Here is a 113,327-nt window from a genome sequence, read left to right as displayed (position 1 = left end):
ACCTCAGGCCAGGCCATCGGCGGTTCGTTATATTTCACTACCCGACTGAGATTGGGGATATTCAGGGCGCCACGGCCCAGCATCACCGCATCACAACCGGTAATACGCAGACAGTCCTGCGCGCTTTGCCAGTCAAAAATCTCGCCGTTGGCGATCACCGGAATCCGCAGCCGCTGGCGAATATCACCAATCGCCTGCCAGTTGATGGCGTCCGCACGGTAGCCGTCTTCCTTGGTCCGGCCGTGGACCACCAGTTCGCTGGCACCCGCCTGCTGAACCGCGTCGGCAATCTCCAGGCTGCGGGCGCTGGAATCCCAGCCAAGCCGCACTTTCACCGTCACCGGTAACGCTGCCGGAACCGCTGCACGCATTGCTTTAGCACCGCGATAAATCAGATCGGGATCTTTGAGCAGGGTCGCCCCGCCGCCGCTGCCGTTGACCAGCTTTGAGGGACAGCCGCAGTTGAGGTCGACACCCCACGAGCCGAGCTCCACCGCACGAGCGGCGTTCTCTGCTAACCATTCGGGATGCTGCCCCAGCAGCTGCAGACGCACCCGCGTGCCGGAAGGCGTGCGGCTGCCATGATGCAGCTCGGGGCAGAGACGGTAGAAGGATTTCACCGGCAGCAGTTGATCGACCACGCGCAAAAACTCGGTAATGCAGAGATCGTAGTCGTTCACTTCCGATAACAGCTGGCGCACCAGCGAATCAAGCACGCCCTCCATCGGCGCCAGTAAAACCCTCATACTCAGACGTTTCCGGTGCGCTTCGCTGCCGGACGACGCGGACGGGCAGCCGGCCGGTCACCCTGTGGAGCAGGCTGGCTCTGACGACGCGCCTGAGGACGCTTTTCGCCGGATGAACGCGGCGCACCGGCACCTTGTCCACCCTGACCACGACCCCGACCGCCGCCACCCGCACCGCCACGCGACTGCTGCTGACGACCGTTGATGATCGGCTCAGCTTTAATGCTGGGATCGGGCTCGTAACCGGCAATCGCCAGGCGTGGGATCTCACGCTTCAGCAGACGCTCGATGTCACGCAGCAGTTTATGCTCGTCAACGCAGACCAGCGATAACGCCACACCGGTAGCCGCGGCCCGACCGGTACGACCGATACGGTGGACGTAATCTTCGGCAACGTTAGGCAGCTCGTAGTTCACCACGTGCGGCAGCTCTTCAATATCCAGGCCACGTGCTGCGATGTCGGTGGCAACCAGCACGCGAATGCCGCCGGACTTAAAGTCGGCCAGCGCACGGGTTCGGGCACCCTGACTTTTATTGCCGTGGATAGCGGCGGCGGTGATGCCGTCTTTACCCAGCTGCTCAGCAAGGTGGTTTGCGCCGTGCTTGGTTCGGGTAAAGACCAGCACCTGCTGCCAGTTACCTTCGCCGATCAGCTGCGACAGCAGTTCCCGCTTACGCTTCTTATCCACGAAGTGAACCTGTTGCGCCACCTGCTCTGAGGCGGTGTTGCGACGTGCCACTTCCACCAGCTCCGGATTGGTCAGCAGTTTCTCGGCCAGCCCTTTGATCTCGTCAGAGAAGGTGGCGGAGAACAGCAGGTTCTGACGTTTAGCCGGCAGACGCGCCAGCACGCGACGGATATCGTGGATGAAGCCCATATCAAGCATGCGATCCGCTTCATCCAGCACCAGCACTTCGACCTGAGACAGGTCAACCGCGTTCTGTTGCGCCAGATCCAGCAGACGACCCGGGGTCGCAACCAGAATATCAACGCCGCCGCGCAGTTTAAGCATCTGCGGATTGATGCTGACGCCGCCGAACACCACCAGCGAACGCAGCGGCAGATATTTGCTGTATTCACTGACGTTTTCGCCCACCTGCGCCGCCAGTTCACGGGTCGGGGTGAGGATCAACGCCCGAACCGGACGACGACCGCGCACCGCGCCCGCGTTGGCAGAAAGTTTTTGTAGTAACGGTAAGGTAAAGCCGGCCGTTTTGCCGGTGCCGGTCTGGGCACTCGCCAGCAGATCGCGGCCTGCCAGCACCACAGGAATTGCCTGGCGCTGGATAGGTGTAGGTTCGCTGTAGCCTTGTTCGGCAACAGCGCGCAAAATATCGGCACTCAGGCCGAGAGAGTCAAAAGACATTAAGTGTTTTACTCCGGTCCGCTCTGGCCGTGATTCACGGTGTAGTTTTCAGAGGGATAGTGACGCCAGCTGGGGCTAACGCGTGAAAAGGGCACAAACTACGATGCGTAAGCGGGCGAGTGTAACAGCTTTAACCGCACTGTGCGAGATGGCTCACATTTCCTGACATAACTTATCGCGATGAGAAACAGCAGGACCGGCCTGAAAACAGAGCCATAAACAGGAAGGCCACCTTGCGGTGGCCTTCAACTTAGCTACGTTTTTTCTCGATGCGCCGCGGTGGCTCTTTCGCCAGCAGCGACACCAGCGCCGGACCCAGCAACATCACTACGCCAAGCGAGGCCAGCAGCAGGTTGTTGTGGTATATCCGCGACACCAGGAACAGTGTCATCATGGCTGCGCCAAAGTAGTAAGTGGTGGTCGCTTCTTCAAGATAATCACCGAGAGTCCGTAAACGGGCAATGCGCTGTGTCACCAGCATGGCGATAAACACCAGCGTATAGGTGGCCACCAGCGTGCTGCAGACATCGACCAGTGCTTTATGTTTCCAGCCCCAGATCAGCGCAGCAATCACCAGTAAATGCATCGCAATGTGCATATACGTCTGACCCGTGATGATTTGAATACGATTAGACCATTTCATTCAATTCTCCTGGCAGACCCAACAGGTCGCCCAAGTGCTACCGGCACAAGCCGGAAACGGTTTCCTCAATGTAAAACAATTTTCGGATAACGCCTTAATTATCGCCCTTCCTCACCACCCATTTGTGACAAAGACTACACTTTGATTCTATTGATGATGAAAAGGAGTGCGTCGCGAGTATGCCACAAAACCAGCAAGGATTTTCAATTAAAGTCCTGACGATCAACACACACAAGGGTTTCGCCCCTTTCAATCGCCGCTTCATCCTGCCGGAATTGCGTGACGCAGTACGCGCCACGTCGGCGGATGTGGTATTTCTGCAGGAGGTGATGGGCACCCACGCCATCCATCCCCTGCACCATGAAAACTGGCCTGACTCGCCACACTATGAGTTTCTCGCCGACACCATGTGGAACGATTACGCCTACGGACGCAACGCGGTCTATCCGGAGGGCCACCACGGCAATGCCGTGCTGTCGCGCTTTCCAATCAGCGAATATGAAAACCGGGATATTTCGGTCGCGGGCAGTGAAAACCGCGGCATGCTGCACTGTCAGATCGCCCTGCCCGAGCCCCATGGCACCCTGCATGTGATCTGCGTGCATCTGGGGCTGAAGGAGTCGCATCGCCATGCACAGATGAAAATGCTGTGCGATATGGTCTCTTCGCTGCCGGCCGATGCGCCGGTGGTGGTAGCTGGCGATTTCAACGACTGGCAGCGACGCGCCAACCAGATTTTAAAGCAGGGTGCAGGTTTGAAAGAGGTATTTAGTATGAAAACCGGACGCCCGGCGCGCACTTTCCCGGCGCGCTTTCCGATTCTGCGGCTCGACCGCATCTATGTCCGCAACGCCACGGTCAGTCATCCGTGGACGCTGCCGCGTAAACCCTGGTCGCATCTCTCCGATCATGCGCCGCTGGCGGTGGAGATTCACCTATGAATTTTCACTGGCAAGAAGGTAACAAGCTACGCCTGCTGGAAAATGGCGAAGAGTTTTTCCCGCGGGTCTTCGGGGCGATTCAGCGCGCTGAACGCACCGTGCTGCTGGAAACGTTCATTCTGTTTGAAGATGAGGTCGGTAACGCCCTGCATCGCGAACTGCTGGCTGCGGCGCAGCGCGGCGTGCGGGTAGAGGTGATGGTCGACGGCTACGGCTCGCCCGATCTCTCCGATAAGTTCGTCAACAGCCTGACCGGCGCCGGGGTGCGCTTCATCTATTACGATCCGCGCCCGCTGGTGATGGGAATGCGCACCAACGTGTTCCGCCGCCTGCATCGTAAAACCGTGGTGGTAGATGATGTGGTCGCCTTCGTTGGTGGGATCAACTTCTCGGCTGAACACAACAGTGACTATGGCCCGGAAGCCAAGCAGGATTATGCGGTGCAGGTTAAAGGCCCGGTGGTCGGTGATATTGCCCGCTATCTGCAACAGGCGATCGGCAGCGAACAGGCTACCCGCCGCTGGTGGGGATCGCGCTCTCATCGCCCGGCGGTTAACGCCACGCCGGGCGACGCTCAGGTGCTGTATGTCTATCGCGATAACGACGACCACCGTGACGACATCGAAATGCACTATCTGGAGATGCTGCGCGAGGCCAAACGGGATGTGATTATCGCCAACGCCTACTTCTTCCCCGGCTACCGGCTGCTGCGTGAAATGCGCAATGCGGCCCAGCGCGGGGTGCGCGTCCGGCTGATTGTGCAGGGCGAACCCGATATGCCGATTGTTAAAGTCGGGGCCGAACTGCTTTACAACTATCTGGTCGATGCCGGGGTGGAGGTCTACGAATATTGCCGTCGTCCGCTGCACGGCAAGGTGGCGGTGAAGGACGATCACTGGGCGACCGTCGGCTCCAGTAATCTCGATCCGCTTAGCCTGTCGCTTAACCTCGAAGCCAACCTGATTATTCATGATCGCCAGTTTAACCAGACCCTGCGCGACAACCTGGAAGCGTTGCTGGCCAAGGATTGCCAGCGGGTGCAGGACGACCGCCTGCCGCCGCGTAACTGGTGGCAACTGAGTAAGAGTGTGGTGGTGTTCCACTTCCTGCGCCACTTTCCGGCCATCGCGGGCTGGTTACCTGCCCACACGCCGCTGCTGGCGCAGGTCGATCCGCCGGTTCAGCCGGAAATGGAGACGCAAGATCGCGTTGAAGCCGATAACGAAGGAGCGAAACCCTGATGGCGAAAAAGCATCCACGCTGGCAACTGGCGAAAAAAATCCTCACCGTGCTGTTCTTCATTGCGGTCATTGTGCTACTGGTGGTCTATGCGCGTAAGGTGAACTGGGAAGATGTCTATGAGGTGATCGTCAACTACAACCGGTTTGTGGTGCTGACCGCCGCCGCTCTGGTGGTGATCAGTTATCTGGTGTATGGCTGTTACGATTTGATTGGCCGGGCCTACTGCGGCCACAAGCTGGCGAAACGTCAGGTGATGCTGGTGTCATTTATCTGTTACGCCTTCAACCTGACGCTGAGTACCTGGGTCGGCGGCGTGGCGATGCGTTACCGGCTCTATTCACGCTTAGGGCTCGACAGCGGCACCATCACCCGCATCTTTTCGCTGAGTATTGCCACCAACTGGCTGGGTTACATCCTGCTGGCTGGCGTGGTATTCAGCGCGGGCATGGTGTCGATCCCCAGCGGCTGGTTTATTGGTGAAACCACCCTGCGGCTGATTGGCGTGCTGTTGCTGGTGCTGGTGGCGGTCTACCTGTGGTCATGCGCCTTCTCAAAACGTCGCCGCTGGACGGTGAAAGGTCAGACGCTACAGCTGCCTTCGCTGCGCATGGCGCTGTTTCAGTTTGCCGTTTCCTGCGCCAACTGGATGGTAATGGGCGCGATTATCTGGCTGTTGCTGGGGCGCGACGTCGGCTATCCGATGGTGCTGGGGGTATTGCTGATCAGCAGTATCGCCGGGGTGATTATTCATATTCCGGCCGGGATTGGGGTGCTGGAAGCGGTGTTCCTCGCGTTGCTCAGCGGTCAGCATACGTCACATGGTGCCATTATTGCCGCCCTGCTGGCCTATCGCGTGCTCTACTTTATTTTACCGTTGCTGCTGGCGCTGGTGCTCTATCTGGTACTGGAGAGTCGGGCTAAACATCTGCGGCATAAAAACGAGCAGAAGCTTCAGAAGTCCCAGTGAAATGAAACAGGGAGAGGCGCAACCTGAGCGCCTTTCCCTGCTTTCAGAGATAATCTTAACGACGGTTGCCGAAAATCCGCAGCAGCATCAGGAACAGGTTAATGAAGTCCAGATAGAGGGTTAATGCCCCCATAATCGAATAACGACGCAGGTTCTCTGTGTCGCGCGCATCAATCTGCTCACCAATATTCTTCAGCTTCTGGGTGTCATACGCGGTTAAGCCGACAAATACCACTACACCGATATAGGTAATTGCCCACATCAGCGCCGGGCTTTTCAGCCAGAAATTGACCAGCGACGCCAGCACGATGCCGATCAGTGCCATAAACAGCAGGCTGCCAAAGCGGCTCAGGTCACGTTTGGTGGTGTAGCCATAAAAGCTCATCGCCCCAAACATACCGGCGGTGACGAAGAAGGTGCTGGCGATCGACGAATAGGTGTAGACCAGAAAAATACTCGCCATGGTGACGCCGGTCAGCGCCGAATAGAGCATAAACAACCCGGTGGCAACCGCGCCGCTCAGGCGATGTACCATGCCGGAGAGGAAGAAAACCAGCGCCAGCTGCGCGATAATCAGCCCGAAGAAGGTGATACGGTTAGCAAACACCAGCTCCATTACCGCCGGGGTCCGCGCGGCAAACCAGGAGACAAACGCTGTCAGTAACAGACCGCAGGTCATCCAGCCATACACCTGGGACATATAGGCTTGCAGCCCACGTGACGCAGGTTGAACAATTGAGTCATTTTGTGGATATCGGTCCATGATGCACCTCTTGTTGAACGGATTAGGACGCGCTCCGCGTACGGAGCCTGACTAAGTGTGGCACAGCTCGACTCAACTGCGCCACAACATCACCGCTAACGACGCGACAGACACTGCTGATAGCGGCTATCGACCCGCTGAGCGAACCAGGCGGTGGTCAGATTGCGGGTAATTTTCGGGCTTTCCAGCTTGATGCCCGGCAGCATTTCACGCGGCAGTCGGCGACCGGCCATTTTATCGGCCAGGGTAAACACCTGCCGCCACAGCGTGCTGTCGCTGAACTCCGCCTTCTCCCCTTTCTCAAGGTCGCGGCGGATCTCGCTGTCACTCATATCAATCTGCTTCGCCAGGGTGCGTACCGCCAGCTCGGTGCTGCCCGCCTTCTCGCTGCCGTACAGGATCAGATCGCCATCCAGCGTCAGCTTCATGCCGGTCGCCCGCGCCACTGCCGCCTGGAATGCGGCATTACGACTGGCATACCAGCCGGCGTTGAAGTCGGCAAAACGGTAAAGCGGCTGGCTGTAATCGGCCGGATAGCCCAGCAGATGCAGGGTACCGAAGTAGATCCCGCCGTGGCGGGTAAAGACCTCGCGACGGATCGAGCCATCAATCGGCCACGGATAGCCTTTGGCATGCGCTTCCGCAAAAGCGATGCTGACCTGCATCGGCCCGCCGGTATGGACCGGATTAAGATTGCCAAACAGCGTCTGTCCCATCGGCACCATATTGATGAAATCATCAAAAATGTCGCTCAGATCCTTCTCGCTGCGCACCTTATCCAGACGGGCGGCGTAGCTCTCGCCGTTCGATGATTTAATCAGCAGCGCGGTTCGTACCAAAAACGCCGGCACGTGAACCTTCGCTGCCCGGCGGTCGATCTCGGCCCAGGCAATTTTAGGCAGGCCCGGCACGCTGGCTTCGGCGCTAAAATTGGTCTCCTGATCCGCCACCGCAATCACCGCACACAGGTTGCTGGTGCTGGGGTCAAGCTGCTGAGTGCGAAAAGAGGTATAGATGTCGTCAGCCCAGTCGGCTTTATTGCTGACGTGGGCCGGCAACAGCCGCTGGATTTGCGCTTTAACATCGGCGGGCTGCCGGACCGGTGCCTCGGGGGTTTTCTTGCTGCTACAACCTGCCAGCACCAGCGCGGCGACCAGCGTCAGACGTTGCAGACTTGGGGTAAATGACATACCTGTCCTCGAAATCAATCAAAGCTCTACTCTACCATTGCCACCCTTTTACCGGCAGGTCTGATTTTCTGAACTAAGGTTACCTTTTTTACCGTTAAAGGAATTTACGATGTTAAAGCTCTGGCCAGTCGCGGCGCTCAGCCTGCTGTTAGCGGGATGCGGTGCCAATAACTCCCCTGCAAAAGTACAGTCGCCGGGTGCCCCTGCCTCTTCGTCACTCAAACTGCTGGAAACCGGCGCTGAGGTGATGCAGTCCCGCCCTCCGATTGACGCCATCAATACCTATCTCGATGGGTTCCATTTTTATAACGGCGATCAGAACGGTCAGATGGAGGCGCACCACTATGTGACGGTGCTGAATGAGGATGTGATGCAGGCGGTGATTTATGACGGCAATACCCGCGACGCGCGCCTGATGGGCGTGGAGTACATTATCAGCGAGCGGCTGTATAAAACCCTGCCGCCGGAAGAGAAGAAGCTGTGGCACAGCCATCAGTATGAAGTGAAATCAGGCACGCTGATCGCGCCCGGCTTACCGGAGGCCGCCGATCACGCGCTGATGAAGCGCATCGTCAATACTTACGGCAAGACCTGGCACACCTGGCATACCGATCGCGACAAGACCCTGCCAATCGGCATTCCGGCGCTGATGATGGGCTTTACCGCTGACGGGCAGATGGATTCGCGCCTGCTGGCCGATCGCGACCGGCGTTTTGATGTCGACAGCAAAAAAATTCGCGCCCAGCGGGCAGATATCGTGGCGCATCCGGCCGAACCGGGGGCCAATGCCTGGCAACAGGGCGAGGTGATTCAGCTGCAGCGCACCCACGGCGGCGGTGAACACAGCCACGGCCAGACCCATTTCGGCCCGGCCGAGCAGTTAAAACAGCCTTAATCCCAGCGTTGCGCCGCCTGGCGATCGCTGTCGCGGGCATCGACCCAGCGATCGCCGTCGGCGGTCGCTTCGCGCTTCCAGAACGGCGCGCGGGTTTTCAGGTAATCCATAATGAACTCCGCGGCAGAGAACGCGCTGCCGCGGTGTGCGCTGGTGACGCCCACCAGCACAATTTCATCACCGGGAAACAGTTCGCCGGTGCGGTGGATCACCGTGACGCGCTGCAGCGGCCAGCGCTGGCGGGCGGCATCAACAATCTCCTGCAACGCTTTTTCGGTCATGCCGGGATAGTGTTCCAGCGTCAGTGCCGCGACGTGCGCGCCGAGGTTGTGGTTGCGGACTTTGCCGGTAAAGGTGACCACCGCGCCATCTTCGTCACAGGCGGCCAGCCAGCGATACGCTTCGGCCATATCAAACGGCGCCGGACCAACACGAATCTGCGTCTCCATTTTAGCCTCCGGTCACTGGCGGGAAAAACGCCACTTCATCGCCGTCGCGCAGCGGATGACTCATCGGCACCAGCGTCTGATTGACCGCCGCCAGCAGCTTGCCGGACTCAAGCGCTAACGCCCAGCGATCGCCCTGCGCGGCCAGCGCAGCACGCAGCGCGGCCACATCCGGATAGGCGGTAGCGATCTCCAGCGAGGCGCTGCCGACCAGTTCACGCACCTGGGCAAAAAACAGCACCTTAATCATCGGACACCGCCTGGAAATCACCGCTTTTGCCACCGCTTTTGCTGATTAAGCGCAACTGGTCAATGACGATATCTTTCTGTACCGCTTTGCACATGTCGTAGATGGTCAGGGCCGCCATCGAGGCCGCCGTCAGCGCTTCCATCTCAACGCCGGTTTTGCCGGTCAGACGGCACAGCGAGGTGATGCGTACCCGATTGTGTTCCGGCTCGGCCAGCAGATTCACTTCCACTTTGCTCAGCATCAGCGGATGGCAGAGTGGGATCAGTTCCCAGGTCCGTTTGGCGGCCTGGATACCGGCGATGCGCGCCGTGGCGAACACATCGCCTTTGTGGTGACTGCCGTCGATGATCATCTGCAGCGTGTCAGGCTGCATCAGCACCAGCACTTCCGCCCGCGCTTCGCGTACGGTGTCTGCTTTGGCGGAGACATCCACCATGTGCGCTTCGCCGGCCGCATTAATGTGTGTGAGTTGCGACATACTTACCGTTTCTTCAGATGTGAGACAAAGTTGCAGGGACGGGTACGCGCATCCAGCTGATCGGCAATAATCCGCTCCCAGGCACTGCGGCAGGCATTGGTGGAGCCCGGTACCGCAAAAATTAAGGTCTGGTTCGCCATTCCGGCGATGGCGCGCGACTGCAAGGTCGAGCCGCCAATCTCCTCATAGGAGATCATCCGGAACAGTTCGCCAAAGCCGGCGATTTCACGATCAAACAGCGGCAGCAGGGCTTCCGGCGTGCTGTTTTTCAGGTTAAATCCGGTGCCGCCGTTAATGATCACCACCTGCACGTCCTCGCTGGCGATCCAGCGCGATACGGTGGCGCGAATGCGGTAGAGATTATCCGGCACGATGGCGTGATCGACCACCTCATGACCCGCCTCAAGGGCGGCACCGCGCAGATAGTCGCCGGAGCTATCCTCGCTGGCATCGCGGCGATCTGACACGGTCATTACCGCAATCTGTAACGCCTGAAATTCGCTGACTGGTTTGCCCATAACGCCTCCTGAAATTAACCGCCAATGTAAGAAAGATTTTGCGTGATACCGGTGTTGCCCTGATGCAGAAAATGGGTCTGCTTTTTCTGCCCGAGGCTACTGGCAATGCGCGCCTGCAGTTCCGCTTGCTGATCATCAGAGGCCAGCAGATCCCGCAGCGGTACGCCACCGTCGCCAAACAGGCAGAGATGCAGATTGCCCTGCGCCGAGACGCGCAGACGGTTGCAGCTGGCACAAAAATCTTTGGCATAGGGCATTATCAGGCCGATCTCACCGACATAATCGGGATGGTAAAACACCTGGGCCGGGCCGTCGCTGCGGCCGCTCTCCCGCCGCTGCCAGCCCTGCGCAATCAGCTGGTCACGGATCACCGTGCCGGAGACGTGCTGCTGGCGAAACAGCGTTCCGCCGTCACCGGTTTCCATCAGTTCGATGAAGCGCAGCTGAATCGGACGGGTACGGATCCAGTCGAGGAAGGTGGCCAGATTACGGCTATTGAGATCGCGCATCAGCACGCTATTGACTTTCACCTGCTGAAAACCGGCGTCAAAGGCGGCGTCGATGCCCGCCATCACCTGATGGAATTTATCCTGACCGGTAATGGCGTGGAACTGACGGGCATCAAGGCTGTCGACGCTGACGTTCAGTGCGGTTAATCCCGCCTCACGCCACTGCTTCACGTCGCGCGCCAGCCGGTAACCGTTGGTGGTGACGGCGATATGACGCACCGAGCGGTTCTCACGCACCGCCGCGATAATGTCGGTAAAATCGCGGCGCAGCGACGGCTCGCCGCCGGTCAGCCGCACTTTTTCCGTGCCGGCCGCGGCGAAAGCCCGCGTCACGCGGCGGATTTCATCCAGAGAGAGAAAGCTTTTGTTGCGAATGCCGTGCGGCTTGTAGCCATCGGGCAGACAGTAGGTACAGCGGAAGTTACACACATCCGTGACCGACAGGCGCAGGTAATAGAACTTACGCGCGTATGCATCAGTAAATTGTGACACCAGAACACCTTTCCAGATTGGGAGATGCAGTCATTTCTTCCTGCACCCTGGTAGCTCAATGGCTACGGCCTGACTCCCCTATCCGCAGACGTAGGCAATCAGGCTAGAGTGTACGCTGACCCGTTGATCAGCGCGGTTAATCAAGATGGTAGCGCGATTTACGCGACTCTTCCATTCGCCGTTTTCGTTATATATTCTGATACATATCGAATTTTCACCGCATTTTCGCTACAGGATACGGTAAAATGCGTTTCAGATTTTGACGCAAGTCATCCGCGCGGGTTTAGCGTTTAGAGCGACGTCACGCGAGACGATGTTAAGGAGAAGTATGAATCGCACACTGGCCGACCTCGATCGCGTGGTGGCACTGGGTGGCGGACATGGCTTAGGCCGCGTGATGTCTGCCCTGTCGCCGCTCGGCTCACGCCTCACCGGCATTGTAACCACCACCGATAATGGCGGATCAACCGGCCGTATTCGCCGCTCAGAAGGCGGCATCGCCTGGGGCGATATGCGTAACTGCCTTAACCAGCTGATCGCCGAACCGAGCGTGGCTTCAGCGATGTTTGAGTATCGCTTTGCCGGGAACGGCGAACTGGCCGGACACAACCTTGGCAACCTGATGCTGAAAGCGCTCGATCACCTGAGCGTGCGTCCACTGGAAGCGATCAATATCATTCGTAACCTGCTGAAGGTCGATGCCTTTTTGATTCCGATGTCGGAGCAACCGGTGGATCTGGTGGCGCTCGATGTGGAAGGCAACATGGTTTACGGCGAAACCGCGATTGATGAGATGAAACAGCCGCCGCAGGAGATGATGTTGCATCCCAACGTCCAGCCGACGCGGGAAGCGCTGGATGCGATTGGCGAAGCGGATTTAATCCTGATCGGGCCAGGCAGCTTTTACACCAGCCTGATGCCGATTCTGCTGATGGAAGAGATGGCGCAGGCTCTGCGCCGGACGCCCGCCACCATGGTCTTTATCGGCAATCTGGGACGCGAACTCAGCCCGGCGGCAGCCAGCCTGACGGTCGCCGACAAACTGGCGATGATGGAGCGCTACATTGGCAAACGGGTAATTGACGCGATTGTGGTCAGTCCCTCCGCCGACATCAGTCAGGTGGATAACCGGCTGATCGTCCGCGAGCCGCTGGAGGCCGCCGATATCAAATATCGTCACGACCGCCAGCTGCTGCGGGTGGCGCTGGAACACGCCATTCAGGGCTTTAGCTGAGTTATGAGGTGGCAATAAACAGCGTGCGCAGCTCATGCAGCTGATCGCGCACGCTGGCCGCCTGTTCGAACTCCAGGTTCTGCGCATGTTGCTGCATCTGCCCTTCCAGCTCGTGGATCTTTTTCTGCAGGGCCTGCGGCGACAGCGCCAGGTAATCCGCTTCGGCCTCGGCCGCACCGCGACGGGCGGGTTTGGCTTTGCCCCGGGTTTTCACCACGTTGTTGCCCAGTTCCAGAATATCGGTAATTTTCTTATTCAGGCCCTGCGGCACAATGCCGTTCTCTTCATTGTACTGCTGCTGCTTCTCGCGGCGGCGTTCGGTCTCTTCAATCGCCCGCGCCATTGACGGGGTAATTTTATCGCCGTAGAGAATCGCCTTGCCGTTGATATTACGCGCCGCACGACCGATGGTCTGAATCAGTGAGCGTTCGGAGCGCAGGAAGCCCTCTTTATCCGCGTCCAGAATCGCCACCAGCGACACTTCCGGCATATCCAGCCCCTCACGCAGTAAGTTAATGCCCACCAGCACATCAAACTCACCCAGACGTAAATCGCGGATAATTTCCATGCGTTCAACGGTATCAATATCGGAGTGCAGGTAACGCACTTTCTCACCGTGCTCTTCCAGATATTCGGTCAGATCTTCCGCCATACGCTTGGTCAGCACCGTCACCAGCACACGTTCGTTGATCGCCACCCGCTGACGGATCTCCGACAGCAGATCGTCCACCTGGGTCGCCACCGGACGCACTTCGAGAATCGGGTCGAGCAGCCCGGTAGGACGCACCACCTGGTCGATCACTTCGCTGCCCGATTTTTCCAGCTCATATTTACCCGGCGTGGCCGACACGTAGATAGTCTGGGGTGCCAGTGCTTCAAACTCTTCAAACTTCATCGGACGGTTATCCAGCGCCGACGGCAAACGGAAACCGTACTCCACCAGCGTCTCTTTACGCGCCCGGTCGCCTTTATACATGCCGCCAATCTGCGGGATGGTGACGTGCGATTCGTCGACCACCAGCAGGCCATCGGCTGGCAGATAGTCAAACAGCGTTGGTGGCGCTTCGCCTGGTCCGCGCCCGGAAAGATAGCGCGAATAGTTTTCGATGCCGGAGCAGTAGCCCAGCTCGCCCATCATCTCCAGGTCAAACTGGGTACGCTGGGTAATACGCTGCTCTTCCAGCAGTTTATTGTTCTCCAGCAGCACCCGACGGCGATCCGCCAGTTCCAGTTTGATATCTTCCATCGCCTGCAGAATGCGCTCACGCGGCGTCACGTAGTGCGTTTTCGGGTAGATGGTAAAGCGCGGCACCACCGAGTCAATCTGGCCGGTGAGTGGGTCAAACAGCGACAGGCGCTCTACTTCTTCGTCGAACAGTTCAACGCGCAGGGCGATATCGTCCGATTCGGCCGGGAAGATGTCGATCACTTCGCCGCGCACCCGGAACGTACCGCGCTGGAACGCCTGATCGTTGCGGGTGTACTGCAGCTCCGACAGTCGGCGCAGAATGCTGCGCTGGTCGATAATCATGCCGCGGGTCAGGTGCAGCATCATTTTCAGGTAGAGATCGGGATCGCCCAGACCGTAGATCGCCGAAACCGAGGCGACCACAATCACATCGCGCCGCTCCAGCAGCGCTTTGGTCGCCGACAGACGCATCTGCTCAATGTGTTCGTTAACCGAGGCATCCTTTTCGATAAAGGTGTCGGAACTCGGCACATAGGCTTCCGGCTGGTAGTAGTCGTAGTAAGAGACGAAAAATTCGACTGCGTTATCCGGGAAAAACTCCTTCATTTCACCGTACAACTGCGCCGCCAGCGTTTTGTTGGGCGCTAAAACCATGGTTGGACGGTTGAGATCGGCAATCACGTTGGCGACGGTGAAGGTTTTCCCCGAGCCGGTTACGCCTAATAAGGTCTGGTGGGCCAGTCCATCTTCCAGCCCCTCTTTCAGACGACGAATCGCCTCTGGCTGATCGCCAGAAGGTTTGAAAGCGGAATTCAATTTAAAGGCTTTACTCATGAATGCAGTTCCTGCTGAAGAAGTCGGCGGGCAGCCCACTATTTTACTCTGCTATGGTGATTTTGCCAGAAAATAATACTGGATATAAAAACAGTATTAAGGCAGAGTGATCGTCACTGTCGGGATACTTTTTCACCGTCGATTGCCGCTTGCTTCATCGCACAGGCCGTTGCGCAAGGTTATCCCCAGGCGGGGATCGGATTTAACATTTGTCAATAGACCGTCACAAAATTACAGTTCGATGAACTGACAGATAATTCGCAGGCTTGTTTTTTAATAAGCAGTTGAATTTACTGACTTATGTCTAAAAGCCCAGAATCTCGACATTATGTAACCAGGCCGCGTATTTCCTCGCTTCCAACCTGTTTTCATTACCTAATGCACAAGGTTATCCACAGGAATGGTGGATAAGTGATGGCAGCCCCGCCGCCATCGGCTGTGTATAATTTTTCCCTGCCGCTCGGGTTCGCTAAAAATAATTTTTTTTCCGCTAAATTTAGCCGCTGTCGCTGCACTATTGTTCTGCTTTTTTTACCAGTTTCTTTACTCCGCCCGCTAATCCGCTGCATTAGCTGCCCATTCTTAATCAGAATCGCTGCCTCGTCATCGTCCCTCTGCACCAGAAACACCGCCCGCTGGCACTACAAAAGTGCAGCAATGTTATCACCGGTTGAAATTGATAAGCACTGCTCATCTTTTAGCGCCGCCGCACCGCGCTACTGGCTGAAAAAAGTCTGCGGTGGGATCTGGCCTGGGAATTGCAAGAATGGGTGGCGTCATCGCGCCACAAGCGCACTGTACTGCAAGGGGAGCATGCCCTTGCTGATAACTTGTTTGCCAGACGACACAGAGCGGAAGCATTCAGGCTAATGATCGGGAAGGAGAGTGTCAGATGCTGAGTTTACGTTCGGTAAATCAATTTTACGGTCAAAATCATATTCTGTGGGATGTCGATCTCGATCTGTCGCCTGGCACCTGCACCGGCGTTCTCGGCCGGCCCGGGATGGGGAAAACCACCCTGGTGAACTGCATCATGGGCAGGCTGCCGATCAACAGTGGATCGATCTCCTGGAAAGAGGATGGCTCACCGCCCGCCGACCTGCTGCTGCAACCGGCGGAGCAGCGGGCGCAGATGGGGATTGGCTATGTGCCGCAGGGTCGCCATATTTTTACCCAGATGAGCGTGGAAGATAATTTGCTGATCGCCCTGCTGGCCGGGGCAAATCAGGCTGACCGCCATCGCGCCATCCCCGAAATGGTGTTTGACCTGTTTCCGGCGCTCTATTCGCTGCGGCAGCAGCGCAGCGGCGATCTGCCGATCGATCAACAGCAGCAGCTGGCCCTGGCGCGGGCGCTGGTGTTGCAGCCTAAGCTGCTGATTCTGGATGAGCCGACCGACGGGATGTCACCGTGGCTGGAGGAGGAGATGGGGAATCTGATTCGCCGCCTGAATCTCGACTACGGCCTGACCATCCTGCTGCTGGAGCAGCGACTGTCGCTGATACGCCGCGTGGCGGACTATTTTCTGCTGTTGCATCGCGGGCGTAACGTGGCGCAGGGCAAAATGGCGCAGCTGGATGATCACACCGTCAACAAATGGCTGACGGTGGCCTGAGACTTTAGTCAGGTAAGGTCAGATACTGGCCACAGCGGTCCAGTTGCGCTGCCCCGGTCAGATACGGAATGGTGCCGAGACAGGGCGCGGGCAGTCGCTGCTGCAGGCTGGTGAGATATTCCTGATAACGGTGACCGGGCGGCACCACGGTGTTGGCGATCCAGCCAGCCAGCCGCAACCCCCGCGCCCGCACCGCATCTGCGGTCAGCATGGCGTGATTGATGCAGCCCAGTTTAACGCCAACCACCAAAATAATCGGCAGCTGTTCAGTGCTGACCCAGTCGGCATAAGTGTGCGTGGCGGATAACGGGGTGTACCAGCCGCCCGCCCCTTCGATCAGAATCCAGTCAGCCAGCGGTTCCAGCGCCGCCAGTCCGGCCGACAGCGCCTGATGGGTGATCGGCCGGCCCTCTTCGGCACTGACGATGTGCGGTGACGTGGGTTCAAGGAACGCCAGCGGATTAACCTGCTGATAGTCTAACGGCACGCTGCTGTAACGCTGCAGCGCCAGCGCGTCACTGTTGCGCAGCCCCTGCGGCGTCATTTCACAGCCGGAGGCGACAGGCTTGTAGCCGGCGCAGCGATAACCTGCGGCCCGGGCCGCCTGTAACAGTGCGCCACTGGCGACCGTTTTACCGACTTCGGTGTCGGTGCCGGTGATAAACCAGCGCTTCATGATGAACTTACTCCATAGATTAAATGATAACTGAGGCGGAAACCGTGCCGATCGCGCGGCCAGTGCGCCTCCAGCTGTGCCAGCCGTTGTCGGGTCAGCAGCGGACCGTCACGTCCCTGATGCAGATGGGTGGCACCAATCCCCTTCAGCGAACGCATAGCGCTGAGCGCATCGGGAAAATGCAGGGTGATCAGCGCTGACTCACAGCTCAGCCGGTGGGCCGCACAGGCTGCCGCGATCTGCTGCTCGCTGAGAAACCGGTTGGCGTGAAGATGTTCATCAAGATGCGACCAGGCCTGATGCACCTCCTGCAACGATCCGGCGCTCAGGGTCGAGAACAGCAGCGCGCCGTCGGGCCGCAGCACCCGCCGGAACTGGCTCAGCGCCTGTGACAGATCGTCACTCCACTGCACCGCCAGGTTGCTCCATACCAGATCAAAACCGGCATCCGTCAGTGGCAGAGCATCGATATCCCCGGCGAGGTAGTGCTGCGCCGCATCATTGGCGCGCGCCTGTTGCAGCATCTGCGGTGAAAGATCCAGTGCCGTCACCTGCTTACCACGCGCCCGCCATTGCTTGCTGTACCAGCCGGTGCCGCAACCGGCATCGAGCAGCTGCGGACCACTGCGCGCGGGGGCGCGGGCCAGCAGCGCGTCACCGCTCAGCCGCTGCAGGGCAGCATGCGCATCGTAGTGCCCGGCCGCCCGGCCAAAGGCCCGCGCCACGGCGCGTTTATCAACCTGCAGCGTCATGCAGCGCCTCCAGCAGAATGTCGATGTCATCCGGCTGATGCGCCGCCGTCAGGGTAATACGCAGCCGGGCGGTGCCGGGCGGGACGGTTGGCGGCCGGATCGCGCTGACCCAGCAGCCCGCGTCCGCCAGCCGGGCGGAGAGCGCCATCGCTTCCGCATTGCCGCCGACGATTAATGGCTGAATCGCGCTGGCGGAATCCATCAGTTGCCACGGCAGCGAGGCCGCGCCGCGCCGGAAGCGCTGAATATTCTGCTGCAACCGCTGACGCAGCGCATCGCCCTGCTGCACCTGGCCGAGGGACGCCTGCAGCGCCGACGCCTGGGCGGCGGGCATGGCAGTTGAGTAAATCAGATGGCGACTGAACTGCAGGAAATAGTCAGCGGTTTGTGCGTCGCACAGCAGTGCGGCTCCGCTGACGCCAAAGGCTTTGCCAAAGGTGACCACCAGCAACTCAGGCCTGACTCCCTGCTGCCAGCAACTGCCGCGCCCCTGCTCGCCTACCACGCCGATACCGTGCGCATCGTCTACCAGCAGCCAGCCCCCGGCCTGCCGGGTCTGGGTCGCTATCGCCGCCAGCGGCGCACTGTCGCCATCCATGCTGAAAATGCCCTCGGTTACCACCAGCGTTTCACCGCTGCAGGGCGAGGACAGCCGCGCCGCCAGACTCGCCGGGCTGTTGTGTGTAAAACGGCGCAGCTGCGCAGGGCTGTGGCTGGCGGCATCCAGCAGCGAAGCGTGGGTTAACTTATCCGCCAGGATGCGATCGTCAGCCTCTGCCAGCAGATGGATCACTGCCTGATTGGCGGCAAAACCAGAGATAAATAGCAGCGCCCGGTCATAACCGAGCCAGTCCGCCAGCTGCGCTTCCAGCTCCGCATGCTGCCGGTGATAACCGGTGACGTGACCAGATGCACCGGCCCCGGCTCCCGCCTGCTCTGCGCCGCGCTGCCAGCCGGCAATCACCGCCGGATGCTGCGTTAAACCGAGGTAGTCGTTGCTGGAAAAGTGGCGATAAGTCCGTCCGCCACTCTGCAACGTGCGGGTGGTCTGGTGATCGATCACCGGTCGCTGCCGCCAGCCATCGGCCGCCCGCCGCTGCGCGAGCGCCTGCTGCAGTCGTTGCTGCCAGCTCATTACAGCGCCGCGTTGTAGAACTGTTCAGTGTCGGCGTGCAGCAGTTGTTCACTAAGCTGCTGCTGTTGCTGATGATCGCCGTGGTCGGTATGGCTGTGCTGCGGATTCAGGCCCAGCTTACGGAACAGCACCCGATCTTTATCCTCTTCCGGGTTTGGCGTAGTCAGCAATTTGCAACCGTAGAAAATCGAGTTAGCACCGGCCATAAAGCACATCGCCTGGGTCTGCTCGCTCATCTGCTCACGGCCCGCCGACAGCCGGACGTGCGAGGTCGGCATCATGATGCGCGCCACCGCGATGGTGCGGATAAAATCGAACGGCTCCACGTCATCGTTATCCGCCAGCGGCGTCCCTTTGACCTTTACCAGCATGTTGATCGGCACGCTTTCCGGCGGCGTCGGCAGATTGGCTAACTGCACCAGCAGTCCAGCGCGATCGTTGACCGTTTCCCCCAGCCCGACGATGCCGCCAGAGCAGACTTTAATGCCGGCATCACGCACTTTGCCGAGCGTATCAAGCCGTTCCTGATAGCTACGGGTGGTGATGATGCTGCCGTAAAATTCCGGCGAGGTATCGAGGTTATGGTTATAAAAATCGAGGCCGGCACCGGCCAGTTGCTGTGCCTGCCGATCGCTGAGCGTACCCAGCGTCATACAGGTTTCCATCCCCATCGCCTTGACCCCTTCAACCATTTTTTCCAGGTAAGGCATGTCGCGATCATGGGGGTTTTTCCAGGCGGCACCCATGCAGAAACGGGTGGAGCCTGCCGCTTTGGCCTGCCGGGCCGAGGCCAGCACCTCTTCGACCTCCATCAGACGTTCCGACTCCAGACCGGTTTTGTAGCGCGCGCTCTGCGGGCAGTATTTGCAGTCTTCCGGGCAGGCACCGGTTTTGATCGACAACAGAGTGCTGACCTGCACCTGGCGCGGATCGAAGTGCTGACGGTGCACCCGCTGCGCTTCAAACATCAGTTCAAGAAAAGGTTGATCAAACAGGGCCTGAGCCTGTGCGACTGTCCAGCGTTGTGCCATTACGTGCTCCAAAAAAAGGGTGTCATCCCGACGATTAACGTGGTTATACTTGTAAACTATATTTTTTTATTTTGGTTTACAACTCCAGTTTACGACGCTCATGTTCACTTCTGAAGACGCCCGCTTTGATCGCCAGCACCTGTGGCATCCCTACACTTCGATGCAAAATCCTCTGCCCTGTTATCCGGTGGTTGCTGCACACGGTTTCCAGCTGCAACTGGCCGATGGTCGTGAGCTGGTCGACGGCATGTCCTCGTGGTGGGCGGCGATCCACGGCTACAACCATCCGCGACTGAACCGGGCGCTGACCCGGCAGATGACGCAGATGTCGCACGTGATGTTTGGCGGCATAACCCATCCCGCTGCCGTGGCGCTCTGTCGTCAGCTACTGACCATGACGCCCACGGCGCTGGAGTGCGTCTTCCTCGCCGATTCCGGCTCGGTCGCAGTGGAAGTGTCGATGAAGATGGCGCTGCAATACTGGCTGGGACGCGGAGAAGTCCGTCAGCAGTTCCTGACGCTGAAGCGCGGCTATCACGGCGATACGTTTGCGGCGATGTCGGTGTGCGATCCGGATAATTCGATGCACAGCCTGTGGCGCGGTTACCTGCCTGAACATCACTTTGCCGAGGCGCCGGCCTGTGGTTTTGACGACCGGTGGGATGAGCGCGACTTCGACGATTTTGCCCGCCTGCTGGAGCAGCATCATCAGCAGCTGGCCGCGGTAATTCTTGAGCCGATTGTGCAGGGCGCAGGCGGGATGCGTTTCTACCATCCGCGCTATCTGCAGCGGGTGCGAGAAGCGTGCGATCGCTACGGGCTGTTGCTGATTGCCGATGAGATCGCCAGCGGCTTTGGCCGCACCGGCAAACTGTTTGCCTGTGAACATGCCGGTATTACGCCCGATATTATGTGTGTTGGCAAAGCACTGACTGGCGGGACCCTGACGCTGGCGGCCACCCTGACCACCCGTGAGGTGGCGGACACCATCAGCCGCAGTCCGGCCGGCTGTTTTATGCACGGCCCGACCTTTATGGGCAATCCGCTGGCCTGCGCGGTGGCGGTCGAAAGCCTGACGATGCTGGCCGAAGGCGAGTGGCAAAGCCAGGTGGCCGCTATCGAACAGCAGTTGCGGGCGGAACTGTTGCCGCTGCGCAGCGCGCCGCAGGTGGCGGATGTGCGGGTGCTGGGGGCGATTGGCGTGGTCGAAACCCATCGGGCGGTCAACATGGCGGCGCTGCAGCAGTTCTTCGTTGAGCAGGGCGTATGGATAAGACCGTTTGGCCGGCTGATCTATCTGATGCCGCCGTACATCATCACGCCGCAGGCGCTGAGCAAACTGGTGCAGGCGATTGCGGCAGCGCTTGAGCATTCTTCACATTTTGCCAACTGAAGCGGGCTAAGCGCTGGAACTGGCTGCGCGTTTAGTTATGATGACAGGCTATTCATCGACACGTGAGGAGAGGCAATGCGCGTTTATAGTCAGGATTTTAACGACGGCGATAAGATGCCTGAGAAGCATGTTTTCAACGGCATGGGCTATCAGGGCGAGAATATCTCTCCCCATCTGGCCTGGGAAGCGGCCCCGGAAGGCACCAAAAGTTTTGTGGTGACCTGCTACGATCCCGACGCGCCAACCGGCTCCGGCTGGTGGCACTGGCTGGTTGCCAATATTCCGGCCACCACCACCTCTCTGCCGCAGGGCGCGGGTTCCGGCAAAGCCGAACTGCCTTCAGGAGCGCTACAGACCCGCACTGATTTTGGTCAGGCTGGCTACGGTGGCGCGGCACCGCCGCAGGGGGAAACCCATCGCTACATTTTCACCGTGCATGCGCTGGATGTGGACAAGATTGAGGTGGATGAAGGCGCGAGTGGCGCAATGGTCGGCTTTAACGTCCATTTTCACGCGCTGGCGAGCGCGTCACTGACCGTGAACTATCAATAATCCCGCCACGCCTCCCCGTCCGGGGAGGCGTGCGAAGCTGCGTTATGCCTGCAGCTGATGCACTACTACCCACATTGGTCCCTGTCCGACCGCATAACGTCCCAGCGGTTGTAACAGCCCTTGCGGTTTGGTAATGCGATAGACTTCGATGTGATGAGACTTCTGCCCCGCCGCCACCAGATACTGTCCGCTGTGATCGATATTAAAGCCGCGCGGCTGAGTTTCGGTCGGCTGGAAACCTTGCAGCGTCAGCTGATCACCCTGTTCGCTGACGCTGAACACCGCCAGCGTGCTGCTGGTGCGGTCGCAGGCGTAGAGGAAGCGGCCATCGGGCGTCAGATGAATATCCGCGGCCCAGCGGGTGCCGCTGAAGTCAGGCGGCATCATATCCAGCGTCTGCACGCTTGCCACGTTGCCTTCATTTAACGCCCAGACGTCGACCGTGCTGTCGAGTTCATTCACACAGTAGGCGTAACGACCGTTCGGATGGAACTGCATGTGGCGCGGACCGGCGCCTTCGACGGTGGTGACCTGCGCCTGCGGACGCGGCGTCAGCTGGCCGTCATCACCCAATGCGAACAGGCAGATGCGATCCTGCTTCAGGGCCGGCACGTAGAGCGTCTGGTTAGCATTATCAATATTGGCTGAGTGGCACCCTTCCAGTCCGTGGATCACCTGCAGCGGTGCCTGTGGCACGCCATCTTCGCCAATCGGGCTGACGCTGACGCAGGCGTCATTGTAGGAGCCACAGAACAGGAATTTACCGCTGCGATCGGTGGAAATATGGGTCGGGCTGCCCGGCAGCGGTGCCTGGCCAGCTTCGGTCAGGGTGCCATCAGCCGCGATGCGAAACGCCAGCACGCGAAAATTGGGGCGCACGCCGACATAGAGAAAATCGCGGTTCGGACTCACCACCATTGGCTGAACCTGGCCGGCGACATCGGTCACCTGAAGCAACGTCAGCGCCCCCTCTTCATTCATTTGCCAGACGTGAATCTGCTGGCTCTCGGGACTGGCGGTGTAGACAACTTGTTTCATGCATTCTCCTTTTTGGCTGCCTGATGATGATCTGTGAGTCACTGTAGCGCGTTTTAGCCATGCTGGAATCATTTGTGCCCGGTTTTTTGTCTCACAAGGGCAGTCAGGTGTAGACTTGGGGCTTCGCTAACCTACCCCAACGGAAGGATTAATGAGCTACCGTGTCATTGCCCTCGATCTCGACGGCACGCTGTTAACACCCGCAAAAACCATTCTGCCGCAGTCAGTCGAGGCGCTAAAGAAGGCGCGTCAGGCGGGCATTCACGTCGCTATCGTGACCGGACGCCATCACTGCGCCATCCATCCTTTTTATCAGGCATTAGAACTCAATACGCCAGCCATCTGCTGTAACGGCACTTATTTGTATGATTACCAAAACAAAAAGGTGCTGGCGGCCGATCCGCTTGATACTCAGCTGGCGCTGCAGGTGATTGAGATGCTGGATCAGCAGCGGATTCATGGGTTGCTGTATGTCGATGATGCCATGCTGTATCAGACCCCGACCGGCCATGTTACCCGCACCCTCAACTGGGCCGAATCTCTGCCGCCGCACCAGCGTCCGCTGTTCAGGCAGGTGCCCGATTTAGCCGAGGCCGCACGCGAGGCGGGTGCCATCTGGAAATTCGCCCTGTCGCATCCCAACATTCCTGAGTTGCAGCAGTTTGCCAGCCGGGTCGAGGCGAAACTGGGCCTGGCCTGCGAATGGTCGTGGCACGATCAGGTCGATATCGCCAAAGGCGGCAACAGCAAAGGCAAGCGTCTGGCGCAGTGGGTCGACTCGCTGGGACTGAGCATGTCAGATGTGATCGCGTTCGGGGATAACTACAACGATCTCAGCATGCTGGAAACCGCCGGTCTGGGCGTGGCGATGGGCAATGCCGATGAGGCGATCAAAGCGCGCGCCAAAAAAGTGATCGGCACCAACCTCGAAACCGGCATTGCCGAGACGCTCTATCAGTACGTGCTGTAATCAGGGCGTGACCGAGACGCTTTTAATCTGGGCATAGAGCCACTGATCCGGCCGAATGCCCAGCTCATCACGCGCCCACGGCGTAATGCGCGCCCGGCATTGACCCAATGAAGAGGGTCTGTTTCATTTAATGCGTTGAGAAGCAAAAAGCAAATTTTAACGCAGGGATAAAACAATAGATAACGCAACATGACTCTGAGGAGGGTCTGTATACATTAAAGCCTTTTTTAATCTTTTATAAAATGAGCGCTGCACTTTATTATTCATTCTTAACTTTTCAAAACCTGGCATTGATATAAACCAATATGACATAAACAATCATTAAAGCTGACTCCAGCATTGATGACGGAAAAGATATCAAAAAAACAGTGATGCCATAAGAGTGATATAAAGCTATTTGATATCAGGCCGCCCACCATTTTCAATCAAACAACGCTAAAGCTTATCTTTCACCTGCCGATAACCCTTATTTATCTGTAGGTATGAGATATGTTTAGAAAAATATTCAACAAGGCTCTGCTTTTATTATCATTGATGCTCACGGGTTGTACATCGTTACAGGTTGGTCATTTAACCCGCTATGCCAGTGATGTGCATTATTATTCTTTCCTGGATGGCTCAATCGTTGCTCCCTACGCACCTAAAGTTTACCCCATGAAAGTTCCGGACGACCTCTCCTTTGTACAATTTGTCGTTGACCTGGGCTACGACTATGTTGCGCTTCCCTTTATCTATACAGATAGTCGAATCACGGAAAACACCGCCCCCTTTTATGAATTTCTGGAGTGGTCTAAACAACCCTTTATTCAGCGTCAGGAAACAAAGCAAAAGGTCATTGGTGGACGTTACAATGATATTCTGGAATACGGTGAAGAGAATGATCTGAAAACACAAGAGCCAGTATTTTTAGTCGTGCGTCATTTTGGATATTTCTTCCGTGATGCCGTATTTGCACTGACCGTACCTGAAGTCGAAAATCTTTTATCAGAAGTATATAGTGTTAAATACTGCAAAGAACATGGATTGAAGTTATAGCCGATTCTGGAACATATAGCGCTATTGACCACGCTGCTCTGCCACCCGAATCAAACGCTTCTTTGATTGATGCATAGTGATGTCATCCAGGCCAGCCAAACAGAAGCACGGTGAAAGCCATTTTATAGGGCGTTGCCCTGAACCACAGAAAGTGTTGCAGAATCCCTCTGGTAACGGTTCAGGGCTACCAACAGGCTTCACATTTTAATTTTGCTTAAACTTCTGGGAGATATCACCCTTCCTGACAGGGAATTGAATATCAATACTCATCAGATTATTGATGTCGGCTTTCCACTTCTTCTCTTCACGACAACCAGAGACGAAAGCAAGAACCCACGCTCTCTGTTCAGAGGTGTCAGAAGCCTACTCAATAAAACATTCGAAACAAGGCAGAAAAAAAGAGACCCATTAAATAATTTCATTAAAAAATAACGCATTATCAGGACCTTTAGTCATCAGGGCGTGACTGAGACGCTTTTAATCTGGGCATAGAGCCACTGATCCGGCCGAATGCCCAGTTCATCACGCGCCCACGGCGTAATGCGCGCCCAGAGTTCACTGATGCCGATGCGCAACTTTACTTCCACCTGCTCCCCGACCTCAACCAGCTCCACCACCTGCGCAGGCAGGATATTGCGGATAGATGTGTTGTGCGGCGGTTGCAGCGCCAGTGAGACATCGGCAGAAGCAATACGGATCCGCAGTGGTGTTTTAAGCGGCAGGTTTACCCGACTGACCCAGATGTGCTGGTCACCCAGCGACAGCGCGGTCATCGGATAGTCGGGATGCTGCTCCAGCACCTGAACCCGCAGCACGCTGCTCAGCTCACTGACCGGCAGCCATGGCCGCATTGCGCTGCTGCTCCAGACCCGCTCCAGCGGACCGAACGCTTTAACTTTGCCACCATCCAGCACCAGCACGTTATCCGCCAGATGCAGGATCTCCTCGAGGCTGTGCGAAACATAGAGCATCGGGATATCCACCTGCTTCGCCAGCTTTTGCAGATACGGCATCAGCTCGCGTTTGCGCGGTAAATCCAGCGAGGCCAGCGGCTCATCCAGTAACAGCATATCCGGCGCGGTCAGTAATGCCCGGCCAATCGCCACCCGCTGCTTTTCCCCGCCCGACAGCGACAGCGGAAAGCGCGACAACAGCGCCTCAAGGCCCAGCAGGGAGACCAGGCTATCAAACTGAGATTTCATCTCAGGTGCCATGCCATATTGCAGGTTGCCGCGCACCCGATAGTGCGGGAACAGCCGGGCATCCTGAAAGACATAGCCAATCCGGCGCTTTTCCGGTGGCAGGGAAATCTGCTGTTCCGCATCAAACAGCAGACGATCGTGCAACTGAATCCGGCCGCGCTGCGGCTGCGTCAGTCCGCTGATGGCGTTAATTAGCGAGGTTTTTCCGGCACCGGAGACGCCGAAAATAGCGGTGATCCCTTTGGCCGGTATCTGCAGGTCGATCTCCAGCTGATGATCGCCCTGCTGCTGGGCAAAATTGAGTGACAGCATCAGGCCCCCATTCGCTGACGGCCCAGACGGGCCAGCCATTCTGACGCCAGCAGCGACGCCAGCGCCAGCACAATGGCAATCACACACAGCCGGGCGGCCGCGCCTTCCGCACCGGGCGTTTCAATCAGGCTGTACATCGCCAGCGGGATGGTGCGCGTCTCGCCGGGAATATTTGAAACAAAGGTAATGGTGGCACCAAACTCCCCCAGCGAGCGGGCGAAGGCCAGCACGGTGCCGACGATCACGCCCGGCAGAGTCAGCGGCAGGGTAATGGTGAAGAACACCCGCCAGCGACCGGCCCCCAGAGTGCGGGCGGCCTGCTCCAGCCGGATATCTACCGCCTCCAGCGCCAGCCGGATGGCGCGCACCATCAGCGGAAACGCGATCACCGCCGACGCCAGCGCCGCCCCGCGCCAGCTAAAAGCGAAGCTGAAGCCGAACCAGTCGTAGAGCTTTTCACCGATGATGCCGCGTCGTCCCAGGCCGATCAGCAGCAGATAGCCCACCACCACCGGCGGCAGCACCAGCGGCAGATGAATCAGGCTGTCGAGCAGCGCTTTGCCAGGAAAGCGGCAGCGCACCAGAATCCAGGCCATCAGGATGCCGAAAGGCAGACTGCCAGCGACGGCAATGCCAGAGACTTTCAGGCTGAGCAGAACCGCCTGCCATTCGGGATCGCTGAGTATCATTTGGTTGGTGTGAATCCGTAATGTTTAAACACGACCGCTGCTTGCGGCCCTTTCAGGTAGTCATAAAAAGCGTTAACGGCGGCATTATCGCGATCTTTAACGATCGCCATCGGATATTCCACCGGTTTGTGGCTGGAGGCCGGGAACCGCCCCACCACCTGCACCCGCTCACTGGCGACCGCATCTGAACCGTAAACAATGCCATACGGCGTTTCGTTGCGCTCCACCAGCGCCAGCGCGGCCCGCACATTATTTGCCGGAGCCAGCGACGGTTCAACCGTCTGCCAGGCGCCCAGCTTCTGTAGCGCCTCTTTGGCGTAAATGCCGGCCGGGACATGATCCGGATCGCCAACCGCCAGACGTTCACCGTGCAGCAGCGTTTTCCAGTCAGTCTGCGGGTTCAGTTCGACCGGCTTTGCCGATGCGCTGCGCGGTGCAACCAGCACCAGATCGTTACCCAGCAGGGTGTAACGGCTGCGGTCGATGACGCTTTTTTTCGCCACCGCCTCATCCATCCACTGCTGATCGGCGGAGATAAACAGGTCGGCCGGTGCACCCTGCTCAATCTGCCGTGCCAGCGTCGAGGAAGACGCGAACGAAGCGACCACCGTCACCCCCTTTTCCTGCTGATAACGGTTGCCGATCTCCTGCAGGGCATTGGTCAGTGACGCCGCCGCAAAGACCGTAATTTTATCTGCGGCCACCGCCTGGCCAGCCAGTGAAACACTGACCAGCGCAGCCACTCCCCAGCGATAGTGTGTTAAAGACATAATTTGCTCCGGTTATTCGTTGTGTAGCGAATGATACAACGCTCTTTCCGGCAGTGTCAGAAAATTATCGGCAGTTTTAGCAGAAGGATGAGCGGAAGTTTGCGCAGCGGCAACAAGCACCCCGCCCGCCTGAACAGCGGACGGGGTTGGGGATTAGTTGTGCGAACGGGCTGACGATTTTTCGCGATGGCCAAATTTTGAGATGACGTTAAAGACTTCACCCAGGCCATAGATCAGACCCAGCATGATCGCCATCACGATAGGGACCATAATGATAGCCACGGCGAGGCTTTTAAGTAATTCCAGCATGGAGCGTCTCACTCTGCGAACAAAAAAGTGATTGTAACGGGTCAGCAAAAAATTGCGCAGCCCTTTTCGTGCTTTTACTTTGGCCCCGAAACGCCGCTATCATCGCGCAGAACTGCCTTAACCCTTTGCCGGAGTCGCTATGCAAGCCGAACTTTCCCTTCATATTCGTTTACAGCAAAAGCTGTTTGCCGATCCGCGTCGCATCGAGCTGCTGAAACGGGTACAGCAAACCGGCTCGATCAGTCAGGGCGCAAAGCTGGCGGGCATCAGTTATAAAAGCGCCTGGGATGCGATCAATGAGATGAACCAGCTGGCGGATGAGACGCTGGTGGCGCGCGCGACCGGCGGCAAAGGCGGCGGCGGTGCCACCCTGACGCGCTACGGCGAGCGGCTGATTCAGCTGTTTCACCTGATGGAGCAGATCCAGCAAAAAGCATTTGATGCGCTGCAGCAGGACGCTCTGCCGCTCGACAGCCTGCTGGCCGCCATTGCCCGCTTTTCCTTACAGACCAGCGCCCGCAACCAGCTGTTTGGTACGGTGATCAGCAACGATGCGCAGCCGGTGCTGCAACATCTGCAGGTGCTACTGGCTGACGGGGTGACCCGGCTTAAGGTCGCGCTGACACAGCGCAGCGCCGATCGGCTGCAGCTGGCCGCCGGTAAAGAGGTGCTGGTGTTAATCAAAGCGCCATGGATTCAGGTGCGCCGTGACGCCGCAGACCACGATAATCAGCTGGCCGCCACCGTCAGCGCGATTGAACCCGGCGAAACGTTCAGCGAACTGTTGATGCAGTTGCCCAGCGGTGAAATCCTGTGCGCCACCCTGAGCAATGACGATTTACAGCAGCAGGCGCTGCAGCCGGGTGACGCGGTGATCGCCAGTTTTAATGCTGACCAGGCGATCGTCGCGACCTTGTTGTGATTTACCCCGCCTGATTTGACTTCATCGCGTCCAGTGGTTACAACTCAGTAACACGATGCAGAAAATGGAACAGATCATGGCTTCATTGCAGATTTCGCAAGGCACGTTTCGTCTTAGCGATACCCGGGTCCTGACCCTGAATCAGGTTGAGCTTCAGCGTGGCGAGAGCTGGGCCTTTGTCGGTGCCAACGGCAGCGGCAAGTCGTCGCTGGCCCGCGCCCTCTCCGGCGAACTTGCGCCGCTTGCCGGCTCGGTCAGCAGTGATTTTCAGCGTCCGACGCGGCTGTCGCTTGAACAGTTGCAAAAGCTGGTCGCCGATGAGTGGCAGCGTAACAACACTGACCTGCTGAGCGAAGGTGAAGAGGATACCGGCCTGACCGTGGCAGAGGTGATTCAGGCGGAGGTGCAGCAGCCCGCACGCTGTGAGCAACTGGCCAGCCAGTTCGGCATCGATCACCTGCTGTCGCGCCGCTTTAAATACCTTTCTACCGGCGAAAGCCGCAAGACACTGCTCTGTCAGGCGCTGATGCAGCAGCCGGATCTGTTAATTCTGGATGAGCCGTTTGACGGGCTGGATGTGGCGTCACGCGCCAGCCTGACCGAAACCTTACGCAGCCTGCAGCAGCCCGAATTTACCCTGGTGCTGGTGCTCAACCGGTTTGATGATATCCCTGACTTTATTCAGCAGATCGGGGTGCTGGCAGAGTGTACCCTGACCCATATTGGCCCGCGCCAGACGATTTTAGCCGAAGCGCTGGTGGCGCAGCTGGCGCACAGTGAACAGCTGTTGGGCATGGCGCTGCCGGAAGCCGATGCGCCGGACCAGCTGCCGTCGCTGGCCGATGATGCACCGCGGGTGATACTGCGCAACGGCGTGGTTTCTTATCACGATCGGCCGGTGATCGACGGTCTTAGCTGGCAGGTGAATGCCGGCGAGCACTGGCAGATTATCGGTCCGAACGGGGCGGGCAAATCAACTCTGCTCAGCCTGGTTACCGGTGACCATCCGCAAGGCTACAGCAACGATCTGACGCTGTTTGGCCGCCGACGCGGCAGCGGTGAAACCATCTGGGAGATTAAGCAGCATATCGGCTATGTCAGCAGCAGCCTGCATCTCGACTATCGCGTTAGCGTCAATGTGCTCACGGTGATCCTGTCAGGCTTCTTCGATTCGATTGGTCTCTACCAGGCGGCGTCTGACCGCCAGAAGGCGCTGGCCCGGCAGTGGCTGGCGCTGCTTGGCATGACCCCTGCGCAGGCCGATGCCCCCTTCCACAGCCTTTCGTGGGGACAGCAGCGGCTGGTGTTAATTGCCCGCGCGCTGGTGAAACATCCGACGCTGCTGATCCTCGATGAGCCGCTGCAGGGACTTGATCCGATCAACCGCCAGCTGGTGCGGCGCTTTGTCGATGTGCTGATCGGCGAAGGCCGTACTCAGCTGCTGTTTGTTTCGCACCACGCCGAGGATGCACCGCAGTGCATCACGCACCGTCTGAGCTTTGTTGCCAGCGACGGAGGTTACCACTACCAGCAGCAACAGCTCGGATAATCCCGCCAGACGCCGCCCGGTCGGCGTCTGCTTTACACCCAGATGTAAGCGCTACCATTACCTTCGCCCTTTTCTGCCAGCGATGTCGACACAATGCCACTAAATGAGAATATTCAGCTTGTGTAAACGATACCATTTATCCAGACTTGATCACGCTTTCGGGCGCGCTGATGTGCTACTTTTTACCGATGCCTTTCTGGCTTTTGACGCTTACCAGGATTCCACATGGAAAAATTTAACCCGGTCGATCACCCGCATCGCCGTTACAATCCACTGATTGATCAATGGATTTTAGTTTCACCTCATCGTGCCAAACGCCCATGGCAAGGCGCGCAGGAGACGCCGGCGGTTAATACCTTGCCGGCGCACGATCCTGACTGCTTCCTGTGCGCCGGCAACACCCGCATTACCGGCGACAAAAACCCTGATTACACCGGCACCTATGTCTTTACCAATGACTTTGCTGCGCTGATGACCGACACGCCAGACGCGCCCGAGAGCGACGATCTGCTGATGCGCTGCGAAAGCGCACGCGGCACCAGCCGGGTGATCTGCTTTTCACCGGATCACAGCAAAACCCTGCCGGAGATGTCGCTCAGCGCGCTGGAAGAGGTGGTTCGCACCTGGCAGCAGCAGACCGCCGATCTCGGTCAGCACTATCCGTGGGTGCAGGTGTTTGAAAACAAAGGCGCGGCGATGGGCTGTTCTAACCCGCATCCGCACGGCCAGATTTGGGCCAACAGCTTCCTGCCCAATGAAGCACAGCGCGAAGAGGACCATCAGCGTGCTTACTTTGACCAACACGGTTCGCCGATGCTGGTCGATTATCTCGCGCGTGAGCAGCAGGATGGCAGCCGCACCGTGGTCGAAACCGATCACTGGCTGGCCGTGGTGCCGTGGTGGGCGGCGTGGCCGTTCGAAACCCTGCTGCTGCCCAAAGCGCATATTAAACGCCTGACCGATCTTAATCAGGCGCAGCGCAGCGATCTGGCCAAAGCGATCAAGCTGCTGACCAGTCGCTACGACAATCTGTTCCAGTGCTCTTTCCCCTACTCGATGGGCTGGCACGGCGCGCCGTTCAACGGCGAAGCCAACGATCACTGGCAGTTGCATGCACACTTCTATCCGCCGCTGCTGCGTTCGGCAACGGTGCGTAAATTCATGGTTGGCTATGAAATGCTGGCCGAAACCCAACGCGATTTAACGGCGGAACAGGCGGCGGAACGTCTGCGTTCTGTCAGCGACGTTCACTTCCGTGAGGCACAATAATGAGCTTAAAAACCATCACGCAGCAGGTTTTCTCTGACACCTTCGGCTATGCGCCGACCCACACCATTCAGGCACCGGGTCGCGTTAATCTGATTGGCGAACATACCGACTACAACGATGGCTTTGTGCTGCCGTGCGCCATCGACTATCAGACCGTGATCGCCTGCGCCCGTCGTGACGATCGTCAGGTTCGGGTGGTGGCGGTCGATTATGACAACGCCGAAGACAGCTTCTCGCTGGATGAAGAGATCGTCAGCCTTGAGCAGCCGATGTGGGCCAACTATGTGCGCGGCGTGGTGAAACATCTGCAACAGCGCCACGCCGATTTCGGCGGCATCGATATGGTGATCAGCGGCAATGTGCCACAGGGCGCAGGCCTGAGTTCATCTGCCTCGCTGGAAGTGGCGGTCGGCACCGTGGTGCAGCAGCTCTATCATCTGCCGCTGGACGGCGCGGCAATTGCGGTCAACGGTCAGGAAGCTGAGAACCAGTTTGTGGGCTGTAACTGCGGCATCATGGACCAGCTGATCTCGGCGCTCGGTCAGAAAGATCACGCCATGCTGCTCGATTGCCGCACGCTAAGCACCCGCCCGGTCTCGATGCCGGAAGATATCGCGGTGGTGATCATCAACTCTAACTTCCGCCGTAGCCTGGTCGGCAGCGAGTACAACACCCGCCGCCAGCAGTGTGAAACCGGCGCGCGCTTCTTCAACAAGCCGGCGCTGCGTGACGTCGAGCTGGCTGAATTTGAGGCGGCGCAGTCGCAGCTTGATCCGCAGGTGGCGAAGCGCGTTCGTCACGTGCTGACGGAAAATGCCCGCACCCTGGAAGCAGCAGATGCGCTGACCCGCGGTGACCTGACGCGGATGGGCCAGCTGATGGCGGAATCTCACGCCTCAATGCGTGATGATTTCGAGATCACCGTGCCGCCGATCGATACGCTGGTGGAGATTGTTAAAGCCCAAATCGGCGAGCGCGGCGGTGTGCGCATGACCGGCGGCGGCTTTGGCGGCTGTATCGTGGCGCTGATGCCGCTCGATCTGGTCGATCAGGTGAAAGCCGCAGTGGCGGAGCAATATGAAGCGCAGACCGGCATCAAAGAGACCTTCTACGTCTGTAAAGCCTCTGCGGGAGCCGGCCCATGCTAAGTGACGTCAATTCTCACGCGCCGGACGGCCAGCCGTGGCGCATCACCGTGTTGCGTAATGCGAACGGCATGCTGGTGACCTTTATGGACTGGGGCGCAACCTGGCTGTCGGCCCGTGTTCCGATGCAGGATGGCACGGTGCGTGAGGCGCTGCTCGGCTGCGCTACACCGTCAGATTACCTGCATCAGGATGCCTACCTGGGTGCCACGGTCGGACGCTACGCCAACCGTATCGCCGGGGCGAAGCTGAATAAAATCAACCGGCAGCTGGCGGCCAATCAGGGTCCGCATCAGCTGCACGGCGGCCCGCAAGGTTTTGATAAGCGCCGCTGGCAGATCGTCAGCCAGTCGGAAACTGAGGTGCACTATCGGCTGGATTCACCCGATGGTGATCAGGGTTATCCGGGCAATCTGATCGCCGATCTGCGCTATCAGCTGGATGACGATAACTGCCTGAGCATTCAGTATGAGGCGCGCTGCGATCGGGCCTGTCCGGTTAACCTGACCAACCATGCTTACTTTAACCTTGATGCGCATCATGGCGACGCGCGTCAGCATCGCTTACAACTGCACGCCGACAGTTATCTGCCGGTCGACAGCGAAGGTATTCCGAACGCGCCGCTGAAAGCGGTGGCGGGCACCAGTTTCGATTTTCGTCAGGCCAAACCGGTGGCGCAGGATTTCCTCGCCGACGACGATCAGCGTGCGGTGAAAGGCTATGACCACGCGTTTCTGCTGAACAGCGCCGGCGACGCCAGTCAGCCCGCGGCGGAACTCTGGTCAGAAGATGGCAAACTGCAGCTCAGTGTCACCACCTCGGCACCGGCGCTGCAGTTCTATTCGGCTAACTATCTGGCAGGGACCCGTGCTCGTGAGCAGGAGAGCTATACTGCTTTTCAGGGCATTGCGCTGGAGAGTGAGTTTTTGCCGGACTCGCCTAATCATGCGGAATGGCCGCAGGCCGATTGCTGGCTGCAGCCGGGAGATCGCTGGGAATCGGTGACGCGTTATCGCTTCACGCCGCGCTGAGTCACCGGCTGAAAAACGCGCAGTGCGTTACCGACAGGCTTACGCGCTGCCCGCTTTTCCGTTATGGTATGGCGCAATTGGCTCGTTGAACGGGCTGGCAGCAGCAGGTTTCCATTCTCACAGAAACATCACAGTATTAAGGAGTTAAGCTATGGCTGTAACTAAGCTGGTTCTGGTGCGACACGGCGAAAGCCAGTGGAACAACGAAAACCGCTTTACCGGTTGGTATGATGTTGACCTTTCTGAAAAAGGTCGTGGCGAAGCCAAATCAGCGGGTCAACTGCTGAAGAAAGAAGGCTTTGTTTTTGATTTTGCTTACACCTCAGTACTGAAGCGCGCTATCCACACCCTGTGGAACGTGCTGGATGAGCTGGATCAGGCCTGGCTGCCGGTCGAAAAAACCTGGCGTCTGAACGAGCGTCACTACGGTGCGCTGCAGGGCCTGGATAAAGCAGAAACCGCCGCTAAGTATGGTGATGAGCAGGTTAAGCAATGGCGTCGCGGCTTTGCCGTTACTCCACCAGAACTGGACCGCTCTGATGAGCGTTTCCCTGGCCACGATCCTCGCTATGCGTCACTGACGCCTGAGCAGCTGCCGACCACTGAGAGCCTGGCACTGACCATCGATCGTGTGATCCCTTACTGGAATGACACCATTCTGCCGCGCATCAAAAGCGGTGAGAAAGTGATTATCGCCGCCCACGGCAACTCACTGCGTGCGCTGGTGAAATACCTGGATAACCTGAGCGAAGATGAGATCCTCGAACTGAACATCCCAACCGGCGTGCCGCTGGTGTATGAGTTCGATGAAAACTTCAAACCGCTGAAGCGTTACTACCTGGGTGATGCCGACGAGATCGCAGCGAAAGCCGCGGCCGTCGCTAACCAGGGTAAAGCCAAATAATTTTGTGCTAAAACGCAAAAAGGCCAGACGCGAGTCTGGCCTTTTTTATGCGCGCTGCCTTCAGCCGCGACGCTGTTTTACCGCTGCCGCTAACTGGCGTAACACTTTATCGGTGTCATCCCAGCCGATGCAGGCATCAGTGATGCTCTGGCCGTAGACCAGTGGCTCACCGCTCTCCAGGCTCTGGTTGCCTTCCACCAGATGGCTTTCAATCATCACGCCGATAATCGCCCGCTCACCGTTGATCATCTGCTGCGCCACATCGTCCGCTACCTGCATCTGCTTCTGGAACTGCTTGCTGCTGTTAGCGTGGCTGAAGTCGATCATCACCTGCTGCGGCAGACCGGCTTTCGCCAAACCGGCTTTGACCTCGCTGACGTGCTGCGCACTGTAGTTTGGCTCTTTGCCACCGCGCAGAATGATGTGGCAATCGGCGTTACCGCTGGTTTCGACAATCGCCGAATGGCCATATTTGGTGACCGACAGGAAGCAGTGCGGTGAACCGGCGGCGTTGATGGCGTCGATAGCCACTTTGATGGTGCCGTCGGTGCCATTTTTGAAGCCCACCGGACAGGAGAGTCCCGACGCCAGCTCACGGTGAACCTGTGACTCGGTGGTGCGGGCACCAATCGCCCCCCAGCTCATCAGATCGGCCACGTATTGCGGAGTGATCATATCCAGAAACTCGCCCGCCGCCGGTAAGCCGCTGTCGTTGATGTCCAGCAGCAGTTTACGCGCCAGACGCAGGCCGTCGTTCAGCTGGAAGCTGCCGTCCATGTAGGGATCGTTGATCAGCCCTTTCCAGCCCACCGTGGTGCGGGGCTTTTCAAAATAGACCCGCATCACGATTTCCAGCTCGCCTTTTAGCTCATTGCGCAGCGTCAGCAGGCGGGCGGCGTACTCTTTTGCCGCTTCGGTGTCATGAATCGAGCACGGACCGATCACCACCAGCAGGCGATCGTCCTGCCCCTGCAAAATCTGGTGAATCGCCTGACGGGCCTGCGAAACGGTTTCTGCCGCCCGATCGGTTGCCGGAAATTTCTCGAATAGCGCTACCGGCGGTAACAGTTCTTTAATCTCTTTGATGCGTAAATCATCGTTCTGGTAATTCATACTGATTCCATATTATTTCTGGCCCAGCGCGCGCCGGGCACAACCCGTCCAATGTAGCCCGAAGCGCCAGGGGTGTAAATTCCCGCTGCGGGTTAAATGTGGCGGTTTAATGTGCGGGTGATATTTGCATTAATCGGGTAAGCGTCTAGACTTTTTAATGGTAAGCACTGAGGAATGGACTGCTTACATGATTAAATCACCCTGTTTAAGCCAACCGGCGAATTTTATTTCGTCAGGGACCCTTTTATCCAAAAACTGCACCTCTGGGCTTGAAGCAGCAACTTGATTAATTAACGGGAGCATAATGATGAAAAAGTTTGCCTTACTCTTTTTAACAGCAGCGATGACTCTGAGCAGCGGCGCGGCCATGGCGGCGAGCAACAACAATGGTACGGCTAACCAGGCTGCCGATGCGGGCGCAGCGGCGGGCGGTGCAAAAGAAAATCTGCCACCGAATAACGTTGATAACAGTAATATTAATAATACCGGCACCAACACCAATCCGGCGACTTCTGGCAGCAACACCAGCAGCGGCAATATGTCTGCGAATGAAATTGACCAGAATAGTCAGTGTAAAGACGGCAAATGCCCGAACATTAATAAGAAAGTACAGACTAAAGAAGGTGGCGGTGAGGTTAATACCAAGACCGACGGCACTTCGCAGTAATTCTGTTCGATCAGGAGAGCCTCTGCTCTCCTGTGTTTTTCTCCCCTCCTCTCTTCTCTTCCGCTATGCTGAGCCGGTGAAATTAACAGGGAAACGTTCATGGCCGCATTGCTTCTGATTGATGATCATCCACTGGTCGAGGTTGCCCTTGAGGCTGCACTGACCCGATCGCCGATTCCGGTTACGCTCTACTCCGCCAGCAGCGAACAGGCGGCGCGCGCCTTTCTGTCATTACCGCTGGATATTATCGTGCTGGATATTGGCCTGCCGGATGGTGACGGGCTGGAAATTCTGCGTCGCCTGAAAATTCATCTGCCGGATTGCCCGGTGCTGATCTACTCGGCCCAGCAAACCCATCACACTATGCGACGCGCGCAGGCGCTGGGTGCGGCAGGCTATGTAGTGAAAAGTCAGCGGATGGAGCAGTTACTCAGCGCCATTCTGGCGGTACTGGGTGGCCACACCGCCTTTCCCGCCATTGAAGATCGCCCTGAGCTGCCACTGACTCAGAAAGAGCGTCAGGTGCTGGCGTTACTGGCCAGCGGTTTATCCAACCTGCAAATCGCCGAGCAGCTGCACATCAGCAACAAAACCGTCAGCACCCATAAAAAGAATATTCTGGAAAAAACCGGCGCCCGTTCGGTGGTGGAACTGGCCGACCTGTGGAAGGCGCAGCAGTGAGATACTGGCTGCTGATTTTGCTGTTGTTGTGGGGCGGAGCCGGGGCGGAAGTCCGTCCGGTCAGCAGCGTTAACCTGCCGATGATGCTGCCGGTGAATCGCGCTGAAACCATGCAGGGTCGGATGCTGCGCGTCGGCCTGCTGGAAGAGAATAACGCGCCGTGGGCGATGCGCATCGGCAACGACCTCTACGGCATCAATGCCGATTATCTCTCGGCGCTGCGCCAGCTGACCGGCGCCCAGTTCAGCCTGACGCTGTATGCCGACCAGGCACACCTGCTGCAGGCGCTGAACGATGGCCAGATCGACTTCGCCCTCGGCATGCTGGCCGCACCGTTACCGGACGGCATCCTCAGCAGTGATAACTGGTTCAGCAGCCCGCTGCGCATCTACCGTAATCAGCAGAATCAGCGCGCGGTGATGTTTAACAGCCAGAATGCCCAGCTGGCGATCGGTGACACAACGCTGGCACAGCTGCCGCCGGCGCTGGCGGCGCGTCATCACTGGCGGCGATACAGCAGCGACCTGCAGGCCCTTTACACCCTGCTCAATCAGCAGAACGATTACGTGGTGGCGGATGAAACCAGCGCCGGCTTTCTGTTGAGCCAGCTGCAACAGGGTCAGATTTATCAGATCGCCTCGCGGATAGAGGCTGGACAGGTCAACCTGCGTGCGGTCAGCCGCGATCCGCAGCTGATTGGCTGGATTAATCAGAGTCTGCGCCAGCTGCCCGCCGAACTGATGAGTACCCTTCAGGCGCGCTGGAGCAGCACTCTGCCGCGCTATCAGGATACCCAGACGCTGATGCTCAGCCCGGATGAGCGGGCGTGGATTGCCGCCCATCCGCGCGTGCTCTATACCGCCGAGCCGGATAACTATCCGTGGAGCTATCGTGACAGCACCGGCACGGCGCGCGGCTATGGCGTAGAACTGCTGAAAGTGATTGCCCAGAGTACCGGGCTGCAATTTGAGCCGGTGTGGGTCAGTAATCCCCGCCAGGCCGCCACGCTGCTCGGTCAGCAACAGGCGATGCTGCAGCTGATGCAACCGCTTAACGGCGATGCCATGCAGAGCACCTCACTGCCGGTATGGCGCGCGCTATGGGGGATCTACAGCATCCAGCCTGATACCCTGACCCAGTGGCGCGACCTGCGCGGTAAACGGGTCGGGGTGCTGCAGGACGATCTGGCGCAGCGCCTGCTGCCTGACGATTTGCAGCCGCAGCGCTTTGCCGACCGCAGCAGTTTGTATGATGCGCTGGCTAAAGGACAAATCGATGCGCTGGTCGATAATGTGCTGTCGGCCCGCTGGCGCATCGCCAGCCGCAACGACGTACGTATCCATCTTGCCTTTGCCGCCAGCGATATTGCCTGGCCGATCGCGCTGGGGGTTACGCCAGACCAGCCGGTGCTGCGTGCGCTACTGGATCGGGCGCTGCAGCAGATCCCGGCAGAAACCCAGAGTCAGATGCGCGACAGCTGGTCGACGCCACCGCAGCCGGGCAGCGTGATGGTGATGCGCTCTTTACCGATGATGGTGTTGGGCGTTGCCGGAGCGGCGATCGCCTTGCTGCTGCTGTTACTGGCCCGCCGTTACTGGCAGCAGCGCCGTGAACGTCAGCGGCGCGAGCAGGCTGAGCGCGCCAATGCGATGAAAAGTCAGTTTCTGGCGACCGTCAGCCACGAGCTGCGCACCCCGATGCAGGCGATCCTCGGACTGCTGGAGCTGGAAAAACAGCAGCACAGCAGCCAGAATCTGACGCTGCTGCACAGCAGCGCGCAGTCATTGCTGACCCTGCTTAATGACCTGCAGGATCACGCGCGGATTGAGAGCAACAGTTTCACCCTGTCGCCGCGTCCGCTGGCGCTGCCGCAGTGGCTCGATCAGCAGCAGCATTTTTACCATCCGTTAATGCGCGCTGACGGACCGCGGCTGGTGGTTGACGCGCTGACGCCATTGCCTGAGGCGATCCTGATCGATGCCGATCGCCTGCAGCAGGTGGTGAATAATCTGATGACCAATGCGCTGAAGTTTACCCGCCACGGTGAGATTCGCCTGACTCTGGCAGCCCGGCAGCAGCTGGAGCTGACGGTCAGCGACAGCGGCAGCGGTATTCCAGCTGATGAGCAGCAGAAACTGTTCGATCCGTGGTACCAGGCGCCGTCCGGCCGATCGGTTTCGGTGCAGGGCAGCGGTCTTGGACTGTTTATCTGCCGTGAGATGGTGCTGCGCATGGGAGGCGATATCCGGCTCCGCTCTCAGCCCGGCCACGGCACTCAGGTGACCGTCACACTGCCGCTGCACCCCTGCGAATCGGTCAGCCACAGCAGTGAGGCCCCCCTGCCCGGTTATCCCCAGCTGCGCGTGGCGATTGTGGATGATCATCCCACCAATCTGCTGGTGATGCAGCAGCAGCTGGCGCGCTTTGCTATCCAGGCCGACATCTTCGAACAGGGACGCGATCTGTTGCGGGCCGATGCGCATCAGCCCTATGACCTGCTGTTTATCGACCAGATGATGCCGCGCCCTGACGGTACGCTGCTGCTGCGGCTGCTGCGCCGTCGTGACCGCCAGCGTGGCCGCCAGGCGATGCGGGTGCTCTGTTCAGCCGACGCCCAGCTGCTGACACAACCGCTGGCGGCGGGCGAACGGGTGCTGATCAAACCGGTGCAGTTATCCGACCTCAGCGCGCTACTGGCCGAGTGGCAGGCCGATCCGCTGGCGGCGCTGGATGACAATCTGCTGCGGCTGGCGCAGCACAACGACAGGTTTCTCGGCCGTCTGAGCCAGACGCTGCGCGACACGGTGAGCCAGGATCTGGCGCGGCTCACCACCGCGCGCGAGCAGTCGGACCCGCACGGATTAGCGGAAGCCGCTCACCGGATGAAAGGCAGCTGGTTACTGGTGGGACTGGAGGAAGGCGCGCAGCTTAGTCAGCAGCTGGCGGAACAGGCAAAACAGCATCAGGACACGTCTGAAACGTGGCGATTACTGATATTATTGACTAACAGGTTACTGAAAAAACTGGATTCTTATGGCACACACCCACACTCATAGCGGGCAGGATAGCAATCGCACCCGTCTGGCGGCCGCGTTTGGCGTCACCACTCTGTTTATGGTCGCCGAAGTGATTGGCGGCTGGCTGTCTGGTTCGCTGGCGCTGCTGGCCGATGCCGGTCATATGCTGACCGATGCCGCCGCGCTGCTGATGGCGCTACTGGCGGTGCAGTTTGCTCGCCGTAAACCCAATGCCCGACATACCTTTGGCCTGCTTCGCCTGACCACGCTGGCCGCGTTTGTCAATGCGCTGGCCCTGCTGGCGATTACCGCGTTGATCGTCTGGGAAGCGCTGCGTCGTTTTGCCGATCCGCAACCGGTGACCGGCGGACTGATGCTGGGTGTCGCAATCGCGGGCCTGCTGGCGAATATCCTGTCGTTCTGGTTGCTGCATCACGGCAGCGGAGAGAAGAATCTGAACGTGCGCGCCGCGGCGCTGCATGTGATGGGCGATCTGCTGGGGTCGGTGGGCGCTATCGTGGCGGCGGTGATTATTATGCTGACCGGCTGGACGCCGATTGACCCGATCCTGTCGCTGCTGGTGTCGCTGCTGGTGCTGCGCAGCGCCTGGGCGCTGTTGCGCGAAAGCCTGCAGGAGTTACTGGAAGGCGCGCCGCGTTCGCTGGACGTCACCCGACTGATCCGCGATCTGACGCTCAATATTGCCGAAGTGCGAAATGTGCATCATGTTCATCTGTGGCAGGTCGGTGAGAAACCGCTGCTGACGCTGCACGTGCAGGTGATCCCGCCTTACGATCATGACGCGCTGCTGCACCGTATTCATGATTATCTGCAGCAGCACTATCAGATTGCGCACGCCACCGTGCAGATGGAGTACCAGCCGTGTGCCGGTGCCGAGTGTGAACTCGGCATCAACAGTGGCTCAGCAGCCGGTCACGGCCATCATGACCACAGTCACGCGCCGGGTGAGCATCACGCTCACTAAGACGACAGCGCGCGGGAACCCTGTTGCCGCGCGCTGCGAATCCACATCCGTGAACCGTTTAGCGCAATCAGCGTCAGAATCACATATTCCAGCGACATCGCATACACGCCCTGGCGCGCAAAGATCATCACGCTAATCACGTTGATGATCACCCACAGCAGCCAGTTCTCGACATATTTACGCGTCATCAGGATCATCGCCGCAATCGACAGCACCATCATGCAGGAATCCCAGAACGGGAACGCATCCGGTTGCAGCGCTGGCATCGCCACCGCCAGTCCGAGACCGTTCAGCAACGTGACCGCCGCCCGCGTCAACAGCGCAAACACCGGATCGATGTAGCGCGTCATCAGCGCAATCGCGATGATGCAGCCGGCTGCCCAGGCCAGTGCTTTGGGTAACGGCAGCCAGCGAATCTTCAGCGCCGCCTGATGGTCATCCGTCTGCCGACTCCAGGCGTACCAGCCATAGAGATTGGCGACGAAAAAGAACAGCTGCAACAGCAGGCTGGCGTAGAGCTGGATTTGAAAGAAGATCACCGCAAACAGCGTGACGTTAATCAGGCCAAACGGATAATTGACGATCTTTTCCAGGCTGGCGAGCCAGATGCAGAGCAAACCCGCCAGCGTGCCAATCGCCTCAATCCACGAGAGGTCGTAACCGCCCGCACCAAGCGGAATATGCAGCAGGATATTGTGCGTGCTGAAGAAGTCCATGGCTGGCACCTGTCAAAGAAACGCCTCAGGCGTTTCCTTTCACGTTGAGTTTAAGATCTGCTGCAAAGGATAGCATGCGATTAAGCGGCAGCAATGCGGCCTCTCGCAGGTCATCGGCAACCTGAACCTGATGATCTGCCCCACCCGACTCCAGCGCTTCTGCAATCGCCCTGAGGCCGTTCATCGCCATCCACGGGCAATGTGCGCAGCTGCGACAGGTTGCTCCTTCTCCGGCGGTCGGCGCTTCCAGCAGCTCTTTCTCCGGAACCGCCTGCTGCATTTTATAAAAGATGCCGCGATCGGTCGCGACGATCATTTGCGGATGCGGCAGCGATTTCGCCGCCTGGATCAGCTGGCTGGTAGACCCCACCGCGTCGGCCAGATCGACAATCGCCTGCGGCGACTCGGGATGCACCAGAACCGCCGCCGCGGGATAGAGCGCTTTCATCCGCTGCAACGCCTGGGTTTTAAACTCGTCATGCACGATACAGGCGCCCTGCCAGCACAGCACATCCGCACCCGATTTTTGCGTCACGTAGCGGCCAAGATGGCGATCCGGTGCCCAGATGATCTTCTGGCCGAGGCTGTCGAGATGTTCAATCAGCTCAACCGCGATGCTGGAGGTTACCACCCAGTCGGCGCGCGCTTTCACCGCTGCGGAGGTATTGGCATAGACCACCACGGTTCGGTCGGGATGGGCATCGCAGAAGGCGTTGAACTCCTCAATCGGGCAGCCCAGATCGAGGGAACATTCCGCCTGCAGCGTCGGCATCAGCACGGTTTTCTCCGGGCTAAGAATTTTGGCGGTTTCCCCCATGAAGCGCACCCCCGCCACCAGCAGCGTAGTCGCCGGGTGGTTGCTGCCGAAGCGCGCCATCTCCAGCGAATCGGAAACGCAGCCGCCGGTCTCTTCTGCCAGCGCCTGAATTTCCGGGTCGGTGTAGTAGTGCGCCACCATCACGGCGTTGCGTGCTTTGAGTAATGCTTTGATTTTCTCACGATAGGCCGCCTTTTCATCATCAGTCAGTCGGGCAGGCTTGGGCGGAAAAGGGTAAACAGCGCTCTCGGGATCGAACATCACACTCATGACACAGCTCTCGTTTTATCTAATTAACGAAAATGGCCTGTTAAGGCGACATATGGCGTTGTTCCCGCCATCGTGTTTTATATGCTAAACACGATAGCGGAAAAGCCTGGCTGTGTCGTGCGATATTTACTCTGTCTGCATCACAGCTCCGACCCTGCCGGGCTGCGTTTCATCTGCCAGCGTCAGCGCGGCCTGAGGTGCTTCCAGCGCCAGCAGAAAGGCTTTGATATCCAGCCCGCCCGCAAAGCCGGTCAACTTGCCATTGGCGCCAATCACGCGGTGGCACGGTGCGACAATCGAGAGTGGATTGCGACCATTGGCCGCCCCGACAGCACGCACCGCCAGCGGATGGCCGATCTCCCGCGCAATCTGGCTGTAGCTGCGCGTCTCACCAAACGGGATGGCCAGCAGCGCCTGCCAGACTTTTTTCTGGAAATCAGTGCCGACAAAGTCGAGCGGCAGCTCAAAACGGCGACGAGCACCGGTGAAGAACTCGCTAAGCTGACGCTCTGTTTCGATCAGGATGGGATGAGCGTCATCGCGCGTTTGCGGCAAAAACCGGGTGCGTTTCGGATCGTCGTTTTCCCACAAAATACCCGCCAGGCCGCTATCGCTGGCGACCAGTTTCAGTTCACCCACCGGGGTGGCTATCGGTTTGAAGTAGTACATGGTGATTCTCCCGTCACGGTTCTGTCGCCTATTATCGCACTTTTCATCAGCCTGACTGGCTGTTTTCGGTCATGGCGATAAACTGTTGTGCTGTCCGAAAACAGCCAGTCTGCCGGGATTCACCGGTGTAGGCTGCGCTTATTTACCGGAGAAATGCCATGCTCGATCCTGACATTGCCTATCAGGCGCTGACCTCTCGTGATACCCGCTTTGACGGCGTTTTTTTTGTTGGCGTCACCTCAACCGGTATCTATTGTCGTCCGGTCTGCCCGGTCAAAGCACCGATGCAAAAGAACTGCCTGTTCTTCAGCAGCGCCGAAGCGGCGGAGAAAGCCCGCTTTCGGCCCTGCCTGCGCTGTCGGCCCGAACTGGCTCCCGGTAATGCGCCGGTTGACCAGCCTCACCGTGTGGCGGAGCGGCTGATTCAGCGTATCGAGGAAGGCATGCTGGAGGAACGCGAAGGGCTGGAGGCGATTGCCACTGAATTTGGTATCAGCCTGCGTCAGCTGCGCCGTATCGTGCAGCAGGAACTGGGTGTCTCGCCGCTGGAGCTGAAGCAGACGCGACGAATGCTGCTGGCTAAACAGCTGCTGACCGAAACCCGGCTGCCGATTATTGAGGTTGCCTACGCCAGCGGCTTTGGCAGCCTGCGGCGCTTCAATGATGTGTTCCAGGCGCGTTACCGCATGACGCCAGGCGCGCTGCGCAGGGACGAAACGGGCACTCAGCGTGCGCAGCCCGGCGACCGCGTGACGCTGCGGCTGGCCTATCGTCCTCCCTACGACTGGGCGGCGATGCTCTGGTTTTTGCAGACGCATTTGATGAAAGAGGTCGAGGCGGTGGAAGATGGCTGCTGGCGACGCACCGTAGTGCTGGGCCGCTGCCGGGGCTGGGTCACTGTTTCGCATCTGCCGCAAAAGAACGCGCTGCAGGTGACGCTTTCAACCTCGCTGACGCCGGTTCTGCCTTTGCTACTGCGCCGTCTGCGCGATCTGTTCGATCTCGACGCACAGCCGCAGCGTATCGCCGCCTGTCTGGCGCAGGACCCACTGCTGGCTCCGAGTCTGATCTCGCATCCCGGTCTGCGCGTGCCTGGCGCATTCGATGCCTTTGAGCTGGGGGTGCGCGCCATTATCGGCCAGCAGGTGACCGTCAAAGCGGCCACCACGGTCAGCAGCCGTTTTGCCGCTGCCTTTGGCGAACCCTGTGAGACGCCGTTCGCCGATCTGACCCGCTACACCGCACATCCTGAACGTATCGCCGGACTGACGGAAGACGATGTTGCGCCGATGGGGATTGTCAGCGCCGCGCGCTCCCGCGCTATCATCGCTTTTGCAACAGCCTGCGCCAGCGGAGATCTGCGTCTCAGTGCCGCCCAGCCACCTGACGAGGTGATAAAAAAGCTGGTCAACCTGCCGGGCATTGGTCCCTGGACCGCGCACTATATCGCGATGCGCGCCCTGCGCTGGCCTGATGCCTTTCCCAAAGAGGATATTGCTATTCGTAACAACCTGGGCGGCATGTCATCCAAAGAAGCGGAGGCGCGATCGCAGTCATGGCGTCCCTGGCGCAGCTATGCGGTGATGCATATCTGGGAGAGCCTGGCAGTGGCAAAAGCAAAGAAAAAGCCGTGACGGTTGGATGGTTGATGTCAGGCTGCAGATTGTCACCCTGACCTGCATAGTCGGTATCGCAGAAACGAAAAATGCGGCGCCTCTTCCAGACGGCTTACAAACTCGCACCCGACTGAAGCTGGCCGCAACGAAAAAGCTCATCGCGCACGGAATAGGGGCAGAAGAGGAAAGCGTTCCGCGCCAGGGACGGTGCGGGCCGAGCGGTCATGGATGACGGCTTTTGCGTCTTTCCGATCTGCCCCTGTTCTCTGCGCAGGCTCGATCGCACCGTTGACGGGCCAGGTTTACTGATAACCTCAAACGCCATTGGCGCTTTGCTTTTCACTATCGCAGAAACGAAAAAAGCGCCTTAAAGGCGCTTTCAGACGGCTGCAAACCCGAGTCAGCAAGTATCTGCCCACCATAAAGAAGCTGAGTGCGCACGGAACAGGGGCAGAAGAGGAAAGCGTTCCGCGCCAGGGACGGTGCGGGTCGAGCGGTCATGGATGACGGATTTTGCGTCTTTCCGATCTGCCCCTGTTCTCTGCGCAGGCTCGATCTCACCGCCGACCAGACCAGGTTTACCGATAACCTCAAACGCCATTGGCGCTTTGCTTTTCACTATCGCAGAAACGAAAAAAGCGCCTTATAGGCGCTTTCTTCTTAATTGGTGGGTCGTGCAGGATAAGCCGCGGCCCGTCCGGGGCCACGCCCTGCGGGTGATGCTGTCACATCAGCCTGAATCGCTCCCGGCGATTCAGTCGAACCTGCGGCAGGTTCTCATCCGGCACGTTTAACTCCGTGCCGCAGAAACGAAAAAAGCGCCCTAAAGGCGCTTTCTTCTTAATTGGTGGGTCGTGCAGGATTCGAACCTGCGACCAATTGATTAAAAGTCAACTGCTCTACCAACTGAGCTAACGACCCGCTGGGGGCTTACAACCCTTCATTGCGCCAGGCGCCCGAAGTAAGATGGTGGGTCGTGCAGGATTCGAACCTGCGACCAATTGATTAAAAGTCAACTGCTCTACCAACTGAGCTAACGACCCATCTTAGGTTGTGAAGCAATGCTGAAGGGTATCCTGAAAGGGCACGGCAACAAAACGCGCGTCTGACCGGAGATGGTGGGTCGTGCAGGATTCGAACCTGCGACCAATTGATTAAAAGTCAACTGCTCTACCAACTGAGCTAACGACCCATCTTCAGGCTTGCCAGACACGTTTGCAATGTGTCCCGGCAACGGCGGCATATATTACTGATTTACTGAGGCAGCGCAACTCTTATTTCTGCTAAAAGCTTCAATTGCTTACCTTTCATACGGCAAGACCAGAAATCACCCGATATCCGGTCTGAACCGTACAGATTACATACTTGCCAGACGTTTTTGCGCCTGTTTGGCAGAATCGGTATTGGGATAAAGTTTAATCACCTGCTGATAAACCGCTTTGGCTTTCGCCGTGTCGTTTTTCTCCTGCATGATGACGCCCACTTTCAATAACGCCTCTGCGGCTTTAGGCGACTTCGGATAGTTTTTCACCACCGTGGCATAATAATAGGCCGCGTCGTCTTTTTTGCCTTTGTTGTAGTTCAGCTGTCCCAGCCAGTAATTGGCGTTCGGCTGATAGGTCGAATCAGGGTAACGTTTTACCCACGCCTGAAGCGCAGTGATCGCCTGGTCGTACTGTTTCTTCTCCAGAATCAGCGCTACAGCCGCATTGTAGTCGCTGTTCGCATCGCCGGTCTGGGCCGGTGCGCTGCCCGTCGTCGCTGCCGCACCCGCGCCTGCTGCTGCGCCTGCATCGGCTGAAGCATCGCTGCTGGCCGCCGGCTGACCGCTGCTGCTGCTCAGGCTGTCAATCTGCTGATAGAGCTGCTTCTGCCGCTCGACCACCTGATTCAGCTGATACGTGTTTTGCTGGATTTGCCCACGCAGCGCGTCGATATCACGCTGGTTATCGCTCATCTGCTGCTGCAGTTGCTGCATCAGCTGTGCCTGGGCATTAGAGATTCGTTCAAGAGTGGTGACACGGTCTTCGACCGAGCCGGAGCCAACGCTACTGATTGACGCTTGGGCATTAGCGGCCCAGGGGGCCGCTACGCCAATCAGTAACGACAGACTCAACAGGTGATGTCTGAAGTTACTAACCATGTGATTCTCTTAGTAGACCAGTACGGCACGACGGTTTTTAGAATAGGCTGCTTCGTCATGACCCAGAACGGCTGGCTTCTCTTTACCGTAAGAAACGATAGACATCTGATCGGCAGAAACGCCTTTGCCTTGCAGATACATTTTAACCGCGCTGGCGCGACGTTCGCCCAGGGCGATGTTGTATTCCGGCGTACCGCGCTCATCCGCGTGACCTTCGATAGTCACTTTGTAAGATGGGTTGCTACGCAGGAAAGCTGCATGCTGATCCAGCATCTGAGCGTAATCAGACTGAACGTCATATTTGTCCAGACCGAAGTAGACGATGTTGTTCTGCTGCAGCTGTTGCATCTGCAGACGCGCCTGCTCGTCAGAAGACATGTTGCCGCCGTTGCCGTTCATGCCAGAATTTGCACCGTAAGCGCCATCAGCACCCATGCCAGTCTGGTCATTGTTGTTGTTTTTGTGTGAGCTACAAGCCGCTACTGCCAGAACCGGCAGAGCCAGCATCAAACCCTTCAGCACTTTGTTCAGTTGCATTTCAAAAATCCCATTATTGTTTATTGTTTGTGATGTCTGTTAAGTCAGACATTACAGATACGGCGACCAGGCAGGAAATTTTACCTGTCCATCAGTTGCCGGAAGACGCGCTTTGAAACGGCCGTCGGTTGAAACCAGTTGCAGCACGGCACCCATCCCCTGAGTAGAGCTATAGATTACCATTGTGCCGTTCGGTGCCAGGCTCGGCGTTTCATCCAGGAACGTGTCCGTTAACGTTTGAACGGCTCCCGTTTCCAGATCCTGTTTGGCGACGTGTTGAGCACCGCCACTGGTGCTAATCATCACCATTGATTTTCCATCGGTGGCAACGTCCGCATCCTGGTTCTGACCGCCTTCCCAGGTAATGCGTTGAGGCGCGCCGCCGTTGATCCCTACTTTATAAATCTGAGGCGCACCGGCCTGATCCGAGGTGTAAGCCAGCGTCTGGCTGTCCGGGAACCAGGTCGGTTCAGTGCTGTTATAACGGCCATCGGTGACCTGACGCGTCTGACCTGACGCCAGATCCATCACGTAGAGGTTCAGGCTGCCGGTTTTAGACAGGGCGAAAGCCAGCTTAGAGCCATCCGGCGAGAAGGCCGGAGCACCGTTGTGACGTGGGTAAGAAGCAACCTGACGGATAGCACCGTTAGACAGCGTCTGTACCACCAGCGCTGACTTGCCGCTTTCAAAGGTGACGTACGCCACTTTGCTGCCGTCTGGCGACCAGGCCGGTGACATCAGCGGCTGCGGTGAACGGTGAACCACAAACTGGTTGTAGCCATCGTAATCCGCGACGCGCAGTTCATACGGGAACTGACCGCCGTTGGTTTGCACCACATAGGCGATGCGGGTGCGGAACGCCCCTTTAATGCCGGTCAGTTTCTCAAAGGTTTCATCACTGGCGGTGTGCGCAGCGTAGCGCAGCCACTGTTTGGTCACCTTATAGGAATTCTGTGCCAGTACCGTACCTGGCGCAGCGCCGGTGTCGACTAACTGGTAAGAGACCTGGTAGCTGCCGTCCGGGTTGGACTGCACCTGACCCACCACCACGGCATCAATGCCGAGCGCGCTCCAGGCAGCAGGCTGAACTTCCTGCGCGCTGGTTGGCTGTTGTGGCAGACGTGAGCGATCCAGCGGGTTGAATTTACCGCTGTTGCGCAGGTCAGCCGCCACGATGCCGCCGATATCTTCTGGCGCAGCGCCAGCACCGGCCCATTTAAACGGCACCACGCCAATCGGACGTGCAGTATTCACGCCCTGGGTGATCTCAATTCGAACTTCTGCATGCAGCACGGCTGCCCACAGCAGGATAAAAAAGCCTAACGTAACGCGAAGAGCTTGCTTCATTTTATCTCCCTTATCTGAACCTCAGTCCACGATAATTGGCACTGTTCCTGGAAACCACGAGTACGACTTAAATACGGCAAGCTAACCTTAGATCAACTTGCCGTCAGTTACTGCATTATTGCGGTCTGAAACGCATTGGCGCGTTTTTAAACACTTCATACACAGCCTGTGAAGGCGGCTTCGGAATACGTGCCTGTTTGGCAGCGGCAATCGCTGCCTGACAGAGTGCGGGGTCGCCGCCTTCTGACTTAACATCAATCAACAATCCGTCAGGCGCAAGTTTAATCCGTAAATCACAACTTTTTCCGCGATACAGATCCGCATCATAGAATCGGCTTTGAATCGCACTGGTAATCTGACCAAGATAGGAGTTGATCTCCGCACCGGATGCACCGGCTTTCTTCTGATTACCCTGCCCTGCCGCGCCACCCGAGGTGCCGCTTTTCGGCGCATTTTTGCCGGAAGCCAGTCCGCCTAACAGGTCATCAACATCGCTGTCATTGGCTGCATCGGCAGCGGCTTTGGCCTTCGCATCAGCTTTAGCTTTCGCGGCGGCGTCGGCTTTCGCTTTGGCTGCCGCATCGGCTTTGGCTTTCGCAGCGGCTTCCGCTTTCTCTTTGGCCGCTTCTGCTTTGGCTTTGGCGGCGGCTTCAGCCTTCTCTTTGGCGGCTTCCGCTTTCGCTTTCGCTGCTTCTGCCGCTTTCTCTTTGGCTTCTTCAGCCGCTTTAGCTTTCGCGTCGGCCGCGGCTTTCGCCTTGGCTTCTGCTGCGGCTTTCGCCTCGGCGTCAGATTTCGCTTTGGCTTCGGCTACGGCTTTCTCTTTTGCGGCCGCGGCCGCCGCAGCTTTGGCCTGCTGATCGGCCTGTTTCTTCGCCTCAGCAGCCGCCTGCTTCGCCTGTTCGGCGGCGGCTTTGGCCTGCGCATCGGCTTCGGCTTTAGCCTCTGCTTTCGCTTTGGCGGCGGCAGCTTCGGCAGTTTTTTGCTGCTCCTGCGCTTGCTTCGCGGCCTCTTCTGCCGCTTTCTGCTGCTCAGCTTGCTGCTTCGCCTGCTGTTTAGCGGTTTCCTGCGCTTCGAGACGCTCTTTCTCCAGCGCTTTAAGTCGCTGTTGTTCAGCCGCCTGTTTTTGTTGCAGCTCTTCAGCCTGCTGCTGCGCCTGCTTTTTGCGCTGCTGCTCGGCGCGCTGGCTGTCGCTCTGCTGGTTCTGCTGACGGTTGTATTGACTCACTACCGCACCGGGATCGACCATCACAGCATCTATATCGCTGCCGCCGCCGCCGGCACTGCTGGCATCAATGTGCTCATTAAACGAGCTCCATATCAGCAGCGCGATCAGCACAATGTGCAGAATCACCGAAATGATTATCGCGCGCTTTAACTTCTCGTTTTGCTCGGTTGCCTTCGACACACTCGGTTCCCAAAAAACGGTTCGATTTTAAATCGGCTGCGTCATCAAACCGACAGATTTAACACCCGCCTGGTGCAGCAGGTTGAGCGCTTTAATAATTTCGTCGTAAGGCACTTCTTTCGCGCCCCCGATCAAAAAGACGGTCTTTGGATTGGCTTCCAGTCGACGCTGCGCTTCGCTGATTACCTGCTCAGGAGGCAGCTGATCCATACGATCGTGATCCACCACCAGACTGTACTGACCCACGCCCGCCACTTCGACAATCACCGGCGGGTTATCGTCACTGGCGACGGTTTTTGAATCGGTCGCATCAGGCAGGTCCACTTCCACACTCTGGGTAATAATGGGCGCCGTCGCCATGAAGATCAGCAACAGCACCAACAGGACGTCCAGTAGCGGAACGATGTTGATTTCCGACTTCAGGTCGCGGCGTTTGCGACCACGTACTCTGGCCATCATTAACCTCTATTTACTTAGCGCTATCGCTGGAGAAAGCCTGGCGATGCAGAATGGCGGTGAACTCTTCCATGAAGTTGTCGTAGCCCTGCTCCAGTTTATTCACGCGCTGGTTCAGACGGTTGTACGCCATCACCGCCGGGATCGCTGCAAACAGGCCGATTGCCGTAGCAATCAACGCTTCAGCAATACCCGGTGCAACCATCTGCAGGGTCGCCTGCTTCACCGCGCCCAGCGCGATAAAGGCGTGCATGATCCCCCAGACGGTACCGAACAGACCGATATACGGACTGATGGAGCCGACGGTGCCGAGGAAAGGAATGTGGTTTTCCAGCGCCTCCAGTTCACGGTTCATCGAGATACGCATCGCCCGGCTCGCGCCCTCGATCACCGCTTCCGGTGCGTGGTTATTGGCGCGGTGCAGGCGGGCAAACTCTTTGAAACCGGAGTAGAAAATCTGCTCCGACCCGGCGAGTTCGTCACGACGACCCTGGCTTTCCTGATAGAGACGTGAGAGTTCGATACCGGACCAGAATTTGTCTTCAAACGCCTCCGCTTCGCGCCCCGCCGCGTTAAGGATACGCGTACGCTGAATAATGATCGCCCAGGAGGCAATCGAAAAGCCGATCAAAATCAACATGATAAGTTTGACCAGAAGGCTCGCCTTCAGGAACAAATCAAGAATGTTCATGTCAGTCACTGCTTGAACTCCGCGACAATAGACTTGGGAAGCGCAATCGGCTTCATCAGATGTGGGTTAATGCAGGCAATCAGGACTTCTGCCTCATTGAGCACTTTGCCTTCAGCATTCACGATACGCTGGGTAAACGTCATGGTAGCCCGGGTCATTGATGTCACTTCACTCTGGATCTCCAGAAGGTCATCAAGACGCGCCGCCGCCAGATAGTCCACCGTCATACGCCGCACCACAAAAGCGACCTGCTGTTCTAACAGCGTCTGCTGATTGAAATGGTGCTGACGCAACATTTCGGTACGTGCTCGTTCATAAAAAGCGATATAGCTGGCGTGATAAACCACGCCACCGGCATCAGTGTCTTCGTAGTAGACCCGAACCGGCCAGCGAAACAGCGTTGTACTCACTCTACATCCCGGCCTCGTTTTAAACGTTGCTACTATACGCAAGACAAATCGGGTTTGGAATGGGTCGCCAGAGCCAGGCGAAAATAATTATCGCTCCGTAACAAACGGAACGATTTCAGGGAGATTTCTTGACCGGACGCTGACAAAAACTCACTCACAGCGTCGATGTGGCGGGAGATTAAGCGTAAAAGCGGTAAAGCGCGATAAACAGCACCCCGACTGCCGGTAACGGCGAAAACAGCGCCTGCCATCGGGTTTGCTGTGGCCGGAAACCCACCCCGTGGATCACCGCACTACAGATGGCCCAGATGAGCAGCAGCGCCTGCGGAGCCGGCAGCCTGCCTGCCTGATCGGCAAAGCGTGTCGGGTCCCACAGCACGCCGCCGGCCGTGACCAGCGCCAGCAGCAGTGAAAGGGCCCGTAACGGGCCCTTATCCATCAGACGATACAGCATCTGAATCGGTGCGCGCATCAGTGCGACTCATCCTGCGCATCGATGTGCTCAATCGCCAGCGCGGTGACGATACCAAAGGCACAGGCCAGCAAGGTGCCAAGAATCCAGGCAAAATACCACATGCGTCGTCTCCTTAATCAGTAGAGTGAGTGACTGTTGCTTTCGATGTGATCTTTGGTGATGCGGCCAAACATCTTCCAGTAACACCAGCTGGTGTAAGCCAGAATAATCGGCACAAAAATCACCGCAGCGACGGTCATAATTTTCAGCGTTAGCAGGCTGGAAGTGGCATCCCACATCGTCAGGCTGACACCCGGCACCGTGCTGGAAGGCATGATGAATGGGAACATCGCGATTCCCGCCGTCATGATGACGCAGGCCAGAGTCAGTGAGGAGAACAGGAACGCCCAGGCGCCCTTCTCAAGCCGGGAGCAGATCACCGTCAGCAGCGGCAGCAGCACGCCGAGCAGCGGGAACAGCCACAGCAGCGGGTGGTTCTGGAAATTCACCATCCAGGCGCCCGCTTCCCGCACCACGGTTTTACCCAGCGGATTCGAGGCGGCAAAGTGATCGAGGGTGCTGGTGACGACGTAGCCATCAATACCATATTTCACCCAGACGCCCGCCAGCACGAAGCAGACCATCATCACCAGCGCAGCAATCTGTGCCGCTGCGCGTGAACGCAGGTGCAGTTCACCGCTGGTGCGCATCTGCAGATAGGTCGCGCCCTGCGCCAGAATCATCGCCACGCTGACCACGCCCGCCAGCAGGCCAAACGGATTCAGCAGCTGGAAGAAGTTACCGGTATAGAACAGACGCAGATATTCATCAGCATGGAAGGGAACGCCTTGTAACAGGTTACCGAACGCCACGCCAATCACCAGCGGCGGCACAAAGCTACCAATGAAAATGCCCCAGTCCCAGGCACCGCGCCAGCGGTTATCTTCGATTTTGGAGCGGTAATCAAAGCCGACCGGCCGAAAGAACAGCGAGGCCAGCACCAGGATCATCGCCACATAGAAACCTGAAAAAGCCGCGGCATAGACCATCGGCCAGGCGGCAAACAGCGCGCCGCCGGCGGTGATCAGCCACACCTGATTGCCATCCCAGTGCGGGGCGATGGTGTTAATCATGATGCGGCGTTCGGTATCGTTGCGGCTCAGGATGCGCATCAGCATGCCGACGCCCATATCAAAGCCATCTGCTACGGCGAAACCGATCAGCAGTACGCCTATCAGCAACCACCAGACAAAGCGCAGAACTTCATAATCAAACATGGTCGCTCTCCTTATCCCTGCACCGGCTGAGTTATCGCCGTGATCTGTTCATGATGGTAACGCCCGGTTTTCAGGCTGCTCGGCCCAAGGCGGGCGAATTTGAACATCAGGTACATCTCAGCCACCAGGAACAGGGTGTAGAGACCGCAGATCAGGATCATGGAGAACAGCAGATCGCCTACCGTCAGCGATGAGTTAGCGACTGCGGTCGGCAGCACTTCACCGATGGCCCACGGCTGACGGCCATATTCCGCCACAAACCAGCCTGACTCGATGGCAATCCACGGCAGTGGAATACCGAACAGTGCCGCTTTCAGTAACCAGCGGTTCTTACCGATGCGGTTACGGATGACGCTCCAGAAGGCCAGCGTAATCACGCCCAGCAGCAGCACACCACACAGCACCATGATGCGGAACGCGAAATAGAGCGGCGCCACGCGCGGAATAGAATCCTGCGTCGCCTGCTGGATTTGCGCTTCGGTGGCGTCAGAGACGTTAGCGGTATAGCGTTTCAGCAGCAGACCATAGCCGAGATCCTGCTTGTGGCTGTTGAAGGCTTCGCGTACCGCCGGGTCCTGGCTGCCGCCACGCAGTTCATTCAGCAAGGCGTAGGCTTTCATGCCGTTGCGGATGCGGACTTCATGCTGCGCCATCAGATCTTTCAGCCCGGTAACCGGTGTGTCGGTGGATCGGGTAGCGATCAGGCCAAGCAGCCACGGGATCTGAATGGCATATTTGTTTTCGCGGGTCTCCTGATCCGGCAGGCCAAACAGGGTAAACGACGCCGGCGCCGGCTGGGTTTCCCATTCGGCTTCAATCGCTGCCAGCTTGGTTTTCTGCACGTCACCCATTTCGTAACCGGACTCATCACCCAGTACGATTACCGACAGCACCGCCGCCATGCCGAAGCTGGCCGCAATGGCGAAGGAGCGTTTAGCAAAGGCGATATCGCGTCCTTTCAGCAGATACCAGGCGCTGATGCCGAGAATAAACATCGCACCGGTGGTGTAGCCTGCCGCCACGGTATGGACGAATTTGACCTGGGCAACCGGGTTGAGTACCAGCTCAGAGAAGCTGACCATCTCCATGCGCATGGTTTCGAAGTTGAACTCAGAGGCGATCGGATTCTGCATCCAGCCATTCGCCACCAGGATCCACAGCGCCGACATGTTTGAGCCCAGCGCCACCAGCCAGGTGACGGCCAGATGCTGCACTTTACCCAGCCGATCCCAGCCAAAAAAGAACAGGCCGACAAAGGTGGATTCGAGGAAAAACGCCATCAGCCCTTCAATGGCGAGCGGCGCACCAAAGATATCGCCGACGTAGTGGGAGTAATATGACCAGTTGGTCCCGAACTGAAATTCCATGGTCAGGCCGGTCGCCACGCCAAGCGCGAAGTTAATACCGAATAACTTGCCCCAGAATTTGGTCATATCTTTATAAATTTGTTTGCCGCTCAGGACGTATACCGTCTCCATGATCGCCAGCAAAAACGCCATACCCAGCGTTAAAGGCACGAACAGAAAATGGTACATCGCCGTTAAGGCAAACTGTAACCGCGACAGCTCGACGATATCTAACATAATGACTCCTTGCTCCTCGTATTATCCCGTTACGCGCATCACAGAGGCGCGCGTAATCTGAGTCAGGAACGACTGTTTATTAATTCCAGTTTTTTATACCCAACAGAACAGGGTGATGAGCTGCCCGTTGCTGGTAAATAACGGATAAAGCAGCCCTGACTGTCAATGCAGCGCTAATCCCAACGTATGCAAAAACAACAGAAAAGCGGGTGTCACCCCGGGTAGAGCAAACGTGTGAAAGTTTGTGTGAAAGGCTGAATTGATGTAGCGCAATTTACGCCTTTAGCGTTACGCTTTGCCAGCGGAATAGTTGGATATAACTCGCGAATAATTGATCTGGAATAACGTAATAAATTTCCAGATAGGGTCAGGTCGGTTTCTTGTTATCAGGATGTCATCGTCGGGCTGAATAGTATTTAAAATATATTACCTTTGCTGCTTTTGATTAACGCCGGGCGTTTTTCTGGCGGTGATTCTGCAGAGCCGACGATTCAACAGCGTGAGCGGTTGCGGCAATAGAAGGCATAAAAAAAGCCACCCGCAGGTGGCTTTGATGTTCGATCTTTTGGCTTACTTCGCCGGCAGGACAGCTTTCACCGCATCACCGATGTCAGCCAGGCTGCGAACGGTTTTCACGCCGGCCGCTTCCAGTGCCGCAAACTTCTCGTCTGCCGTACCTTTACCACCAGCAATGATGGCGCCCGCATGGCCCATACGCTTGCCTTTTGGCGCCGTCACACCGGCGATGTAACCGACTACAGGCTTAGTGACGTGCTCTTTGATGAACGCCGCCGCTTCTTCTTCCGCGCTGCCACCGATCTCACCGATCATTACGATCGCTTCGGTCTGTGGATCGTCCTGGAACATTTTCAGGATGTCGATAAAGTTAGAACCTGGGATCGGGTCACCGCCGATACCGACACAGGTCGACTGGCCGTAGCCGATGTCGGTGGTCTGCTTAACGGCTTCATAGGTCAGCGTACCTGAACGTGAGACGATGCCGACGCGGCCCGGCTGGTGAATGTGACCCGGCATGATGCCGATTTTGCATTCGCCTGGGGTGATCACGCCTGGGCAGTTTGGACCAATCATCCGCACGCCTGCTTCATCCAGCTTCACTTTCACGGTCAGCATATCCAGCGTCGGGATGCCTTCGGTGATGGTGATGATCAGTTTGATGCCTGCATCGATCGCTTCAAGGATGCCATCTTTACAGAACGGAGCCGGCACGTAGATCACGGTGGCGGTTGCGCCGGTCGCTTCTACGGCTTCACGCACGGTGTTGAACACCGGCAGGCCCAGATGGGTGGTGCCGCCTTTGCCTGGCGTTACGCCGCCAACCAGTTGGGTGCCGTAGGCCAGCGCCTGCTCAGAATGGAAAGTCCCCTGGCCACCGGTGAAACCCTGGCAAATGACTTTGGTGTTTTTGTCGATCAGAATGGACATTATTTACCCTCCGCGGCAGCAACAACACGCTGTGCGGCGTCTGTCAGGCTGGTTGCTGCAATGATGTTCAGACCGCTGTCCGCCAGTTTCTGGGCGCCCAGCTCGGCGTTGTTACCTTCCAGACGTACCACCACTGGCACGTTCACACCCACTTCAGCCACTGCGCCGATGATGCCGTCAGCAATCAGGTCACAGCGTACGATACCGCCGAAGATGTTAACGAAAACGGCTTTAACCGCATCGTCAGACAGGATGATTTTGAAGGCTTCTGTGACGCGCTCTTTGGTTGCGCCGCCGCCAACATCAAGGAAGTTCGCCGGTTGACCGCCGTGGTGCTTAACGATGTCCATGGTTCCCATCGCCAGACCTGCGCCGTTCACCATACAGCCGATGTTGCCTTCCAGGGCGACATAGTTCAGTTCCCACTGTGTAGCATGAGCTTCACGTGGATCTTCCTGGCTTGGATCGCGCATTTCGCGCAGCTCTGGCTGACGGAACAGCGCATTGCCGTCGGCACCCAGTTTGCCATCCAGGCAGATCAGATCGCCCTGCTTAGTGATCACCAGCGGGTTGATCTCAACCATCGCCAGATCGCGCTCGAGGAACAGGGTCGCCAGACCCATGAAGATCTTGGTGAACTGACCGACCAGCTTACCGGACAGGCCCAGTTTGAATGCCAGCTCACGGCCCTGATAAGGCTGTGGACCGGTCAGCGGATCGAGCGCCATTTTATGGATCAGGTGCGGGGTTTCTTCCGCCACTTTTTCGATTTCCACGCCGCCTTCCGTTGATGCCATGAAGATCACGCGACGCGTTGCACGATCGACCACCGCGCCCAGGTAAAGCTCCTGGTCGATGTCGGTTGCGGCTTCAACCAGAATCTGGTTTACCGGCTGGCCGTTCGCATCTGTCTGATAGGTCACCAGGCGTTTGCCCAGCCAGTTTTCAGCAAAGGCGCGAATCTCTTCTTTGCTGTTAACCACTTTCACACCGCCCGCTTTACCGCGGCCACCGGCATGAACCTGACATTTTACTACCCACGGGCCGGCGCCAATTTTCGAGGCAGCTTCTTCCGCTTCACGTGGTGTAGTACAGGCGTAACCGGTGGGTGCCGGCATGCCATACCGTGCAAACAGCTGTTTCGCCTGGTATTCGTGTAAGTTCATGATGTTCTATCCATTCAGGTCTGAAAAGAGTAAAGAGGTTGGGCGCGCAGCGAGGCGCGCCCGATGAAAATCAGACATCCAGCAGCAGGCGCGCCGGGTCTTCCAGCATCTCTTTCACCGCAACCAGGTAGCCGACAGATTCACGGCCATCGATCAGACGGTGATCGTAGGAGAGCGCCAGATACATCATTGGCAGCACCACCACCTGACCATTGACCGCCATAGGACGATCTTTGATGGCGTGCATGCCGAGGATGGCACTCTGTGGCGGGTTGATGATCGGGGTCGACATCAGCGAACCGAAGACGCCACCGTTGGTGATGGTGAAGTTACCGCCGGTCAGATCGTCAACCGTCAGCTTGCCGTCACGGCCTTTCACCGCCAGTTCTTTAATTTTCTTCTCGATATCAGCCATGCTCAGCGCATCGACATCGCGCAGCACCGGCGTCACCAGGCCGCGTGGCGTGGAGACCGCAATGCTGACGTCAAAGTAGTTGTGGTAAACCACATCTTCGCCATCAATAGAAGCATTCACTTCCGGATAGCGTTTCAGCGCTTCAACTACCGCTTTGATGTAGAAGGACATGAAGCCCAGACGCACGCCGTGACGCTTCTCGAAAGCCTCGCCGTACTGCTTACGCAGATCCATGATCGGCTTCATGTTGATTTCGTTGAAGGTGGTCAGCATCGCGGTGCTGTTCTTCGCTTCCAGCAGACGCTCTGCCACGCGCTTACGCAGACGGGTCATCGGCACGCGTTTTTCGCTGCGGTTAGCAACCGCAGGCTGTGGCGCACTGTCAGCGGCTGGCGCAGCGGCGGCTTTCGGCGCAGCAGGCTTGTTGGCCAGATGTTTTTCAACATCTTCACGGGTCAGACGACCCCCAACACCGCTGCCTTTGATCTGCGAGGCATCAAGGTTATGTTCTGCGATCAGGCGGCGAATTGCCGGGCTGAGCGCATCGTTGCTCTCTTCTTCCAGTGAAGCGGTCTGACGCTGAGCCGGAGTCGACTCTTTGCTTTCAGACTTCGCGCTGCTCTCTTTACCGCCGCTGTTGCCTTCTTTCAGACGACCGAGGATCTGGCGTGAAGTGACGGTTGCGCCCTCTTCTTCCAGCACGGCTTCTAAGATGCCGTCAGCGGATGCAGGCACTTCCAGCACCACTTTGTCAGTTTCAATTTCGACCAGCACTTCATCGCGAGTGACTGCATCGCCTGGTTTTTTGTGCCAGGTTGCCACGGAGGCATCGGCAACCGATTCAGGCAGGTCGGGAACGAGAATATCTACGCTACTCATTATCTTTCCTTTTAATTAATCAACGTTCAGCGCGTCATTAACCAGGTCTTGCTGCTGTTTTTGGTGTACGGACATGTAACCCACGGCTGGTGAAGCGGATGCCGGGCGGCCTGCATAACGTAAGGTGGCACCAAATGGCACAACTTCACGGAAATGATGCTGGCTGCAGTACCAGGCGCCCTGATTCAGGGGTTCTTCCTGACACCAGACAAAATCCTGCACATGGGAATACGCTTTTAAAGCTTCCTGTACCGCTTGATGCGGGAACGGATAGAGCTGCTCGATACGCACGATAGCGACATCGGTCTGCTCGTTTTTACGGCGCTGTTCCAGCAGGTCGTAATAGACTTTACCGGAGCAAAGCACCACGCGTTTCACGCCCTGCGGATCGAGATCGTCAACTTCGCCAATCGCCGGTTTGAAGCTGCCGTTAGCCAGCTCATCCAGTGTGGAGATCGCCAGCGGATGACGCAGCAGCGATTTTGGCGACATCACAATCAGTGGACGACGCATTCCGCGCAGCGCCTGACGACGCAGCATGTGATAAACCTGCGCTGGCGTTGACGGCACGCAGACCTGCATGTTCTGCTCAGCGCAGAGTTGCAGATAGCGCTCAAGGCGCGCAGAGGAGTGCTCAGGACCCTGGCCTTCATAGCCGTGCGGCAGCAGCATCACCAGGCCACACATCCGGCCCCATTTCTGCTCGCCGGAGCTGATGAACTGGTCGATCACTACCTGCGCACCGTTGGCGAAGTCACCGAACTGCGCTTCCCAGATAGTCAGAATGCGTGGCTCTGCGGTGGCATAACCATATTCAAACGCCAGCACCGCTTCTTCTGACAGCACGGAATCCCAGACTTTGAACTGGCCCTGGCCGCTGTGCACGTGGTGCAGCGGAGTATAGGTCGAGCCGTTTGCCTGGTTATGGATCACCGCATGACGGTGGAAGAAGGTACCGCGACCGGTATCTTCGCCCGACAGGCGAACCGGAATGCCTTCATCCACCAGCGTGGCGTATGCCAGGTTTTCAGCACCGCCCCAGTCAAAGGCTTTCTCGCCTTCGGCCATCAGTCGACGGTCGTTGTAGATCTTAGCGACGCGTGACTGGACTTCCACCTCTTCCGGCACCTGGCTGATACGCAGCGCCAGTTCCTTCAGACGTTTCATGTCGACCTGGGCCGGGTACGGCTCGTCCCACTCATGATTGAGGTAAGGCGACCAGGTAAAGGAGTGCAGGCTCATCGGACGCCACTCTGGCACCACGCATTCGCCGGCATCCAGCGCATCGCGGTAAAGATTGACCATTTCGGTCGCATCTTCCTGGGTCGCTACCCCTTCACTTTCCAGACGGTCAGCATAGATTTTACGCGGCGTCGGGTGCTTTTTGATTTTCTGGTACATCAGCGGCTGGGTCGCACTCGGCTCATCGGCTTCGTTGTGACCATGACGGCGATAGCAGACCAGATCGATAAACACATCACGTTTGAAGGTGTTGCGATAATCGAGCGCCAGACGGGTCACAAACGCCACCGCTTCCGGGTCATCAGCGTTGACGTGGAAAATAGGGGCCAGCACCATTTTGCCGATGTCGGTGCAGTACGGCGTTGAACGCGCATCTTTCGGGTTGGAGGTGGTGAAACCAACCTGGTTGTTGATCACGATGCGAACGGTACCGCCCACTTCGTAACCGCGCGCCTGAGACATGTTCAGGGTTTCCTGCACCACGCCCTGGCCGATTACGGCGGCATCACCATGAATGGTGATAGGTAAAACTTTGTTGCTGCTTGGCTCTTCCAGACGGTCAAGACGGGCGCGTACCGATCCCATCACCACCGGGCTGACGATCTCCAGATGCGACGGGTTAAACGCCAGCGCCAGGTGCACCAGGCCACCTTCGGTTTCGACGTCAGACGAGAAGCCCATGTGGTACTTCACGTCACCGGTGCCGAGGTGTTCTTTATGCTTACCGGCGAACTCGTCGAACAGATCCTGCGGCTTTTTACCCAGCACGTTGATCAGTACGTTGAGACGGCCACGGTGCGCCATGCCAAGCACGACTTCGCGGGTGCCGCTTTTACCGGCATGACGGATCATTTCGCGCAGCATCGGAACCAGCGCATCGCCCCCTTCGAGGGAGAAACGTTTGGCGCCCGGGAATTTAGCTCCGAGATATTTTTCCAGCCCTTCTGCCGCGGTCAGCTCTTTCAGGAAACCTTTTTTCTCTTCGCGGCTGAATGACGCATGGCCCACTGCCGACTCAAGACGCTGCTGAATCCAGCGTTTCTCGTCGGTGTTGTTGATGTGCATATATTCTGCACCAATTGAGCCACAGTAAGTCTGGGTCAGCGCCTCGAACAGATCGGCCAGCTTCATGGTCTCTTTGCCGATGGCAAAAGAGCCGACGTTAAAGCTTTCCTGAAAATCGGCGTCGGTCAGATCGTGAAAAGCCGGGTCCAGATCGGCAACCCGATCCTGCTTCCACAGGCCGAGCGGATCGAGATTAGCGTGCTGATGGCCGCGGAAACGAAACGCGTTAATCAGCTGCAGCACTTTCACTTGCTTCGAGTTGGTTTCTGGATCGGAGACGGATGAGGTGTAACGAGATGCATCTTTCGCCAGGCGACGGAAGTACTCACGTGTGGTGGAGTGAAACTGCTCAGGTTTCATTCCGGTGCCCGGTAACTGTTGGAACATCGAGCGCCACACTGCATCGACAGAGTCAGGATCGGTCAGGAAATCCTCATAGAGTTGCTCTATGTAAGACTGGTTCGCGCCGGCCAGCCAGGAGGAGTCCAGCCAGGGCTTCATCGCGCTGTTCTGCATTGTGATCCCTTAAGCATTGCTATGCTTTTTTGAGGTTTCATTTGTTGCCGCTTTCGCGGTTTGCCGTAGTGAGTTCAGCGATACGAGCACTGTGCGCAGCGCGCGCGTGGCCCGTAAGGGAACCTTTGTAAACGTGGTACCAGACCGCGCTTACAGAGGCTTCCGTAAACCACCGGGAACCTGAGGTTCCCGGATGGTGTGGTGCTTATGCCCCCCGTTGCAGCAGCATCGACTTAATATGGCCGATGGCGCGCGTCGGGTTTAGCCCTTTCGGGCATACGCTCACACAGTTCATGATGCTGTGACAGCGGAATACACTGAAAGCGTCGTTCAGATTGTCGAGACGCGCATCGGTTTCGGTGTCGCGGCTGTCGATCAGGAAGCGGTACGCGGCCAGCAGGCCGGCAGGCCCGATAAACTTCTCCGGGTTCCACCAGAATGATGGGCATGAGGTTGAGCAGCAGGCACAGAGAATACATTCGTATAATCCATCCAGATGTTCGCGCTCATCCGGCGACTGCAGATGCTCACGTGCCGGCGGATTTTCCCCATTATTCAACAGGAAAGGCTTAATTTTCTCATATTGTGCATAAAACTGGCTCATGTCTACTACCAGGTCACGCACCACCGGTAAACCCGGCAGCGGACGGATAACAATTTTCTGTTTACCGTTGCCCAGCGCAGAGACCGGCGTGATGCAGGCCAGTCCGTTTTTACCGTTCATGTTGAGGCCGTCGGAGCCACAGACGCCTTCACGGCATGAGCGACGAAACGCCAGCGTCGGATCTTTCTCTTTCAGACGAATCAGCGCGTCCAGCAGCATCATGTCACGACCATCTTCCGATTCCAGGCTGTAATCCTGCATCCGCGGTTTGTCGTCGACCTCTGGATTGTAGCGATAAATTGAAAACTCGAGTCTCATGATCGTCTCCGAAATTAGTAGGTACGCACTTTCGGCGGGAAGGCCGCGCGCAGTTTCGGCTGCATGTTCACCTCACGGCGCGTCATGCTCTCGGTTTCCGGGACATAAAGACTGTGGCACAGCCAGTTCTCATCATCACGATCCGGGAAGTCGAAGCGACTGTGTGCACCGCGGCTCTCGGTGCGATAGTTAGCCGCCACCGCCGTGGCAAACGCCGTCTCCATCAGGTTGTCCAGTTCCAGACATTCAATACGCTGCGTGTTGAAGTCCGGCGAGCGGTCATCCAGACGCGCCGATTTCAGGCGTTCACGGATCACTTTCAGCTCTTCCAGGCCCTGCGCCATTGCATCGCCTTCACGGAATACCGAGAAGTTATTCTGCATGCAACGTTGCAGCGCTTTACGAATCTCAACCGGGTCTTCGCCGGTGGTGTTATTTTCCCAGCGGTTGAAGCGCGCCATCGCCGCATCAATATCATCTTCAGAGGCATCGCGCAGCTCGCCCTGCTCCTGAATGCTTTCCAGCAGATGCAGACCCGCAGCGCGGCCAAACACCACCAGGTCGAGCAGCGAGTTGCCACCCAGACGGTTGGCACCGTGCACCGATACGCAGGCGATTTCGCCCACTGCAAACAGTCCAGGAATCACCACGTCTTCACCCTGCTCATTCACCCGCAGCGCCTGACCGGTCACTTTGGTCGGGATACCGCCCATCATGTAGTGACAGGTCGGAATCACCGGAATCGGTTCTTTAATCGGGTCGGCATGGGCAAAGGTGCGTGACAGCTCAAGAATGCCAGGCAGACGTGATTCAAGCACCTCTTTACCGAGGTGATCGAGTTTCAGTTTAATGTGCGGCCCCCACGGACCGTCGCAGCCGCGACCTTCGCGAATTTCGATCATCATCGAGCGCGCAACCACGTCACGGCCCGCCAGATCTTTCGCATTCGGCGCGTAGCGTTCCATGAAGCGCTCGCCATGTTTATTCAGCAGATAACCGCCTTCACCACGGCAGCCTTCGGTCACCAGCACGCCCGCGCCAGCGATGCCGGTTGGGTGGAACTGCCACATCTCCATATCCTGCACCGGTACGCCTGCGCGCAGCGCCATACCTACGCCGTCGCCGGTGTTGATATGCGCATTGGTGGTGGACTGGTAGATACGGCCTGCCCCGCCGGTTGCCAGCACGGTGGCTTTGGCTTTGAAGTAGACGGTCTCACCGGTTTCGATACAAATCGCGGTACAGCCGACAATCGCACCGTCAGCATTTTTCACCAGATCCAGCGCGTACCACTCAGAAAAGATGGTGGTCTTATTTTTCAGGTTCTGTTGATACAGCGTGTGCAGCAGGGCGTGACCGGTACGGTCCGCTGCCGCCGCGGTACGTGCCGCCTGCTCGCCACCGAAATTCTTCGACTGGCCGCCGAACGGACGCTGGTAGACACGACCATCATCCAGACGCGAGAACGGCAGGCCCATGTGTTCCAGCTCCAGAATCGCTTCCGGGCCGGTTTTACACATATATTCAATCGCGTCCTGGTCACCGATATAGTCGGAGCCTTTGACGGTGTCGTACATGTGCCATTCCCAGTTATCTTCATGGGTATTACCCAGCGCGACGGTAATACCGCCCTGCGCAGATACGGTGTGGGAACGGGTCGGGAAAACTTTTGATAACAGAGCACAGCTCTGGCCGGCCTGGGAGATTTGCAGTGCGGCTCGCATTCCTGCGCCACCTGCGCCGATCACCACGGCATCAAACTCTCTGATTGGCAAACTCATTTACACACCCCACACCACAACAAATCCATAAATCGCATACCACAACAGCGCCACCACAATCACAAACTGCAACACCAGACGGGTTGGCAGCGATTTGACGTAGTCTGTTAACACCTGCCACATGCCAATCCAGCCGTGGATCAGAATCGAGAACAGCGTCAGCAGGGTGAACACTTTGGTGAATGCGGAAGCGAAGAAGCCACGCCACAACTCATAGGTCAGCGTGTCAGTCATCACTACAAAACCGAGGATATAGACGATGTAGAGCGTAATCAGAATTGCGGTTGCCCGCAGCAGCAGCCAGTCCTGGATACCGTTGCGACCCAACGCGGATGCATTGCTTACCATACGAGGACTCCCGCCAGAATTGCCAGCACGACAGTGATTACAAAAGTCATATAAGCTGAACGCTTACCCACCTGCAGGGTTTCAGCCAGATAACCAAAATCCATCAACATATGACGAATCCCGCTCACCGCGTGGTAGGCCAGCGCCGTTAAAATGCCCCACATGATAAACTTCGCGAAGAAGCCATCCATGATGGTAGCGGCGTGCTGGAAACCTTCCGGAGAGGAGAGTGAGAGACCGAGTAGCCACAGCAGGATGCCAACAGCAACCAGGGTGATTACGCCGGAGACGCGGTGAAGAATGGACGATATTGCAGTAACGGGAAACCGGATCGTCGAGAGATCCAAGTTGACAGGTCTTTGTTTTTTCACGGTTTTGCCCACACAGCTCTTTTTTATTTTGCTTCCTCCGGACCTGAGGCGGAGTCTAATCACAACGCGTGGCAGACTTTAACCGTCACCAAAAAAGCAACATCCAGTGTTAATTGACGCGGTAGAAACGCTGGGTGGCTCCTGGTGTCAGGGTGTTCCGGAGACCTGGCAGGAGTATAGGAGGATCACATTCTGATTACAATTCCCCTACAAACTCTTTGGTAAATTTTAGATGGAACAGTGATCCTACTCACGATTTTCACAATTGATACAATTTTAATTATCTGATTTGACAATAGTTCAACAATTCAGTTACAAACTAACGCTACAAATTCCTATGATGCACAAAAGTTATGGGGATACACTTTCCCCTAAGCGCAAGTTATGTAACATTGCGAACGTAAGCATTAAAAAGCATCAGGTTATTGGTTACCAAGAAGTTATGTCCTGACCGGATCTTTAACAACCGCGATATGCAGCATGTCATGGCTCTACGGTTCCTGCTGGGAACGCGCCTCTCACTCTGTACCCTGCACCAGCCATAAGACAGCAGAGTGATGCTGTGAAGTTTTGCCAACCGCAACATGAACGCGTTTCAGGTGTCTAAAGATCTTTACCTGCCTAAGGCGCTATGGAGACGAAAATGACAGATAAAAAAGTGACGCTAACCCTACAAGATGAAACGTCCGTTGAACTGGATGTGCTGCAAGGCACGCTAGGCCAGGATGTGGTTGATGTCCGCGCCCTCGGCTCCAGTGGACTGTTTACCTTCGATCCGGGTTTCACGTCTACCGCATCCTGCGAGTCAAAAATCACCTTTATTGATGGTGATGAAGGTATCCTGTTGCACCGCGGCTTCCCGATCGCCCAGCTGGCGACCCACTCCAACTATCTGGAAGTGTGCTACATCCTGCTGAATGGCGAAGCGCCAAATCAGAAGCAGTTTGAAGAATTCCGTACCACCGTTACCCGTCACACCATGATTCATGAGCAGATTACCCGTCTGTTCCACGGCTTCCGTCGTGATTCACACCCGATGGCGGTGATGTGTGGCGTGACCGGCGCGCTGGCGGCGTTTTACCACGACTCGCTGGACGTTAATATTGAGCGTCACCGCGAAATCGCCGCGTTCCGCCTGCTGTCCAAAATGCCGACCATGGCCGCGATGTGCTACAAATACTCCATCGGTCAGCCGTTTGTTTACCCGCGTAATGACCTCTCTTATGCCGGTAACTTCCTGCACATGATGTTTGCGACGCCGTGCGAAGAGTACAAGGTTAACCCGGTACTGGAACGCGCTATGGACCGTATCCTGATCCTGCATGCTGACCATGAGCAGAACGCCTCAACGTCAACCGTGCGTACTGCCGGTTCTTCTGGCGCTAACCCGTTTGCCTGTATCGCCGCCGGGATCGCCTCCCTGTGGGGACCGGCGCACGGCGGTGCCAACGAAGCGACACTGCGCATGCTGGAAGAGATCAGCACCGTTGAGCACATTCCTGAGTTTGTGAAACGTGCGAAAGACAAAAATGACTCCTTCCGTCTGATGGGCTTTGGTCACCGGGTTTACAAAAACTACGACCCGCGCGCCACCGTGATGCGCGATACCTGCCATGAAGTGCTGAATGAGCTGGGTATGAAGGACGATCTGCTGGAAGTGGCCATGGAACTGGAACACATTGCGCTGAACGACCCTTACTTCATCGAGCGCAAACTCTATCCAAACGTCGATTTCTACTCCGGTATTATTCTGAAAGCGATGGGAATTCCTTCCTCAATGTTCACCGTGATCTTCGCGATGGCGCGTACCGTTGGCTGGATCGCGCACTGGAAAGAGATGCACGACGAAGGGATGAAAATCGCCCGTCCACGTCAGCTCTATACCGGTTATACCGAGCGCGAATTCAACTCGCAGCTGGATAAATAAACGTTATTTTTCAACGAAAAAGCGGGGCCATCTGGCCCCGCTTTTTTTATGGCTGCCGTCAGGCACTCAATGCTGACAGCCCGGACACCAGTAAAAAGGGCGCGACGATAAGGTGCCCTTCTCAATCACCGTGCCACAACGCCGGCATTTTTTCCCCTGACGGTGAAACACCTCGAACTGAAATGCCGCTTCATGATGATATTTCTTCATCGTGCCGCGCATCCGATAAGCATGACGCGGCACCGACAGTAGCGCATCGCTGAATGCGGTCAGCTGATCCTCGGTCAGATCCTGCGCCCGGTGATGCGGCAACAGCTGCGCCAGCCAGAGGATCTCAGCCCGCAGGTAGTTGCCCAGACCGGCCAGGAAAGCCTGATCGAGCAACAGTCCGCTGAACTGACGCCGCCGGAAGCGCGGTGATAGCAGCCGCTGTCTGACCTCATCCACCGTCAGCGCGCTGCTCAGCACATCCGGGCCGATGCGGTTAAGAAACGGGTGTGCCGCCAGCGTATCGGCATTTAGCAACTCAATATCCGACGCGCTATACAGCAGAATCGCCCGATCGGCGGTCGCCAGCCGCACCCGTAACTGTCGGGTGGTCTGTAATTCCGTTTCGGGCGTGACGATGCGCCAGACGCCATACAGCTGATTGTGGCTGTAGAGCGTCAGGCCATTGCTGAAATGTGTCAGCAACGCCTTGCCGCGGGTCTCAATCGCCTGCACCTGTTCGCCAATCAGCGCCGGTTCGTAAGTTTTCAGCGCCGGAAAGGCAAACCACGCCTCGGTTAACGGCTGGCCGACAATCGCGGTCTCAAGCTGATCCGCCACCCGGCGAATCTCTGGTCCTTCAGGCATCGTGCATCCTCTTAGTGTGTGGCGCCGCCGGCTATTTTCAGATCTTCAGCGGTCTCGAGCGTCACCCGGACCGCAATTTCCAGCGCCTGAATCACACTGGCGACCGACATGCTAGGCGCACCAGGGTGCAACGCCGCCTGCTCCGGCAGATAAGGGATGTGGATAAAGCCACCGCGCACCGGCGTCTGCTGCTGGGCCAGCCAGTGCAGCAGACCATACATCACCCGGTTACAGGTAAAGGTCCCGGCGGTCTGTGACACCGAGGCGGGAATCCCCGCCTGACGCAGCGCGGCCACAATCGCCTTGATCGGCAAACGCGAGAAATAGGCCGCCGGACCGTCAGCCACAATCGGTTCATCAACCGGCTGATGGCCGGCGTTGTCGGCAATACGCGCATCATCCACGTTGATGCCGATGCGTTCAACGGTAATGTCGCTGCGTCCGCCCGCTTGTCCTACCGACAGAATCGCATCCGGTTTCACCTCATCCAGCGCCTGGTAAAGCACATCCAGCACCCCGGCAAACACCACCGGCAACTGACGGATAACGATTCGCGCGCCAGCAATCTCTTTGCCTTCCAGCGCACTGACCGCTTCCCATGACGGGTTAATGCTTTCACCGCCAAACGGTTCAAAGGCGGTCATCAGGACAGTTTTCATTCAGCCTCACAGGAACATCAGGAAATAGAGCAGGAAAATGTTAACGATTAACAGTAGCACACCGGTCGGGACCTGAGCTTTGATCACCGCGTTACGATCCGGCAGCTCCAGCAGCGCCGCCGGGACGATGTTGAAGTTAGCCGCCATCGGCGTCATTAGCGTTCCGCAGTAGCCGGAGAACATCCCGATGGCTGCCATCACCGCCGGATTGCCGCCGTGCTGCAGCACCAGAATCGGAATGCCGACGCCCGCCGTGATAATCGGAAACGCAGCAAAGGCGTTGCCCATCACCATGGTCAGCAGCGCCATGCCACCGGCATAAACCGCCACCGCGATAAAGCGACTGTCGACCGCCAGGTACGTTTCGGTCAGATGGGAGATCGCACTGCCGACGCCAGCGCTGGTAAACAGCAGCCCCAAAGTGGCGAGGATTTGCGGCAGGATAAATGCCCAGCCAATAGCATCCAGCAGCCGTCGGGTCTCCTGCATCGACTGCACCGGTTTCTCATGCGTCAGTTTCAGCGCCACCAGCCAGCCGATCAGGCAGCCGATCATCATCGAAAACAGCGTCACCAGCGTCGCGTGGTTACCAGGACCAAACACCGTATCCTGTAAGCCCGGGATATGGTTAAAGGCCAGCACGCCCGCGACCGTCACCACCGGGATCGCCAGCGCAGGCAGGAACAGTTTATTGCGCAGGCGCAGCGCACTGGCCTGCTTCTCCTCATCGCTACGCTGATGATAACGGCCAAGCTTAACCCCGCCTAAACCGGCAATCAGCGCCATCACCACCACCGCAACCCCGACGCTAATGTTCAGCATCCGGCTGCCGGCGGCTGCCGATCCCATCCACTGCGTCATCAGTTGTGTGGTCCAGTCGCCAACCAGGAAAATCAGGCCATACAGCGCCCAGAACAGGCCGGTGGTTAAACGGCGCGGGTTGGCGCGATCGCCCCAGGAGAGCACCGCCACTACCAGCAGGATCAGCCCTGCCAGCCACATCAGATATTGTTGCTGAAACATCACTGCCCTCCTTTGGCTTTCAGTGCCTGGCCGTTCAGCACCTGTAACTCACGGGCTAACCGCCGATCGAGCCGTACCAGGCGGGCCGAGTGGATCAGGAAGGCCGCTACCGCGGTCGGGATACCCCACAGAGCAATGTGCAGTGGTTCGGTCTGAATCCCGGCCGACTCCTGCATAAAGTTGTGCATAAAGATAATCGCGCCAAAGGCTACGAAAATATCCTCGCCAAAGAACAGGCCGACGTTATCAGTCGCCGCCGACATCGCGCGCAGACGATGGCGCACCTCTGGCGAAACCTCACCATAACGGTTTTCCGTCGCCCCTTCCGCCATCGGAGCCAACAGCGGGCGCACCATCTGCGGATGGCCACCGAGGCTGGTCAGGCCGAGCGCTGCAGTCAGTTCGCGCACCAGCAGATAGACGATAAGCAGTCGGCCAGCGGTAGCGGTTTTAATCTGGGCGATCCACGCCTGCGCCCGCTCCTTCAGACCGTGACGCTCCAGCAGGCCGATCACCGCCAGCGGCAGCAACAGAATCAGCGGCAGGTTACGGGTGTTGAGAAAGCCCGAACCGAGCTTTTCCAGAATGTCGGCTAACGGCATCATGGCCGCTAAGCCGGTGACGAAACCGGCGACAATAACCACCAGCACCGGATTAAACCGTAATACGAAGCCGATAATGATGGCTGCAATGCCAAGCAGCGGCCAGAGATTTACCACGCTATCCATCTTTTCCCCTTAGAGTATGAAAAAGCCCGGGCACAGCCGGGCTAAGCATTATTATTCAGGCACTGGTGACGCTGATTTGCTGGGCGGCAAAGGCATCACGCAGCCGCCGGGCAAACTGCAGGGCGTGCGCCCCGTCGCCATGTAAGCAGACGGTTTGTGCCTTAACCGCGACCCATTCCCCGCTGATACTTTTTACCTTGCCCTGCTGCACCATGTTCAGCGTCTGGTCGATCGCCTGCTGTTCATCCTCAATCAGCGCACCGGGCTGGCTGCGCGGCACCAGCGCCCCGCTGCTGAGGTAACCGCGATCGGCAAACACCTCTTCACGGGTGCGCAGGCCATAGTGAGCCGCCGCCCGAATCGATTCACTGCCCGCCAGACCGACCACTATCAGCTGGCTGTCCACCGCTTTAATCGCCCGGGCAATGGTGTCGGCCAGCACCGCATCCGCCGCCGCCTGGTTGTACAGCATGCCGTGCGGCTTAACATGAACCAGCCGCGCGCCTTCGCTTTCTGCCAGGCTCTTTAGCGCACCGATCTGGTAGATCATCTGGGCATAGACCGTTTCCGGCGGCAGCTGCATCGCGCTGCGGCCAAAGTTTTCGCGGTCAGGAAAAGCCGGGTGTGCGCCAATCGCTACCCCGGCGTCTTTCGCCCAGCGGATTGATTGCAGCATGGTCTGGGCATCGCCGGCATGAAAGCCACAGGCGATGTTGGCCGAGCTAACCAGTTGCAGCAGCGCACGGTCGCTGTCGCAGCCTTCACCGAGATCGGCGTTTAAATCAATTTTCATTAGCGAGTCCCCACACCATCTGGTCCAGCGCACGCTGCTGATGCTGACGCGCCTGCATCGCCTCCGGCAAAGTGCAATGAATAAAGTGAATCGGTTCACCCAGCCGGATTTGCGCCAGGTGATAGAGGTCAGCCTCAATAATGCAGGCGATACGCGGATAGCCACCGGTGGTCTGAGCATCGGCCATCAGCACAATCGGCTGACCGTTAGGTGGCACCTGCACCACGCCCGGAACCAGTCCGTGTGACAGCAGTTCACGCGGGGTTTCCCGGTTGAGCTGACGCCCCTCCAGTCGGTATCCCATCCGGTTACTTTGCGGACTGAGTTTCCACGCGGTACGCCAGAACGCCTGCTGCGCCTCGCGGCTGAATTCATGGTATTCCGGGCCCGGCAGCGCGCGAATGCGGTTGCCCCACAGCAGCTGCCGGACGCCCGCTTTGCGCGCAAACTGGCGGGTCGGTTTACCCAGCGGCAGGCAATCGCCATCCTGCAGCCTGCGCCCGTGGAACCCGCCAAATCCGGCTTTCAGATCGGTGCTGACAGAACCGAGCATCGCTGGCAGATCGAATCCGCCCTGCACTGCCAGATAGCTTCGCATGCCATGAACCGGCATCGCCAGCGACAGCACCTGCCCTTTTTTGACCTGCGTGCGCCAGCCGGTCCACACCGGCTGACCGTCCAGCTCCGCGTTACAGCCAGCGCCGGTCAGCGCAAACCAACCATCACGGGCAAACTCCGCTTTAAACTGGCCAAGCACCACCTCCAGCACCGCGCTGTCTGGCGCATTCCCTACCAGTAAGTTGGCGGTGGTCATCGCGGGCTGATCCAGTACCCCACCGAGGCTGATACCGTACTGTCGCCAGCCGTGACGGCCCGCATCCTGAATGGTGGCCGCCAGTCCGGCCCGCAGGATCCTCAACATACGCCCTCCTTCTGTGGCACGAAGCGCACCGTATCGCCGGGTCGCAGCAGCGTCGGCGGTTGCTGCAGCGGATCAAACAACGCAACCGGCGTCTGACCGATGAGCTGCCAGCCGCCCGGTGACGCCAGTGGATAGACACCGGTCTGGCTGCCGCCGATACCAACCGATCCGGCGGGTACGGTGACGCGCGGCTCTGCCCGACGTGGGATATGCAGACGCGGATCCAGCCCTCCCAGATAGGGAAAGCCGGGCTGAAAACCGATGAAATAGACCACGTATTCGGTACTGCTGTGCAACTCCACCACCTGACGAATGGAGAGTCCGGCATGTTCGGCCACCACCGCCAGATCGGGGCCGCTCTCGCCGCCATAAATAACCGGGATCGCCACCTGACGCGATTCCGGTATCTGCACTTCACTCTCTTCCCACCAGCGCTGCAGCCGCTCAATGGCGTCCAGCGCGCTCTGCTGTGGATCACGCAGTATCAGGGTGATGTTGTTCATGCCGGGGATCACCTCCTGCACGCTATCGACCGCCTGCAGGCGCTGGTTCAGACCCCAGATTCGTTGCTGGCTGGCCAGCGAGATGGGTGGTTCAAGTTCCAGCACCACTGCGCGTTCACCCAGTAAATAACAACGTGCTCGTTGCAACAGCGACCTCCCGTTGAGCTGAAATCTCGCGTGCCAGACCGTTTCCGGCGCACGGATCAGCCGTGTGCTTATCTACTTAAAGCAAACAGTTATGCGAAAGTGACGGAGATGTGTCAACAGATTTAGGTCCTGCGGCTGGCGCAGGACCGGAAGTGGGATCAGGCAGGATTAGGAATATCGATGAAGGTCACATCCAGACCGTGGTGTTGCGCCAGCCAGTCGCCCAGCGCTTTGACGCCACCGCGCTCGGTCGCATGGTGTCCGGCAGCGAAGAAGTGCAGCCCCTGTTCACGCGCGCTGTGAATGGTCTGCTCCGACACTTCACCGGTCAGGTAAGCATCCACGCCAAAGGCAGCCGCCTGATCGATAAAGCCCTGGCCGCCGCCGCTGCACCAGGCGATGCGGCGAATCAGTGCCGGCGCGTTGTCGCCACAGTGCAGTGGCTCACGTCCCAGCTTATCGGCAATGCGATCGGCCAGCTGCTGGCCGGTGAGCGGCTCGGCCAGTTCACCCCAGAACACCAGCGGCATCACTTCGCCGCGCACCTCAATATCCAGCAGCTTCGCCAGCTGCGCGTTGTTGCCTAACTGCGGATGGGCGTCGAGCGGCAGATGCCAGCCATAGAGGTTAATGTCATTGGCCAGCAGCGTACGCAGGCGACGACGCTTCATGCCTTTGATCGCGGCCGGTTCGTTTTTCCAGAAATAACCATGGTGCACCACTATCGCATCGGCCTGACGCGCTACGGCTTCATCCAGCAGTGCCTGACAGGCGGTGACGCCGGTGATCACCGTTTTGACTTCGCTGCGTCCTTCGACCTGCAAGCCGTTTGGGGCGTAATCACTGAAGTTGTGGCTCTCCAGCTGCTGATTGATCAGCGTCTCGAGTTGGTAATGATTCATCGTGGCTCCTTGATCGCCTCAGGCCGCACTTTTAGCGCGCTCAAAGGCGTCTAATGTCTTTTTACGTGCGCTCTTATGTTCCACGATCGGTGGCGGATAATCGAGTTTCTTGTGATTTTTCGCGGCCCACAGCAGCGGCTGATGAATATCGCTGTCCGGCACCTCTGCCAGCTCCGGCAGATAGTGGCGGATAAATGCGCCCTGTGGATCAAAGCGTTCACCCTGCGTGGTCGGGTTGAAGATGCGAAAATAGGGTGCGGCATCGGTGCCGGTCGAGGCTGCCCACTGCCAGCCGCCATTGTTCGCCGCCAGATCCCCATCTATCAGCTGCTGCATGAAGTAGCGTTCACCGTCGCGCCAGTCAATCAGCAGGTCCTTAACCAGAAAACTGGCGGTAATCATTCGTAGCCGGTTATGCATCCAGCCAAGCGCGTTGAGCTGCCGCATCGCTGCATCCACAATCGGATAGCCGGTTTTCCCGGTTTTCCAGGCGTCGAAATGGGCGGCTTCAGTCTGCCATTCTACGTTTCGCGTCCAGCCAATAAAGGGCTGGTGTTTGCACAGCGCCGGATACGCGACCAGCAGATGACGATAGAACTCGCGCCAGATCAGCTCATTCAGCCAGCTAAACGCCCGGCTGTTATCCAGCGCATCAGGATGCTCATGCAGCACGCGGTGTAAGCACTGGCGTGGCGAAAGCACGCCGGTCGCCAGATAAACCGATAACCGGCTGGTGCCATCCCGCGCCGGCAGATCGCGCTCGGCCGGATAGTCCAGCACCGGCTGGGTCGCAAACTGCCGCAGGCGCTTCAGGGCTGCCGCTTCGCCGGGCGGAAATAACGTCTGGTCAATACTGTCGGTCGGATAATCGAACGGTGGAATCTCAGCGCTTTCCAGCGGCGCGCCAGGACGCGCTTTCGGCGCGGGCACACACTCCGGCAGGCTTTGCTGCAGGCGGCGGACAAACGCTTTGCTGAACGGGGTAAAAACTTTATACATCGAGCGGTCACCGCTCTGTACGCTGCCAGGCGGCAACAGCAGGCTGTCATCAAAACCCTGACAGATCACGCCCGCCTGATCGAGACGCTTCTCGGCGTCCGCATCGCGCTGGCGTTCGTTGACTTCATACTGATAGTTGTAGAAAAGCTGGTCGACCTGCTGCTGCTGGCAAAAGCTGACCAGGTAATCGACCGCGTCGCCGAAGGTCTCACACGACTGATAATGCAGAGCGATACCCCGCTCGGCCAGCGACGCCGCCAGCAGTTGCAGACTGGCATGAATAAAGGCCGCCTGTCGCGGCGCCATGTCGTGCTGCTGCCACTGTTTCGGCGTGGCGAGATAGAGCGCAATCACCTTTGCTTCACTGTTGCGGCAGGCAGCATGCAGCGCCAGATTGTCGTTGAGGCGCAAGTCGTTTCGCAGCCAGACCAGATGGGTGGTCATAACACTCCTGAATTATTGTCCGTAACGTAAACGCAACGCTTCCGGATAGGGGTCGAAGTAGCGTTGCTCAGCCAGCCATGGATGCGGGAACTCCGCCATGTAGTGCTTCAGAATGGTAATCGGCACCAGCAACGGCTGGGTGCCCTGGCGGTAACGATCTATCAGCGTCGCCAGTTCCTGCCGCTGCGGTGAGCTGAGCTGGCGGCGGAAATAACCCTGAACGTGCATCAGAACGTTGGTGTGATTACGACGCGAGGCGGGTCGTGACATCAGCGCCATCATGCGATTACGGTACTCGAAGGCAAACGCATCCAACGATTCCCACTGGCTCATCGAGGCGACAAACGGCCCCAGCTCGCGGTATTTCTCCTGCGAATGGGCCAGCATCAGTAATTTATAGCGGCTGTGGAAGGCAATCAGGCGGTGACGGGTCAGGCCGCTTTGCCACATCTGATTGAATTCGTGCAGCGCGCAGATCCGGCCAATGAAGTTTTCACGCAGCGCGGGATCGTGCAGTCGCCCATCCTCTTCCAGCGGCAACCATGGCATTTCACGCTGCAGGAATTCGGCAAAAATGCCGGTGCCGGCTTTGCGATTGTTGTTGGTGTCCGGCTCGTAAACCCGCACCCGCTCCATGCCGCAGCTAGGGGATTTGGCGCACAGGATATAGCCTGATAGATGATGCAACGATTTCACGCGCTCGGCTGACCAGTCACGCATCCGATCGGTCACCTCTTCCCCGCCATCTTTGCTGAAGCACAGATGCAGTTCATCATCGCCGTGGTTAACCAGGCGTAAGGCTGGGCGCGGCGTTGGCAGGCCAATCGCCATTTCAGGGCAGATCGGCTCGAAACGCACAAAAGGCGTGAGATCTTCGGTAGCAAAAGTAAGGCGCTTGTGTCCACCGTCAAATCTGACGCTCTCACCAAGCAAGCAGGCACTGATTCCGACCGGGATTTTTTTGCTCATACTTGTACAACCTCCGAAATCTTGTAGAGGTTTAAGTGTAGCGTAAATCAGCCAGGAAGACAGCGTTAAGCCAGGGAAAAGCGCGGTTGTTTTAAGAAAAAACGCAAAAAAAAAAGCCTGGTCCAATGACCAGGCCGATTCAGCAGATGTCCGTCTTACCAGAAAGCGCCGCCAGCGGCTTCTGCTTGCGCCAGCCATACCGGCTTGGCGCTGGTTTTGCACCACATCCGATGCAGATAGCTATAGAAGCGGGCGCGGTCGCGACGGAACAGCATCACGGGTAACGCAACAACGCCGAGAAGGACCACCAGCGTGCGACGCAAAATGATTTTGGAACGTGGATAAGCCTGATACATGGTTATCGCCTCCCGGAGAGTTATAAGGTTCGAATGTGATCTGTGTCTAAGATTACGCCTGATTGTGTAATTTTACTACTCATCAGACCACTTATTTACCCGAAAATGTGTCGTTTAAGAATTCACCTGTAATTAAGTTACATGAATGTTATTTCAGGGTTGCGAACAGGTTTAAATCAACCCAGCGTTGCCGGCACGGACGGCAGAAAAATTTGTTGGTAAAGTAGCGCATCACTGTTTATTCAAGGCAGGTTTGCGTGACCACGGTTTTGATCGTTGAAGATGAAAAAGAGATCCGCCGTTTTGTGCGGCTGGCGCTGGAAAATGAGGCACTGAAAGTGTTTGATGCCGATACCCTGCAGCGTGGCTTGATTGAAGCCGCCACCCGTAAACCCGATCTGGTGATCCTCGATTTAGGCCTGCCAGATGGCGATGGCACCGATTTTATCCGCGACCTGCGCCAGTGGAGCGCGATGCCGGTGATTGTGCTGTCGGCACGCAGCGACGAGCAGGATAAAATCGCCGCGCTGGATGCCGGCGCAGATGACTATCTGACCAAGCCGTTTGGCATTGGGGAACTGCTGGCTCGCGTCCGGGTGGCTCTGCGGCGGCACAGCAGCCAGCAGCCCGACGCCCGCGTCACCTTTGCCGATGTGAGTGTTGATTTTGCTGCACGCCGGGTACAGCGCGGCGGCGAGGAGATTCATCTCACCCCGATTGAGTTCCGCCTGTTGAGTATTCTGCTGAATAACGCCGGCAAAGTGCTGACCCAGCGCCAGCTCCTGAGCCAGGTGTGGGGACCGAATGCGGTGGAGCACAGCCACTATCTGCGCATCTATATGGGGCATCTGCGGCAGAAGCTGGAAGCCAACCCGACCCAGCCGGTGCATCTGCTGACGGAAACCGGTATTGGCTATCGCTTTATGCCATAAAAAAAGGCGCCAGAGACGCCTTTTTCATTGCCCGATTTCTCAGGCGTTTTTCAGTACTTCGCTGACAATCTCTACCGCTTCTTTCTCAATCTGCGCGCGGTGTTCCGCACCCAGGAAGCTTTCACAGTAGATTTTGTAGGCGTCTTCGGTGCCTGACGGACGCGCGGCGAACCAGCCGTTGTCGGTCATCACTTTCAGGCCACCAATCGACGCGCCATTACCTGGCGCAGCGGTCAGACGCGCGGTAATCGGGTCGCCCGCCAGCGTATCGGCGCTCACCATCTCAGGTGACAGCTTCGACAGCGCGGCTTTCTGGGCAGACGTTGCGGACGCCTGCAGACGGTTATAGCTTGGCGCACCAAAGCGCCCGGCCAGTTCATCGTAATGCTGCTGCGGGTTTTTACCGGTGACAGCAGTGATCTCTGCCGCCAGCAGACACATGATGATGCCGTCTTTATCGGTTGACCATGGCGTGCCATCGAAACGCAGGAAAGAGGCACCGGCGCTCTCTTCGCCGCCGAAACCAAAGCTGCCGTCATACAGACCATCAACAAACCACTTAAAGCCAACCGGTACTTCCACCAGCTTACGGCCGATGTCGTTAACCACGCGGTCGATCATTGCGCTGGACACCAGCGTTTTACCGACGGCGACATCCTGGCCCCACTGTGGACGGTGCTGGAACAGGTAATTGATTGCCACGGCCAGATAGTGGTTTGGATTCATCAGGCCTGCCGGAGTGACAATACCGTGACGGTCATAATCCGGGTCGTTACCGAACGCCAGATCGAACTTGTCGCGGTAAGCCAGCAGACCGGCCATGGCGCACTCAGAGGAGCAGTCCATGCGGACCACGCCATCTTTATCCAGATGCATAAAGCGGAAAGTCTGATCGACAGCGTCATTTACCAGCGTCAGATCCAGCTTGTAGTGCTCAGCGATACGCTGCCAGTAAGCAATACCGGAACCACCCAGCGGATCAACACCAATTTTCAGACCGGCTTTCTGAATCGCCGGGAAGTCGATGACCTGCGCCAGACCTTCAACGTAAGGCTGGATCAGATCTTTCTCGACCACGTGGCCGCTGGCCAGTGCCTGATCGATTGGCAGACGTTTAACTTCTTTCAGGCCATCTTTGATCAGCTGATTCGCGCGATCTTCAACCACTTTAGTGACGTTGGTATCAGCCGGTCCGCCGTTAGGTGGATTGTACTTGATGCCGCCATCTTCCGGTGGGTTGTGTGAAGGCGTGATCACAATGCCGTCGGCCAGTGCGCCACCGGCTTTGTTGTGCTCAAGAATGGCGTTAGAGATGGCAGGGGTCGGCGTATAGCCATTATCCTGCTGCACAATCACATCCACGCCGTTCGCCGCCAGCACTTCCAGCACCGACAGGATCGCCGGCTCGGACAGCGCGTGGGTATCTTTACCCACGTAGCACGGACCGGTGATGCCGTTCTTTTTACGCTCTTCGGCAATCGCCTGCGCAATCGCCAGAATGTGCATCTCGTTGAAGCTTTGACGCCCTGCGCTTCCGCGATGGCCAGAGGTGCCAAATTTCACCGCATGTTCCGGGTTCGCCACGTCGGGCTGCAGGACATAATACTGTGAGGTTAATTGTGCAACGTTAATCAAATCGCTCTGCTGGGCGGGTTGCCCGGCACGGGGGTGATTGGCCATTGGCGCTTCTCCCTGACGCTTCAGTTTAAATGGTGCCGCAAACTTTCTCTGTCAGTTCCTGCGGGAACTGCATTGAGAGCATGATGTGTTCGATCATGCTGCATTTGCGACCGGTATTGGTATTGGTGATCACCCAGTACGGTGTGCCGGGTACATGCTTCGGCTTAGTATGGGTGCCATTTTGCAACAGCGTATGCTCATCACCCGCAAAATAGACGCGGGTACGGCCCTGCAGTGATGCAGTTGCCTCAGCAAAGGCTGCAGTATCAAGACGATAGAGCGTTGACAAGATTAGCATAAAGCGATTAACCGCCCGCTTCTGCTCCGCATATTCATCAGAAAGCATCAGTTCACGCATGGCGCGTACCCGATCCTGCGGACGTGATCCAGCCACGGCAGGCTGAGCTTCTTTCGCCGCACCGGGGGTCGCATTTTGCGCCGGCGCAGCGGGTGCTGCCTGACCGGCCGTGAACTTCAGCATACGACGCAGAATGTCGGATGCGCTTTCACCAATGTGTTGCGTGTGGCTGGCAATATAACGGTAGAGCTCTTCGTCAACTTCGATCGTTTTCATCTTATTCCGTACGGTTCTTTCTCATGACAGAACCACTTGTTTCCTGAAAAGCCCTAAGCAATGTTTGGCGATTCGAAGGGTGAGCGGGTTCTAACATGAGGATTATAAAGTTAAATTCAGGCGGGTTGTTAGCAATCAAACGGTTTACGGGCAAAAGTCAGAATATGTCCTAATGCCGCCGGAACCGGCGCGCCTGAAAAGGTGAATCCATGATAACCTAAGCTTAGGTCTCAAACTTAAGAACTTTGCCATGATTTTGAACGCCCGTCTGCAAACTGAACAATCCCCGACTGATTCCCTGCCCATCCTGCTGATCCACGGTCTGTTCGGGACGCTGGATAACCTTGGCGTGCTGGCTCGCGGGTTAAAAGATGCCGCGCCGGTGCTGCAGGTTGATGTCCGCAACCATGGATTATCACCGCGATCCGCTGAGATGAACTACGCTGTGATGGCACAGGATATGTTAGAGACGCTGGATGCACACGGCATCGATCGGGTGGCGGTAATCGGTCATTCGATGGGCGGCAAAATTGCCATGACCATGAGTGCGCTGGCGGCCGATCGTATCGAACGACTGGTGATGATCGATATCGCCCCGGTGGATTATCAGACCCGCCGCCACGATACCATTTTTGCGGCGATCCGCGCGGTGACGGAAGCGGGCGTCACTTCCCGCAGTGAAGCCGCGCAGGTGATGCGTGGTCTGCTTGATGAAGAGGGTGTGATTCAGTTCCTGCTGAAATCTTTCCAGCAGGGCGAATGGCGCTTTAACGTGCCGGTATTGTGGGATAACTACGCCACCATTTCGGGCTGGCAGCCGGTTCCCGCCTGGCCGCATCCGGCACTGTTTATTCGCGGCGGTGACTCCAGCTATCTGGATAACCAGTACCGTGACGCGTTAATTACGCAGTTCCCGGCGGCCCATGCACATGTGATCAGCGGCGCGGGACACTGGGTGCACGCCGAAAAACCTGATGCCGTATTACGCAGCGTTCGTCGCTTTTTTGCGCTTTAAAAGCAAATACCTGGCGGCAAATGTTTAGGATTGGCGTCCGGAGTTAGCGTGGAGTATGATGGCGCGCTAAAATTTTGCCGCCGGTCATTTTGCCGCGGTAACGGCCAATAATTTATAATCTGCGCGGCGAGCGTCTGGCGCCCGCACATTCAGTTTCACTAAGCCATGGCAAAAGAACACACTGACCGCACGACGCTCGATCTGTTTGCTGATGAGCGCCGCCCAGGTCGACCCAAAACCAGTCCGCTTTCGCGTGATGAACAGCTGCGCATCAATAAGCGCAATCAACTGAAACGTGACAAAGGGCGCGGGCTTCGTCGTGTCGAACTGAAAATGAACAGTGAAGCCGTCGAAGCGCTCAATACGCTGGCAGAACAGCGCAATCTCAGCCGTAGCGAATTGATTGAACAAATGCTGCTGGCGCAACTCAAACTGGATTAATGCGGGCAAAACGCACGCAGAGGCAAATGTCGAGGCTTTAACCGTTCCGCGGGTTTGTCTCGTCTGCTATTATTCGCTGAAATGTGCTGCGGCACACATCTCATCATCAGGATTTAAGAGGTTATTTTACTCATGGCACTCGTAGGCATCTTCTTTGGCAGCGATACCGGCAACACCGAAAACATTGCAAAAATGATCCAGAAACAGCTGGGTAAAGACGTTGCAGAAGTCCACGACATCGCGAAAAGCACTAAAGAAGATCTGGAAGCGTTTGACATCCTGCTGCTGGGTATCCCGACCTGGTATTACGGTGAAGCGCAGTGCGACTGGGATGACTTTTTCCCGACGCTGGAAGAGATCGATTTTAACGGCAAGCTGGTTGCCCTGTTTGGCTGTGGCGATCAGGAAGATTATGCCGAGTACTTCTGTGACGCGATGGGCACCATCCGCGACATCATTGAGCCGCACGGCGCAGTGATCGTCGGCCACTGGCCAACCGAAGGTTATCACTTCGAAGCATCAAAAGGCCTGGCTGACGATACCCACTTCCTCGGCCTGGCGATTGACGAAGATCGCCAGCCAGAACTGACTAATGCGCGCGTTGAGCAATGGGTTAAGCAGATTTTTGATGAACTGCAGCTCAAAGAGATCCTCGAAGCCTGAAGGTAGCCGACTCAATGTGAGCGCCAGCTCACATTGAGGCAACGGAAATTCCTATAGAAATAATAGCCACATTTTTTTAACTTTCTTCGTTTAATCTGTAGAATACCCGCATCGATCTTCCGCTTATTTTCTCTGGCAGCAGATAGGACTAAGCGAAATGTTAACAGACTCCTGCAGAAATCCTCCCCGGCTCGGTGACGTATCCCTTACAGCCCATGGTGATTTAGGCACTCCCCTCGGTTTTCATTTCACTGCATCAGTTCTATAATGAGACGCAAATGAGAATGGGCAAAGATCGACATTCAAGGCCAAGCGCCACAAAAGTGAATATAAGTAACAGGACAAAATCCGCATGACTGACAACAATACCGCATTAAAGAAGGCTGGCCTGAAAGTCACGCTGCCCAGACTGAAAATTCTGGAAGTGCTTCAGGAACCTGAGTGCCATCACGTCAGCGCGGAAGATCTGTACAAACGCCTGATCGACATCGGCGAAGAAATTGGTCTGGCCACGGTTTACCGCGTGCTGAACCAGTTTGATGATGCCGGTATTGTGACCCGTCACAATTTCGAAGGCGGCAAATCGGTGTTTGAGCTGACTCAGCAGCATCACCACGATCACCTGATCTGTCTGGACTGCGGTAAAGTGATTGAGTTCAGCGACGAGTCGATTGAAACCCGTCAGCGTGAAATCGCTACCCGCCACGGCATCAAGCTGACCAACCACAGCCTCTATCTGTATGGTCACTGCGCGCTGGGCGACTGCCGTGAAGATGAGACGCTGCACGATCAGTAAGTCTGACGCAGGCTGAAATAAAAAAACCGGTGAATTCACCGGTTTTTTTTTATTCTTTTTCCGCCGTCAGTCAGGCAACCAGGGTTTCCTGCAGGTAACGCCAGCGCGGAATCGAGGTGCTGTAATCCAGAATCGCCAGGGCGATGCGGCTCTGATTATTGCCGTTCAGCATCTGCATCTCACGGTACTGCACGGTGACCTCTTTCTCCTGATGGGAAATGACCATGTGCTCGCAGGTGGCGATGCGCATCCCTTCCCGCTGGCCCTGCAGCTGACGGAAAAGATCTTCGACTTCATTCAGGTTCAGTTGAGTTCCGCGCGGGGTAACCATGCGAAATTCAGGATGAAAATAGGACATCATCAGCTCAAAACTATCATCAGACCCGGCGGGTTGATTGAAAATACGTTCAATAAGCTGATGTAAAACGACGACACTGTGTTTGGCTTCCTGGGCGAGAACGGTCATTTTTTTTCCTTATATCACTCGCTGAGCTATGTCTGAGACGGCATAGCCTACCTGAAAGCGGATAATTCACATCTGGTAATTGATTAATTTTTTTAAACTCAGATTTCTCTCACAATTTCGTAACAACCACTCCAAAATGGCGACAGCACAAACCTCGGTGATGGCAAAAATCAGGACAATAAAAAAGGGCGATACCTCGCCCTTTTGCCATTTTATCAGGTCAGCACCAACGATTATTCGCCAGCTTTAGTCCAGGTATCGCGTAGGCCAACGGTGCGGTTAAACACCAGCTGTGACGGCTTCGAATAGACGCTGTCAGCGCAGAAGTAACCTTCACGCTCAAACTGGTACGGCGTGGTTGCTTCCACGTCACGCAGACCTGGCTCAACAAAGCCCTGTTTGATAGTCAGCGATTCTGGATTGATCACCGACAGGAAATCGTCGGCTGCGCCCGGATTTGGCACGCTGAACAGGCGATCATACAGGCGGAACTCGGCTGGCTGCGCGTGGTCTGCCGACACCCAATGGATCACGCCTTTGACCTTGCGGCCATCAGCAGGATCTTTACTCAGGGTATCCACATCGCTGGTGCAGTAGATGCAGGTGATGTTGCCCGCTTCATCTTTTGCCACCCGCTCAGCACGGATCACATAGGCGTTGCGCAGGCGAACTTCTTTGCCCAGTACCAGACGCTTATATTGCTTGTTGGCCTCTTCACGAAAGTCCGCCCGGTCGATCCAGATCTCACGGCTGAAAGGCACCTCACGCGTGCCCATCTCCGGTTTAGACGGATGGTTAGGCATGGTGATGGTTTCGTGGTGGCCGGCCGGCAGGTTTTCGATCACTATTTTCACGGGATCGAGCACCGCCATAGCACGCGGCGCATTCTCATTGAGATCGTCACGGATGCACGATTCCAGCGACGCCATCTCCACAATATTGTCCTGCTTGGTGACGCCAATACGGCGGCAGAACTCGCGGATTGAGGCAGCGGTGTAACCGCGACGGCGTAAGCCAGAAACGGTCAGCATGCGCGGATCGTCCCAGCCCTCAACGTGCTTCTCGGTCACCAGCTGCGTCAGTTTGCGTTTTGACATCACCGCATACTCAAGATTCAGGCGCGAGAACTCATACTGACGCGGGTGCACCGGAATAGTGATGTTATCCAGCACCCAGTCATACAGACGACGGTTGTCCTGGAACTCCAGCGTACAGAGTGAATGGGTAATCCCTTCCAGCGCATCGGAGATACAGTGGGTAAAGTCATACATCGGATAGATGCACCACTTGTTACCGGTCTGGTGGTGTTCAGCGAACTTAATCCGGTAAAGCACCGGATCGCGCATCACGATAAAGTTTGAGGCCATATCGATTTTGGCGCGCAGGCAGGCAGTGCCTTCGGCGAACTCACCGTTTCGCATTTTCTCAAACAGCGCCAGGTTCTCTTCTACGCTGCGATCGCGATACGGGCTGTTTTTGCCCGGCGCAGTCAGGGTGCCGCGGTATTCGCGGATCGCTTCCGGGCTCAGCTCATCGACATAAGCCAGCCCTTTATTGATCAGTTCGATGGCATAGTTGTAGAGCTGATCAAAATAGTTTGATGAGTAACAAACCTCACCGCTCCACTCAAAGCCCAGCCATCTGACGTCACGCTTGATAGATTCAACGAACTCCATATCCTCTTTGACCGGATTGGTATCGTCGAAACGCAGATTGCATTGCCCCTGGTAATCCTGGGCGATGCCAAAATTCAGACAGATCGATTTCGCATGACCAATGTGCAGATAGCCATTGGGCTCCGGCGGAAAACGGGTATGCACGCTGCTGTGCTTACCGCTCGCCAAATCTTCGTCGATGATCTGACGAATAAAGTTAGTTGGGCGGGCTTCAGCCTCACTCATCTCAAAAATCCTCAATACGAATAGCGGGTGATATGTACCACGAAGTAACGGAGTATGATCCACAAAGCGCCAGAGGGAAACAACCGTTTGTTCAGGCTTTAAAACAAAAAAGGCAGGAATCGCTTCCTGCCTTGTGGGTTCTGCTGCGGGGATTAGCCTTTCACTTCGTACAGTGGGGTTTCACCCGCCACCACCTTACCGCTGGCCAGTAACGTCAGGCCGGCAAAATCATCGCTGTTGCTGACCACCACCGGACTGACCATCGAGCGGGCATTGGCGTTGAGGTAATCCAGATCCATCTCCAGTACCGGCTGACCGGCTGCCACGCTGGCACCCTCTTCTACCAGACGGGTAAAGCCTTTACCCTCCAGCGCCACGGTGTCCAGCCCCATGTGGACCACAATCTCAACCCCGTTGTCGGTTTCCAGACAGAAGGCGTGATTGGTATTGAAGATTTTCACCAGCGTACCGGCAATCGGTGCCACCACCCATTTGTCGCTCGGCTTGATTGCCAGACCGTCGCCCACCGCTTTGCTGGCAAAGGCTTCGTCCGGCACCGCATCCAGCGCAACGACGTCACCGCTCACCGGTGCCAGCAACGTGGCGATAACCCGCGACTCACTGTTCAATACTGCCTGCGGCTTAACGGCTGCTGCCGGTGCTGCTGCATTGCTGCTGGCGGCGGCTACTGGCCCTTTGGTCAGCACTTTTTTCATCGCCGACGCAATGCCTTCAGCCTGAGTACCGACAATGATCTGTACGCTCTGCTTGTTGAGGCGAATCACCCCAGACGCGCCGAGACGTTTAGCCACGCTTTCATTCACCTGTGCTGAATCATTCACGTTAAGACGCAGGCGGGTAATACAGGCATCAATGCTGGTTAAGTTGTCTGAGCCGCCTACCGCGCCAATATAACGACGCGCCAGCGTTTCAGTCGCACTTTCACCGTTATCGGTTTTATCGACGTTGACGTCATAACCATCACTTTCGTCACCGGCGACCGCCAGCTCACGGCCCGGCGTCATCAGGTTGAATTTTTTGATGGTGAAACGGAACACCACATAGTAGATGACGAAGAACACCAGACCCTGCGGGATCAGCATGTACCAGTGCGTCGCCAGCGGGTTACGGGTCGACAGCACCATATCCACCAGCCCGGCGCTAAAGCCAAAGCCGGCAATCCAGTGCATGCTGGCCGCGATGAAGACAGAAATACCGGTCAGCACGGCGTGGATCAGATACAGCACCGGTGCCACGAACATGAAGGAGAACTCCAGCGGCTCAGTGATACCGGTGAAGAAAGCTGCCACCGCTGCCGCCAGCATGATGCCACCAACTTTGGCGCGGTTTTCCGGCCGTGCACACTGGTAAATTGCCAGCGCCGCACCCGGCAGACCGAACATCATGATGGGGAAGAAGCCCGCCTGATAGCGACCGGTGATGCCGACAGTTGCCGATCCATCAGCCAGTGACTGTGCGCCGCCGAGGAATTTAGGAATATCGTTAATCCCGGCCACATCAAACCAGAACACGGAGTTCAGCGCGTGATGTAAACCCACCGGAATCAGCAGACGGTTAAAGAAGGCGTAGATACCGGCGCCGGCTGAACCCAGCTTCTGAATATGTTCGCCAAAGCTGACCAGACCGTTGAAGACAACCGGCCAGATATACATCAGAATAAAGGCCACTAAGATCATCAGGAACGACACCAGAATCGGTACCAGTCGGCGTCCGCTGAAGAAAGAGAGCGCTTTAGGCAGCTCGACGTGGCTGAAGCGGTTATAGACTTCCGCCGAGAGAATACCGACCAGGATGCCGACAAACTGGTTTTCAATTTTGCCAAAGGCAGCAGGTACCTGCTCCAGCGGTATTTTCTGAATCATCGCCACCGCAGCTGGCGAACAGAGTGTGGTCACCACCAGGAACCCGACGAAGCCGGTCAGCGCCGCTGCGCCATCTTTGTCTTTGGACATCCCGTAAGCGATACCGATAGCGAACAGCACCGACATGTGTTCGATGATCGCGGCACCGGACTTGATAAACAGCGCTGCCAGCGCATTGCCTGCGCCCCAGCTGACTGGATCAATCCAGTAACCGACCCCCATTAATATCGCTGCCGCTGGCAGGGTTGCTACCGGCACCATCAGTGCACGGCCAACGCGTTGTAAGTAACCTAACATTTACCCTTTCCCCCTATGAGCCTGGCTTGTCGCTCTGCGCCGCTTAATATTGTTATGTCGGCTGCAAAGACCTTATGACACTTCATATCACGCAGCGAAGTGTAATGATAAATTAATTCGCCTCGCAAATTAAAACCACCATAACTGTGACTTTTATCACCAAAAAACATCGATTGATGCGGCAACATCTGGCTATAGCCGCAAACTTATTTTATGATCCGAAATATTAAGGCGCACTCAGACCGTGGCGGGATGTCAGAATCCGTTTAGGCTGATGAGTAACGCAATGGATTCGCGCGCCCCCCTTTCCATTTTCCTAATTGAGGTGAAACATGAGACTGATTCCTTTAGCTACACCAACCCAGGTCGGCAAATGGGCAGCACGCCATATTGTGAACCGGATTAATGCCTTTAACCCAACGGCAGACAAACCCTTTGTGCTGGGCTTACCGACCGGCGGTACGCCGCTCGAAGCTTACAAACACCTGATTGAGATGCATAAAGCGGGCCAGGTTAGTTTCAAACATGTTATCACTTTCAATATGGATGAATATGTTGGCCTGCCAAAAGAGCATCCGGAAAGCTACCACAGTTTCATGTATCGCAACTTCTTTGATCACGTTGATATTCAACCAGAAAACATCAATCTTCTGAATGGTAATGCGCCGGATATTGACGCAGAATGTCGCCAGTACGAAGAGAAAATCCGCGCGCTGGGCAAAATTCACCTGTTTATGGGCGGCGTCGGCAACGATGGACATATCGCCTTTAACGAACCGGCCTCTTCGCTGGCTTCGCGTACCCGGATTAAAACCCTGACGCATGACACCCGCGTGGCAAACTCGCGCTTCTTTAACGGCGATGTCGATCAGGTTCCAAAATATGCGCTGACGGTGGGTGTCGGCACCCTGCTGGACGCGGAAGAAGTGATGATTCTGGTAACCGGCCACGTTAAAGCTCAGGCGCTACAGGCGGCGGTCGAAGGCAACGTTAATCACATGTGGACCATCAGCTGCCTGCAGCTGCACCCGAAATCGGTGGTGGTGTGTGACGAGCCGGCCACCATGGAACTGAAAGTGAAAACCGTGAAGTATTTCCGCGAGATGGAAGCGGAAAATATGAAAGGCGTGTAACTAAAAATTTGTCGTACCTGCTGTTGCTCTGGCAGCGGCAGGTCAGGACGGGAGAGAAGAGATGTTCGTATTAGTTAATGGCCGGATTTATAGCGGCCACCAGATTCTGGACAATCACGCGGTGGTGATTGCCAACGGGCGCATCGACCGCGTGATCCCTCGCGAGTCGCTGCCTGCAGACGTGGAGCAGCGTGATGTGTCTGGCGCCATTATTGCGCCCGGCTTTATCGATCTGCAGCTCAATGGCTGTGGCGGCGTTCAGTTTAATGACGACATCGACGCGCTCAGTGTAGAGACGCTGGAAATTATGCAGCGCGCCAACGAAAAGTCAGGCTGCACCAGCTTTTTACCGACGCTGATCACCAGCAGTGACGAATTAATGCAGCGGGCGATTGAAACCATGCGCGCTTATCTGCAAAAGCATCAGCATCAGGCGCTCGGGCTGCATCTGGAAGGTCCGTGGCTGAGCAAAGCGAAGAAAGGCACCCATAATCCGGCGCTGATCCGCCTGCCCGATGCCGCCATGGTGCAATACCTGTGTGAAAACGCAGATGTGATCACAAAAGTGACGCTGGCGCCGGAAAATGCCGGCAGCGAGGTGATTCGTCAGCTGACTGAAGCGGGTATCATCGTCTCCGCCGGGCATTCAAACGCCACTTACGAAGAAGCCAAAGCGGGCTTTTCCGCGGGCGTCAGCTTCGCCACGCATCTGTATAACGCCATGCCGACCTTTGCCGGTCGTGAACCGGGTCTTATCGGTGCGCTGTTTGATTCGCCTGATGTATACTGCGGCATTATTGCGGATGGTTTACATGTCCATTACGCTAACGTTCGCAATGCGAAGCGCATTAAAGGCGACAAGCTGATCCTGGTAACGGATGCCACGGCACCGGCTGGTGCGGCGATTAGCGAGTTTATTTTTGCTGGTAAAACAATCTATTATCGTGACGGGCTGTGCGTTGACGAAAACGGAACGCTGAGCGGTTCTGCCCTCACCATGATTGAAGCAGTACAGAACAGTGTGGAACATGTTGGCATTGCACTGGATGAAGCGTTGCGCATGGCGTCACTTTACCCGGCACGGGCGATGGGCGTGGAAAAGCAGTTAGGCTCGATCGAAGCAGGAAAAATCGCGAACCTGACTGTGTTTACGCGCGACTTTAAAATCATTAAGACGTTTGTCAACGGAGACGACGTCCTGAGCGAGTAAGCACTGAATGACCACTGGCGGCCAGTCACAAATAGGAAATGTCGATCTTGTTAAGCAACTCAATAGTGCGGCCGTTTACCGGCTGATTGATCAACAGGGGCCGATATCGCGCATTCAGATTGCCGAACTCAGCCAGCTTGCGCCCGCCAGCGTCACCAAAATTACCCGTCAATTGATAGAGCGCGGATTGATCAAAGAGGTGGACCAGCAAGCCTCTACCGGCGGTCGCCGCGCTATCTCCATCATTACTGAAACCCGCAATTTCCATACCATCGGCGTCCGGCTTGGACGCAACGATGCGACCCTGACGCTGTTTGATCTGAGCGGAAAATCGCTGGCGCAGGAGGATTATGCGCTGCCGGAACGCACCCAGGAGACGCTGCAGCATGCGCTGTTCAACGCCATCAGCGCCTTCATTGAGCAGCACCAGCGCAAAATACGCGAGCTGATCGCGATTTCGGTGATCCTGCCCGGGCTGGTTGACCCGATTAACGGGGTGATCCGCTATATGCCGCACATCGCTGTCAGTCACTGGCCGCTGGTCGCCAGCCTGAAAGAGCGCTTTCGCGTGACCAGTTTTGTCGGTCACGACATCCGCAGCCTGGCGCTGGCTGAGCACTACTTTGGGGCAAGCCGTGACTGCGCCGACTCCATTCTGGTGCGCTTACATCGCGGCACCGGGGCCGGTATCATCGCCAACGGGCATATTTTTCTCGGCAGCAACGGTAACGTCGGTGAGATTGGCCATATTCAGGTCGATCCGCTGGGCGAACGCTGCCACTGTGGTAACTTTGGCTGCCTCGAAACCATCGCCGCCAACGGCGCGATTGAGAATCGGGTGCGTCATCTGCTCAATCAGGGCTATCCCAGCGTGCTGACGCTGGAGGCGTGCCAGATGCCGCAAATCTGTAAAGCGGCTAATCAGGGTGATGCGCTGGCCTGCGAAGTGATCGAATACGTCGGCCGCTACCTCGGTAAAGCTATCGCGATTGCCATCAACCTGTTTAATCCGCAAAAAGTGGTGCTGGCCGGTGAAATCACCGATGCAGAAAAAGTCCTGCTGCCGGCGATTGAAGGCTGCATTAACACACAGGCGCTCGCCGCCTTCCGCAAAAATCTGCCGGTGGTGCGTTCGACCTTAGATCATCGTTCGGCAATCGGCGCCTTTGCGCTGGCAAAACGTGCCATGCTTAACGGCATTCTGCTGCAACATCTTCTCGAAGAATAAGCTCAGCCTGCCACTCTGGCGGGCCACATCGGATCTGACTATGACCATTAAAAGCGTAATTTGTGATATTGATGGCGTGCTGATGCACGACAACACGGCAGTTCCCGGCGCACAGGAATTTTTGCAGCGCATTCTGGCGAAGGAGATGCCGCTGGTGGTGCTGACTAACTACCCTTCGCAAACCGCGCAGGATCTGGCCAACCGTTTCGCCTCGGCGGGCGTAGAGGTGCCGGACTCGGTGTTCTACACTTCGGCGATGGCCACGGCAGACTTTCTGCGCCGTCAGGAAGGCAAAAAAGCCTATGTGATAGGCGAAGGTGCGCTGATCCACGAACTCTACAAAGCCGGCTTTACCATCACCGATATCAACCCTGATTTCGTCATCGTCGGGGAAACGCGCTCGTTTAACTGGGACATGATGCACAAGGCAGCTTTTTTTGTCGCCAACGGCGCGCGGTTCATCGCCACCAACCCTGACACCCATGCGCGCGGCTTTGTGCCGGCCTGTGGCGCGCTGTGTGCCGGCATCGAGAAGATTTCCGGTCGCCGCCCGTTCTACGTCGGCAAACCGAGTCCGTACATTATGCGTGCCGCCCTGAACAAAATGCAGGCGCACTCGGAAGAGACGGTGATTGTCGGTGACAATCTGCGCACCGATATTCTGGCCGGTTTTCAGGCCGGGCTGGAGACGGTGCTGGTGCTGTCGGGCGTATCAACCTTAAGCGATATTGATGCCATGCCGTTCCGGCCTGACTGGATCTACCCTTCAGTCGCGGACATTGACCTGTTCTGATGCCTTTTTCTTATGACGCATCGGGCTAAAGCGTGATGCGTTCCCTCTTTTCGACCGATTACCCGCCCTCTCTTTCGGCTAAAATTCAGCCAGAAAATGCATTTCATTACCGATCCGACAATAAAAACGTTGTTAAATTGTGGTTTATTCAATTTTATTGCCATGACAACAATCTTTTTATCAGTAAATCGCGATTCCTCTTGCATTGAATGCACCAAATAGCGCATTTTCTTATACATCACGCAGCGTCAGGCTGCCGGACAAACGCAAAAGATAACATCGCCGTAAGGTGAGCTCAGGAGTCAGTTATGTGTTCAATTTTTGGTGTGCTGGATCTGAAAACCGATCCTGTTGAGCTGCGCAAAAAAGCGCTGGAATGTTCACGCTTAATGCGTCATCGCGGCCCGGACTGGTCTGGTGTCTATGCTGATGACCATGCAATCCTGGCGCATGAACGTCTCTCAATCGTTGACGTCAACAACGGCGCACAGCCGCTGTACAACGCCGACCACACTCATGTTCTGGCGGTTAACGGCGAAATCTATAACCATCAGGCACTGCGCGCAGAATTGAGCGATCGCTATCAGTTCCAGACCGGATCTGACTGTGAAGTCATCCTGGCGCTGTATCAGGAAAAAGGGGTCGATTTCCTCGACGATCTGGAAGGCATGTTCGCTTTTATCCTGTATGACAGTGTAAAAAACACTTACCTGATCGGCCGCGATCACATCGGTATCATCCCGCTCTATATGGGTAACGATGAGCATGGCAACCTGTATGTCGCGTCAGAGATGAAAGCGCTGGTGCCGGTCTGCCGTTCAATCAAAGAGTTCCCGCCGGGCAGCTACCTCTCCAGCACCGATGGCGAAATCCGTCGTTACTGGCAGCGTGACTGGATGGAATACAAAAACGTAGAGCACAACACCACCGACGCTGCGGGCCTGAAGCATGCGCTGGAAGAGTCAGTAAAAAGCCATCTGATGTCAGATGTTCCTTACGGTGTGCTGCTGTCGGGCGGACTCGATTCGTCAATCATTTCTGCCGTCACCAAGCGCTTTGCCGCTAAGCGGGTCGAAGATCAGGATAAAAGTGATGCCTGGTGGCCGCAGCTGCACTCGTTCGCAGTGGGCCTGGAGGGATCGCCCGATCTGAAAGCGGCTAAATCCGTGGCGGAACATCTCGGCACCGTGCACCACGAAATTCATTTCACCGTGCAGGAAGGTCTGGATGCGATTCGCGATGTGATTTATCACATTGAAACTTACGACGTCACCACCATCCGCGCCTCCACGCCGATGTACCTGATGTCACGTAAGATTAAAGCGATGGGCATTAAGATGGTGCTGTCGGGTGAAGGCGCAGATGAAGTGTTCGGCGGCTACCTCTACTTCCATAAAGCGCCGAACGCCAAAGAGTTCCACGAAGAAAACGTGCGTAAACTGCAGGCACTGCACATGTTCGACTGCGCCCGTGCCAACAAGGCGATGTCAGCCTGGGGCGTGGAAGCGCGTGTGCCCTTCCTGGATAAAAAATTCCTCGACGTAGCGATGCGCATCAACCCGGCCGACAAAATGTGTGGCAGCAACGGCAAAATGGAGAAGCACATCCTGCGTGAATGTTTCTCTTCATACCTGCCGGAAAGCGTGGCGTGGCGGCAGAAAGAGCAGTTCTCAGACGGCGTTGGTTATAGCTGGATCGACTCCCTGAAAGAGGTTGCCGCGAAGCAAATCAGCGATCAGCAACTGGCCACCGCGCACTTCCGTTTCCCGTTCAACACGCCGGGTTCGAAAGAAGCGTATCTGTATCGTGAAATTTTTGAAGAGCTGTTCCCGTTACCGAGTGCGGCAGAGTGCGTGCCAGGTGGTCCATCGGTGGCCTGCTCCTCAGCCAAAGCGATTGAATGGGACGAAGCGTTTAAAAACATGGACGATCCATCCGGTCGCGCGGTGGGTGTGCATCAGTCAGCCTATAAATAGCCGTATCAGAAGAGATGAAAAATGGGCCGTTTAAGGCCCATTTTTTTTATCATCTGCGTTGTATTCACTGAAAAATTGTTGAATAAACCGCCAGCCTGGTCATAAGCCAGTCAAACAGCGGTTATCAGCAAAAAAACGGCAAAAAACTTGTTGACGCTGTTAAGTCAACTCCGCATAATGCGCCCCGCAACGCCGATGAAGGTTACGCGAAAAAAAGATGGCTACGTAGCTCAGCTGGTTAGAGCACAGCACTCATAATGCTGGGGTCACAGGTTCGATTCCCGTCGTAGCCACCATCTTTTTTTGCGGGAGTGGCGAAATTGGTAGACGCACCAGATTTAGGTTCTGGCGCCGCAAGGTGTGCGAGTTCAAGTCTCGCCTCCCGCACCATTTCATTATTCGGCAGCATGGATGGGGTATCGCCAAGCGGTAAGGCACCGGTTTTTGATACCGGCATTCCCTGGTTCGAATCCAGGTACCCCAGCCAATTTCGATGAATCTCGTGGCTGCGAGTGGACGAATGGGATATCGCCAAGCGGTAAGGCACCGGTTTTTGATACCGGCATTCCCTGGTTCGAATCCAGGTATCCCAGCCAGCATCGAAATGCAGTACAATTTGGCTACGTAGCTCAGCTGGTTAGAGCACAGCACTCATAATGCTGGGGTCACAGGTTCGATTCCCGTCGTAGCCACCATATTATTGGGGTGTCGCCAAGCGGTAAGGCACTGGTTTCTGATACCAGCATTCCGGGGTTCGAATCCCTGCACCCCAGCCACACAAAAGACAATTTGAATTAACACCTATTGGGGTGTCGCCAAGCGGTAAGGCACTGGTTTCTGATACCAGCATTCCGGGGTTCGAATCCCTGCACCCCAGCCAAATTGCACAACAAAGCCCGCTTTTGCGGGCTTTGTTGTTTTTGTGCTTTCCGGTCAGTTGCCGGTCAGGGTAGCGGCCCGCCTTATCACGAGCCGTATTACACCATCAGGCTGATTTACAATCCCAGCGCATAGCGCAACACCTGACGCTTCAGCACGCCGGAATGTTCGGCGGCGATCAACCCAAGGTTACGCGCAAAGCGCAGCGGTGCCAGCTGATTGCTGAAGGCGAAATAGAACAGATCCATTCCGCCCTGCATCAGCATATTGTCGGTGCGACGCTGACGCTGATAGCGCTGCAATATCCGCTCAGCCGCCCAGTCTTCCGCCGCGCCGCGCGCGCTCACCAGCACCTCAATCAACGCATCAATATCGCGGTAACCGAGATTAACGCCCTGCCCCGCCAGCGGGTTGATGGTGTGTGCCGCATCGCCGACCAGCGCCAGTCCTGGCAGCACGTAACGCGCCGCATGACGCCGCACCAGCGGGAACCCGCCCGCAGCATGGGCTTTAAACCGCCCCAGACGCGCCGGGAAGTGGCTGGCAATCTCTTTTTCCAGCTGAGTCAGCGCCATCGTCTGCAGCTGGCGTATCCGTGCAGGCGCGTCGTACCACACCAGCGAGGCGCGGTTGTCATACAGCGGCAGAAAAGCGCGTGGCCCCTGCGGAGTGAAATGTTGCCAGGTAGCATCGCCGGCCGGATGTTCACAGCTAACGCTGATCAGCAGGCAAGACTGCGCATAGCTCCAGCCGTGGATGCCAATCCCCGCCATCTGCCGCACCTGAGAGTTAGCGCCATCTGCACCCACCACCAGCCGGGTATGCAGCGTCTCGCCGCCGCTCAGGTCAACGCGCCAGCCGCCATTCTCCTGCTGCAGGTTCGCCAGCGTGGCCGGACAGCAGAGCGTAACCCCCAGCGCCTGCATCTCTTCCCACAGCGCCCGTTGCAGCACGCTGTTTTCCACCATAAAGCCCAGTTCCGGCAGCCCGAGCGAGGCGGCATCGAAGCTGACCTGCGCGGTTTGCCATTCCCAGGTTTCCAGCTTGCGATACGGCGCGCATCGCATCGCCTCAACCCGCGACCAGACGTTAAGCTGCTTGAGTAACGCTACCGATGACGAGCCGATGGCCGAGATCCGCAGATCGGGATCGCTCTCTGCTGCAAAAGGGGCCGGTTCGGCGCGCTCAATCACCGCCACGCGGAACTGCTGCTGCGTCAGCCCACACGCCAGCGCAGCACCCACCATGCCACCACCGACGATCACCACATCAAACTGGTTATCCTGCATTGCTTATATCCTTCTTCTTTTCCCGCCAGCCTGCACAACACGGGTCTGATTAAAGCAAAGTGTACCGGAAAAAGAGTGGCACGATCAGAAAAGCCCTTAGGCTGGTCACAACAGCATCAAAGCATTACAATACGCGCCCTGCCTCCACTGCACTGAATCAATGGCTAGTTCGATGACAAAAAAACTGCATATCAAAACCTGGGGATGTCAGATGAATGAGTATGATTCATCTAAGATGTCTGACCTGCTGAACAGTACGCACGGCTACACGCTGACCGAGGTCGCTGAAGAGGCGGATATCCTGCTGCTCAACACCTGTTCTATTCGCGAGAAAGCGCAGGAGAAGGTTTTCCACCAGTTGGGGCGCTGGAAAAAGTTAAAAGAGCGTAACCCGGATTTGATCATCGGCGTCGGCGGGTGCGTGGCGTCGCAGGAAGGGGATCATATTCGCCAGCGTGCGCCCTGCGTCGATATCGTCTTCGGCCCGCAGACCCTGCACCGTCTGCCAGAAATGATTAACACCGTGCGCGGCAGCAAAAGCCCGGTGGTGGATATCAGCTTCCCGGAAATCGAAAAATTTGACCGTCTGCCCGAGCCGCGTGCAGAAGGTCCGACCGCCTTCGTCTCGATCATGGAAGGCTGCAACAAGTACTGTACCTTCTGCGTGGTGCCTTATACTCGCGGTGAAGAGGTCAGCCGTCCGAGCGACGACATTCTGCTGGAGATCGCCCAGCTGGCGGCCCAGGGCGTGCGTGAAGTTAACCTGCTCGGCCAGAACGTCAACGCCTATCGCGGTGCCACCTTTGATGGCGGCATCTGCACCTTTGCTGAACTGCTGCGCCTGGTGGCGGCCATCGACGGTATCGATCGTATTCGCTTTACCACCAGCCACCCGATTGAGTTCACCGATGACATTATCGAGGTTTACCGCGATACGCCGGAGCTGGTGAGCTTCCTGCACCTGCCGGTCCAGAGCGGTGCCGACCGCATCCTGACGCTGATGAAACGGGCACACACGGCGCTGGAGTATAAGGCGATTATCCGTAAACTGCGTGCGGCGCGCCCGGATATCGAAATCAGTTCTGACTTCATCATCGGTTTCCCGGGTGAAACCCAGCAGGATTTCGAGCAGACCATGAAGCTGATCGCCGATGTCAATTTCGACGTCAGCTTCAGCTTTATCTACTCTGCGCGTCCGGGCACCCCGGCGGCTGACCTGCCGGATGACGTCAGCGAAGAAGAGAAAAAGCAGCGCCTGTGGATCCTGCAGGATCGCATCAATCAGCAAGCGATGGCCATCAGCCGGCGGATGCTTGGCACGGTGCAGCGTATCCTGGTAGAAGGGATCTCCCGTAAGAACGTCATGGAAGTCTCTGGCCGCACCGAAAATAACCGGGTGGTGAACTTTGAGGGATCGCCGGAGATGATCGGCAAGTTCGTTGATGTCGAAATCGTCGACGTCTACACCAACTCGCTGCGCGGCAAACTGGTGCGTACCGAAGAAGAGATGGGACTGCGGATGGCAGAAAGCCCGGCTTCGGTTATCGCCCGTACCCGTAAAGAGAACGAGATCGGCGTAGGTCTGTTCCAGCCTTGATGCCTGCCCTACTTGCGGCAATGCGCGCAGCATTGCCGCCAATTTCACTTTGTTGCACTTGGTTTCTGAAAGTGCCGCCCAAATATCTTTTCTTAAGCTTGCGCCCAGGCGTTACGGCATAAATAATTTCGTTATGGTGCATCCGGTTAAGCCCAACGGTGCGTCAGACACACCTCATAACTGGCCCTGAGTGACCCAAAGGATTCGTTTGAATATCGAAACTCGTGAAATCGCCCTTGAACCGGCCGATAACCGTCGTCTGATGAGCCTGTGCGGTCCATTTGACGACAATGTGAAACAGCTTGAACGTCGTCTGGGTATTGAGATCAACCGTCGGGACAACGTCTTTAAGCTGGTGGGCCGCGCACTCTGCGTGAATGCGGCGGCTGATATTCTGAAAACACTGTATGTGGATACCGCCCCGGTACGCGGCGACATTCCGGATATTGAGCCGGACCAGATCCATCTGGCGATCAAAGAGAGCCGGGTACTGGAGCAGACCGCCGAAAGCGTGCCGGAATATGGCAAAGCGGTCAATATCAAGACCAAGCGCGGCGTCATCAAGCCACGCACGCCAAACCAGGCACAGTACATCGCCAACGTGCTCGACCATGACATCACCTTTGGTGTTGGCCCGGCCGGGACCGGTAAAACCTATCTGGCAGTCGCGGCGGCGGTCGATGCGCTGGAACGTCAGGAGATTCGTCGGATCCTGCTGACCCGCCCGGCAGTTGAAGCGGGCGAGAAACTCGGCTTTCTGCCCGGCGATCTGAGTCAGAAGGTGGACCCTTATCTGCGCCCGCTGTATGACGCGCTGTTCGAGATGCTCGGCTTTGAGCGGGTTGAGAAGCTGATGGAACGCAACGTGATTGAAGTGGCTCCGCTGGCCTACATGCGTGGCCGTACGCTGAATGACGCGTTTATCATTCTCGATGAGAGCCAGAACACCACCATCGAACAGATGAAGATGTTCCTGACGCGTATCGGCTTCAACTCTAAAGCGGTCATTACCGGTGACGTCACCCAGATCGACCTGCCGCGCCACGTTAAATCGGGCCTGCGTCATGCGATTGAAGTGCTGTCGGAAGTGGAAGAGATCAGCTTCAACTTCTTCCACAGTGAAGATGTGGTGCGCCACCCGGTGGTAGCGCGTATCGTCACCGCCTATGAAGCCTGGGAAGCGGCCGATCAGAAGCGCCGCGATCAGCAGGCGGAAGAGCGTAAACGCGAGGCGCTGGCCGCCCAGAGCGTGACGCAGGAGAGCAAATGAGCGAGGTGATTCTTGACCTGCAGATCGCCTGTGAAAACAGCGCCGACCTGCCCACTGAAAGCCAGTTTCACCGCTGGCTATCCGCGGCGGTCACCCCTTTCCAGCCGGAAAGCGAAGTGACGGTGCGTCTGGTCGATGAAGCGGAAAGTCATGAGCTTAATCTGACTTATCGCGGTAAAGATAAACCGACCAACGTGCTCTCTTTCCCGTTTGAAGCGCCGCCTGGCATCGAACTGCCGCTGCTCGGTGACCTGATTATTTGTCGTCAGGTGGTCGAGCAGGAGGCGGCTGAGCAGCACAAAAGCACCGAGGCCCACTGGGCACACATGGTGGTACACGGCACGCTTCATCTGCTGGGCTACGACCATATTGAAGACGACGAAGCCGAGGAGATGGAGTCACTGGAGACCGAGATAATGCTTGCTCTTGGTTATCCTGATCCGTACATTTCGGAGAAAGAAGACGCCTGACCTCCGGGTTCCGGCTATCCTGCTGCCAGCGCTACGCTGGCAGCGTTAATTCCTCACCAGAGAGATCTTTAAAAACCGCCATGAGCGACGACCATTCTCAAAACAGCGATGCACCCAGTAGTAAAAAGGGATTCTTTTCCCTGTTGATCAACCAACTTTTTCACGGTGAACCGAAAAACCGTGATGAACTACTGGAGCTGATCCGCGACTCAAATCATAAAGACCTGATTGACCAGGATACCCGCGACATGCTCGAAGGGGTGCTGGATATTGCGGAGCAGCGCGTGCGTGACATTATGATCCCGCGCTCGCAAATGATTACCCTGAAACGCAATCAGAACCTCGAAGAGTGTCTGGATGTGATTATCGAGTCGGCACATTCGCGCTTCCCGGTGATCAGCGAAGACAAAGATCACGTTGAAGGGATCCTGATGGCCAAAGATTTACTGCCGTTTATGAGCAGCGAATCTGAACCGTTCAGCATTGAGAAAGTGCTGCGCCCGGCGGTGGTGGTACCTGAAAGCAAGCGCGTAGACCGGATGCTGAAAGAGTTCCGTTCTCAGCGTTACCACATGGCGATTGTGATCGATGAGTTTGGCGGCGTCTCCGGCCTGGTCACCATCGAAGACATTCTGGAGCTGATCGTCGGTGAGATTGAGGATGAGTATGACGATGAAGAAGATCGTGACATCCGTCAGCTTAACCGCCACACCTTTACGGTGCGGGCGTTAACCGCGATTGAAGATTTTAATGACGTGTTCGGCACCCAGTTCAGCGATGACGAAGTCGACACCATTGGTGGCCTGGTGATGCAGGGCTTCGGCCATCTGCCCGCACGCGGTGAGAGCATCGACATCGACGGTTACCAGTTCAAAGTTGCGATGGCCGACAGCCGCCGTATCATCCAGGTTCATGTCACTATTCCGGATAATTCGCCACAACCTCAACTGGATGACGAATAAGTTTATGGCTTTAGCCTCACTTTACCCGCGTCAGCGGGTTCGCCTGCTGCTGGCTTTATTAACGGGTGCGTCTGGCACCCTCGCCTTCTCCCCTTATGATTTCTGGCCCGCCGCACTGCTGTCGCTGTGCGGCTTACAGCTTCTGACCCTTAATCGCACCAGCCCTCAGGCCAGTGCGATTGGCTTCGTCTGGGGGTTTGGCCTGTTCGGCAGCGGCATCAACTGGGTTTACGTCAGCATTGCGACCTTTGGTGGGATGCCCGGCCCGGTGAACGTCTTTTTGGTGGTGCTGCTGGCCGCCTATCTGGCGATCTACCCGGCGCTGTTTGCCGGGCTGCTTAATCGCCTGTGGCCGCGCACCACGTTATGGCGTCTGGCGCTGGCGGCCCCGGCGTTATGGCAGATCACCGAGTTTTTGCGCGGCTGGATCCTCACCGGGTTTCCGTGGCTGCAGTTTGGTTACAGCCAGATCAACGGCCCGCTGAAAGGCGTGGCACCGCTGGGCGGCGTGGAAACCATTACCTTTGTGCTGATGGTGGTCGCCGGCCTGATGGTGTACGCCCTGCAACAGCGCAATGTGAAAAGCCTGGCGGCGGCCCTGCTGCTGCTGGCCCTGCCCTGGCCGCTGCGCTACATCCAGTGGGTTCAGCCGTTACCGTCCCGTGCAGTCGATGTCGCGCTGGTACAGGGTAACATTCCGCAGTCGATGAAGTGGGACCCGCAACAGTTGCTGAACACGCTGCGCATTTACAGCGGACTCAGCCAGCCGTTGATCGGCAAAACCCCGATTATCATCTGGCCGGAATCAGCGATTACCGATCTGGAAAGTAATCAGCAGCCGTTCCTGCGCTCACTGGATGATGAGCTGCGCGCGCGCGGCAGTGCTCTGGTGACCGGCATCGTTGACTCGCGCCTCGAGCAGAACCGCTATCACGATTACAACACGGTGATCGTGTTAGGCGGCGATGCGCCTTATAATTACTTCAGCGGCAATCGCTACCAGAAAAATCATCTGGTGCCGTTTGGCGAGTTTGTTCCACTGGCCGATCTGCTGCGCCCACTGGCTCCGTTCTTCGATCTGCCGATGTCCGCTTTCAGCCGTGGCGCTTACCTTCAGCCGCAGCTCAGGGTGGCCGGTTACAACCTGACCAGCGCCATTTGCTATGAGATTGTGCTGGGTGAACAGGTGCGCGCCAACTTCCATCCCGACACCAATTTTCTGCTGACGGTCTCTAACGATGCCTGGTTTGGTCACTCGATTGGTCCATGGCAGCATTTCCAGATGGCACGAATGCGGGCGCTGGAGCTGGGCCGTCCGCTGTTACGCAGCACCAACAACGGCGTGACCGCGGTGGTGAACGCCAGCGGCGAGGTTGAGAAGATGCTGCCGCAGTTCAGCCGGGCGGTGTTAACCGACAAAGTGGTTCCGACCACTGGTGAAACTCCCTATGCCCATGCAGGCGTCTGGCCGGTGTGGGTTCTGACGGCGCTGGCCGCTCTGGCGGCAGTGCTGCGCCGCCGACGCTGATTCATCCTGCTCAAAGGCGAAGCGGCTGCTTCGCCTTTTTTTATCGCTTTGTCCCGCTATTTTCCCCTCCCCGCACCGCAGACTCTGCTGCGTTAGCGCGCTGAAACGCGTTTCTGGCACGATGATTGCTAATTATTTCAGTGTTTTTCGCAAACAGGCGCACTGCATACGCTGACAGCAGGTCGGTTGCACCAAATTAATCGCTTCGCCTGCACCGTTAGCGCGCAGGCAGGAAAAATTGCCTTTTTTTGGTGCGGATCACCTCGCAAAAAAGAAACTTTTTTGTTTCATCGCGTTAACAATCCGCTATGTTAGTGACTATTCTGCGCGCAGCTGCGCTACGGGATAGCCAGAAAAGCAGCAGGAAATACACACAACATCATAATCAGCACAGGTTATATCCTGTGCATTTTCCATACGAAGGAGTTGGAACATGCAACTACGCAAAGTGGCATTATCTCTTCTGCTGATCAGCGCAGCAGCGGGAGCGGCCCAGGCGGAAGATCTCAGCGGCACCCTGAAGAAGATCAATGACAACGGCGTCATTGTGGTCGGGCACCGCGAATCATCAGTTCCCTTTTCTTATTATGACAACCAGCAAAAAGTCGTCGGCTACTCACAGGCCTATTCCGCTGCCATTGTGGACGCCATTAAAGCGAAGCTGAACAAGCCTGACCTGCAGATCAAAATGATTCCGATTACCTCGCAGAACCGTATCCCGCTGCTGCAAAACGGCACCTACGATTTTGAGTGTGGATCCACCACCAACAACCTTGAGCGCCAGAAACAGGCAGCCTTCTCTGACACCATTTTCGTCATTGGTACCCGTCTGCTGGTGAAAAAAGGCGGTCCCATCAAAGATTTCACCGACCTGAAAGGCAAAACCGTGGTGGTGACCTCCGGGACCACCTCTGAAGTACTGTTACACAAACTGAACGACGAGCAGAAACTGGAGATGCGCATTATCAGCGCGAAGGATCATGGCGACTCGTTCCGTACGCTGGAAACCGGGCGTGCCGTGGCCTTTATGATGGATGATGCGCTGCTGGCCGGTGAACGCGCCAAAGCGAAAAAACCCGATAACTGGGAAATCTTAGGCACGCCGCAGTCCAAAGAGGCTTACGGTTGCATGCTGCGTAAAGACGATCCGCAGTTCAAAACTTTAGTGGATGAAACCATCGCCAAAGCCCAGACCTCAGGCCAGGCTGAAAAATGGTTCGACACCTGGTTCAAACAGCCGATCCCACCGAAGAACCTGAACATGAACTTTGAACTGTCGGATGACATGAAAGCACTGTTCAAAACGCCGAATGATAAAGCACTGAACTAACAACAAAATACCCAATGGATTTCAGGTTGCATTGAGGCGGCAAGAGAATGAATCCCGATGAGCCTGCTCAGGTAAGTGATTCGGGTGTGAACGTAGCCAACAAAAATGCAGCCTGAAAGACGGCGGGTATAACAAGGGCGGCCAGGCTGCCCTCTCGATTGTTGAAACCGCGGCGCGGACAGACAGACTGAACCGGGTCGTTCCCCTGGTGCAGGAGATAAAACGCCGTTCATCAATCTTCAGGGTAGCTTAGCTACCCTTTTTTACCGGAGCTCGTTATGGGTATCGATTGGAACTGGGGCATTTTTCTCGAACAGGCCCCGTTCGGTAACACGACCTATCTCGGCTGGCTGTGGTCCGGTTTTCAGGTGACGATTGCCGTCTCCTGCTGCGCCTGGATTATTGCCTTCTGCGTAGGTTCACTTTTCGGCATTCTGCGTACCGTGCCTAATCGCCTGCTGGCGACCATTGGCACCTGCTATGTCGAACTGTTTCGCAACATTCCACTGATTGTGCAGTTCTTCTTCTGGTATCTGGTGGCCCCGGAACTGGTGGGTGAAAAGCTGGGCATGTGGTTTAAGTCTGAGCTGGACCCCAACATTCAGTTCTTCGTCTCATCGGTGATCTGCCTGGGTCTGTTTACCGCCGCCCGCGTCTGTGAGCAGGTGCGTGCCGCGATTCAGTCACTGCCGCGCGGTCAAAAGAATGCCGGTCTGGCGATGGGCTTAACCCTGCCACAGACCTACCGCTACGTGCTGCTGCCCAACGCCTATCGGGTGATTGTGCCGCCGATGACTTCAGAGATGCTCAACCTGGTGAAGAATTCCGCCATCGCTTCGACTATCGGGCTGGTCGATATGGCGGCGCAGGCGGGTAAACTGCTGGACTACTCCGCACACGCCTATGAATCTTTCACCGCCATAACGCTGGCCTACATCGCGATTAACCTGGTGATCATGTTGTTAATGAGCCTGGTGGAACGCAAAGTGCGTCTGCCTGGCAATGGGGGAGGCAAGTAATGTACGAGTTTGACTGGAGTTCAATTACCCCCAGCCTGCCCTATCTGTTTAACGGCCTGGTGATCACTTTCAAGATCACCATTACCGCTGTGGTATTCGGCATTATCTGGGGCACGCTGCTGGCAGTGATGCGCCTGTCGACCCTCAAGCCGGTCAGCTGGTTCGCCAGACTGTACGTCAACCTGTTCCGCTCGGTGCCGCTGGTAATGGTGCTGCTGTGGTTCTATCTGGTGGTACCGAGCTTCCTGCAGCAGGTGCTGGGATTATCGCCGAAAACCGATATCCGACTGATCTCCGCCATGGTGGCCTTCTCGCTGTTTGAAGCGGCCTATTACTCTGAAATTATCCGCGCCGGCATCATCAGTATTTCGCGCGGTCAGGGGAACGCGGCTCTGGCGCTGGGCATGACCCAGTGGCAGTCGATGAAACTGATCATCCTGCCGCAGGCGTTTCGTGCCATGGTGCCACTGCTGCTGACTCAGGGGATCGTACTGTTTCAGGATACCTCGCTGGTCTATGTCTTAAGCCTGGCGGACTTCTTCCGGACAGCGTCCACCATTGGTGAACGCGACGGTACCCAGGTTGAAATGGTTCTGTTTGCCGGTCTGGTCTACTTCGTTATCAGCCTGAGCGCGTCACTGCTGGTCAGTTATCTAAAAAGAAAAAGGACGGTTTAAATGATTAGCCTGAAAAACGTTTCTAAGTGGTATGGTCACTTTCAGGTGCTGACCGACTGCTCTACCGAGGTTAAAAAAGGTGAAGTGGTGGTGGTATGCGGACCGTCCGGCTCCGGTAAATCGACCCTGATTAAAACAGTGAACGGCCTGGAGCCGATTCAGCAAGGGGTTATCACGGTGAACGGCACCGAAGTGAACAACAAAAAAACCAATCTCGCCCAGCTACGCAGCAAGGTCGGCATGGTGTTCCAGCACTTCGAACTGTTCCCGCACCTCAGCATTATCAATAATCTGGTGCTGGCGCAGGTGAAAGTGCTGAAGCGCGATAAAGCCGCGGCGCGGGATAAAGGGCTGAAGCTGCTCAATCGGGTGGGGTTATCGGCGCATGCCGATAAGTTTCCCGGTCAGCTGTCGGGCGGCCAGCAGCAGCGTGTGGCGATTGCCCGCGCGCTCTGCATGGACCCGATTGCGATCCTGTTTGATGAACCGACCTCCGCGCTTGATCCCGAGATGATTAACGAAGTGCTGGATGTGATGGTTGAACTGGCGCATGAAGGGATGACGATGATGGTGGTGACGCATGAAATGGGCTTCGCCCGTAAAGTCGCCAATCGCGTGATCTTCATGGATGAAGGCAAAATTATCGAAGACACCAACAAAGATGACTTCTTTAATAACCCGCAATCTGACCGCGCAAAAGACTTCCTCGCAAAAATTCTGCACTAATCTTCTGCACTAAAAAAGGCGGGCCCGGTTGCCCTGATGCTGGTCAGTTAAGGTTAAATTTGCAAAGGCTGCCACGGTCAAACGTGGCAGCTTTTTTTCTGCGTGAGCGGGCCGGGGTGCGGGCCTGAGCACCTCTGCTGCTGCCGGGCCGTCCTCGCGCCGCTGACGCCGTGCCTTCGGCTTTGACGTCGTGCCGACGAACCGTTCGCGGATCGGCCCTCCCTGGCAGGCCCCGAACTCTCCACGCTTCCCGGCGTGGAGTTCTGGCCCAACGCCACGCCTCAGCGCTGCGGATAGCCCTTTCAGCAGCAGAGGCGCTCAGGCCTCCACTATTGTGCCCTTTTTAACCATACACACTGAAGTTTCAGAGCAGGCTGGGGTCGATCAGGGACAGGCAATCCGCAGCGCTGCGTAGAATGAGTCTGCCAGGAGAGCCCGCAGGACGCGGGCGAAAGGCGGGGCGGCACAGGATGTGCCATCCCGGGCGGTCCGTCAGGCAGAGGAATGAAGTGAAGGAACCGCGCAGCGGCGCGAGGACCGCCAGCCCCTGGGCGGCACCAGACTGCGTTATCACCCCTCGCTTAACTGCCCAGCATCAGGCCCGGTGCCCGCCAGATTTTCAGGGTTCGAAAGGCTGACGCTGGAACTGATCGTGACCACACTCCGGGCAGCGCGACAGCGTTTCCGGCGTGTAGATCGCCCGGGTGAACTGGCATTTCTCACACACCAGATTGCCCAGCCCCACCACTTCACCGCTCTGATAGACGCCGTGGTGATGCAGATCCTGAAACACCTCACGCCACTCAAGCTGGCTTTTATCGGTGATATCCGCCAGCTCTTTCCAGACGCTTTCCCGGATGATGCGCATAAACAGCGAATCGGCCAGCGGCTCTTCAACATCGGTATAGCTGCGTGCAAACTCTTCCAAATCGCGGCGCACCGAGCTGAGCGCCTGATCGACCTCAGCGGGCGTCAGATCCGGACGTGCCAGCAGCTGGCTGCGTCGCTCGCTAATCAGACTATCAATATTGCGATCGCCCTGACGCAGACGCTCGGTCAGTACCGCTAACGACTCGCGATATTCCTGAGCCACTTTATTCATTTTGTTCTCCTTTATGTAGGTCATCGCTGGAGTAAGTTTAGTCGCTTTATGGTGTTTGCCGTGTCGTCTGTCAGTTGAATTACAAAAGGGTGAAGGCGTTGACCCTTTCGACACAAATCGCGCCAGCGAAAGTGGGAAATGTTGTTGATGCGCGGCCTTATGGGTATGCTATGCGGATCTTAACGTCAGCAAAGTGTTATTCATTAAGGACCACAGGCAGCCATGCAAGAGCAATACCGCCCGGAAGAGATTGAATCCCGCGTGCAGCAGCACTGGGATGAAAACGAAACGTTTAAAGTGACTGAGCAGGAAGGTAAAGAAAAATACTATTGCCTCTCCATGTTGCCCTATCCTTCTGGCCGCCTGCATATGGGCCACGTTCGTAACTACACCATCGGCGACGTAATCGCGCGTTATCAGCGTATGCTCGGCAAAAACGTGCTACAGCCGATTGGCTGGGATGCTTTCGGTCTGCCTGCGGAAGGCGCGGCGGTCAAAAACAATACCGCGCCGGCGCCCTGGACCTACGACAACATCGCCTACATGAAAAACCAGCTTAAGCTGCTGGGTTTTGGTTATGACTGGAGCCGCGAACTGGCGACCTGCCAACCGGAATATTATCGCTGGGAACAGTGGTTCTTCACCAAACTGTATGAAAAAGGTCTGGTGTATAAGAAAACCTCAGCGGTGAACTGGTGCCCGAACGATCAGACAGTACTGGCTAACGAGCAGGTGATTGACGGCTGCTGCTGGCGCTGTGATACCAAAGTTGAACGCAAAGAGATCCCGCAGTGGTTCATTAAAATCACCGACTACGCGGAAGAGTTACTGAACGATCTCAATACGCTGGAAGAGTGGCCTGAGCAGGTCAAGACCATGCAGCGTAACTGGATTGGCCGCTCTGAAGGGGTAGAGATCACCTTTGACGTCGCGGACAGCGAAGAGAAAGTAACCGTCTATACCACCCGTCCGGACACCTTTATCGGCGCGACCTATGTCGCAGTCGCTGCTGGTCATCCGCTGGCCACCCAGGCGTCGGTGAATAATCCGGCGCTGGCTGATTTTATCGCCGAATGCCGCAACACCAAAGTGGCTGAAGCGGAAATGGCGACCATGGAGAAGAAAGGCATGGCCACCGGCCTGTCCGCTATCCATCCACTGACCGGCGAGCCAATCCCGGTATGGGTCGCTAACTTCGTGCTGATGGAATATGGCACCGGTGCGGTGATGGCGGTTCCGGCACACGATCAGCGTGACTGGGAATTTGCCACCAAATACCATCTGCCGATTAAGCCGGTGGTGCTGAACCTTGACGGCAGCGAGCCAGACGTCAGCGCCGCGGCAATGACCGAGAAAGGCGCGCTGTTTAACTCAGGTGAGTTTAACGGTCTGGATCACGCCGCAGGCTTCAATGCGATTGCTGACGCGCTGGCCGCCAAAGGCGTGGGCGTGCGTAAAGTGAACTATCGCCTGCGCGACTGGGGTGTTTCACGTCAGCGTTACTGGGGCGCCCCCATCCCGATGGTCACGCTGGAAGATGGCACGGTTATGCCAGCGCCAGAAGATCAGCTGCCGGTGATCCTGCCGGAAGATGTGGTGATGGACGGCATTACCAGCCCGATTAAAGCCGACCCGGAGTGGGCAAAAACCACCGTCAACGGTCAGCCAGCGCTGCGTGAAACCGACACCTTCGACACCTTTATGGAGTCTTCCTGGTACTACGCGCGCTACACCTGCGCCAGCTACAACGAAGGCATGCTGGATCCGGCAGCGGCGAACTACTGGCTGCCGGTCGATCAGTATGTGGGCGGTATTGAACACGCCATCATGCACCTGATGTATTTCCGCTTCTTCCACAAGCTGCTGCGTGACGCCGGTCTGGTTAACTCCAATGAACCGGCTAAGCGCCTGCTGTGTCAGGGGATGGTACTGGCAGACGCCTTCTATTACCTCGGTGCCAACGGTGAGCGTAACTGGGTGTCGCCGGTCGATGTGAACGTGGAACGCGATGAGAAAGGCCGCATCGTCAAGGCGGTTGACACCCAGGGCCGCGAAGTGATTTACGCCGGCATGAGCAAAATGTCGAAGTCGAAGAACAACGGCATCGATCCTCAGCTGATGGTCGAGCGTTACGGCGCGGATACCGTGCGTCTGTTCATGATGTTTGCTTCCCCGGCCGATATGACGCTGGAGTGGCAGGAATCGGGCGTAGAAGGCGCTAACCGCTTCCTGAAACGCGTCTGGAAGCTGGTCTTCGACCACAGCCAGAAAGGCGCAACCGTGGCGCTCGACGTCGCCAGCCTTAATGATGAGCAGAAGTCGCTGCGTCGCGATCTGCACAAAACCATCGCCAAAGTGGCGGATGACATTGGCCGTCGTCAGACCTTCAACACCGCCATCGCCGCCATTATGGAACTGATGAACAAACTGGCACGTGCGCCGCAGGAGAGCGAGCAGGATCGCGCGCTGATGCAGGAAGCACTGCTGGCGATTGTCCGTCTGCTCTATCCGTTCACTCCGCATGCCAGCTATGTGCTGTGGCAGACGCTGGGCGGCGAAGGAACGATTGATGAAGCCAGCTGGCCGGTTGCTGATGAAGCCGCAATGGTGGAAGATTCACTGCTGGTGGTGGTGCAGGTAAACGGTAAAGTACGCGGTAAAATTACCGTACCGGCCGATGCCACTCAGGAACAGGTTCAGGCACGCGCCGCTCAGGAGCATCTGGTGGCGAAGTACCTGGACGGCGTGACGATTCGTAAAGTCATTTATGTACCGGGCAAACTGCTTAACCTGGTCGTAGGTTAAGTTCAGGAGGAACTGTGCGACATCCGATTATCAGGCTGTTTGTCATGCTGGCGGTGGTGATCACCGCTGGCTGTGGTTTTCATCCGCGCGGCACCACTCAGGTGCCAACCGAACTGAAAACCCTGATTGTTTCAACCGGCGATCCTTACGGTCCACTGGCGCGTACCGTGCGACAGCAGCTGCGTATCAACAATGTGCACATTGTTGAGGACAGCAAGCAGAACCGCACCGATATCCCGACCTTACGTCTGGGTAGCGAATTGCAGGGCCGCGACACCGCATCGGTCTTTATCAATGGCGGAACCGCTGAGTACCAGCTGGTGATGACCCTGACCGCCCAGGTGCTGCTGCCGGGCAAAGGCATCTATCCGATCAGCACCACGGTTTATCGTTCGTTCTTCGATAACCCGAATGCGGCGCTGGCGAAAGATGCTGAGCAGGACATGATTGTGCAGGAGATGCGTCAGCGTGCTGCCGAGCAGCTGGTGCGTAAACTGCTGACGGTCCATGCGGCACAGCTCAACAATAAAGATACCCTGCGCCAGTCGGCTATTCCGGTGCCGGGTCAGGACTCAGAGGAAGTCCCTTCTTCCTCTGCCACCAGTCTGCAATGATCAGGATTTATCCTGAACAACTCAGCGCGCAGCTCCGTGAGGGGCTGCGCGCCTGTTATTTGTTGGCCGGTAACGAACCCCTGCTGCTGCAGGAGAGCGCCGACGCGATCCGCGCGGCAGCGACGACTCAGGGATTCGAAGAACACTTCAGCGTCACCCTCGATGCCCAGACCGACTGGGAAAGCCTGTTTGTCAGCTGTCAGTCGCTGAGCCTGTTCGCCCAGCGTCAGACGCTCACCCTGCACTTCCCCGACAATGGTCCGAATGCCGCGATAGCTGAGCAGCTGGTTAAGCTGTCGCAACTGCTGCACGCCGATATTCTGCTGATTTGCCGGATGCCGAAGCTGACCAAAGCGCAGGAAAACAGCGCCTGGTTTAAAGCGCTTTCGGCCTCCGCCGTATTAGTGCCCTGTCAGACTCCCGAGCAGGCGCAGCTGCCGCGCTGGGTGGCGAACCGCGCCAAAGCGCTGAAGCTGGCGGTTGATGACGCTGCCATTCAGCTGTTGTGCTACTGCTATGAAGGCAACCTGCTGGCGCTGGCACAGGCGCTGGAGCGGCTGTCGCTACAGTGGCCAGACGGCAAACTGACGCTACCGCGGGTTGAAGAAGCGGTCAGCGATGCGGCGCACTTCACCCCTTTCCACTGGGTCGACGCGGTGCTGGCGGGCAAAAGCCGCCGCGCTCTGCATATCCTGCATCAGCTGGAGCGGGAAGAGAGCGAGGTAGTGATCCTGCTGCGTACCCTGCAACGCGATCTGCTGACGCTGCTGCATCTGCAACGTCACCAGGCGCAACAGCCGCTGCGTAACCTGATGGATCAACAGCGCATCTGGCAGAACCGCCGCGCCCTGTTTACCGAAGCGCTACAACGGCTGGATGCGGCGCGTTTGCAGCGGGCAATCCATCTGCTGAGCCAGATTGAGATCACCCTGAAGCAGGATTACGGCCAGCCGGTATGGCCGCAGTTGCAAACCCTGACGCTGCTGCTCAGCAGCCGCGCGTTTCCCGCGAGTTTCGCCCATGTCTGAGTTACACGCGCTGTTTGGCGGCACCTTCGATCCGATCCATTTCGGGCATCTGCGTCCGGTTGAAGCACTGGCGCAGCAGACCGGGCTGAAAAAAGTGACGCTGCTGCCGAACAATGTGCCGCCGCACCGTCCGCAGCCGGAAGCCAGCGCCACCCAGCGGGTAGAAATGCTGCGCTGCGCCATCGCCGGATTGCCGCTGTTTGAGATTGATACCCGTGAACTGGAACGCGATACGCCTTCCTGGACCGTGACCACGCTGGAAAATCTGCGCGCCGAACGCGGCGCTCAGCAGTCGCTGGGCTTCATTATCGGTCAGGATTCGCTGCTGAACCTGTCAAAGTGGCATCGCTGGCAGGATCTGCTGTCACTCTGCCACCTGCTGGTGTGTCAGCGGCCGGGCTATCCGACGCAGATGTCGTCACCCGAAATGCAGCGCTGGCTCGATCAGCATCTTGCGCACCACGTACAACAGCTTCATCATCAGCCTGCCGGCCACATCTGGCTGGCAGAAACGCCGCTGGTCGACATCTCCGCCACCGAGATCCGTCGCCGTCGCCATCACAACCAGTCCTGCGATGCTCTGCTGCCCGCTGCGGTTATCGACTATATCGACCGCGCAGGCTTATATCGCGACTGATCCGGGCATGCTATACTGCGCCGCTTAATTTTTTGGCTGGATAATCCGGGCTTACAGCCGGCTCGTCACCACCAGTTTTAGAGGGGAACCTTTTGCAAGGTAAAGCACTCCAAGAGTTCGTTATTGATAAGATTGATGATCTCAAAGGCCAGGACATTGTCACCATCGACGTTCAGGGCAAATCCAGCATCACCGATTTCATGATCATCTGCACCGGCACCTCCACGCGTCACGTCACCTCCATCGCCGAGCACGTTGAGCAGGAGTCCCGTGCGGCCGGCCTGATGCCGTTAGGCATTGAAGGCAAGAGCGCAGCAGATTGGGTGGTTGTCGATCTCGGTGATGTCATTGTGCATGTGATGCAGGAAGAGAGTCGCCAGCTGTACGAGCTGGAAAAACTCTGGGGCTAACCGGTGAAACTGCAACTTGTTGCCGTCGGCACTAAAATGCCTGACTGGGTGCAGACCGGTTTCATGGAGTATCTGCGCCGTTTCCCGAAAGATATGCCGCTGGAGCTGACCGAAGTGACCGCGGGTAAACGCGGCAAAAATGCTGATATCAAACGCATCCTTGAAAAAGAGGGTGACGCGATGTTAGCAGCGGTCGGCAAAGGCAATCGCATCGTCACGCTGGATATTCCCGGCCATCCGTGGGAAACCCCACAGCTGGCGCAGCAGCTTGAGCGCTGGAAGCTGGATGGTCGCGATGTCAGCCTGTTGATCGGCGGTCCTGAAGGACTGGCGCCGGCCTGTAAAGCGGCGGCAGAACAGAGCTGGTCACTGTCAGCATTGACGTTGCCCCATCCGCTGGTGCGCGTGCTGGTGGCCGAAAGCCTGTATCGTGCCTGGAGCATAACGACAAATCATCCTTATCATCGTGAATGACCGATCAGCCCACATCAGACATGACAAGTAGCGGATGAAATTACAAAGCAACGCCTTTCGCGATTACAGCGCCGAACAGAAACTTTTTGTCCGTCGGGCGTTTATCGCTTTCGTCGGTATCTTACTGCTCTCCTCGGTGCTGGTGGTTAATCTTTACCACCTGCAAATTTTACGCTTTGACGATTACAGCACCCGCTCAAACGAAAACCGCATTAAGCTGGTTCCGGTCGCGCCCAGCCGGGGCATCATCTATGACCGCACCGGCACGCCGCTGGCACTCAACCGCA

109 protein-coding genes, 10 tRNA genes, 1 pseudogene and 1 riboswitch (2 of these 121 only partly in view) are annotated in these 113,327 nt (G+C 57.0%); of the genes and pseudogenes, 55 read left to right on the top strand and 65 right to left on the bottom strand.

Annotation, left to right across the window (positions count from 1 at the left end; genetic code table 11):
* From dusC to AC6I8I_RS05895, 3 genes are all read right to left on the bottom strand, one after another.
* Window positions 1–746, bottom strand: the 5' portion of a protein-coding gene (gene dusC, locus AC6I8I_RS05905) for a tRNA dihydrouridine(16) synthase DusC (protein WP_312052920.1). The gene continues 205 nt to the left of window position 1, outside the view; only the first 746 of its 951 coding nucleotides appear in the window; its start codon is at window positions 744–746; its stop codon lies off the left edge, out of view.
* Between the two features lie 2 nt (window positions 747–748).
* Entirely contained in the window at window positions 749–2,113 is a 1,365-nt protein-coding gene (gene rhlE, locus AC6I8I_RS05900) for an ATP-dependent RNA helicase RhlE (protein WP_069728057.1), read from the bottom strand.
* Between the two features lie 250 nt (window positions 2,114–2,363).
* Window positions 2,364–2,756, bottom strand: a complete 393-nt coding sequence (locus tag AC6I8I_RS05895; protein ID WP_312052923.1) for a YbhQ family protein — start codon at window positions 2,754–2,756, stop codon at window positions 2,364–2,366.
* Between the two features lie 179 nt (window positions 2,757–2,935).
* Here AC6I8I_RS05895 and AC6I8I_RS05890 point away from each other — a divergent pair, with 179 nt between their 5' ends.
* From AC6I8I_RS05890 to AC6I8I_RS05880, 3 genes are read left to right on the top strand one after another with little or no spacing between them, the layout of a single operon-like run.
* Window positions 2,936–3,697, top strand: coding sequence for an endonuclease/exonuclease/phosphatase family protein (locus AC6I8I_RS05890; protein WP_031377420.1), 762 nt, complete (start codon window positions 2,936–2,938; stop codon window positions 3,695–3,697).
* Complete coding sequence (gene clsB, locus AC6I8I_RS05885; protein WP_312052925.1) at window positions 3,694–4,938, top strand: cardiolipin synthase ClsB; 1,245 nt, start codon at window positions 3,694–3,696, stop codon at window positions 4,936–4,938. Before AC6I8I_RS05890 ends, clsB begins: the two co-directional genes overlap by 4 nt.
* On the top strand, window positions 4,938–5,906 hold the full coding sequence (locus AC6I8I_RS05880; protein WP_312052927.1) for a lysylphosphatidylglycerol synthase domain-containing protein: 969 nt from the start codon (window positions 4,938–4,940) through the stop codon (window positions 5,904–5,906). Before clsB ends, AC6I8I_RS05880 begins: the two co-directional genes overlap by 1 nt.
* A gap of 55 nt (window positions 5,907–5,961) precedes the next feature.
* Here the strand turns inward: AC6I8I_RS05880 and AC6I8I_RS05875 are convergent, their stop codons facing one another.
* Window positions 5,962–6,669, bottom strand: coding sequence for a Bax inhibitor-1/YccA family protein (locus AC6I8I_RS05875; RefSeq protein ID WP_046288442.1), 708 nt, complete (start codon window positions 6,667–6,669; stop codon window positions 5,962–5,964).
* Window positions 6,670–6,764: 95 nt separating this feature from the next.
* Window positions 6,765–7,859 (bottom strand): DUF1615 domain-containing protein, encoded by a 1,095-nt coding sequence (locus AC6I8I_RS05870; RefSeq protein ID WP_312756343.1) that lies wholly within the window; start codon window positions 7,857–7,859, stop codon window positions 6,765–6,767.
* Window positions 7,860–7,968: 109 nt separating this feature from the next.
* Here AC6I8I_RS05870 and AC6I8I_RS05865 point away from each other — a divergent pair, with 109 nt between their 5' ends.
* The gene (locus AC6I8I_RS05865; protein WP_312052931.1) at window positions 7,969–8,754 is read left to right on the top strand and encodes an OBAP family protein; all 786 of its coding nucleotides are present in this window, start codon (window positions 7,969–7,971) and stop codon (window positions 8,752–8,754) included.
* Here AC6I8I_RS05865 and moaE read toward each other — a convergent pair.
* The 5 genes from moaE to moaA form a co-directional block, all read right to left on the bottom strand.
* Window positions 8,751–9,203 carry a molybdopterin synthase catalytic subunit MoaE gene (gene moaE / locus AC6I8I_RS05860; RefSeq protein WP_031377425.1) on the bottom strand — a complete coding sequence of 151 codons (453 nt, stop codon included), beginning with the start codon at window positions 9,201–9,203 and terminating at the stop codon, window positions 8,751–8,753. The two genes, AC6I8I_RS05865 and moaE, sit on opposite strands and share 4 nt — an antisense overlap.
* A 1-nt stretch (window position 9,204) precedes the next feature.
* Window positions 9,205–9,450 (bottom strand): molybdopterin synthase sulfur carrier subunit, encoded by a 246-nt coding sequence (gene moaD, locus AC6I8I_RS05855; protein WP_312052934.1) that lies wholly within the window; start codon window positions 9,448–9,450, stop codon window positions 9,205–9,207.
* Complete coding sequence (gene moaC, locus AC6I8I_RS05850; protein WP_497828422.1) at window positions 9,443–9,928, bottom strand: cyclic pyranopterin monophosphate synthase MoaC; 486 nt, start codon at window positions 9,926–9,928, stop codon at window positions 9,443–9,445. The genes moaD and moaC overlap by 8 nt, the downstream gene beginning before the upstream one ends.
* Window positions 9,929–9,930: 2 nt before the next feature.
* Window positions 9,931–10,446, bottom strand: a complete 516-nt coding sequence (gene moaB / locus AC6I8I_RS05845) for a molybdenum cofactor biosynthesis protein B (RefSeq protein WP_497828421.1) — start codon at window positions 10,444–10,446, stop codon at window positions 9,931–9,933.
* Between the two features lie 14 nt (window positions 10,447–10,460).
* Window positions 10,461–11,447 (bottom strand): GTP 3',8-cyclase MoaA, encoded by a 987-nt coding sequence (moaA, locus tag AC6I8I_RS05840; protein WP_312052940.1) that lies wholly within the window; start codon window positions 11,445–11,447, stop codon window positions 10,461–10,463.
* A riboswitch (molybdenum cofactor riboswitch) is annotated at window positions 11,437–11,570 on the bottom strand. (Overlaps the previous gene by 11 nt.)
* Before the next feature lie 205 nt (window positions 11,571–11,775).
* Between moaA and AC6I8I_RS05835 the strand changes: the two genes are divergently transcribed.
* On the top strand, window positions 11,776–12,681 hold the full coding sequence (locus AC6I8I_RS05835; RefSeq protein ID WP_031377430.1) for a gluconeogenesis factor YvcK family protein: 906 nt from the start codon (window positions 11,776–11,778) through the stop codon (window positions 12,679–12,681).
* 1 nt (window position 12,682) lies between these two features.
* On the opposite strand, the gene uvrB is transcribed toward AC6I8I_RS05835, so the two are convergent.
* Window positions 12,683–14,704 carry an excinuclease ABC subunit UvrB gene (gene uvrB / locus AC6I8I_RS05830; protein WP_312052941.1) on the bottom strand — a complete coding sequence of 674 codons (2,022 nt, stop codon included), beginning with the start codon at window positions 14,702–14,704 and terminating at the stop codon, window positions 12,683–12,685.
* A gap of 892 nt (window positions 14,705–15,596) precedes the next feature.
* Here uvrB and AC6I8I_RS05825 point away from each other — a divergent pair.
* Entirely contained in the window at window positions 15,597–16,319 is a 723-nt protein-coding gene (locus AC6I8I_RS05825; protein WP_031377433.1) for an ABC transporter ATP-binding protein, read from the top strand.
* Window positions 16,320–16,323: 4 nt separating this feature from the next.
* Here AC6I8I_RS05825 and bioD read toward each other — a convergent pair whose 3' ends face one another.
* Genes bioD through bioB form a run of 4 tightly spaced genes read right to left on the bottom strand, consistent with a single transcriptional unit; the run spans window position 16,324 to window position 19,913 of the window.
* Entirely contained in the window at window positions 16,324–16,995 is a 672-nt protein-coding gene (gene bioD, locus AC6I8I_RS05820) for a dethiobiotin synthase (protein WP_497828420.1), read from the bottom strand.
* Complete coding sequence (bioC, locus tag AC6I8I_RS05815; protein WP_312052944.1) at window positions 16,992–17,747, bottom strand: malonyl-ACP O-methyltransferase BioC; 756 nt, start codon at window positions 17,745–17,747, stop codon at window positions 16,992–16,994. Before bioC ends, bioD begins: the two co-directional genes overlap by 4 nt.
* A complete protein-coding gene (gene bioF / locus AC6I8I_RS05810) occupies window positions 17,731–18,882 on the bottom strand; it encodes an 8-amino-7-oxononanoate synthase (protein WP_497828419.1) in 1,152 nt (383 codons plus the stop codon). The genes bioC and bioF overlap by 17 nt, the downstream gene beginning before the upstream one ends.
* The gene (gene bioB / locus AC6I8I_RS05805) at window positions 18,882–19,913 is read right to left on the bottom strand and encodes a biotin synthase BioB (protein ID WP_312052947.1); all 1,032 of its coding nucleotides are present in this window, start codon (window positions 19,911–19,913) and stop codon (window positions 18,882–18,884) included. The genes bioF and bioB overlap by 1 nt, the downstream gene beginning before the upstream one ends.
* Window positions 19,914–20,013: 100 nt before the next feature.
* On the opposite strand from bioB, the gene bioA reads away from it, so the two are divergent.
* Together bioA and AC6I8I_RS05795 are read left to right on the top strand one after the other, a co-directional pair.
* Window positions 20,014–21,306 carry an adenosylmethionine--8-amino-7-oxononanoate transaminase gene (gene bioA / locus AC6I8I_RS05800; protein ID WP_497828418.1) on the top strand — a complete coding sequence of 431 codons (1,293 nt, stop codon included), beginning with the start codon at window positions 20,014–20,016 and terminating at the stop codon, window positions 21,304–21,306.
* Between the two features lie 75 nt (window positions 21,307–21,381).
* Complete coding sequence (locus AC6I8I_RS05795; RefSeq protein ID WP_312052950.1) at window positions 21,382–21,858, top strand: kinase inhibitor; 477 nt, start codon at window positions 21,382–21,384, stop codon at window positions 21,856–21,858.
* 42 nt (window positions 21,859–21,900) lie between these two features.
* On the opposite strand, the gene pgl is transcribed toward AC6I8I_RS05795, so the two are convergent.
* Window positions 21,901–22,896: a 6-phosphogluconolactonase gene (pgl, locus tag AC6I8I_RS05790; protein ID WP_312052952.1), complete on the bottom strand. Its 996-nt coding sequence runs from the start codon at window positions 22,894–22,896 to the stop codon at window positions 21,901–21,903.
* A gap of 151 nt (window positions 22,897–23,047) precedes the next feature.
* Between pgl and AC6I8I_RS05785 the strand changes: the two genes are divergently transcribed.
* Entirely contained in the window at window positions 23,048–23,866 is an 819-nt protein-coding gene (locus AC6I8I_RS05785; RefSeq protein WP_312052954.1) for a pyridoxal phosphatase, read from the top strand.
* Here the strand turns inward: AC6I8I_RS05785 and AC6I8I_RS05780 are convergent.
* Window positions 23,867–23,959, bottom strand: a pseudogene (locus tag AC6I8I_RS05780) (TOBE domain-containing protein); the annotation flags it as partial. It abuts the gene before it with no gap.
* A gap of 396 nt (window positions 23,960–24,355) precedes the next feature.
* Here AC6I8I_RS05780 and AC6I8I_RS05775 point away from each other — a divergent pair.
* Entirely contained in the window at window positions 24,356–24,901 is a 546-nt protein-coding gene (locus tag AC6I8I_RS05775; RefSeq protein WP_497828417.1) for a hypothetical protein, read from the top strand.
* A gap of 455 nt (window positions 24,902–25,356) precedes the next feature.
* Here the strand turns inward: AC6I8I_RS05775 and modC are convergent, their stop codons facing one another.
* From modC to AC6I8I_RS05755, 4 genes are all read right to left on the bottom strand, one after another.
* A complete protein-coding gene (gene modC, locus AC6I8I_RS05770; RefSeq protein ID WP_312052956.1) occupies window positions 25,357–26,415 on the bottom strand; it encodes a molybdenum ABC transporter ATP-binding protein ModC in 1,059 nt (352 codons plus the stop codon).
* A complete protein-coding gene (gene modB / locus AC6I8I_RS05765) occupies window positions 26,415–27,104 on the bottom strand; it encodes a molybdate ABC transporter permease subunit (protein WP_312052957.1) in 690 nt (229 codons plus the stop codon). The genes modC and modB overlap by 1 nt, the downstream gene beginning before the upstream one ends.
* Window positions 27,101–27,874 (bottom strand): molybdate ABC transporter substrate-binding protein, encoded by a 774-nt coding sequence (gene modA, locus AC6I8I_RS05760; protein ID WP_497828416.1) that lies wholly within the window; start codon window positions 27,872–27,874, stop codon window positions 27,101–27,103. The genes modB and modA overlap by 4 nt, the downstream gene beginning before the upstream one ends.
* A gap of 153 nt (window positions 27,875–28,027) precedes the next feature.
* On the bottom strand, window positions 28,028–28,183 hold the full coding sequence (locus tag AC6I8I_RS05755; RefSeq protein ID WP_031376840.1) for an AcrZ family multidrug efflux pump-associated protein: 156 nt from the start codon (window positions 28,181–28,183) through the stop codon (window positions 28,028–28,030).
* Between the two features lie 139 nt (window positions 28,184–28,322).
* Here AC6I8I_RS05755 and modE point away from each other — a divergent pair, with 139 nt between their 5' ends.
* From modE to gpmA, 6 genes are all read left to right on the top strand, one after another.
* Entirely contained in the window at window positions 28,323–29,105 is a 783-nt protein-coding gene (gene modE, locus AC6I8I_RS05750; RefSeq protein WP_312052961.1) for a molybdenum-dependent transcriptional regulator, read from the top strand.
* Window positions 29,106–29,181: 76 nt separating this feature from the next.
* Entirely contained in the window at window positions 29,182–30,654 is a 1,473-nt protein-coding gene (modF, locus tag AC6I8I_RS05745; protein ID WP_497828415.1) for a molybdate ABC transporter ATP-binding protein ModF, read from the top strand.
* A gap of 225 nt (window positions 30,655–30,879) precedes the next feature.
* Window positions 30,880–31,923 carry a galactose-1-phosphate uridylyltransferase gene (galT, locus tag AC6I8I_RS05740; protein ID WP_497828414.1) on the top strand — a complete coding sequence of 348 codons (1,044 nt, stop codon included), beginning with the start codon at window positions 30,880–30,882 and terminating at the stop codon, window positions 31,921–31,923.
* Window positions 31,923–33,071 (top strand): galactokinase, encoded by a 1,149-nt coding sequence (gene galK / locus AC6I8I_RS05735; RefSeq protein WP_312756321.1) that lies wholly within the window; start codon window positions 31,923–31,925, stop codon window positions 33,069–33,071. The genes galT and galK overlap by 1 nt, the downstream gene beginning before the upstream one ends.
* A complete protein-coding gene (galM, locus tag AC6I8I_RS05730) occupies window positions 33,065–34,099 on the top strand; it encodes a galactose-1-epimerase (RefSeq protein ID WP_497828413.1) in 1,035 nt (344 codons plus the stop codon). Before galK ends, galM begins: the two co-directional genes overlap by 7 nt.
* 151 nt (window positions 34,100–34,250) lie before the next feature.
* On the top strand, window positions 34,251–35,003 hold the full coding sequence (gpmA, locus tag AC6I8I_RS05725; RefSeq protein WP_089561134.1) for a 2,3-diphosphoglycerate-dependent phosphoglycerate mutase: 753 nt from the start codon (window positions 34,251–34,253) through the stop codon (window positions 35,001–35,003).
* A 60-nt stretch (window positions 35,004–35,063) separates the two neighbouring features.
* Here gpmA and aroG read toward each other — a convergent pair whose 3' ends face one another.
* Window positions 35,064–36,116 (bottom strand): 3-deoxy-7-phosphoheptulonate synthase AroG, encoded by a 1,053-nt coding sequence (aroG, locus tag AC6I8I_RS05720; protein ID WP_312052969.1) that lies wholly within the window; start codon window positions 36,114–36,116, stop codon window positions 35,064–35,066.
* A gap of 304 nt (window positions 36,117–36,420) precedes the next feature.
* On the opposite strand from aroG, the gene AC6I8I_RS05715 reads away from it, so the two are divergent.
* The 4 genes from AC6I8I_RS05715 to zitB all read left to right on the top strand — a co-directional run bounded on the left by AC6I8I_RS05715 (window position 36,421) and on the right by zitB (window position 41,466).
* On the top strand, window positions 36,421–36,783 hold the full coding sequence (locus AC6I8I_RS05715; RefSeq protein WP_312052971.1) for a YbgS-like family protein: 363 nt from the start codon (window positions 36,421–36,423) through the stop codon (window positions 36,781–36,783).
* Window positions 36,784–36,882: 99 nt separating this feature from the next.
* A complete protein-coding gene (locus tag AC6I8I_RS05710) occupies window positions 36,883–37,464 on the top strand; it encodes a LuxR C-terminal-related transcriptional regulator (protein WP_312052973.1) in 582 nt (193 codons plus the stop codon).
* Window positions 37,446–40,520: a hybrid sensor histidine kinase/response regulator gene (locus AC6I8I_RS05705; protein WP_497828412.1), complete on the top strand. Its 3,075-nt coding sequence runs from the start codon at window positions 37,446–37,448 to the stop codon at window positions 40,518–40,520. The genes AC6I8I_RS05710 and AC6I8I_RS05705 overlap by 19 nt, the downstream gene beginning before the upstream one ends.
* Window positions 40,498–41,466 (top strand): CDF family zinc transporter ZitB, encoded by a 969-nt coding sequence (gene zitB, locus AC6I8I_RS05700; RefSeq protein ID WP_312756316.1) that lies wholly within the window; start codon window positions 40,498–40,500, stop codon window positions 41,464–41,466. Before AC6I8I_RS05705 ends, zitB begins: the two co-directional genes overlap by 23 nt.
* On the opposite strand, the gene pnuC is transcribed toward zitB, so the two are convergent.
* The 3 genes from pnuC to AC6I8I_RS05685 all read right to left on the bottom strand — a co-directional run bounded on the left by pnuC (window position 41,463) and on the right by AC6I8I_RS05685 (window position 43,938).
* Window positions 41,463–42,182, bottom strand: a complete 720-nt coding sequence (gene pnuC / locus AC6I8I_RS05695; RefSeq protein WP_312052977.1) for a nicotinamide riboside transporter PnuC — start codon at window positions 42,180–42,182, stop codon at window positions 41,463–41,465. The two genes, zitB and pnuC, sit on opposite strands and share 4 nt — an antisense overlap.
* Before the next feature lie 25 nt (window positions 42,183–42,207).
* Window positions 42,208–43,269 carry a quinolinate synthase NadA gene (nadA, locus tag AC6I8I_RS05690; protein ID WP_312052979.1) on the bottom strand — a complete coding sequence of 354 codons (1,062 nt, stop codon included), beginning with the start codon at window positions 43,267–43,269 and terminating at the stop codon, window positions 42,208–42,210.
* Between the two features lie 126 nt (window positions 43,270–43,395).
* Entirely contained in the window at window positions 43,396–43,938 is a 543-nt protein-coding gene (locus AC6I8I_RS05685) for a methylated-DNA--[protein]-cysteine S-methyltransferase (protein WP_312756312.1), read from the bottom strand.
* A gap of 158 nt (window positions 43,939–44,096) precedes the next feature.
* Between AC6I8I_RS05685 and AC6I8I_RS05680 the strand changes: the two genes are divergently transcribed.
* Window positions 44,097–45,572, top strand: a complete 1,476-nt coding sequence (locus AC6I8I_RS05680) for an AlkA N-terminal domain-containing protein (protein WP_497828411.1) — start codon at window positions 44,097–44,099, stop codon at window positions 45,570–45,572.
* An 827-nt stretch (window positions 45,573–46,399) separates the two neighbouring features.
* Here the strand turns inward: AC6I8I_RS05680 and AC6I8I_RS05675 are convergent.
* The 22 genes from AC6I8I_RS05675 to sdhC all read right to left on the bottom strand — a co-directional run bounded on the left by AC6I8I_RS05675 (window position 46,400) and on the right by sdhC (window position 66,020).
* Window positions 46,400–46,475 (bottom strand) — tRNA-Lys (locus AC6I8I_RS05675).
* Window positions 46,476–46,521: 46 nt separating this feature from the next.
* A tRNA-Lys gene (locus AC6I8I_RS05670) sits at window positions 46,522–46,597 on the bottom strand.
* Between the two features lie 73 nt (window positions 46,598–46,670).
* A tRNA-Lys gene (locus AC6I8I_RS05665) sits at window positions 46,671–46,746 on the bottom strand.
* A 165-nt stretch (window positions 46,747–46,911) separates the two neighbouring features.
* Window positions 46,912–47,697 (bottom strand): cell division protein CpoB, encoded by a 786-nt coding sequence (gene cpoB / locus AC6I8I_RS05660; protein ID WP_312057575.1) that lies wholly within the window; start codon window positions 47,695–47,697, stop codon window positions 46,912–46,914.
* A 9-nt stretch (window positions 47,698–47,706) separates the two neighbouring features.
* Window positions 47,707–48,234: a peptidoglycan-associated lipoprotein Pal gene (pal, locus tag AC6I8I_RS05655; RefSeq protein WP_031374834.1), complete on the bottom strand. Its 528-nt coding sequence runs from the start codon at window positions 48,232–48,234 to the stop codon at window positions 47,707–47,709.
* A gap of 51 nt (window positions 48,235–48,285) precedes the next feature.
* The gene (gene tolB, locus AC6I8I_RS05650) at window positions 48,286–49,581 is read right to left on the bottom strand and encodes a Tol-Pal system beta propeller repeat protein TolB (RefSeq protein WP_497828410.1); all 1,296 of its coding nucleotides are present in this window, start codon (window positions 49,579–49,581) and stop codon (window positions 48,286–48,288) included.
* Window positions 49,582–49,696: 115 nt separating this feature from the next.
* Window positions 49,697–50,986, bottom strand: a complete 1,290-nt coding sequence (gene tolA / locus AC6I8I_RS05645) for a cell envelope integrity protein TolA (protein ID WP_312057576.1) — start codon at window positions 50,984–50,986, stop codon at window positions 49,697–49,699.
* A 27-nt stretch (window positions 50,987–51,013) separates the two neighbouring features.
* The gene (gene tolR, locus AC6I8I_RS05640) at window positions 51,014–51,442 is read right to left on the bottom strand and encodes a colicin uptake protein TolR (protein ID WP_010260764.1); all 429 of its coding nucleotides are present in this window, start codon (window positions 51,440–51,442) and stop codon (window positions 51,014–51,016) included.
* 13 nt (window positions 51,443–51,455) lie between these two features.
* On the bottom strand, window positions 51,456–52,142 hold the full coding sequence (tolQ, locus tag AC6I8I_RS05635; RefSeq protein ID WP_031374831.1) for a Tol-Pal system protein TolQ: 687 nt from the start codon (window positions 52,140–52,142) through the stop codon (window positions 51,456–51,458).
* Window positions 52,139–52,543, bottom strand: a complete 405-nt coding sequence (gene ybgC / locus AC6I8I_RS05630; protein ID WP_031374830.1) for a tol-pal system-associated acyl-CoA thioesterase — start codon at window positions 52,541–52,543, stop codon at window positions 52,139–52,141. Before ybgC ends, tolQ begins: the two co-directional genes overlap by 4 nt.
* Window positions 52,544–52,721: 178 nt before the next feature.
* Window positions 52,722–53,015, bottom strand: a complete 294-nt coding sequence (gene ybgE / locus AC6I8I_RS05625; protein WP_312758035.1) for a cyd operon protein YbgE — start codon at window positions 53,013–53,015, stop codon at window positions 52,722–52,724.
* Complete coding sequence (gene cydX / locus AC6I8I_RS05620; protein WP_069728038.1) at window positions 53,015–53,119, bottom strand: cytochrome bd-I oxidase subunit CydX; 105 nt, start codon at window positions 53,117–53,119, stop codon at window positions 53,015–53,017. The genes ybgE and cydX overlap by 1 nt, the downstream gene beginning before the upstream one ends.
* Before the next feature lie 15 nt (window positions 53,120–53,134).
* Window positions 53,135–54,274 (bottom strand): cytochrome d ubiquinol oxidase subunit II, encoded by a 1,140-nt coding sequence (gene cydB, locus AC6I8I_RS05615; protein ID WP_312758037.1) that lies wholly within the window; start codon window positions 54,272–54,274, stop codon window positions 53,135–53,137.
* An 11-nt stretch (window positions 54,275–54,285) separates the two neighbouring features.
* Window positions 54,286–55,857 (bottom strand): cytochrome ubiquinol oxidase subunit I, encoded by a 1,572-nt coding sequence (gene cydA / locus AC6I8I_RS05610; RefSeq protein WP_497828409.1) that lies wholly within the window; start codon window positions 55,855–55,857, stop codon window positions 54,286–54,288.
* 570 nt (window positions 55,858–56,427) lie between these two features.
* Window positions 56,428–57,303 carry a succinate--CoA ligase subunit alpha gene (sucD, locus tag AC6I8I_RS05605; protein ID WP_021508535.1) on the bottom strand — a complete coding sequence of 292 codons (876 nt, stop codon included), beginning with the start codon at window positions 57,301–57,303 and terminating at the stop codon, window positions 56,428–56,430.
* Window positions 57,303–58,469, bottom strand: a complete 1,167-nt coding sequence (sucC, locus tag AC6I8I_RS05600) for an ADP-forming succinate--CoA ligase subunit beta (RefSeq protein WP_046288453.1) — start codon at window positions 58,467–58,469, stop codon at window positions 57,303–57,305. The genes sucD and sucC overlap by 1 nt, the downstream gene beginning before the upstream one ends.
* A gap of 70 nt (window positions 58,470–58,539) precedes the next feature.
* Window positions 58,540–59,763, bottom strand: a complete 1,224-nt coding sequence (odhB, locus tag AC6I8I_RS05595; protein WP_312057625.1) for a 2-oxoglutarate dehydrogenase complex dihydrolipoyllysine-residue succinyltransferase — start codon at window positions 59,761–59,763, stop codon at window positions 58,540–58,542.
* A gap of 15 nt (window positions 59,764–59,778) precedes the next feature.
* Complete coding sequence (gene sucA, locus AC6I8I_RS05590; protein WP_312057626.1) at window positions 59,779–62,586, bottom strand: 2-oxoglutarate dehydrogenase E1 component; 2,808 nt, start codon at window positions 62,584–62,586, stop codon at window positions 59,779–59,781.
* Window positions 62,587–62,791: 205 nt separating this feature from the next.
* Window positions 62,792–63,508, bottom strand: a complete 717-nt coding sequence (locus tag AC6I8I_RS05585; RefSeq protein WP_312057627.1) for a succinate dehydrogenase iron-sulfur subunit — start codon at window positions 63,506–63,508, stop codon at window positions 62,792–62,794.
* A 14-nt stretch (window positions 63,509–63,522) separates the two neighbouring features.
* Window positions 63,523–65,289, bottom strand: coding sequence for a succinate dehydrogenase flavoprotein subunit (sdhA, locus tag AC6I8I_RS05580; protein WP_312758044.1), 1,767 nt, complete (start codon window positions 65,287–65,289; stop codon window positions 63,523–63,525).
* Window positions 65,290–65,637 carry a succinate dehydrogenase membrane anchor subunit gene (sdhD, locus tag AC6I8I_RS05575; protein WP_031374822.1) on the bottom strand — a complete coding sequence of 116 codons (348 nt, stop codon included), beginning with the start codon at window positions 65,635–65,637 and terminating at the stop codon, window positions 65,290–65,292.
* Entirely contained in the window at window positions 65,631–66,020 is a 390-nt protein-coding gene (gene sdhC, locus AC6I8I_RS05570) for a succinate dehydrogenase cytochrome b556 subunit (protein ID WP_312053731.1), read from the bottom strand. The genes sdhD and sdhC overlap by 7 nt, the downstream gene beginning before the upstream one ends.
* A gap of 631 nt (window positions 66,021–66,651) precedes the next feature.
* Between sdhC and AC6I8I_RS05565 the strand changes: the two genes are divergently transcribed.
* On the top strand, window positions 66,652–67,935 hold the full coding sequence (locus AC6I8I_RS05565) for a citrate synthase (RefSeq protein WP_233984890.1): 1,284 nt from the start codon (window positions 66,652–66,654) through the stop codon (window positions 67,933–67,935).
* A 66-nt stretch (window positions 67,936–68,001) separates the two neighbouring features.
* Here the strand turns inward: AC6I8I_RS05565 and nei are convergent, their stop codons facing one another.
* The 11 genes from nei to AC6I8I_RS05510 form a co-directional block, all read right to left on the bottom strand.
* Complete coding sequence (nei, locus tag AC6I8I_RS05560) at window positions 68,002–68,790, bottom strand: endonuclease VIII (protein WP_312758047.1); 789 nt, start codon at window positions 68,788–68,790, stop codon at window positions 68,002–68,004.
* Window positions 68,791–68,801: 11 nt separating this feature from the next.
* Window positions 68,802–69,449: a pyroglutamyl-peptidase I gene (gene pcp / locus AC6I8I_RS05555; RefSeq protein ID WP_312053728.1), complete on the bottom strand. Its 648-nt coding sequence runs from the start codon at window positions 69,447–69,449 to the stop codon at window positions 68,802–68,804.
* Window positions 69,450–69,455: 6 nt separating this feature from the next.
* Window positions 69,456–70,472 (bottom strand): DUF979 domain-containing protein, encoded by a 1,017-nt coding sequence (locus AC6I8I_RS05550; protein ID WP_312053726.1) that lies wholly within the window; start codon window positions 70,470–70,472, stop codon window positions 69,456–69,458.
* Entirely contained in the window at window positions 70,472–71,200 is a 729-nt protein-coding gene (locus tag AC6I8I_RS05545; RefSeq protein WP_312758050.1) for a DUF969 domain-containing protein, read from the bottom strand. Before AC6I8I_RS05545 ends, AC6I8I_RS05550 begins: the two co-directional genes overlap by 1 nt.
* Window positions 71,201–71,255: 55 nt before the next feature.
* Window positions 71,256–71,993: a 5-oxoprolinase subunit PxpA gene (pxpA, locus tag AC6I8I_RS05540; protein WP_312758052.1), complete on the bottom strand. Its 738-nt coding sequence runs from the start codon at window positions 71,991–71,993 to the stop codon at window positions 71,256–71,258.
* Window positions 71,983–72,915: a 5-oxoprolinase subunit PxpC gene (gene pxpC, locus AC6I8I_RS05535; RefSeq protein WP_497819764.1), complete on the bottom strand. Its 933-nt coding sequence runs from the start codon at window positions 72,913–72,915 to the stop codon at window positions 71,983–71,985. The genes pxpA and pxpC overlap by 11 nt, the downstream gene beginning before the upstream one ends.
* Window positions 72,909–73,565, bottom strand: a complete 657-nt coding sequence (gene pxpB / locus AC6I8I_RS05530; protein WP_312053718.1) for a 5-oxoprolinase subunit PxpB — start codon at window positions 73,563–73,565, stop codon at window positions 72,909–72,911. Before pxpB ends, pxpC begins: the two co-directional genes overlap by 7 nt.
* 158 nt (window positions 73,566–73,723) lie before the next feature.
* Window positions 73,724–74,467, bottom strand: coding sequence for a type 2 GTP cyclohydrolase I (locus AC6I8I_RS05525; RefSeq protein ID WP_312053716.1), 744 nt, complete (start codon window positions 74,465–74,467; stop codon window positions 73,724–73,726).
* 18 nt (window positions 74,468–74,485) lie between these two features.
* Entirely contained in the window at window positions 74,486–75,910 is a 1,425-nt protein-coding gene (gene phrB, locus AC6I8I_RS05520; protein ID WP_497828408.1) for a deoxyribodipyrimidine photo-lyase, read from the bottom strand.
* A 12-nt stretch (window positions 75,911–75,922) separates the two neighbouring features.
* Window positions 75,923–76,879, bottom strand: coding sequence for a YbgA family protein (locus AC6I8I_RS05515; protein ID WP_312053712.1), 957 nt, complete (start codon window positions 76,877–76,879; stop codon window positions 75,923–75,925).
* A 155-nt stretch (window positions 76,880–77,034) separates the two neighbouring features.
* Entirely contained in the window at window positions 77,035–77,235 is a 201-nt protein-coding gene (locus tag AC6I8I_RS05510) for a DUF2517 family protein (protein ID WP_031374812.1), read from the bottom strand.
* Between the two features lie 257 nt (window positions 77,236–77,492).
* Between AC6I8I_RS05510 and kdpE the strand changes: the two genes are divergently transcribed.
* Window positions 77,493–78,167 carry a two-component system response regulator KdpE gene (gene kdpE, locus AC6I8I_RS05505; protein WP_031374811.1) on the top strand — a complete coding sequence of 225 codons (675 nt, stop codon included), beginning with the start codon at window positions 77,493–77,495 and terminating at the stop codon, window positions 78,165–78,167.
* Between the two features lie 39 nt (window positions 78,168–78,206).
* Here the strand turns inward: kdpE and pgm are convergent, their stop codons facing one another.
* Complete coding sequence (pgm, locus tag AC6I8I_RS05500) at window positions 78,207–79,847, bottom strand: phosphoglucomutase (alpha-D-glucose-1,6-bisphosphate-dependent) (protein ID WP_031374810.1); 1,641 nt, start codon at window positions 79,845–79,847, stop codon at window positions 78,207–78,209.
* 25 nt (window positions 79,848–79,872) lie between these two features.
* The gene (seqA, locus tag AC6I8I_RS05495; protein ID WP_312758066.1) at window positions 79,873–80,421 is read right to left on the bottom strand and encodes a replication initiation negative regulator SeqA; all 549 of its coding nucleotides are present in this window, start codon (window positions 80,419–80,421) and stop codon (window positions 79,873–79,875) included.
* 250 nt (window positions 80,422–80,671) lie between these two features.
* Between seqA and ybfF the strand changes: the two genes are divergently transcribed.
* The 4 genes from ybfF to fur all read left to right on the top strand — a co-directional run bounded on the left by ybfF (window position 80,672) and on the right by fur (window position 83,336).
* On the top strand, window positions 80,672–81,436 hold the full coding sequence (gene ybfF, locus AC6I8I_RS05490) for an esterase (RefSeq protein ID WP_312758068.1): 765 nt from the start codon (window positions 80,672–80,674) through the stop codon (window positions 81,434–81,436).
* A 165-nt stretch (window positions 81,437–81,601) separates the two neighbouring features.
* Complete coding sequence (gene ybfE, locus AC6I8I_RS05485; RefSeq protein WP_069728027.1) at window positions 81,602–81,877, top strand: LexA regulated protein; 276 nt, start codon at window positions 81,602–81,604, stop codon at window positions 81,875–81,877.
* Window positions 81,878–82,009: 132 nt separating this feature from the next.
* Window positions 82,010–82,540, top strand: coding sequence for a flavodoxin FldA (gene fldA, locus AC6I8I_RS05480; RefSeq protein ID WP_094119655.1), 531 nt, complete (start codon window positions 82,010–82,012; stop codon window positions 82,538–82,540).
* 352 nt (window positions 82,541–82,892) lie between these two features.
* Window positions 82,893–83,336, top strand: coding sequence for a ferric iron uptake transcriptional regulator (gene fur / locus AC6I8I_RS05475; RefSeq protein ID WP_031374805.1), 444 nt, complete (start codon window positions 82,893–82,895; stop codon window positions 83,334–83,336).
* Window positions 83,337–83,406: 70 nt separating this feature from the next.
* Here fur and AC6I8I_RS05470 read toward each other — a convergent pair whose 3' ends face one another.
* The 3 genes from AC6I8I_RS05470 to nagE form a co-directional block, all read right to left on the bottom strand.
* Window positions 83,407–83,802, bottom strand: coding sequence for a hypothetical protein (locus AC6I8I_RS05470; protein ID WP_312053703.1), 396 nt, complete (start codon window positions 83,800–83,802; stop codon window positions 83,407–83,409).
* 233 nt (window positions 83,803–84,035) lie between these two features.
* Window positions 84,036–85,703, bottom strand: a complete 1,668-nt coding sequence (glnS, locus tag AC6I8I_RS05465; protein WP_312053702.1) for a glutamine--tRNA ligase — start codon at window positions 85,701–85,703, stop codon at window positions 84,036–84,038.
* 152 nt (window positions 85,704–85,855) lie between these two features.
* Entirely contained in the window at window positions 85,856–87,883 is a 2,028-nt protein-coding gene (gene nagE / locus AC6I8I_RS05460) for an N-acetylglucosamine-specific PTS transporter subunit IIBC (protein ID WP_312758071.1), read from the bottom strand.
* A 332-nt stretch (window positions 87,884–88,215) separates the two neighbouring features.
* On the opposite strand from nagE, the gene nagB reads away from it, so the two are divergent.
* The 12 genes from nagB (at window position 88,216) to AC6I8I_RS05400 (ending at window position 95,103) form a co-directional block, all read left to right on the top strand.
* Window positions 88,216–89,016 (top strand): glucosamine-6-phosphate deaminase, encoded by an 801-nt coding sequence (gene nagB / locus AC6I8I_RS05455; protein WP_094119650.1) that lies wholly within the window; start codon window positions 88,216–88,218, stop codon window positions 89,014–89,016.
* A gap of 61 nt (window positions 89,017–89,077) precedes the next feature.
* The gene (gene nagA / locus AC6I8I_RS05450) at window positions 89,078–90,226 is read left to right on the top strand and encodes an N-acetylglucosamine-6-phosphate deacetylase (RefSeq protein ID WP_497828407.1); all 1,149 of its coding nucleotides are present in this window, start codon (window positions 89,078–89,080) and stop codon (window positions 90,224–90,226) included.
* 7 nt (window positions 90,227–90,233) lie between these two features.
* Entirely contained in the window at window positions 90,234–91,454 is a 1,221-nt protein-coding gene (nagC, locus tag AC6I8I_RS05445; protein ID WP_312053696.1) for a DNA-binding transcriptional regulator NagC, read from the top strand.
* A 40-nt stretch (window positions 91,455–91,494) separates the two neighbouring features.
* Window positions 91,495–92,247, top strand: a complete 753-nt coding sequence (locus AC6I8I_RS05440) for an HAD-IIA family hydrolase (protein WP_031374799.1) — start codon at window positions 91,495–91,497, stop codon at window positions 92,245–92,247.
* 308 nt (window positions 92,248–92,555) lie between these two features.
* On the top strand, window positions 92,556–94,223 hold the full coding sequence (gene asnB / locus AC6I8I_RS05435; protein WP_312758074.1) for an asparagine synthase B: 1,668 nt from the start codon (window positions 92,556–92,558) through the stop codon (window positions 94,221–94,223).
* A gap of 219 nt (window positions 94,224–94,442) precedes the next feature.
* A tRNA-Met gene (locus AC6I8I_RS05430) sits at window positions 94,443–94,519 on the top strand.
* A 9-nt stretch (window positions 94,520–94,528) separates the two neighbouring features.
* A tRNA-Leu gene (locus tag AC6I8I_RS05425) sits at window positions 94,529–94,613 on the top strand.
* A gap of 22 nt (window positions 94,614–94,635) precedes the next feature.
* A tRNA-Gln gene (locus tag AC6I8I_RS05420) sits at window positions 94,636–94,710 on the top strand.
* Between the two features lie 34 nt (window positions 94,711–94,744).
* Window positions 94,745–94,819 (top strand) — tRNA-Gln (locus AC6I8I_RS05415).
* 22 nt (window positions 94,820–94,841) lie between these two features.
* Window positions 94,842–94,918: transfer RNA gene (locus AC6I8I_RS05410), tRNA-Met, on the top strand.
* A gap of 6 nt (window positions 94,919–94,924) precedes the next feature.
* Window positions 94,925–94,999: transfer RNA gene (locus AC6I8I_RS05405), tRNA-Gln, on the top strand.
* A 29-nt stretch (window positions 95,000–95,028) separates the two neighbouring features.
* A tRNA-Gln gene (locus AC6I8I_RS05400) sits at window positions 95,029–95,103 on the top strand.
* A 115-nt stretch (window positions 95,104–95,218) separates the two neighbouring features.
* Here the strand turns inward: AC6I8I_RS05400 and ubiF are convergent.
* A complete protein-coding gene (gene ubiF / locus AC6I8I_RS05395) occupies window positions 95,219–96,391 on the bottom strand; it encodes a 3-demethoxyubiquinol 3-hydroxylase (RefSeq protein WP_312053692.1) in 1,173 nt (390 codons plus the stop codon).
* Between the two features lie 172 nt (window positions 96,392–96,563).
* Between ubiF and miaB the strand changes: the two genes are divergently transcribed.
* From miaB to AC6I8I_RS05350, 9 genes are all read left to right on the top strand, one after another.
* Window positions 96,564–97,988, top strand: coding sequence for a tRNA (N6-isopentenyl adenosine(37)-C2)-methylthiotransferase MiaB (miaB, locus tag AC6I8I_RS05390; protein WP_312053690.1), 1,425 nt, complete (start codon window positions 96,564–96,566; stop codon window positions 97,986–97,988).
* 208 nt (window positions 97,989–98,196) lie between these two features.
* On the top strand, window positions 98,197–99,258 hold the full coding sequence (locus AC6I8I_RS05385; RefSeq protein WP_031374794.1) for a PhoH family protein: 1,062 nt from the start codon (window positions 98,197–98,199) through the stop codon (window positions 99,256–99,258).
* Window positions 99,255–99,728, top strand: a complete 474-nt coding sequence (ybeY, locus tag AC6I8I_RS05380; RefSeq protein WP_031374793.1) for an rRNA maturation RNase YbeY — start codon at window positions 99,255–99,257, stop codon at window positions 99,726–99,728. The genes AC6I8I_RS05385 and ybeY overlap by 4 nt, the downstream gene beginning before the upstream one ends.
* Window positions 99,729–99,808: 80 nt before the next feature.
* Window positions 99,809–100,690: a CNNM family magnesium/cobalt transport protein CorC gene (gene corC / locus AC6I8I_RS05375; RefSeq protein ID WP_312053686.1), complete on the top strand. Its 882-nt coding sequence runs from the start codon at window positions 99,809–99,811 to the stop codon at window positions 100,688–100,690.
* A gap of 4 nt (window positions 100,691–100,694) precedes the next feature.
* Window positions 100,695–102,218, top strand: coding sequence for an apolipoprotein N-acyltransferase (gene lnt / locus AC6I8I_RS05370; RefSeq protein WP_497828406.1), 1,524 nt, complete (start codon window positions 100,695–100,697; stop codon window positions 102,216–102,218).
* Window positions 102,219–102,651: 433 nt separating this feature from the next.
* Entirely contained in the window at window positions 102,652–103,548 is an 897-nt protein-coding gene (locus AC6I8I_RS05365) for an amino acid ABC transporter substrate-binding protein (protein WP_312053682.1), read from the top strand.
* 278 nt (window positions 103,549–103,826) lie between these two features.
* Window positions 103,827–104,567 (top strand): amino acid ABC transporter permease, encoded by a 741-nt coding sequence (locus AC6I8I_RS05360; protein WP_312053681.1) that lies wholly within the window; start codon window positions 103,827–103,829, stop codon window positions 104,565–104,567.
* Window positions 104,567–105,244 carry a glutamate/aspartate ABC transporter permease GltK gene (gene gltK, locus AC6I8I_RS05355; protein WP_312053679.1) on the top strand — a complete coding sequence of 226 codons (678 nt, stop codon included), beginning with the start codon at window positions 104,567–104,569 and terminating at the stop codon, window positions 105,242–105,244. The genes AC6I8I_RS05360 and gltK overlap by 1 nt, the downstream gene beginning before the upstream one ends.
* On the top strand, window positions 105,245–105,970 hold the full coding sequence (locus AC6I8I_RS05350) for an amino acid ABC transporter ATP-binding protein (protein WP_497828405.1): 726 nt from the start codon (window positions 105,245–105,247) through the stop codon (window positions 105,968–105,970).
* 619 nt (window positions 105,971–106,589) lie between these two features.
* Here the strand turns inward: AC6I8I_RS05350 and AC6I8I_RS05345 are convergent.
* The gene (locus AC6I8I_RS05345; RefSeq protein WP_312053678.1) at window positions 106,590–107,072 is read right to left on the bottom strand and encodes a zinc ribbon-containing protein; all 483 of its coding nucleotides are present in this window, start codon (window positions 107,070–107,072) and stop codon (window positions 106,590–106,592) included.
* 222 nt (window positions 107,073–107,294) lie between these two features.
* On the opposite strand from AC6I8I_RS05345, the gene leuS reads away from it, so the two are divergent.
* The 7 genes from leuS to mrdA all read left to right on the top strand — a co-directional run.
* Window positions 107,295–109,877, top strand: a complete 2,583-nt coding sequence (gene leuS, locus AC6I8I_RS05340; RefSeq protein WP_497828404.1) for a leucine--tRNA ligase — start codon at window positions 107,295–107,297, stop codon at window positions 109,875–109,877.
* 14 nt (window positions 109,878–109,891) lie between these two features.
* Entirely contained in the window at window positions 109,892–110,491 is a 600-nt protein-coding gene (lptE, locus tag AC6I8I_RS05335) for an LPS assembly lipoprotein LptE (protein WP_312053675.1), read from the top strand.
* Window positions 110,488–111,519, top strand: coding sequence for a DNA polymerase III subunit delta (holA, locus tag AC6I8I_RS05330; protein WP_312053673.1), 1,032 nt, complete (start codon window positions 110,488–110,490; stop codon window positions 111,517–111,519). The genes lptE and holA overlap by 4 nt, the downstream gene beginning before the upstream one ends.
* A complete protein-coding gene (gene nadD, locus AC6I8I_RS05325; RefSeq protein ID WP_312053671.1) occupies window positions 111,512–112,156 on the top strand; it encodes a nicotinate-nucleotide adenylyltransferase in 645 nt (214 codons plus the stop codon). Before holA ends, nadD begins: the two co-directional genes overlap by 8 nt.
* A gap of 92 nt (window positions 112,157–112,248) precedes the next feature.
* On the top strand, window positions 112,249–112,566 hold the full coding sequence (rsfS, locus tag AC6I8I_RS05320) for a ribosome silencing factor (RefSeq protein ID WP_031377198.1): 318 nt from the start codon (window positions 112,249–112,251) through the stop codon (window positions 112,564–112,566).
* Window positions 112,567–112,569: 3 nt separating this feature from the next.
* The gene (gene rlmH, locus AC6I8I_RS05315) at window positions 112,570–113,040 is read left to right on the top strand and encodes a 23S rRNA (pseudouridine(1915)-N(3))-methyltransferase RlmH (RefSeq protein WP_064704644.1); all 471 of its coding nucleotides are present in this window, start codon (window positions 112,570–112,572) and stop codon (window positions 113,038–113,040) included.
* 34 nt (window positions 113,041–113,074) lie between these two features.
* A protein-coding gene (gene mrdA / locus AC6I8I_RS05310; protein WP_312053668.1) for a peptidoglycan DD-transpeptidase MrdA crosses the window boundary here: on the top strand, window positions 113,075–113,327 show its 5' end (the start). 1,652 nt of this gene lie beyond the right edge of the window; the window shows 253 of its 1,905 coding nt (coding positions 1–253); it begins with the start codon at window positions 113,075–113,077; the stop codon falls past the right edge of the window.

Source organism: Pantoea sp. X-Soil-YNGN-775, from assembly GCF_059730575.1.
The sequence above is the reverse complement of the archived record's forward strand: the minus strand, read 5'-3'. Positions and strand labels throughout refer to the sequence as shown.

Bases quoted from the DNA above. Each gene is read 5' to 3' on its own strand.
- nagC (WP_312053696.1), top strand. From the start codon at position 90,234: ATGACCACTGGCGGCCAGTCACAAATAGGAAATGTCGATCTTGTTAAG.
- AC6I8I_RS05795 (WP_312052950.1), top strand. From the start codon at position 21,382: ATGCGCGTTTATAGTCAGGATTTTAACGACGGCGATAAGATGCCTGAG.
- AC6I8I_RS05890 (WP_031377420.1), top strand. From the start codon at position 2,936: ATGCCACAAAACCAGCAAGGATTTTCAATTAAAGTCCTGACGATCAAC.
- glnS (WP_312053702.1), bottom strand. From the start codon at position 85,703: ATGAGTGAGGCTGAAGCCCGCCCAACTAACTTTATTCGTCAGATCATC.
- ybeY (WP_031374793.1), top strand. From the start codon at position 99,255: ATGAGCGAGGTGATTCTTGACCTGCAGATCGCCTGTGAAAACAGCGCC.
- bioC (WP_312052944.1), bottom strand. From the start codon at position 17,747: ATGACGCTGCAGGTTGATAAACGCGCCGTGGCGCGGGCCTTTGGCCGG.
- tolB (WP_497828410.1), bottom strand. From the start codon at position 49,581: ATGAAGCAAGCTCTTCGCGTTACGTTAGGCTTTTTTATCCTGCTGTGG.
- moaE (WP_031377425.1), bottom strand. From the start codon at position 9,203: ATGGAGACGCAGATTCGTGTTGGTCCGGCGCCGTTTGATATGGCCGAA.
- bioD (WP_497828420.1), bottom strand. From the start codon at position 16,995: ATGAAGCGCTGGTTTATCACCGGCACCGACACCGAAGTCGGTAAAACG.
- AC6I8I_RS05775 (WP_497828417.1), top strand. From the start codon at position 24,356: ATGTTTAGAAAAATATTCAACAAGGCTCTGCTTTTATTATCATTGATG.
- AC6I8I_RS05755 (WP_031376840.1), bottom strand. From the start codon at position 28,183: ATGCTGGAATTACTTAAAAGCCTCGCCGTGGCTATCATTATGGTCCCT.
- miaB (WP_312053690.1), top strand. From the start codon at position 96,564: ATGACAAAAAAACTGCATATCAAAACCTGGGGATGTCAGATGAATGAG.
- AC6I8I_RS05710 (WP_312052973.1), top strand. From the start codon at position 36,883: ATGGCCGCATTGCTTCTGATTGATGATCATCCACTGGTCGAGGTTGCC.
- bioF (WP_497828419.1), bottom strand. From the start codon at position 18,882: ATGAGCTGGCAGCAACGACTGCAGCAGGCGCTCGCGCAGCGGCGGGCG.
- pnuC (WP_312052977.1), bottom strand. From the start codon at position 42,182: ATGGACTTCTTCAGCACGCACAATATCCTGCTGCATATTCCGCTTGGT.
- galM (WP_497828413.1), top strand. From the start codon at position 33,065: ATGCTAAGTGACGTCAATTCTCACGCGCCGGACGGCCAGCCGTGGCGC.
- nagA (WP_497828407.1), top strand. From the start codon at position 89,078: ATGTTCGTATTAGTTAATGGCCGGATTTATAGCGGCCACCAGATTCTG.
- cydB (WP_312758037.1), bottom strand. From the start codon at position 54,274: ATGTTTGATTATGAAGTTCTGCGCTTTGTCTGGTGGTTGCTGATAGGC.
- pgl (WP_312052952.1), bottom strand. From the start codon at position 22,896: ATGAAACAAGTTGTCTACACCGCCAGTCCCGAGAGCCAGCAGATTCAC.
- tolR (WP_010260764.1), bottom strand. From the start codon at position 51,442: ATGGCCAGAGTACGTGGTCGCAAACGCCGCGACCTGAAGTCGGAAATC.
- zitB (WP_312756316.1), top strand. From the start codon at position 40,498: ATGGCACACACCCACACTCATAGCGGGCAGGATAGCAATCGCACCCGT.
- AC6I8I_RS05685 (WP_312756312.1), bottom strand. From the start codon at position 43,938: ATGTACTACTTCAAACCGATAGCCACCCCGGTGGGTGAACTGAAACTG.
- gpmA (WP_089561134.1), top strand. From the start codon at position 34,251: ATGGCTGTAACTAAGCTGGTTCTGGTGCGACACGGCGAAAGCCAGTGG.
- moaC (WP_497828422.1), bottom strand. From the start codon at position 9,928: ATGTCGCAACTCACACACATTAATGCGGCCGGCGAAGCGCACATGGTG.
- sucD (WP_021508535.1), bottom strand. From the start codon at position 57,303: ATGTCCATTCTGATCGACAAAAACACCAAAGTCATTTGCCAGGGTTTC.
- seqA (WP_312758066.1), bottom strand. From the start codon at position 80,421: ATGAAAACGATCGAAGTTGACGAAGAGCTCTACCGTTATATTGCCAGC.
- nadD (WP_312053671.1), top strand. From the start codon at position 111,512: ATGTCTGAGTTACACGCGCTGTTTGGCGGCACCTTCGATCCGATCCAT.
- AC6I8I_RS05865 (WP_312052931.1), top strand. From the start codon at position 7,969: ATGTTAAAGCTCTGGCCAGTCGCGGCGCTCAGCCTGCTGTTAGCGGGA.
- AC6I8I_RS05350 (WP_497828405.1), top strand. From the start codon at position 105,245: ATGATTAGCCTGAAAAACGTTTCTAAGTGGTATGGTCACTTTCAGGTG.
- AC6I8I_RS05550 (WP_312053726.1), bottom strand. From the start codon at position 70,472: ATGTTTCAGCAACAATATCTGATGTGGCTGGCAGGGCTGATCCTGCTG.
- AC6I8I_RS05365 (WP_312053682.1), top strand. From the start codon at position 102,652: ATGCAACTACGCAAAGTGGCATTATCTCTTCTGCTGATCAGCGCAGCA.
- moaD (WP_312052934.1), bottom strand. From the start codon at position 9,450: ATGATTAAGGTGCTGTTTTTTGCCCAGGTGCGTGAACTGGTCGGCAGC.
- modF (WP_497828415.1), top strand. From the start codon at position 29,182: ATGGCTTCATTGCAGATTTCGCAAGGCACGTTTCGTCTTAGCGATACC.
- sdhD (WP_031374822.1), bottom strand. From the start codon at position 65,637: ATGGTAAGCAATGCATCCGCGTTGGGTCGCAACGGTATCCAGGACTGG.
- AC6I8I_RS05680 (WP_497828411.1), top strand. From the start codon at position 44,097: ATGCTCGATCCTGACATTGCCTATCAGGCGCTGACCTCTCGTGATACC.
- AC6I8I_RS05440 (WP_031374799.1), top strand. From the start codon at position 91,495: ATGACCATTAAAAGCGTAATTTGTGATATTGATGGCGTGCTGATGCAC.
- leuS (WP_497828404.1), top strand. From the start codon at position 107,295: ATGCAAGAGCAATACCGCCCGGAAGAGATTGAATCCCGCGTGCAGCAG.
- pxpC (WP_497819764.1), bottom strand. From the start codon at position 72,915: ATGTTGAGGATCCTGCGGGCCGGACTGGCGGCCACCATTCAGGATGCG.
- clsB (WP_312052925.1), top strand. From the start codon at position 3,694: ATGAATTTTCACTGGCAAGAAGGTAACAAGCTACGCCTGCTGGAAAAT.
- modC (WP_312052956.1), bottom strand. From the start codon at position 26,415: ATGCTGTCACTCAATTTTGCCCAGCAGCAGGGCGATCATCAGCTGGAG.
- AC6I8I_RS05510 (WP_031374812.1), bottom strand. From the start codon at position 77,235: ATGTATCAGGCTTATCCACGTTCCAAAATCATTTTGCGTCGCACGCTG.
- gltK (WP_312053679.1), top strand. From the start codon at position 104,567: ATGTACGAGTTTGACTGGAGTTCAATTACCCCCAGCCTGCCCTATCTG.
- asnB (WP_312758074.1), top strand. From the start codon at position 92,556: ATGTGTTCAATTTTTGGTGTGCTGGATCTGAAAACCGATCCTGTTGAG.
- bioB (WP_312052947.1), bottom strand. From the start codon at position 19,913: ATGGCACAACGCTGGACAGTCGCACAGGCTCAGGCCCTGTTTGATCAA.
- pgm (WP_031374810.1), bottom strand. From the start codon at position 79,847: ATGGCCAATCACCCCCGTGCCGGGCAACCCGCCCAGCAGAGCGATTTG.
- modA (WP_497828416.1), bottom strand. From the start codon at position 27,874: ATGTCTTTAACACACTATCGCTGGGGAGTGGCTGCGCTGGTCAGTGTT.
- fur (WP_031374805.1), top strand. From the start codon at position 82,893: ATGACTGACAACAATACCGCATTAAAGAAGGCTGGCCTGAAAGTCACG.
- AC6I8I_RS05545 (WP_312758050.1), bottom strand. From the start codon at position 71,200: ATGGATAGCGTGGTAAATCTCTGGCCGCTGCTTGGCATTGCAGCCATC.
- AC6I8I_RS05875 (WP_046288442.1), bottom strand. From the start codon at position 6,669: ATGGACCGATATCCACAAAATGACTCAATTGTTCAACCTGCGTCACGT.
- pal (WP_031374834.1), bottom strand. From the start codon at position 48,234: ATGCAACTGAACAAAGTGCTGAAGGGTTTGATGCTGGCTCTGCCGGTT.
- sucC (WP_046288453.1), bottom strand. From the start codon at position 58,469: ATGAACTTACACGAATACCAGGCGAAACAGCTGTTTGCACGGTATGGC.
- pxpA (WP_312758052.1), bottom strand. From the start codon at position 71,993: ATGAAAATTGATTTAAACGCCGATCTCGGTGAAGGCTGCGACAGCGAC.
- nadA (WP_312052979.1), bottom strand. From the start codon at position 43,269: ATGAGTGTGATGTTCGATCCCGAGAGCGCTGTTTACCCTTTTCCGCCC.
- AC6I8I_RS05715 (WP_312052971.1), top strand. From the start codon at position 36,421: ATGATGAAAAAGTTTGCCTTACTCTTTTTAACAGCAGCGATGACTCTG.
- nagE (WP_312758071.1), bottom strand. From the start codon at position 87,883: ATGTTAGGTTACTTACAACGCGTTGGCCGTGCACTGATGGTGCCGGTA.
- sdhA (WP_312758044.1), bottom strand. From the start codon at position 65,289: ATGAGTTTGCCAATCAGAGAGTTTGATGCCGTGGTGATCGGCGCAGGT.
- AC6I8I_RS05895 (WP_312052923.1), bottom strand. From the start codon at position 2,756: ATGAAATGGTCTAATCGTATTCAAATCATCACGGGTCAGACGTATATG.
- AC6I8I_RS05870 (WP_312756343.1), bottom strand. From the start codon at position 7,859: ATGTCATTTACCCCAAGTCTGCAACGTCTGACGCTGGTCGCCGCGCTG.
- uvrB (WP_312052941.1), bottom strand. From the start codon at position 14,704: ATGAGTAAAGCCTTTAAATTGAATTCCGCTTTCAAACCTTCTGGCGAT.
- corC (WP_312053686.1), top strand. From the start codon at position 99,809: ATGAGCGACGACCATTCTCAAAACAGCGATGCACCCAGTAGTAAAAAG.
- AC6I8I_RS05825 (WP_031377433.1), top strand. From the start codon at position 15,597: ATGCTGAGTTTACGTTCGGTAAATCAATTTTACGGTCAAAATCATATT.
- odhB (WP_312057625.1), bottom strand. From the start codon at position 59,763: ATGAGTAGCGTAGATATTCTCGTTCCCGACCTGCCTGAATCGGTTGCC.
- cydX (WP_069728038.1), bottom strand. From the start codon at position 53,119: ATGTGGTATTTTGCCTGGATTCTTGGCACCTTGCTGGCCTGTGCCTTT.
- AC6I8I_RS05835 (WP_031377430.1), top strand. From the start codon at position 11,776: ATGAATCGCACACTGGCCGACCTCGATCGCGTGGTGGCACTGGGTGGC.
- cpoB (WP_312057575.1), bottom strand. From the start codon at position 47,697: ATGGTTAGTAACTTCAGACATCACCTGTTGAGTCTGTCGTTACTGATT.
- ybfE (WP_069728027.1), top strand. From the start codon at position 81,602: ATGGCAAAAGAACACACTGACCGCACGACGCTCGATCTGTTTGCTGAT.
- AC6I8I_RS05515 (WP_312053712.1), bottom strand. From the start codon at position 76,879: ATGAGCAAAAAAATCCCGGTCGGAATCAGTGCCTGCTTGCTTGGTGAG.
- cydA (WP_497828409.1), bottom strand. From the start codon at position 55,857: ATGTTAGATATCGTCGAGCTGTCGCGGTTACAGTTTGCCTTAACGGCG.
- modE (WP_312052961.1), top strand. From the start codon at position 28,323: ATGCAAGCCGAACTTTCCCTTCATATTCGTTTACAGCAAAAGCTGTTT.
- AC6I8I_RS05565 (WP_233984890.1), top strand. From the start codon at position 66,652: ATGACAGATAAAAAAGTGACGCTAACCCTACAAGATGAAACGTCCGTT.
- AC6I8I_RS05345 (WP_312053678.1), bottom strand. From the start codon at position 107,072: ATGAATAAAGTGGCTCAGGAATATCGCGAGTCGTTAGCGGTACTGACC.
- nei (WP_312758047.1), bottom strand. From the start codon at position 68,790: ATGCCTGAAGGACCAGAGATTCGCCGGGTGGCGGATCAGCTTGAGACC.
- phrB (WP_497828408.1), bottom strand. From the start codon at position 75,910: ATGACCACCCATCTGGTCTGGCTGCGAAACGACTTGCGCCTCAACGAC.
- galK (WP_312756321.1), top strand. From the start codon at position 31,923: ATGAGCTTAAAAACCATCACGCAGCAGGTTTTCTCTGACACCTTCGGC.
- galT (WP_497828414.1), top strand. From the start codon at position 30,880: ATGGAAAAATTTAACCCGGTCGATCACCCGCATCGCCGTTACAATCCA.
- pcp (WP_312053728.1), bottom strand. From the start codon at position 69,449: ATGAAAACTGTCCTGATGACCGCCTTTGAACCGTTTGGCGGTGAAAGC.
- AC6I8I_RS05360 (WP_312053681.1), top strand. From the start codon at position 103,827: ATGGGTATCGATTGGAACTGGGGCATTTTTCTCGAACAGGCCCCGTTC.
- rhlE (WP_069728057.1), bottom strand. From the start codon at position 2,113: ATGTCTTTTGACTCTCTCGGCCTGAGTGCCGATATTTTGCGCGCTGTT.
- ybgE (WP_312758035.1), bottom strand. From the start codon at position 53,015: ATGCGCGCACCGATTCAGATGCTGTATCGTCTGATGGATAAGGGCCCG.
- fldA (WP_094119655.1), top strand. From the start codon at position 82,010: ATGGCACTCGTAGGCATCTTCTTTGGCAGCGATACCGGCAACACCGAA.
- holA (WP_312053673.1), top strand. From the start codon at position 110,488: ATGATCAGGATTTATCCTGAACAACTCAGCGCGCAGCTCCGTGAGGGG.
- AC6I8I_RS05585 (WP_312057627.1), bottom strand. From the start codon at position 63,508: ATGAGACTCGAGTTTTCAATTTATCGCTACAATCCAGAGGTCGACGAC.
- bioA (WP_497828418.1), top strand. From the start codon at position 20,014: ATGTTCACTTCTGAAGACGCCCGCTTTGATCGCCAGCACCTGTGGCAT.
- ybfF (WP_312758068.1), top strand. From the start codon at position 80,672: ATGATTTTGAACGCCCGTCTGCAAACTGAACAATCCCCGACTGATTCC.
- AC6I8I_RS05525 (WP_312053716.1), bottom strand. From the start codon at position 74,467: ATGAATCATTACCAACTCGAGACGCTGATCAATCAGCAGCTGGAGAGC.
- aroG (WP_312052969.1), bottom strand. From the start codon at position 36,116: ATGAATTACCAGAACGATGATTTACGCATCAAAGAGATTAAAGAACTG.
- nagB (WP_094119650.1), top strand. From the start codon at position 88,216: ATGAGACTGATTCCTTTAGCTACACCAACCCAGGTCGGCAAATGGGCA.
- AC6I8I_RS05785 (WP_312052954.1), top strand. From the start codon at position 23,048: ATGAGCTACCGTGTCATTGCCCTCGATCTCGACGGCACGCTGTTAACA.
- AC6I8I_RS05470 (WP_312053703.1), bottom strand. From the start codon at position 83,802: ATGACCGTTCTCGCCCAGGAAGCCAAACACAGTGTCGTCGTTTTACAT.
- moaB (WP_497828421.1), bottom strand. From the start codon at position 10,446: ATGGGCAAACCAGTCAGCGAATTTCAGGCGTTACAGATTGCGGTAATG.
- sucA (WP_312057626.1), bottom strand. From the start codon at position 62,586: ATGCAGAACAGCGCGATGAAGCCCTGGCTGGACTCCTCCTGGCTGGCC.
- AC6I8I_RS05880 (WP_312052927.1), top strand. From the start codon at position 4,938: ATGGCGAAAAAGCATCCACGCTGGCAACTGGCGAAAAAAATCCTCACC.
- lnt (WP_497828406.1), top strand. From the start codon at position 100,695: ATGGCTTTAGCCTCACTTTACCCGCGTCAGCGGGTTCGCCTGCTGCTG.
- ubiF (WP_312053692.1), bottom strand. From the start codon at position 96,391: ATGCAGGATAACCAGTTTGATGTGGTGATCGTCGGTGGTGGCATGGTG.
- modB (WP_312052957.1), bottom strand. From the start codon at position 27,104: ATGATACTCAGCGATCCCGAATGGCAGGCGGTTCTGCTCAGCCTGAAA.